This is a genomic window from Geodermatophilus amargosae (assembly GCF_041028265.1).
Lineage (GTDB): Bacteria > Actinomycetota > Actinomycetes > Mycobacteriales > Geodermatophilaceae > Geodermatophilus > Geodermatophilus amargosae_A.
The window spans coordinates 114,411-226,472 of the sequence record NZ_JABGCW010000004.1 but is presented as its reverse complement, the minus strand read 5'-3'; the positions used below and the strand labels follow the sequence as shown (position 1 = coordinate 226,472).

Here is a 112,062-nt window from a genome sequence, read left to right as displayed (position 1 = left end):
CGTCCAGCAGCGCATCGGCGGAGGGCTCGAACTCGTAGGACGTCGGGACGCTGCTCTGCCCGCCGGCGCCGGTCTCCCGGTCCTCGCGCTCGTAGTCGAACTCCTCGACCTCCTCGACCTCCAGCGGAGCCATCCGCTTGGCGACGGGGATCTGCGCGAGCAGGGAGCGGAACTCGGTGTAGACGATGTGCAGTTCGTCCACGCCCAGGACCCGGTCGGCGCCCGGCTCGGGGTCGACGTCGTCGACCCCGGCGGTGAAGGCGTCGATGAGGGCCCGGCCGACCTCCTGCGCGTCGGCGTACCCCGGCTGCTCGGAGAACCCCGTGAAGGTCGCCTCCATCGAACGGTCGCGGAAGGAGTAGTAGGTCTCCCCCTTGCGTCCGACGACGTAGAGCACCGGCTCCTTGCCCTCCTGCCGGAGCAGGCTGAGCAACTCCTCGGTGCGCCGGAGCACGTTGACGTTGTAGGAGCCGGCGAACCCCCGGTCGGAGGTGACGACGAGCACGGCGGCCCGCCGGGCCTCCGGCCGCTCGGCGAGCAGCGGGTGGTCCAGCGACGCCGACGACGCGAGCGCGGACAGCACGCGGGTGATCTCCCGGGCGTAGGGCTTGGACGCCTCCACCCGGGCCTGGGCGCGCACGATGCGGGCGCCGGCGATCAGCTCCTGGGCCGAGAAGATCTTCTTCGTCGACTGGGTGGAGCGGATGCGGCGCCGCAGCGCGCGGAGGGATCCGGCCACGATCAGCCCTTCTTGACCTGGACGCGCTCCTGGCCACGCTCGGACGCGTCCATGGCCTCGGCCTCGGGCTCGTCGAGCAGCGAGCTGCCGTCCGTCGTCGTGAACTGGCGGTAGTAGCCCTCGACGGCGCGCTCGAGGCTGCTGACCGCGTCGTTCCCGAGCGCCCGCGACGTGCGGATCTCGTCGTAGATCCCGGGCTCGGCCCGGGCGATGTGGTCGAGGAACTCCGACTCGAAGCGCCGCACGTCGCCGACCGGGACGCGGTCGAGCTTGCCGGTGGTGCCCAGCCACAGCGAGACGACCTCCCGCTCGACCGGGTAGGGCTGGTACTGCCCCTGCTTGAGCAGCTCCACGAGGCGCTGACCGCGGTCGAGGGTGGCCCGGCTGGAGGCGTCGAGGTCCGACGAGAAGGAGGCGAAGGCCTCGAGCTCGCGGTACTGCGCCAGGTCCAGCCGCAGGCGGCCGGCCACCGACTTCATCGCCTTGATCTGCGCCGAGCCGCCCACGCGGGACACCGAGATGCCGACGTTGATGGCGGGGCGGACCCCGGAGTTGAACAGACCGGTCTCGAGGAAGATCTGCCCGTCGGTGATCGAGATGACGTTGGTCGGGATGTAGGCCGACACGTCGTTGCCCTTGGTCTCGATGAGCGGGAGACCCGTCATCGAGCCGGCGCCCAGGTCGTCGGAGAGCTTGGCGCAGCGCTCCAGCAGCCGGGAGTGGAGGTAGAACACGTCGCCGGGGTAGGCCTCGCGGCCCGGCGGGCGACGCAGCAGCAGCGAGACGGCGCGGTAGGCCTCGGCCTGCTTGGACAGGTCGTCGAACACGATCAGGACGTGCTTGCCCTCGTACATCCAGTGCTGGCCGATGGCCGAGCCGGTGTAGGGCGCGATGTACTTGAAGCCGGCCGACTCCGACGCCGGGGCGGCGACGATCGTCGTGTACGCCATCGCACCGGCCTCCTCGAGGGAGGAGCGGATCGCCGCGATCGTCGAGCCCTTCTGGCCGACGGCGACGTAGATGCAGCGCACCTGCTGGGCCGGGTCACCGGTCTCCCAGGCCTGCTTCTGGTTGATGATCGTGTCGGTGACGATCGCCGTCTTGCCGGTCTGCCGGTCGCCGATGACCAGCTGACGCTGGCCGCGGCCGATCGGGGTCATGGCGTCGATGGCCTTGATGCCGGTCTGCAGCGGCTCGTGCACCGACTGCCGCTGCACCACGGTGGGCGCCTGCAGCTCGAGGGCACGACGGCCGGTGGTGGCGATCTCGCCGCCCCCGTCGATCGGGTTGCCCAGCGGGTCGACGACGCGGCCGAGGTAGCCGTCACCGACCGGCACCGACAGGACCTCGCCGGTGCGGCGGACCTGCTGGCCCTCCTCGATGCCGGCGAAGTCGCCGAGGATGACGACACCGACCTCGCGGACGTCGAGGTTCAGCGCCAGGCCGCGGACGCCGCTCTCGAACTCGAGCAGCTCGTTGGTCATGACCGAGGGCAGGCCCTCGACCCGGGCGATGCCGTCGCCGGCCTCGGTGACCGTCCCGACCTCTTCCCGGGAGACGTCCGGGGAGTAGTCGGTGACGTAGTTCTGGATGGCACTGCGGATCTCGTCTGCGGAGATGGTCAGCTCGGCCATGGCGCGCGTCCTCTTCCCTGCGGGGTCGTGAGTCTGTGGTTCGGGGGTGGTCGCGTCAGCCGGCGAGCCGGCGGCCCGCGACCTCGAGCCGGTTGGCGATGCTGCCGTCGATGACCTCGTCGCCGACGCGCACGACCAGGCCGCCGAGGACCTCGGGGTCGACGGTCACCTGCAGACCGATCGTGCGCCCGTAGATCCGGCCGAGCACGTCGCGCAGCCGCTGCTCCTGCGCCGCGGTCAGCGCCACCGCCGTCGTCACGTGGGCGACCGACCGGCCACGCCGGGCGGAGGCCGCCTCGGACAGGCGCTCGACGCGGACCTCCGCGTTGCCCACGTGCCGGGCGGTCAGCGTGTTCCGCACCAGCTGCTCGGTGACGGGGCTGACCCGGCCGGACAGCAGCCGGTCCAGCAGCGCGGCCCGGCCCTCGGCCGGGGCCGCGTCGTCGGAGAGGATGCGGGACAGCTGCGGGTCGCCGCCGACGATCCGGCCGAACCGGAACAGCTCGTCCTCGACGCCCTCGAGCTCGCCCCGGGCCTCCGCCGCGTCCAGCGCGGTGTCCGTGGCGAGCGTCTCGACCGCCTCGACCAGGTCGAGCGGCCGCGACCAGCGCTGCCGGGCGACGGTCTCGACCAGGTCGACGGCGGCGGCCGAGACGCGGCTGTCGAAGATCCGGTGCGCGAGGCCGGCCCGGTCGGCCGGCTTGCCCGCCGGGTCCGACAGCGCCCGGCGCAGCGAGACGTGCCCGTCGAGCAGTCGCGCGACGGCGAACAGCTCGTCGGCCAGCGCCATCAGCCCCGGACCCGCGGCACCGCTGGTGGTCTCCGCCAGGCGCTCGCGACTGGCGATGAGCGCCGCCCGGCTGGAGGCGTCCATCAGCGGTCGCCGCCGGGGACGAACACCGTGCTGCCGGTGCGGCCGTCGGACGCGCCGCCCCCGGACATGCCGTCGAGGTCGTCGAGGAACCGGTCGACGGTGCCGCGACGGCGGGACTCGTCCTCCAGGGACTCCCCCACCACGCGGCCGGCGAGGTCGACGGCGAGGGCGCCGATCTGACCGCGCAGCTCGTTGATGACCGACTGCCGGTTGGCGGCCAGCTGCTCCTCGCCGCGGGCGACGATGCGCGCCGACTCCTCCTGCGCCTGGGTCCGCAGCTCCTCCAGGATCTGCTGGCCCTCCGCGCGGGCCTGGTCCCGGATCTGCGCGGCCTCGGTGCGGGCCTCGGCCAGCTGGGCGCGGTACTGCTCCAGCGCGGCCTTGGCCTCGGCCTGCATGGCCTCCGCCCGCTCGATCCCGCCCTCGATGGCCTCGCGCCGAGCCCGGAAGACCTGCTCGAAGCGCGGCGCGATGAACTTGAAGAAGACGAACATCACGGCTGCGAAGGCGATCAGGCCGATGATGATCTCGCCGAGCGGCGGCAGGAGCGGGTTGGCGCTCTCCGCAGCGAGGATGCTCATGCTCTCAGTGTCCCTGTCTCAGTCGGTGACCCGCGTCCGGAGACCTGGTCAGATGCCGAAGACGAAGGGGACGACGAAGCCGATCAGCGCGAGCGCCTCGGAGAGGGCGAACCCGAGGAAGGCGTAGGTGCGGGTCAGGCCGGCCGACTCCGGCTGGCGGGCGGTGGCCTGGATGTAGGCCGCCCACACGATGCCGACGCCGATGCCCGGGCCGATCGCGGCCAGGCCGTAGCCCACCGAGCCGATGCTGCCGGTGAGCTCAGCGAGAAGATCCATTTCGGGTGTTCCTCCTGTGTCGTCGCCCGGTGTCCGCCGGGCGGCTTGCGGGGGTCGTGCGGGTGGTGCGGTCTGGTGTGCGGTCAGGCCGTCAGTGCTCGGCCTCGATGGAGCCGTTGAGGTAGGTCCCCATCAGCACGGTGAAGACGTAGGCCTGCAGGAAGATGACCAGCAGCTCGAAGAAGGTCATCAGGATCGCCATCAGCGCCGAGACGGGGCCGAAGATGATCGAGAAGTTGTCACGGCTGAAGAGGTAGACCGCGCCGAGGGAGAACACCACCAGCAGCATGTGGCCGGCGAACATGTTCGCGAAGAGTCGGACGGCGAGGGTGAACGGCCGGACGATGAAGTTCTGCAGGATCTCGATCGGCGTGACCAGGATGTACATCGGCTTGGGCACGCCGGGCAGGAACAGGATGTCCTTGAAGTAGCGGCCGGCGCCCTGCTCGCGGATGCCGATGTAGATGTAGAGCACCCAGCAGATGCCGGCGAGCACCAGCGGGAACGCGAACTTCGACATCGGGGAGATCTGCGCCAGCGGCAGGATCGACATGAAGTTGTTCGCGAGGATGAAGAAGAACAGCGACGCCAGGAACGGCGCGAACGGGATGCCCCGGGGACCGACGACGTCGCGGGCGATGCCGTCGCGGACCAGCGAGTAGCCGCTCTCGCCGACGAACTGCAGCTTGCCCGGCACGATCTGGGGCCTGCGCACCGTCATGACCATGAACACGAGCATCGCGAGCGTGGCGAACCACAGGCCCAGCGTGATGCGGGTGATGGCGAAGTCGACGCCCAGTAGGGAGAACTCGGCGATCGGCTCCGGGTAGAACTCGCTGAGGCCGGGGGCCTGGAAGCCGTCTCCGGCAGCACCGCCCTCGGCGGCGAGCACGTCCACGAGCGCGAGGGCGCTGGAGGTCACCGTTGTCCCTTCTGCGTCCTGGGCCGGCTCCGTCGTCCGCCCGGGGTCCTGCCGTTGTCCGATGCCCCCGGTGACGGGGGCAGGCCGCCGTACCGGGCGACGACCAGGTAGATGGCCACCGAGATGCCGAGGAGGATCCCGACCGGCACGAACACCCGCGTGTCCCACCACCGGTCGAGCAACCAGCCGGCTCCGCCCCACACGGCCATCCCGGAGATCATCGTGCCGATGACCGCGTAACCGGTCTCGGCACCACTGCCCTGAGAAGCTGCCCGCGCAGGTCGGGACCGGGGCTCCCCACGGATGGGGTCGTCCTCGGTCATCGCCGGGACACTATCAGCCGCGTGTCGCGGGCCCGCCCGGTGCCGGGGGGACGGTCGCCTGACCGGGTGGCGGGGGCGGGGTCACGTAGTAGAGCGGCCGGGTCCACACCCACCGCAACTGGACGCCGCTCCACAGGAGCGCGCCGACGACCACCGACCAGGCCATCGTCAGCCGGTCGAGCCAGCCGTCCTCGGGCAGGGCGTTCAGGATGCCGAACAGCACGATCGCCTTGACGAAGAAGGCGCCCAGCGCCGCCGGCAGGGTGAAGGTGTCGTTGATCCGCCCGGCCCACGCCACGGCGACGCCGGAGACCACGAAGAACGCCGTCACCACGAGGGCACCGACCAGGACGCCCGCGGCGTCGGCCCAGCCGGCCACGAAGCCAGCGACGAGCGCGGCGACGACGGCCACCGCGCCGGTGACCAGCGCGCCGACCCTCAGGAACGACAGGTCCCACGGGACCTGCGTCGGGCGGGGCGCGCTCACCGCATCCCCCTGCCGGCACCGGCGGCCCGCGGGGCGGCCGGCCCGGCCGCGGGCGCGGACGGCGGCGACGGCTGGGGCGGCGACACCGGCGCGCCGGCGGACGCCCGCCGTGCGGTCGTGCGGCCGCCGGTCCGGTGGGCCCGGGCGGTCGGGTGGGCGGCGCGGCTGCGCCGGCGCTGGGCGGCGATCTCGGCCGCACGGGCCTCGCGGGCGGCACGGCGGGCGTGCGGGCCCAGGACGACGACGACACCCACGACGAGCAGCACCCCGATCACGACGAGCAGCTCGACCGTCCCGCCGGTGACCGAGAGGGCCACCGCGCCGAAGGACAGGAGAGCCGCCCAGAAGTACATGGTCAGCACCGCCCGGCGGTGGGAGTGACCGATGGTCAGCAGCCGGTGGTGCAGGTGCATCTTGTCCGGTGAGAACGGCGACTGGCCGCGCCGGGTCCGGCGGACGACGGCCAGGAGCAGGTCGACGAACGGGATGAAGAGCACCGCGACCGGCACCAGCAGCGGCAGGGCCAGCGGCAGCAGGCTGGCGGCGGAGTCGAAGGACTGCGCGTCGACCCTCCCGGTGGCGCTCACCGCGGCGGCCGACAGCATCAGGCCGACCAGCATCGACCCGGAGTCGCCCATGAAGATCCGCGCCGGGCTGAAGTTGTGCGGCAGGAAGCCCAGGCAGGCCCCGGCGAGCACCGCCGTCAGCAGGGCCGGGGCGCTGGCCACCTCGTCGTAGCCGACGCTGCTGAGGTTGTAGCTGTAGGCGAAGAAGGCCAGCGCGGCGATGGCCGAGACGCCCGCGGCCAGGCCGTCGAGGCCGTCGATGAAGTTCAGCGCGTTGACCGTCATGACGGTCAGCAGGATGGTCAGCGGCACGCCGACGTCCGGGCCGAAGGAGATGGTCCCGATGTCGGCGAACGGCAGGAACAGGAACGCCAGCTGGACGCCGAGCAGCACCATGACGCCGGCCGCGGCGATCTGCCCGGTGAGCTTGGTGAGCGCGTCGAGGCCGAACTTGTCGTCGAGGACGCCCAGCAGGCAGATGAGGCCGCCGGCGACGAGCACCGCGGCGGTCTGCGAGTCGTCGAAGGTGCGCTGCAGCGCCGGCAGGCGGGTGGCCACCATCACCGCCGCCGCCACGCCGAGGTACATCGCCACTCCCCCGCCGCGCGGGGTGGGGATGACGTGCACGTCGCGCTCCCGCGGCGCGGCCATCATGCGCATCCGCACCGCCGCGATCCGCACCACCGGGGTGGCCAGGAAGGTCACCAGGCCCGCGGTGAGCAGGACGACGGCGTACTCGCGCACGGCTCAGCTCCTGCGCGGACCGCGCGGGGTCCCGGCCGGGCGCGCGGCGGGCGTGCTCATCGCGGTGCTCCCGGTGGCGAGACGACAGGGCGGACGGGGCTGGCGGTACCCCCCACGGTATCCCGCGGTCCCCGGGCGCAGCGGGACCCGAGCGGTCCCCACCCCAGGTACCGGGGGCGGGGAGGTCGGGTCCCCGCTCAGTCCGTGGTCTCGGGGACGACCTCGCGCAGCCGCTCGACGGGGACGGCGCCGACGCGCAGCACCCGCGGCACCGGCCCGGTGCAGTCGACGATCGTGCTGGGGACCGAGCCGGCCCGCGGGCCACCGTCGAGGACGACCGCCGCGTGCTCGCCGAGCTGCGCCGCCGCCTCCTCCGCGCTGGTGGCGGCGGGCCGGCCCGAGCGGTTGGCGCTGGAGACGGCCAGCGGCCCGGTGCGGCGCAGCAGGGCGCGGGCGACGTCGTCGTCGGGCAGCCGGACGGCGACGGTCCCCTCGGCGTCCCCGAGGTCCCAGGCCAGCGAGGGCGCGTGCTCGATGACGAGGGTGAGGCCGCCGGGCCAGAACGCCTCGGCCAGCCGCTGCGCCACCCGCGGCACGCTCATCGTCAGCCCGGCCAGCGTCGAGGCCTCTCCGACCAGCACGGGCACCGGCATCGCGCGGCCGCGGTTCTTCGCCGCCAGCAGCCCGGCGACCGCCGTGGGAGAGAAGGCGTCGGCGGCCACGCCGTACACGGTGTCGGTGGGGACGAGCACCAGCTCGCCGCGGGCGATCGCGGCGGCGGCGGCGTCGAGACCCGCCGTGCGCTGCTCGGGGTCGGTGCAGTCGTAGAGGTCGGCCACGGCCGGTCAGTCTCGCGCGGTCCGGCGGGCGGTCGTGAAGCGGGGGCGGCCGGCGAGGTCGGGGTGGTCGGCGACGTCGGTGAACTCGCCCGTGCCGCGTACCAGCGCGGGCAGCGCGCTCCCCTGCTGGTCGGCGTGCTCGATGCCGAGCGCGCCGCCGGGGCGCAGCAGCCGCGCCGCCGTCCTCAGCAGGCCCCGGACGACGTCGAGGCCGTCGGGGCCGCCCCACAGCGCGAGCGGCGGGTCGTGGTCGGCCACCTCCCGCGGCACCCGGGCGCCGTCGGGGACGTAGGGCGGGTTGGAGACGACGAGGTCGACGGCGCCGTCGAGGTCGCGCAGCAGCGCGGGGTCGGTCATGTCCCCGGACAGCACCGTCACCGGGCGGTCGCCGGCGGCCGCGCGGAGGTCGGCGTTGTGCCGCGTCCACTCGGCCGCCTGCGGGTCGCGCTCGACGGCGGTGACCCGCGCGCCGGGGTGCTCGTGCGCCAGCGACAGCGCGATCGCCCCCGACCCCGCGCCCAGGTCGACGACGACCGGCTCGTCGGCGCCGGCCAGCTGCGCCAGCGCCCACTCGACGAGCTGCTCGGTCTCCGGCCGGGGCACGAACACGCCGGGGCCGACGGCGAGCTCGAGGTGGCGGAACGGTGCCCGGCCGGTGAGGTGCTGCAGCGGCACCCGCCCGGCGCGCTGGTCGAGCAGCGCGGTGAAGCGGTCGGCGGCCGCGTCGTCGACGTCGTCGCGGGTCAGCAGGGCCGCCCGAGGGACGCCGAGGGCGTGGGCGAGCAGCAGCTCGGCGTCGACGCGGGGCGACTCGACGCCGGCCCCGGCCAGCCGGCGGGCCGCGTCGGCCAGCAGCGTGCGGGTGTTCAGGAGCCGGCCGCCAGCAGCTCGGTGGTGTGCGCGCGGGTGAGGGCGTCGATGACCGGGTCGAGCTCGCCGTCGAGGACCTGGTCGAGGTTGTGCGCCTTGAAGCCGACCCGGTGGTCGGAGATCCGGCTCTCCGGGTAGTTGTAGGTGCGCACCCGCTCGCTGCGGTCGACGGTGCGGACCTGGCTGCGCCGCTGGTCGCTGGCGGTGGCCTCGGCCTCCTCGCGGGCGGCGGCCAGCAGCCGGGAGCGCAGCACCCGCAACGCCGACTCACGGTTCTGCAGCTGGCTCTTCTCGTTCTGCGAGCTGACCACGATGCCGCTGGGCAGGTGGGTGATCCGGACGGCGGAGTCGGTGGTGTTCACGCTCTGCCCGCCGGGGCCGCTGGAGCGGAAGACGTCGATGCGCAGGTCGTTCGGGTCGACGGTGACGTCGACGTCCTCGGCCTCGGGCAGCACCAGGACCCCGACGGCGGAGGTGTGGATGCGGCCCTGCGACTCGGTGACCGGCACCCGCTGCACGCGGTGGACGCCGCCCTCGAACTTCAGCCGCGACCAGATGCCCTCGTCGGTGCGCGACTTCACCGCGATCGCGACGTCCTTGTAGCCGCCGAGCTCCGCGGGGACGGCGTCGAGCACCTCGGTGGCCCAGCCGCGGCGCTCGGCGTAGCGCAGGTACATGCGCAGCAGGTCGCCGGCGAACAGCGCCGACTCCGCGCCGCCCTCCCCCGCCTTGATCTCGAGGATGACGTCCTTGTCGTCGTCGGGGTCCTTGGGCAGCAGCTGCTCGCGCAGCCGGTCGCTGAGCTCGTCGATGCGCACCTCCAGCCCGCGGGCCTCCTCGGCGAAGGACGCGTCCTCGGCGGCGAGCTCGCGGGCGGCCGCCAGGTCGTCGCGGGCGGCGTCGAGGGCGCGCGCGGTCTCGACCACCGGGGCGAGCTGCGCGTAGCGGCGTCCCAGCCGGCGGGCGCGGGCGGTGTCGGTGTGCACCGCGGGGTCGGCCAGCTCCGTCTCGAGCGCGGCGTGCTCCTCGAGCAACCCGTGCAGCCGGTCGGGTGCGGCGTCGGTGGGGCTGCTCATCGCGGGACCTCTCGGCAGGAGCGGCAGAAATGGCCATCTCTGCCGGGGACGGGGGCGGACACGACGACGGCGCCCGTCCCACGCGAGGTGGGACGGGCGCCGTCGGGGGTGCTACTTGCCGGCGGTGGCGCCGCGCTTGCCGAACCGCTTCTCGAAGCGGGCCACGCGGCCACCGGTGTCGAGGATGCGCTGCTTGCCGGTGTAGAAGGGGTGGCAGGCCGAGCAGGTCTCGACGGTGAGCGTGCCGCTGGGCGAGGTGCTGCGGGTGGTGAAGGTGTTGCCACAGCCACAGGTGACCGTGGTGGTGTGGTACTCGGGGTGGATACCGGGCTTCATGATGCGGGGCCTCTTCCGGGGACGTCTCGGTGCTGTCTGGCTGAACGCCGGCGGCCGGCCGGTCATTCCGGCCGCCAGCGCGGGGCTCGGCCGACCACTATCCCTGATGGCCGGGCCCCGCTGTGCGGCGGTGCGCCTAGTCCCGCTCGGGACCGAGCGTCGTCTTCTGGATCTGCATGAGGAACTCGATGTTGTTGCGCGTCTTGCGCAGCTTGTCGAGCAGCAGCTCCAGCGCCTGCTGCGGCTCGAGGGCGGAGAGCACCCGGCGCAGCTTGATGACGACGGCCAGCTCGTCGGGTGCGAGGAGGATCTCCTCCTTGCGGGTGCCCGACGCGTTGACGTCGACGGCCGGGAAGACCCGCTTGTCCGCCAGCCGGCGGTCGAGCTTGATCTCCGCGTTACCCGTGCCCTTGAACTCCTCGAAGATGACCGTGTCCATCGTCGAGCCGGTCTCGACCAGCGCCGAGGCCAGGATGGTCAGCGAGCCGCCGTTCTCGATGTTGCGGGCGGCGCCGAGGAAGCGCTTGGGCGGGTAGAGCGCCGTGGAGTCGACACCGCCGGAGAGGATGCGCCCGCTGGCCGGGGCGGCCAGGTTGTAGGCGCGGCCCAGGCGGGTGATCGAGTCCAGCAGGACGACGACGTCGTGGCCCATCTCGACCAGGCGCTTGGCGCGCTCGATCGACAGCTCCGCGACCGTGGTGTGGTCCGACGGCGGCCGGTCGAAGGTCGAGGCGATGACCTCGCCCTTCACCGAACGCTGCATGTCGGTGACCTCCTCGGGCCGCTCGTCGACGAGGACGACCATGAGGTGGCACTCGGGGTTGTTCGTGGTGATCGCGTTGGCGATCGCCTGCAGCACCATCGTCTTGCCGGCCTTGGGCGGCGAGACGATGAGGGCGCGCTGCCCCTTGCCGATCGGCATGACCAGGTCGATGACCCGGGTGGTCAGCTGCTGCGGGTCGGTCTCCAGCCGCAGGCGCTCCTGCGGGTAGAGCGGCGTCAGCTTGGTGAACTCGGGCCGGTTGCGCGCCTGTTCGGGGTCCAGGCCGTTGACCGAGTCGAGCCGGACGAGGGCGTTGTACTTGTCCTTGCGCTCACCCTCGCGCGGCTGGCGGACCGCGCCGGTGATGGCGTCACCGCGGCGTAGACCGTGCCGGCGCACCTGCGACAGCGAGACGTAGACGTCGTTGGGGCCGGTCAGGTAGCCCGAGGTCCGGACGAACGCGTAGTTGTCCAGGACGTCGAGGATGCCGGCGACCGGCAGCAGGACGTCGTCCTCGCCGACCGTCGGCTCGGTCGGCTGGTCGAAGCGCTCGCGCCCGTTGCGGCGGTTGCGGTCGCGGTACCGGCGCCCGCGGCGGCCACGGCCGCCCTCGAAGTCGTCGTCGTCCTCGTCACTGCGGGGGTCGGTGCGAGGGTCGGTGCGGCTGTCGGGACGCGTGTCGGTCCGCTCGTTGCGGTCGGGCCGGTCGCTGCGGTCGGGCCGGTCGCTGCGGTCGGGCCGGTCGCTGCGGTCAGGACGGGCAGCGCGCTCGGCGCGGTTGCCGTCGCGCTGCCCGCGCTCGCCGTCGCGAGGAGTGCGCTCCGCGCGCTCGCCGTCGCGGGGGGCGCGCTCGCCGCCGTCGCGGGGGGCCCGCTCGGTGCGCTCGGCGCCGTCGCGGCCCTCCCGGTTGCGGCTGCGGTCCCGGTTGCGGGTCGGGCGCTCGCCCTCGGCACGGTCACCGTCGGTGTGGTCGCCGTCGGTGCGGTCACCCTCGGTCCGCTCCGCGGGCGGGGCGGACGGTGCCGCGTCGGCGGCGGGCGCCTCGGCGGCAGGCGGGGCCTGGACGGCGGGCGCCCGGACGGCGGGCGCCTCGGCGGTGGGCGCCTCGGCGGTCCCCGCGTCGGACGGTGCGCCGGCGGGACGGCTGGCCGCGCGGCGGCGGCGCGGGGCGCCCTCGGTCGCGGCCTTCACCTCGGTGGGGGCCTCGACTGCGGTGTCGGGAGCGGTGTCGGGGGTGGCGGTCAGCGGACCGCCGTTGGCGCCGCCGCTGACGGGGGCCTCGAGGGGCGCGGCCGTCGCGGCGACACCGCGCGCCTCGGGGGCGGCGGGAGCCTCGGCGGCGGCGGGGCCCTCGGCGGCAGCGGGGCCCTCGGCGGCTGCGGGAGCCGCGTCGGCCGGGCCGCCGGGCGCCGGGACGCCGTTGCCCGAGGCGCCGCCGCCGACCTGGCGGGCGGAGATGGCGGCGACGAGGTCGCCCTTGCGCATGCGGCCGGTGCCGGGGATGCCCAGCTCGGCCGCCAGCCGCTGCAGCTCGGGGAGCAGCATGCCGGCCAGCCCGCTGCCACGGCGACGGGACCGGCCCGCGGTGCCGGTGGCGGCAGGTGCCTCGCCCGCAGCACCCTCGGGGGCGCCGGTGGTGGCGAGGTCGGTGGTTTCGCTCACGTACAGGTCCTTCCCTGCGGTGGCCTGCGCCTACCAGCGCAGGAGGTGACCCGTCGACCCCGTCCGACGGTTTCGGGACAGGGGGGAGCGACGGATCGAGTGGGTGCGGAGCGGGATCTGCGTCGACAGAGAGGTCGTCTGCACGCTCCGCGCGAGGCTCGCCCGAGGGGCGGCTACGTCCGAAGACTAGACTCGCCACTCAGCCGGGACAACACCGCTGACCAGCGGAGTGTTCCTCGTTACGAAGACGATACCCCAGGCGCCACGCGGGTCACGCGGGCGCCGCCGGAGTCCACCTCCAGGGGGTACACGCGCCACCCCTCCGGGGTGACGTCCGTCACCTCGCGCACCCGCACGGCCGCCGCCGGGTCGCCGGGGACGTCGTCGGGATGCCGCCGGGTGAGCACCAGGACGCTGGGCCCGGCGCCGGACACCACCGCGGCGTGGCCCGCGGCGCGCAGCCGGTCGACCAGCGCGATCGTCGCCGGCATGGCCTCGGCGCGCTGGCGCTGGTGCAGCCGGTCCTCGGTGGCCTCGAGCAGCTGGGACGGCTCGGCGACGAGGGCGTGCACGAGCAGCGCCGCGCGGGCGGCGTTGAAGGCGGCGTCGGCGTGCGGCACCGCGTCGGGCAGCAGCGTGCGCGCCAGGTGGGTCGACAGCGTGGCCTCCGGGACGAGCAGCACCGGCAGCACCTCGTCGCTGACCGGCAGCCGGTCGGCCCGGGCACCCCCTGGCGTCGTCCACGACAGCGTCGCGCCGCCCAGGAGGCAGGCGGCCACGTTGTCGGGGTGGCCCTCGATCTCGCTGACCAACCGCAGGACGGCGTCGCCGTCGACGGCCTCGACGCCGGGGCACAGGGCCCAGGCGCCCACGACCCCGGCGACGACGGCGGCGGCCGACGAGCCCATCCCCCGCCCCTGCGGGATGGCGTTCACGGCGCGCACGCACAGGCCCGGCGGGGTCCAGCCGAGCTGCTCGCAGGCGGCGCGGAAGGCCCGCACCACCAGGTGCGACTCGTCGGTGGGCAACTCCGCCGCCCCGACGCCGGACACCTCGACGGTGAGCCCGCCGTCGCGGACGGCGAACTCGACGACGTCGTGCAGCGTCAGCGCGAGGCCGGCGCAGTCGAAGGCGGGGCCGAGGTTGGCGCTGGTGGCGGGCACGCGGACCCGCACCGCGGACTCCGCCACTCAGAGACCCAGCTGCGCGGCGGCCGCGGCGGCGTCGACCGGGATCGTCACCGGCGCGGGCGCACCGGAGATGGCCCAGTCGGGGTCCTTGAGCCCGTTGCCGGTGACGGTGCACACCACGCGCTGCCCGGGCTCGAGCTCGCCGGCCGCGGCCACCTTGAGCAGCCCGGCGACCGACGCGGCCGACGCCGGCTCGACGAACACGGCCTCGGTGCGGGCGAGCAGCCGGTAGGCGGCGAGGATCTCCCGGTCGGTGACGGCGTCGATGCGGCCGCCGGAGTCGTCGCGGGCGGTCAGCGCCTTGGTCCACGACGCGGGGTTGCCGATGCGGATGGCGGTGGCGATGGTGCTCGGCTGCTCGACGACCTTGCCGGTGACGATCGGCGCGGCACCGGCGGCCTGGAAGCCCCACATGCGCGGCCGCCGGGTGGCCGGGCCGTCGTCGGAGTACTCGCGGTAACCCTGCCAGTAGGCGGTGATGTTGCCGGCGTTCCCGACCGGCAGGCAGTGCACGTCGGGGGCGTCGCCGAGGACGTCGACGATCTCGAACGAGGCGGTCTTCTGCCCCTCGATGCGGTACTGGTTCACGCTGTTGACCAGGCTGACCGGGTAGTCGATGGACAGCTTGCTGGCCAGGGCGAGGCAGTCGTCGAAGTTGCCCTCGACCTGCAGCAGCTTGGCGCCGTGCACCAGCGCCTGGGCCAGCTTGCCGAGCGCGATCTTGCCCGTGGGCACGAGGACGGCGCAGACGATCCCGGCGCGCGCGGCGTAGGCGGCGGCGCTGGCGCTGGTGTTGCCGGTGGAGGCGCAGATGACCGCCCGCGCACCCTCCTCGACGGCCTTGGTGATGGCCATCGTCATGCCGCGGTCCTTGAACGACCCGGTCGGGTTGGCGCCCTCGACCTTGAGGAACACCTCGCAGCCGGTCCGCCGCGACAGCTCGACGGCGGGCACCAGCGGGGTGGCGCCCTCGTGCAGGGTGACCACCGGCGTCGACGCGGTGACCGGCAGGCGGGACCGGTAGGCCTCGATCAGCCCCGGCCAGGACGGCGAGACGGCACCGCGCAGCGTTCCGGTCATGACAGACCCTCCACCCTCAGCACGCTCGTGACCCCGCGGACGGCGGGCAGTTCCCGCAGCGCGGCGATCGTCGACGACAGCGCGGCGTCCGGGGCGCTGTGCGTGACGATGACCAGCGTGGCGGCGTCGCCGTGCCCGTCCTGGCGGACGGTGGCGATGCTCACCCCGTGCTCGGCGAAGGCGGTGGCCACCGTGGCGAGCACGCCGGGGACGTCGGCCACGTCGAGGCTGACGTGGTACCGCGTCGGCGTCTCGGCGATGGGCCGGGTGGGCAGGTCGGCGTAGGCGGTGGGCCCGGCGCCCGCGGCACCGGCCACGCGGTTGCGCGCGACGGCGACGAGGTCGCCGAGGACGGCGCTGGCGGTGGGCTCCCCACCGGCCCCCTGGCCGTAGAACATGAGCTGCCCGGCGGCCTCGGCCTCGACGAAGACGGCGTTGAACGCCCCGCCGACCGCGGCCAGCGGGTGCGACGTCGGGATCATCGCCGGGTGCACGCGGACGGCGACGGTGTCGCCGTCCTCCCCCGCCACCCGCTCGCAGATGGCCAGCAGCTTGACCGTGCAGCCGATCTCCGCGGCGCGGGCGACGTCGGTGGCGCTGACCGCGGAGATCCCCTCGCGGTGCACGTCGGCGGCGGTGACCGCGGAGTGGAAGGACAGCGAGGCGAGGATCGCGGCCTTCGCGGCGGCGTCGAACCCGTCGACGTCGGCGGTCGGGTCGGCCTCGGCGTAGCCGAGCTCGGTGGCCTCGGCCAGCGCCTCGCTGAACCCCGCACCGGTCTCGGCCATGCGGGACAGGATGTAGTTGGTGGTGCCGTTGACGATGCCGACCACGCGGCGGATCTGGTCGCCGGCCAGCGACTCGCGCAGCGGGCGCAGCAGCGGGATCGCCCCGGCCACCGACGCCTCGTAGTACAGGTCGACGCCGGCCTTGGCGGCCGCGGCGTGCAGCGCGACGCCGTCCTCGGCCAGCAGTGCCTTGTTGGCGCTGACCACCGACTTCCCGGCCTCGACGGCGGCCAGGATCAGCGAGCGGGCCGGCTCGATCCCGCCGATCACCTCCACGACGAGGTCGACGTCGTCGCGGGCGACCAGGCCCAGCGCGTCGGTGGTGAGCAGGTCCGCGGGGACCTCCGGGTGCCGGTCGGGCCGGCGGACGGCCACGCCGGCGACCTGCACCGGGCGGCCGATGCGGGCGGCGAGGTCGCCGGCCTGCTCGTCGAGCAACCGGAGCACGGCGCCGCCGACGGTGCCGCAGCCGAGCAGCGCGACCTTGAGGGGCTTCATGAGCGGGCTCCCACCGGGTGCTCGGGTGCCGGCTGGTCGATCGCCGGGGAGGGCGCGGGACGCCCCGCGAGGACGGCGTCGAGGGCGAACACGTCCGAGAGTGTCTGACGCCGCACGATCTCGGTGGCGGCGCCGTCCCGCACGGCGACCACCGGCGGCTTGAGCAGGTAGTTGTAGTTGCTGGCCATCGACCAGCAGTAGGCGCCGGTGGCGGCGACGGCGAGCAGGTCGCCGGGTTGCACGTCCGAGGGCAGCCACAGGTCGCGGACCAGCACGTCGCCGCTCTCGCAGTGCTTGCCGACGACGCGGCACAGCGCCGGCGGGGCGTCGGAGGTGCGGTTGGCCAGCACGCAGGTGTAGTCGGCGTCGTAGAGGGCGGTGCGGATGTTGTCGCTCATCCCGCCGTCGACGGAGACGTAGTTGCGCACCTGCGGCGCCCCCTGCCCGCCGCTGCCCAGCCGGACCGGCTTGATCGTGCCGATCTCGTAGAGGGTGACCGTGCCGGGCCCGGCGATCGCGCGGCCGGGCTCGACGGCCAGCCGCGGCACCGGCAGGTCCAGCGCGGCGCACTCCATGGCGACGACGGTGCGCAACCGCCGGGCGACGTCGTCGGGTGTCACCGGGTCGTCGTCGGGGAGGTAGGCGATGCCGAAGCCGCCGCCGAGGTTGAGCTCCTCGAGCACCTCGCCGGTGGCCTGGTGCACCTGGCCGAGCAGGCCGACCACCCGGTGCGCGGCGGCCTCGAACCCGGCGGTGTCGAAGATCTGCGAGCCGATGTGGCTGTGCAGCCCGGCCAGGTGCAGCGACGGCTCCCGGATCACCCGCACGGCGGCGGTCAGCGCGTCGCCGGTGGCCAGTGAGAAGCCGAACTTCTGGTCCTCGTGCGCGGTGGCGATGAACTCGTGGGTGTGCGCCTCGATGCCGACGGTGGTGCGGATCAGCACCGGCACCGGGCCGCCCCCGGCCGCCATCCGCGCCAGCGCCATCGGGACCAGCCGGTCGATCTCGTCGAAGGAGTCCACGACGACGTGCCCGATGCCGGCGTCGACGGCCAGCTGCAGCTCCACCAGCGACTTGTTGTTGCCGTGCAGCGCGATCCGCTCGGCGGGGAACCCGGCGGCCAGCGCGACGGCGAGCTCGTTGCCGCTGCAGGCGTCGAGGTGCAGGCCGTCGTCGGCGATCCAGCGGGCCACCTGGCCGCAGAGGAAGGCCTTGGAGGCGTAGTGGACGTCGGCGCCGGAGAAGGCGGTGGCGAAGTCGGCCGCGCGGCCGCGGAAGTCGTCCTCGTCGAGGACGAACAGCGGGGTGCCGTGCACGCGGGCCAGCTCGGTGACCGGCTTGCCGCCCAGGTGCAGCTCGCCGTCGACCCGGCGGGCCGAGCGCGGCCAGACCTGCGCGTCGAGGGCGCCGAGGTCGGCCGGCGGCATGCCCGCCGACGGCGGCGGGGCGAACGCGCCGTGCAGCGGCCCCGCCGGGTGCGCCCTCACATCCGCTCCGGCGCGGAGACACCGAGCACGCCCAGGCCGTTGCGCAGCACCACCGCGGTGGCCGCGCACAGCCACAGCCGCGCGCTGGTCAGCGGGGTCGCCTCCTCGTCGCCGCGGGGCAGCACCCGGCAGGCGTCGTAGAAGCGGTGGTAGGTGCCGGCCAGCTCCTCGAGGTACCGGGCCACCCGGTGCGGCGCGCGCAGCTCGGCGGCCGAGGTGACCACCCGCGGGAACTCGCCGATCGCCCGGAGCAGGTCGTTCTCCCGCTCGTGGGTGAGCAGCCCGGCGTCGACGTCCCCGGGCTCGCCCAGGGCGATGCCGAGGTCGGCGGCGTTGCGCAGCACCGAGGAGATCCGGGCGTGCGCGTACTGGACGTAGAAGACCGGGTTGTCGTTGGTGCGCCGGCTCCACAGGTCGGCGTCGATGTCGATCGTCTGGTCGACCGAGGCGCGGGCCAGCGCGTAGCGGGCGGCGTCGGTGCCGACGGCGTCGACGAGGTCGGTGAGCAGCACGAAGTCACCCCTGCGCTTGCTCATCCGGACCGGCTCGCCGTCGCGCACCAGGTTGACCAGCTGGCCGATGAGGATCTCGAGGTGCGTGCCGGGGTCGTCGCCCGCGGCGGCCACCAGCGCCTTGTACCGGCCGACGTAGCCGGAGTGGTCGGCACCGAGCATGATCACGACCCGGTCGAAGCCGCGGGCCCGCTTGTCGAGGTAGTAGGCGCAGTCGGCGGCGAAGTACGTCGGCTCGCCGTCGGCCTTGACCAGCACGCGGTCCTTGTCGTCGCCGAAGTCCGTCGTCCGCAGCCAGACCGCGCCGTCGGCCTCGAAGACGTGCCCCTGCCCGCGCAGCGTGGCCACCGCCTTCTCCAGCGCGCCGGACTCGTGCAGCGTCCGCTCGGAGAAGAAGGTGTCGAAGCGGACGCCGAAGCCCTCGAGGGTGGACCGGATGTCGGCCACCATCGCGGCCACGCCGCGGTCGGCGAAGCCCGCCACCTGCTCGTCCTCGGGCCGCTCCAGGAGCGCCGGCTCCTGGGCGACGACGTGGGCGGCCACCTCGCCGACGTAGTCGCCCTGGTAGCCGTCGGCGGGCACCGGCCGGCCCAGCGCGACGGCCTGCAGGCTGCGGGCGAACCGCTCGATCTGCGCGCCGGCGTCGTTGACGTAGTACTCGCGGCTGACCTCGGCGCCACTGGACTCCAGCAGCCGGGCCAGCGCGTCGCCGACGGCGGCCCACCGGGTGGAGCCGAGGGTGACCGGGCCGGTGGGGTTGGCCGAGACGAACTCGAGGTTGAGCCGCTGCCCGGCCAGGGTGTCGGTACGGCCGTAGCCCTCGCCGGCGGTGACGGCCCGGACGGCGATCTGCCCGAGCGCCCCCTGCGCGAGGGTCACGTTGAGGAAGCCGGGACCGGCGACGTCGACCCGCGCGACCCCCGGCTGCGCGCGCACCTCCTCGGCCAGCAGGTCGGCGACCGCGCGCGGCGGCATGCCGGCCGGCTTGGCCAGGCGCAGCGCGACGTTGGTGGCGTAGTCGCCGTGCTCGGGGTTCTTCGGACGCTCGACGAGGACGTCGTCGGGGACGGCGACGGCGAGCGTGCCGCGCTCGACGACCGCCGCGACCGCGGTCCGGACGAGGTCGCGCAACTGCTCGGGTGTCACCGCGTGATCGTACGCAGCGGGCGCGACCCGGTTCCCCGCCGTCCCCGCTTGCCGGGGTCCGCACGGGGAGGCGACCTAGACTCGCGTGCGAGGGCGGGCGAGACCTGCCGCGCCGGCGCGCACCCATGCTGCGCCACGACCGGCGGACACACCACTCGACGAGCACTGAGGAGAGCACGTGGCCAAGGACCGCAAGCCCGATGCCGGCCGCGCCGGGGGCGGGTCGAGCCGGTCCGGTTCCGGCGCACGTCCGGTGTCGACGACCAAGGGGGCGGCGAGGGGGTCGTCGTCGAGCCGGGGCCCGGCGGCGCGCAACGGCGGACGCGGCCGCACCCGCCCGCCGACGCAGGTGGTCACCCAGTCGCGGCCGTGGGGGCTGATCGCCGCCGCCGTCGCCGTCGTGCTGTTCGCCGCCGCGGCCATCACCTACGCCGTCGTGCAGGTGCGGGCGTCCGACGCCGCGAGGGTCGACGCCCTCGACGAGATCTCGGGCATCCAGAGCTTCGACTACGCCGCCGGGCAGGAGCACGTGGCCACCCCGGTCGAGTACGACCAGTCGCCGCCGGTCGGCGGGCCGCACGACGGCGAGTGGGCCGACTGCACCGGCACCGTCTACGAGGGCGACATCCGGCACGAGAACGCCGTCCACTCGATGGAGCACGGCGCCGTGTGGATCACCTACGACCCCGACCGGGTCTCGGGCGACGACGTCGGGACGCTGGCCGCGCTGGTCGACGGCGTCTCCGGCCGGCTGCTCTCCCCCTACGCCGGCCTGGACTCCGCGGTCAGCCTGCAGTCCTGGAACCACCAGCTGAAGGTGGACTCGGTCGACGACCCGCGGATCGAGCAGTTCGCCGACTTCCTGACCTTCAACGGCGAGGTCGAGGGCCACTACCCCGAGATCGGTGCCAGCTGCGAGAACCCGACCTTCGTGGCCGACCCGCTGCTCGTCGGTGACGGCAGCCGCGGTGCCGACGCCACCACCACCGACGCCCCGACCACGCCGACGATGGGCGCCGACGGTTCCGCCGAGACCCCCACGGAGTGAGCCCGCGATGACCGTCACCGTCGTCGGCCCGGAACTGCAGGCCCCGGCGCCGGCCCCTCGCGGGCGCGGCCTGCGCGCTGCGCTGCTCGCCGTCATCGCCGTCGCGCTCGTGGTGCTCGGCGGCGCGCTGGCGGTGGGGCTGGGCATCGGGCGGGAGGCGACACCGGCGGCCGACTCGGTCGACGCCGGCTTCTCCCGCGACATGGCGCTGCACCACCGGCAGGGCGTGGAGATGGCGAACCTGGCGCTCGAGCGGAGCACCGACCCGGAGATCCGGCAGCTGGCCTTCGACATCTCCAGCACGCAGACCAACCAGGCCGGGCAGATGGAGGGCTGGCTGGCGCTGTGGGGCTTGCCCCGCTCCGGCGGGGACCACATGGCCTGGATGGGCGGGGAGCACGGCGGGCACGGCACGTCCTCGACGTCCGACGACACGGCCGGCGCGCTGATGCCGGGCATGGCCACCGAGACCGAGCTCGCCGGCCTGAGGTCCCTGACGGGGACGGCGTTCGACGTCGAGTTCCTGCGGCTGATGATCCGCCACCACCAGGGCGGCCTGGAGATGGCGCAGTACCAGGCCGACCACGGCACGCAATCGGCGGTGCGGACGCTGGCCACCTCGATCGCCGAGACCCAGACCGCCGAGGTGTCGACGATGGTCGGCATGCTCACGGCGCGGGGCGGGACGCCGCTGCCGGCTCCCTGATCCGGGCCGACCCGCCCGCCGGGGCTCCCGGGGAGGACTGGTAACTTCTCCCCTGCCCCGAGCCCCCGTAGCTCAGGGGATAGAGCACCGCCCTCCGGAGGCGGGTGCGCAGGTTCGAATCCTGCCGGGGGCACGTCCAGCTGGTGAGAACGGCCCGGACGGTCCTCCGTCCGGGCCGTCTCCGTGTTCGGTCCGCAGGAGGTCCGCACGGAAGGTGACGGTCACACGGGGCGACGCGTCGTGTCTCTTCCCGAGAGGTGCGGCCGTGACTCAGTTGCCTCAGGTGGGGCAGGAGAAGCCGCCCAGGACCCGTGGAGCGTCACCGGAGCCTCATCCCCTGGCTGAGCGCAGGCCGCGGACCCCGCTCGCCACCTGTCGCATGCCGGCCGGGAACCTGGGTCGAGCCCCAGGTCACCGGCAGACGACGAGTGGCTCGAGCGCCCGACGGCTCACGTGTCGACCACGTTCAGGGTGAGCGTCCCGGTGTCGTCTCCGAACTCGACGAGCAGGCCGTCACCTCGTGCAGTCCGGTAGGCGCCCGATCCTCCGGTGACGGCGAACACCTTCTCCGGTGGCGGCGCGTTCAAGAACGCGAAGGTGATGCTGTCCTGGTCACCCAACGTGACGATCCCGGTGCAGTTGGCGCGGGGGGTCGCGTCGATGACGACGCAGGTCCCGGCCATGCCACCGACCCGCTCGCCGGCCTGGAGGAGGACGTCGTCGAAGACGATCACGTCCGCGGCCGAGAGGCCCGGCTCCCCGAGGTCGACGAGGGTGAACGGGCTGAACTCGACGTCGAACCGCAGGGTGTTCTCGTGGCCGTGAGCCGCACCGGGATCGTCGGCGCCGGCGCTGGCCACGGCCCCCGGGAGGAGGAGTGCCGAGGCGGCCACCACGGTCCCGACTGCCACGACGCGTCGCGTGCGTTGCATGTTGTCCTCCTCGCCAGGGGCTCTCTGTCGCCTCAGCCGCAGGGCTTGCACGGACAGGGGAGGCTCCTCGGGACGTCGGCGCGGAGTCAACGACCGCAGCGCTCACCCTCGCGGACACAGCGCGCCGGTGACGGCTCGCACCTGCCCGCCGCCGCCGGAGGATCGGCTCGAGGCAGCGCGGCACCCCGGATGGGTCAGCCGAACCCGAGGACGGTTCCGTTCGAGCACCGCCCAGCCCGCGGATCCTCTGAGCAGGTCGCTCCGGGACACCCGGCTCAGGAGCAGCACTGTCGGGCAATGCACGGTGGACGGCTCGGCCGCTCAGGGCCACGACCTTCGTCCAGGCTCGGGCCGGCCCACCTGCAACGGCATCGTCGCGCCCGTACTCGTGACCTCGCCCGGGGTGACCTGCGAGGCGCCCAGCTGTCCGACTGGCCGCTCTCCTCGGCCACCCTCCCCGCAGCGGACGACTCCCGGTCCGGCGTCGGACCGGGCCACCTCGCCGGTCGCCAACGCTGATCGCCCCAGCCGAGTGGGCTCCGCCGGCCGCGGCGCCGTCATCGGAGGCGGCGCCTCCGTTCCTCCTGGGAGGAGCCGGGAGCCCCTAGGTTCGGCCGGGTGACTCCGCAGTTGTTCGCCTACCTCAGCTACCGCGACGCCCCGGCCGCACTCGACTGGCTGGCCGCGATCGGCTTCTCGGAGGTGCGGCGCCAGCAGGGGCAGGACGGGCAGGTGACGCACGCCGAGGTCCGCTGGGGGGACGTCGCGCTGCAGGTGAGCAGTGACGACGCCGACTACCAGGTGCCGCCGCTCGTCGGGCGGTCCACGGGACGCGGGCTCTACCTGCGCGTCGAGGACGTCGACGGGGTGTTCGACCGGGCCGTCGCCGCCGGCGCCCGGCCGGTGATCCCGCCGGGGAACACTCCCTTCCACACCCGGCGGGCCCGGGTCCTGGACCCCGGCGGTCAGGAGTGGAGCTTCGGGACCTACGAGCCCGGCGTCTCCTGGTAGGCGGCGGAGGAGCCGGGCTCGACCGCTGCGCGGGAGGTCACCGCTGACCACCGCTGCCGTCACCGCCGCCGTCCGGCTCCTGCCGGTGCCGGATCGGCCGAACGGCGCCCACTCGACCGAGCTCGCACCCTCCAAGCCGACCTGCCACACACACAGGCGGTCGGAACGGCCCGGACGGCCCTCCGTCCGGGGCGTTCCGCTGTCCGGATCGATCGTGCGCCCCCGTGACCCAGCGCCCGTCTATTGATGTTCGATAGATGTGCACCGATACTCGGTGCATGTCACCTGCCGTGCGGTCCGCCGCCGCCGTCGTCGCGCTCCTCGTCGTGGTCGCCCTCGGGGTCGCCGGCGTCGTGCTGGGAGAGGCCGACGACTCACCCGGCCTGCAGGGCCTGGGGGTCCTGCTGGTGATCGGTGCGGTCGTCGTCGGCGTGCGGGCCGCCCGCCGCGCCGGTAGCGGTGCAGCGGCCGCCGGCCGGGATCAGCGGAGCCGGTAGGAGCGGTACCCCCCGGAGGAGTGCACGTGCGGCGCGAGTCCGGGCTGTGCCCCGTCGCCCGCCGCGACGACGTCCTCGGCGCCCACGCCGAGCAGGGTGCGGGTCACCTGCTGGGTGCTGTCGAGCAGGTCGTCGAGGGCGCGGTCGAGGTGCGCGCCGGTGACCGCGACGACCGGGTCCTGCTCGTGCAGCGACTCGAGCACCGCGCGGCGCAGCAGCTCCTTGAGGAACGACGCCGTCACGCCGTCGGTGCCCTCGACGGCCCGCGTCACGTCGTCGTCGGTCAGCCGCAGGGGCACGTCCCGCCCGTAGAGCCGCAGCAGCTCCCGGCGGGCGGCGGCGTCGGGCAGGTCGACCTCCACGGCGACGTCGATGCGGCCCGGCCGCGCGGCCAGCGCCGGCTCGAGCAGGTCGGCGCGGTTGGTGGTGAGGACGAACAGCAGGTCGGCGTCCGGTGCCGCGCCGTCCATGGCGTCGAGCAGGTCGAACAGCACCGGGCTGCCACCGGGGCCGAAGGAGCGGTCGGCGGCCACGAGGTCGACGTCCTCGAGCACCACCACGGCCGGCTGCAGGTCGCGGGCGAGGTCGGCGACCGAGCCGACCAGGCCCAGCGAGCGGCCGGTGAGCAGCAGGCGGGAGTAGCCGTCCATGCGGCCCAGCAGGTAGCGGACGGTGTGCGTCTTGCCGGTGCCCGGCGGGCCGTAGAGCAGCAGCCCGCGCTTGAGGTGCTGCCCGGCGGCGCGCAGGCCGGCGCGGTGCTCGGCCACCCCGAGGGCGTGCCGCTCGACGCGGTCGAGCACGACGGGCGGCAGCACGACGTCGTCGCGCGCGAGGTCCGGCGGGTCGAGGAAGGCCAGCGCGACGCCGCCCATCGGTGTCGGGGTGACCTCGACGAGCCGGCCGCGGTAGACGTTGAGCTCCCGCCGCAGCCGGTCGAGCTCGGTCAGGACGGCCTGCGCCCGGTGCACCGGCAGCCCGGCCACCTCGAGACCGAGGGTCTCCCGGTGCTCCCCCGGCCCCTGCACCAGGACCACGTAGCGGCCGTCGTCGTCGGTGACCAGCAGCAGCGCCAGCCGCAGGCAGGCCAGCGTCGACCCCGGGCCGTTGGGCAGGTCGGCCACCGCGGGGGCGCCCAGCCGCACCGGGGGCAGCGCCTCGCCGGTCATCAGCTGCTGCAGGTCGATGCCGCCGTAGTGCGGCGGGAGGGCGACGCCGCGGACCTCCACGGTGCGTCCCGGCGCGGCACTCCAGGCGTCCAGCGCCGTCTGCAGGTTGACGTGCTCGAAGGGCGGCAGCTCCCGGGCCACCACCGACTGCTCGAGGCCCGCGGGGCCGAGCGCCTCCTGCACCAGCGCGACGACGTCGTCGCGCGCCCCCTGACCCGGCACGTGCAGCCAGTCGAGCAGAGCCCGCAGCCCCGCCGCGAACTCCCGGCTCTCGGCCCCCGACGCCCCTGAGGCACCCGACGACTCCACCGCGATCCCCCGCTCCCCGCCCGCCCGTGGCGGCGGAGCCTAGCGGCACCGGCCGCACCGGGAGGGACACCGTGCTGCCGGCCGCCTCCGGGGCCCGCGGAGCACCGAACTAGCGTGCGCGGCATGGAGACCACCGGGGTGCAGACCACCCGCGTCGGGGAGATCGAGCTGGCCTACGAGACGTTCGGCTCGGCGGAGGACACGCCGCTGCTGCTCGTCATGGGCCTGGCCACGCAGATGGTCGGCTGGCCCGACGAGTTCTGCCGCATGCTGGCCGACCGCGGCCACTTCGTCGTCCGGTTCGACAACCGCGACATCGGACTGTCCACCCACCTGCACGACGCCGGTGCGCCGGACGTGCTCGCCGTGATGGGCGGCGACCACTCGCGGGTCGCCTACCGCCTGGCCGACATGGCCGACGACACCGCCGGCCTGCTCGACGCCCTGGGCCTGGAGAGCGCCCACGTGGTCGGCGCCTCGATGGGCGGCATGATCGCCCAGGCGCTGGCCATCCGGTACCCGGAGAAGGTGCGCAGCCTGACCTCGATCATGTCGACGACGGGCGACCCCGCGGTCGGGTCGCCGGCCGAGGCCGCGTTGGGCGTCCTGCTCGCCCCGCCGGCCACCGACCGGGACAGCGCCCTGCAGCGCGCCGTCGACACCTACCGGGTCATCGGCTCCCCCGGCTTCGAGTTCGACGAGGCCGGCCTGCGCGAGCGGGCCGGGCTGTCCTTCGACCGCGCCCACGACCCCGCCGGCGTGGCCCGCCAGCTGGCCGCGATCCTCGCCAGCCCCGACCGGACCGCCGACCTCGCGCGGGTCGGCGTCCCGACGCTGGTGATCCACGGCGAGCAGGACGCGCTGGTCAACGTCTCGGGCGGCCGCGCCACCGCGGCGGCGATCCCCGGCGCCGAGCTGCTCGTCGTCGACGGGATGGGCCACGACCTGCCCCGCGCGGTGTGGCCGCAGCTGGTCGAGCGGATCACCGCGCTCGTCGGCCGGGTCGAGCGGGCCTGAGCAGGACCCGGGGCCCCGCGCGCGGGGCCCCGGGACGCCTCAGCTGGTGAGCATGCCGCCCTCGACCGGGATCGTGGTCCCGGTGACGTAGCCGCCGGCGTCGCTGACCAGGAAGACCAGCGCCGCGGCCAGCTCCTCGGGGTCCCCGGCCCGCCCGACGAGCACCCGGCTCATCTGCTGGTCGAGGTAGCCCTCGGGGTACTGGTCGGTCATCTCCGAGGCGAAGAACCCCGGCGCCAGGGCGTTGACCCGGATGCCCTTGCGACCGGTCCACTGCTGGGCGAGGTCGCGGGTCAGCCCGATCAGGCCGGCCTTGCTCGCCGCGTAGGCGGCCTGCGGCAGCCCGGCGGTGGTCAGCCCCAGGACGCTGGAGATGTTCACGATCGAGCTGCCCGGCTTCATCACCCGCCCGCAGGCCTGCGCCATCCAGTAGCAGCCGTTGAGGTTGACGTCGATGACCGCCCGGAACTCCTCGGGCTTCTCGCGCGTGGCCGGGGCCGCGGTGCCGATGCCGGCGTTGTTGACCAGGACGTCGACCCGGCCGAACTCGGCCATGGCGGCGTCGACCAGCGCCTGGCAGTCCTCGACCTTCGCGACGTCGGTGCGCACCGTGATCGCGCGCCGCCCGGCGGCCTCGACGGCCTCCTTCGTGGCGGCCATCCGGTCCTCGCGCCGCGCGCCCAGCGCCACGTCGGCACCGGCCTCGGCCAGCGCCCGGGCGAACACCACGCCCAGTCCCGAGGACGCACCCGTCACGACGGCCACCTTCCCGTCGAGCCGGAACATGTCCAGGATCGTCCTGTCCGCCACCGTGGTCTCCTCTCACGTGCCCGAACCGTCACCCGGACCGTATCCGCGCTGTGCGGTAGATCACCGGGCGGGCGGGTAGGGGACCCCGGCGGACAGCCGGTCCGACACGGAGGAGGTACGTCGATGGCGGCGCAGACACCACCGGGCACGCCCCTGTGGCGGCAGGCGTTCGACGCCGCCGAGAAGCGGGTCACCCCCCACGCCGAGAGCCTGGTGCGCACGCCGTACTTCGCCACCGGCGTCGGGCTCCTGCGGCGTGCGCAGAACGTCGCCAAGGACACCGCCCGCGGCGTGTCCGCGCGCGCCTGGCACCTGGTCAACCTGCCCGCGGGCACCGACCTCGCCCGGCTGCGTGCCCAGGTCGGCGCGCTGGACCGCGAGGTCCGGCGGCTGACCGTCCAACTCGAGACCGAACGCCGCCGTCCCCCCACGGCGGACGCCACCACGGAGGAGACCGATGCCGACGGTGCCCAGCCCGCAAGCGGTCCTCGACCGCGTCCGGCGCGACGTGGAGCGCAACGCCCTCCGCGCTCGTAACGGGATCAAGCTCGTCGCCGGCGTCGACCGGCCCGGCGTCGGGCTCACCCCCAAGGACGTCGTCTGGGAGCGCGGCCGCACGCAGCTGTGGCACTACCGCAGCGACAAGGTGAAGTACTCACCGCCGCTGCTCATCGTGTTCAGCCTGATCAGCCGCAGCTACATCCTCGACCTGACGCCGGGCAACAGCTTCATCGAGCAGCTGCTCGACGCGGGCTTCGACGTCTACATGGTCGACTGGGGCGAGCCCGACGAGCGCGACGCCGAGAACCGGCTCGAGGACTACGTCGACGACTACATCCCGGCGGCGATCGACCGGGTGCGGGAGATCTCCGGTGCCGACGAGGTCAACCTCTTCGGCTACTGCTTCGGCGGCGACCTGTCGCTGCTGTACGCCGCGCACCACCCCGACGCGCCCGTCCGCAGCCTCAGCGTGCTGGCCACCCCGGTCGACTTCACGAAGATGGGGCCGATGTCCGACATCTTCCGCAGCGGCGGGATGGAGGTCGACGACGTCATCGACGAGAACGGCAACGTGCCCCCGCGCGTGGTCGTCCAGGGCTTCCGCACACTCACGCCCACCGCCGAGGTCACCCGCTACGTGACGCTGTGGGAGCGGCTCTGGAACGACGAGTACGTGTCGGCCTACTCGGCGATGACCGGCTGGTCCGACGACCACATCCCGTTCGCCGGCGCCGCCGCACGCGAGACGGTGCAGATGCTGGTGCGGGACAACGGGATGGTCACCGACCGGCTGACCGTGGGCGGGGACCGGGTGCACCTGTCCGACATCCGGCTGCCGTTCCTCACGGTGCGGGCCGACCGCGACCACATCGTGCCGCCCGACGCGACCGCGCCGCTGATCGACCTGGTCGGCTCGGAGGACAAGCACGAGCTGCGGCTCGCGGCCGGTCACATGGGCCTCGTGGTCGGCAAGACGGCGGCCAAGACGACCGTGCCGGAGATCATCGGGTTCCTGCGCAAGCGCAGCGACGAGAGCGCGCCCGGCCCCGCCGCCGGGCAGGAGGAGGAGTGACCGTGGACGTCGTCGAGCTCGGGACGGCGCACAGCGACGCGCTGGTGCGCTTCTTCCAGGGCCTGCCCGAGGGGGACCTGACCTTCATCGAGGAGCAGGTCACCGATCCCGACGTCGTCCGCTCCTGGGCCACCGGCTCGGGCGGGGCGAAGCGCTGGGTCGCCCTCGACGGCGAGGAGGTCGCCGGCTACGTGGCGGTGCGGCGGCTGACCGGCTGGTCGGCGCACGTCGGCGAGGTGCGCCTGGTCGTCTCCCCCACCCGGCGCGGCACGGGCCTGGGCCGGCAGCTGGCCCGCCACGCGCTGGTGGCGGCGGTCGGCGACGGGCTGGCGAAGCTGGTCGTGGAGGTCGTCGCCGAGCAGGGCGCGGCCCTGGCGCTGTTCACCGACCTCGGCTTCACCGGGGAGGCGCTGCTGCGCGACCAGGTCCGCGACCGGGAGGGGAACCTGCGCGACCTCATGGTGCTGGCCCACCACGTCGACGACACCTGGGCCGGCATGGCCACCGTCGGCCTGTCGGACGCCCTCGGCGAGGACGTCTAGCCGGGCGTCTCCGTCACGCGGCCCCCGTCGACGGCGATCCGCCGCGTGGTGGCGACCGCCTCGAGCATCCGGCGGTCGTGGGTGACCAGCAGCAGCGTGCCCGGGTAGGCGGCCAGCGCCGACTCCAGCTGCTCGATGGCCGGCAGGTCGAGGTGGTTGGTCGGCTCGTCGAGCACCAGCACGTTCACCCCGCGCGCCTGCAGCAGCGCCAGGGCCGCGCGGGTGCGCTCCCCCGGCGACAGCGTGGCCGCGGACCGCACCACGTGCTCGGCGGTCAGCCCGAACTTGGCCAGCAGGGTGCGCACCTCGGCGGTGGGCCGGTCGGGCACCTCCGCGCCGAAGGCGTCGATCAGCTGCCGGTCGCCGGTGAACAGCCCGCGGGCCTGGTCGACCTCGCCCAGCCGGACCGACGGGCCGAGCGAGGCGGCCCCGGCGTCCAGCGGCACGCGGCCGAGCAGTGCGCCGAGCAGCGTCGTCTTGCCCGAGCCGTTCGGCCCGGTGATGGCCAGCCGGTCGCCCCAGTCGACCTGCAGGCTCACCGGCCCGAGGGTGAAGTCCCCGCGGCGGACGACGGCGTCGCGCAGCGTGGCGACGACGGCCCCGGCGCGCGGCGCGGCGGCGATGGTCATCCGCAGCTCCCACTCCTTGCGGGGCTCCTCGACCACCTCCAGCCGCTCGATGCGCCGCTCGGTCTGCTTGGCCTTGGCGCCCTGCTTCTCCGCCGTCGACCGGTTGTGCGCCTTGATGTGCTTGTCGGGGTCCTTCTGCTTCTTCACCGCGTCGCGCACGCCCTTGGCCAGCCAGTTGCGCTGCATCCGCGCGCGGGCCTCCAGCTCGGCCTTCGTCTCCGCGAACTCCTCGTACTCCTCGCGCGCGTGCCGGCGGGCCACCTCGCGCTCGGTCAGGTAGGCCTCGTAGCCGCCGTCGACGACGCGGACCAGCTGCTGGGCCAGGTCGAGCTCGACGACGCGGGTGACCGTGCGGGCCAGGAACTCGCGGTCGTGGCTGACCACGACGATGCCGCTGCGGGTGCCGGCGACGAAGGCCTCCAGCTGCTCCAGGCCGGTCAGGTCGAGGTCGTTGGTGGGCTCGTCGAGGAGCAGCACGTCGTAGCGGGACAGCAGCAGCGCGGCCAGCCCCACGCGCGCGGCCTGCCCACCGGACAGCGCGGGCATCGCCGCGTCCGGCGCGACCCCGGGGGCGACCTCGGCGAGCACCAGCTCGAGCCGTTCGTCGAGGTCGGCGCCGCCGAGGGACAGCCAGCGCTCCAGCGCCTCGGCGTAGGTGTCGTCGGCGCCGGGACGGCCCTCGGTGAGGTCGGCGGTGGCGGCGTCGAGGGCGGCCTGGGCGGCGGTCACGCCGGTGCGGCGGGCCAGCGCGGCGGCCACGGTCTCGCCCGCGCGCCGCTCGAGCTCCTGCGGCAGGGAGCCGATGGTCGCCGTCGGCGGACTGAGGACGATCGAGCCGGAGCCCACCGGCAGCTCGCCGGCCAGCGTGCGCAGCAGGGTGGACTTGCCGGCCCCGTTGACGCCGACCAGGCCGACGACGTCACCGGGCGCGACGACCAGGTCGAGGCCGGAGAAGAGGACGCGGGCACCGTGGCCGGCGGCCAGGCCGCGCGCGACGAGGGTGGCGCTCATGGAGGTGCTCCCGGGGGGACGGAACGGTCACGGTCGACGTCGTCTCCGGCTCACAGCACGGGACGACGGTAGCGCGCGCACCGGTCAGCCGTCGCGCGACATCTCGTCCTCGGGCTCGTCGTCCTCGGCGGCGAGGACCTCGTCGGCCATCTGGTCGAGCATCCCCTCGAGCGCGAGGTCCTCGTCGTCCCCGGGCCGCCGGCGCACCAGCCAGGGCTGCAGGTGGTCGTAGCCGCGCACCGACACGCGCCGCAGGGGCCGCACGCGGTACCCCGGCACGCCGCGCAGCCGCCGGGCCAGCTCGCGGTCGACCAGCACCGTCCCGGCGTGCGCGACCGACGTCAGCCGGCTGGCCAGGTTGACCACCGGTGAGTAGACGTCGCCGAGCCGGGTGAGCACCGTGCCGTAGGCGGCGCCCACCCGCAGCGGCGGCCGGTCGGCGGCGGCCCAGGCCTCCGACAGGGTCAGCCCGATCTCGACCGCGTCGACGGCCGCGGCCGCGGTGTAGAGGACGCCGTCGCCGACGGTCTTGACCACCCGGCCGTGCGAGCGGGCGATGACCTCGCTCGCGGTCGCCTCGAAGGCCTCGACCATCGCGCCGAGCTCGCGGCCGCCCATGCCCCGTGACCGGGTGGTGTAGCCGACCAGGTCGGCGAAGCCGACGGCGAGCTCGCGGCGGTCCCCGGGCTCCCCGGACGAGGTGAGCCGGTCGATGTTGGCCGTGAGGTGCCGGCGCCACACGTAGTCCTGCGTGCGCGCCAGCAGCGGCACCAGGACCTCGGCCGCGGCGACCGGGTCGACGGCGTCGGGGCCGTGCTCGCGGGCCTGCCGGAGGAGGCCCTCGGCCAGCAGGTCGGTCTGCCAGTCGGCCAGCCGCGACAGCGCCTGACCGGTCACCCGGGCGATCGAGGCCTCGGTGTCGGGGTCGACGAAGCCGGAGTCGATCAGCGCCGAGAGGGTCGCCAGCGCCCCGACGTCGGCCAGGGTGAAGGCGCGGTCGTCGTCGGCGACGTCGGGGAAGCCCAGCGCGCGCCACAGCCGCTGGGTGCGCTCGGGCGGCATGCCGGCCGCGGCGGCCACCTCCAGCCGGGTCAGCCGGCGCGGCCCGCCGAGCAGCAGCCGCTCCAGCGCCTCGCGCACGGCGGAGCGGTCGGCGTCTCCCGGCTGGGGTCCGGCGGGGTCCACGACGGGTCCCGGGTCAGCCCGTCGCGGGGACGACGGGCACGGCGCACCCCGAGCGGCGCGGACCGGCGCCGGCCGCCCGGTCGACCGCCCGCGGGGAGGACTCCGGGCCGCCGGCCGCGGCCACCACCGTCCGACAGTCGCTCACGGCGCGCACTGTAGTGATCGGGCCGGGCACCCGTGCCGCCGGTCACGCCCCGGCCTCGCCGGGAGGAGGCCGGGGAAACGGCAGGTGGACGGCGCGTTGCCGGCCCCGGACGGGGCGGCGCGCCGCAGGCCGGACCCTCGGCACTGCGGGCCGCGTACGCCAGGATGACGGCTGCACGGGGGGACCGACGGCGAGGAGGAGCGATGACCAGCGCGACTGCCGGGCGCACGGAGCCCGTGCGGGTCGAGGTGTCCGGTCTGAGCAAGACGTTCGGGACCGTGCGGGCGGTGTCCGACCTCGGTTTCACCGTGGAACCCGGTTCGGTGACCGGCTTCCTCGGGCCGAACGGCGCGGGCAAGACGACGACCCTGCGGATGGTGCTCGGCCTCATCTCCCCCGATGCCGGCAGCGCGACCTTCGACGGCGTCCCGTACGCGGCCCTGCGCGAGCCGGTGCGCACCGTCGGCGCCGTCCTCGAGACCGCCTTCCACCCGGCCCGCTCCGGCCGCGACCACCTGCGCGTGTACTGCCGCGCCGCGGGCCTGCCGGTCACCCGCGCCGACGAGGTGCTCGACCAGGTGGGGCTCACCGGCGCCGGGAAGCGCCGGGCCGGCGGCTACTCCCTCGGGATGCGGCAGCGGCTGGCACTGGCCACCGCGCTGCTGGGCGACCCGCCGGTGCTGGTCCTCGACGAGCCGGCCAACGGCCTGGACCCCGAGGGCATCCTCTGGCTGCGCGGCTTCCTGCGGCACCTGGCCCACGACGAGGGCCGCACCGTCCTGGTCTCCAGCCACCTGCTGTCGGAGGTCGAGCAGACCGCCGACCGCGTCGTGATCGTCGGCGCCGGCCGGCTCGTGCGGCAGGGCTCGATCGCCGAGCTGCGCGAGGGCGCCTCCGGCGGCAGCGTGCTCGCCCGCAGCCCCGAGGCCGACCGGCTGGCCGCCGTGCTCACCGACGCGGGCATCTCCGCCGCCCGCGGCGACGACGGCCTGGTCACCTCCACCGACACGACGCCGGCCGACGTCGGCGCCCGCGCCTTCGCCGCCGGGATCGAGCTGCACGAGCTGCGGGCCGAGGCCACCGGCCTCGAGGACCTCTACTTCCGGCTCACCGCCGGCCAGGAGCAGTTCGCGGCGGGCACGACCGCGCCGGGCGCGACCGCCGCGACGCCCGAGGGGGCACTGCGATGACCGCACTCGTCCGCGCCGAGTGGACCAAGCTGTTCACCACCCGCGTGTGGATCGGCCTGCTGCTGGGCGCCTGCCTGATGGCCGGTGGCTTCGCCGCCCTGTTCACCGGCCTGGCCGGCGTCGAGCAGAACGGCCAGCCGGGGCTGCCGGCGGTGGGCACGCCGCAGTACGAGGAGGTCGTCTTCTCCGTCGCGGCCAACGCCAGCGTGCTGTTCCTCATCCTCGGCATCATCGGGATGACCCAGGAGTACCGGCACCGGACCGCCACGCCGACGTTCCTCACCACGCCGCGCCGCGGCCGCGTGGTCACCGGGAAGCTGCTCGCCTACGCCGCCGCCGCGGTGCCGTTCGCGCTGCTCGTGCTCGCGGTGACGGTCGTCGTGGTCCTGGTCTACGCGGGGGCCCGGGGAGGGGCGCCGTCGCTGGACGCCGACAACCTGCAGACGCTGGCCGCGGCCGGACTGGTGCTCGTCGTCTTCGCCGTCATCGGCGTGGGCATCGGCGCGCTGCTGCGCAACCAGGTCGGCGCGATCGTCGGCGCGCTGGTCTACCTCTACGTGGCCGAACCGATCATCTCCTCGATCGGCGCGATCCAGGGTGCCTACAAGTGGCTGCCCGGAGGCGCGGTGCAGGCCATCACCTCCGACTTCCAGGCGCCGGACCTCCTCGAGCCCTGGCAGGGCGCTCTGCTGCTGCTCGGTTACGGTCTGCTGGCGGCGCTGCTCGGCACCTTCCTCGCCGTCCGCCGCGACGTCGGCTGAGCCCCTGCCGGCACGCCTGCACGACTCCCCCCGCACCCAGGAGGGCCCCTGCATGACCATGCCGACGACACCCGCGACGCTCCCCCCGACGACGCGCATGACCGTCCCGCGGCTCGCCCGGCTCGTGACCGACGCCGACACCGACGCCGTGCGGGCCGCCGTCGCCGGCGCCCCCCGGCTGCTGGCCGGCACGGTGGAGCGCGCCGGGGACGACGGGTGGACGCCGCTGCACCTCGCCGTCGCGCAGGGCCGCGAGGACGTCGTCCGCGTGCTCGTGGACGCCGGCGCGGACCTGGGCGCGCGCACCGGGTCGGGCCGGACGCCGCTGCACGTGGCCGTGGAGCACGCACCGCACCTCGTCGGCGTGCTCACCGGCCTGGGCGCCGCGGTCGACGCGCCGGCCGCCGCCCATCTCGACGACGCCGACCGGCTGGCCGCCGAACTCGACGGCGGCGCACCGCTGCGCGACCCCGCCCACGGCTGGGACCTGCTCACCGTCGCCGCGGCCGGCGGCGCCGCCGGCACCGTGCGCCTGCTGCTCGACCGCGGCGCCGATCCGGACGGCGGCGCGCTGGCCGCCGCGGCCGGGGCCTGCCGGCCGGACCTGGTGCGCGTGCTGCTCGGCGCCGGTGCCACCGTCGGGCGCCGCGACCCCGACACCGGCCGCACACCGCTGCACGAGGCCGTCGCAGCCGGTCCGGGCGGCGACGCGCCCGAGGTCGTGCGGCTCCTGCTCGCCGCCGGCGCCGACGTGGACGCCACCACCAGCGACGGCGCGAGCGCCCTGGACATCGGCCGGGTCGCCGCGGCCCGACACCGGCGCGACGCAGGTCAGGCCGGCACCCGGGACGCGCTCGTCGACCTGCTCGTGGCCGCCGGCGCCACCGACTGACCGGCCGGCCGGGACCACGGAGGGCCTGCTCCGCGCGGGTCCGGGGAACCGGACGGGCGTAGACTCCGACCCCGGTCCAGCGACGTCCACCGACGACGAAGAAGGCACTCGCCCCGTGTCACGCGACAACTCATCCCGGCCGTCCACCACCTCGTCCTCCTCCGCGGTGGCGGGCTTCGGCACCAACGAGTGGCTGGTCGAGGAGATGTACCAGCAGTACCTCGCCGATCCGTCCAGCGTGGACCAGGCCTGGCACGAGTTCTTCGCCGACTACCGGCCGGGCAGCCCGGTCGCCGCCAGCGACGACCGCGACGAGGCCCCCGCCCCTGCCCCGGCGTCCAACGGCGGCCCCGCCGGCGGCCCGTCCGACGGTGCGGCCCCGAAGCCGGCGCCGGCCCCGGTGGCCGCCGCGACCTCCCCCGAGCGCCCGGCCGTCGCCGACGCCGAGGGGTCGGCCACCCGGCCCAGCAGCCCCGCCGTCGCCCCCGGCACCCCGGAGCCCACGCCGCGCTCGACCCGTGTGCCCGAGCGCACCGACGCCACCGTCGTCGACCGGGCGGCCGACCGCGCCGACCAGAAGACGGCGGCCGCGCCCGCACCGAAGCCGGCCTCCCCGACGCCGGCCGCGGCCTCCTCCGACGGGCCGAAGCGGACGCCGCTGCGTGGTGCCGCCGCCAGCGTCGTGAAGAACATGAACGCCTCGCTCACCGTCCCGACGGCGACGAGCGTGCGCGCGGTGCCGGCCAAGCTGCTGGCCGACAACCGGATCGTCCTGAACAACCACCTGAAGCGCTCGCGCGGCGGCAAGGTCTCGTTCACGCACCTGATCGGCTACGCGCTGGTCCGGGCGCTCGACGACTTCCCGAACATGAACGCCGCGTTCGCCGAGGTCGACGGCAAGCCGACCCTCGTACAGCCCGAGCACGTCAACTTCGGCCTGGCCATCGACCTGCCCAAGTCCGACGGCTCCCGCTCGCTCGTCGTCGCCTCGATCAAGGGCGCCGAGCAGATGGACTTCGCCCAGTTCTGGGGCGCCTACGAGGACGTCATCCGCCGCGCCCGCGCCGGTAAGCTGACCCTCGAGGACTTCGCCGGCACCACGATCAGCCTGACCAACCCCGGCACGATCGGCACCGTCCACTCGGTGCCGCGGCTGACCGCCGGCCAGGGCGCGATCATCGGCGTCGGCGCCATGGAGTACCCCGCCGAGTTCCAGGGGATGAGCCCCGAGGCGCTGACCGAGCTCGGCATCTCGAAGATCATCACGCTGACCTCGACCTACGACCACCGGATCATCCAGGGCGCCGAGTCCGGCGACTTCCTGCGCCGGCTGCACGCGCTGCTGCTCGGCGAGGACGGCTTCTACGACGAGGTCTTCCGGTCGCTGCGCTGCCCCTACGAGCCGGTGCGCTGGATGCCCGACGTCCGGGTCAGCCGCGAGGGGGAGATCGACAAGGAAGCCCGGGTCATCGAGGTCATCGAGTCCTACCGGCGCAACGGCCACCTGCTGGCCGACACCGACCCGCTCGAGTTCAAGGTCCGCAGCCACCCCGACCTGGACATCCTCCAGCACGGGCTCACGCTGTGGGACCTCGACCGCACCTTCCCCGTCGGCGGCTTCGCCGGCGAGAAGGTCATGGCCCTGCGCGACATCCTCGGCGTGCTGCGCAACTCCTACTGCCGCACCGTCGGCGTGGAGTACATGCACATCACCGACCCGGAGGAGCGCGAGTGGCTCCAGTCGCGGGTCGAGGTCAAGGCCGAGCAGCCCGACCGGGAGAAGCAGAAGCACATCCTGGGCCGGCTCAACGCCGCCGAGGCGTTCGAGACCTTCCTGCAGACCAAGTACGTCGGCCAGAAGCGGTTCAGCCTCGAGGGCGGTGAGTCGCTGATCCCGGTCCTGGACGAGGTGCTCATCGCCGGCACCGACCACGGCCTCGACGAGGTCGCGATCGGCATGCCGCACCGCGGCCGGCTCAACGTGCTGGCCAACGTGCTCGGCAAGAGCTACGCCAAGATCTTCGGCGAGTTCGAGGGCAACATCGACCCCGGCACCGTCCAGGGCTCAGGCGACGTCAAGTACCACCTCGGCGCCGAGGGGACCTTCGAGAACCCGTTCCGCCCGGGCGCGCGGATCGACGTCTCGCTGGCCAGCAACCCCTCGCACCTGGAGACGGTCAACCCCGTCCTCGAGGGCGTCGTCCGCGCCAAGCAGGACATGATCGACAAGGGCGAGCAGGGCTTCACCGTCCTGCCGGTCCTGCTGCACGGTGACGCGGCGTTCGCCGGCCAGGGCGTCGTCCAGGAGACGCTGAACCTCTCCCAGCTGCGTGGCTACCGCACCGGCGGCACCGTGCACGTCGTCGTCAACAACCAGGTCGGCTTCACCACCAGCCCGGCGTCGTCCCGGTCGAGCCTCTACTCGACCGACGTCGCGCGGATGGTCAACGCACCGGTCTTCCACGTCAACGGCGACGACCCCGAGGCGTGCGTGCGGGTGGCCCGCCTGGCCGTGGAGTACCGGCAGGCGTTCAAGAAGGACGTCGTCATCGACCTGGTCTGCTACCGCCGCCGCGGGCACAACGAGGGCGACGACCCGTCGATGACCCAGCCGCTCATGTACGAGATCATCGACCGCAAGCGCTCGGTGCGGAAGCTCTACACCGAGGCGCTGGTCGGCCGCGGCGACATCACGCTGCAGGAGGCCGAGGAGGCCCTCAAGGACTACCGCGGGCAGCTCGAGCGGGCCTTCGCCGAGACGCACGACGTCACCGAGACCCCGAAGCCGCAGCCGGCCATGGACCAGCCGGCGCAGCAGGCGACCGTCGCCACCGCCGTCTCGGCCGAGGTGATGAAGGCGATCGGCGACGCGCACGTCTCGCTGCCGGAGGACTTCACCGCGCACCCGAAGCTCAAGCGGATGCTCGAGCGGCGCGCGGCGATGGTCAGCGAGGGCGGCATCGACTGGTCGATGGGCGAACTGCTGGCCTTCGGGTCGCTGCTCATGCAGGGCGTCCCCGTGCGACTGGCCGGCCAGGACTCCCGGCGCGGCACGTTCGTGCAGCGGCACGCGGTCCTCATCGACCGGGAGACCGCCGCCGAGTACACGCCGCTGGCCCACCTGTCCGGGGACCAGGCGAAGTTCTTCGTCTACGACTCGCTGCTCAGCGAGTACGCCGCGCTCGGCTTCGAGTACGGCTACTCGGTGGCCGACCCCAAGGCGCTGGTCCTCTGGGAGGCCCAGTTCGGCGACTTCGTCAACGGCGCGCAGATGCTCATCGACGAGTTCATCTCCTCCGGCGAGGCCAAGTGGGGCCAGCGCTCGGGCGTGGTGCTGCTCCTGCCGCACGGCCTCGAGGGCCAGGGCCCGGACCACTCCAGCGGCCGCATCGAGCGGTTCCTGCAGCTGTCGGCGGAGAACAACATCACCGTCGCCAACTGCTCGACGCCGGGGAACTACTTCCACCTGCTGCGCCGGCAGGCGCTCTCCGACGTGCACCGGCCGCTGGTCGTGTTCACGCCGAAGTCGCTCCTGCGGGCCAAGGCCGCGGTGAGCCCGGTCGCGGACTTCACCGACGAGGGGTTCCGTCCGGTGCTCGCCGACCCGGGCGTGGGCGGCGAGCCGCTCGACGACGCCGCGGTGCGCCGGGTCCTGCTGTGCAGCGGCAAGGTCTCCTACGACCTGCTCGCCCAGCGGGAGAGCGAGGGCCGCGCCGACACCGCCGTCCTGCGGGTCGAGCAGCTCTACCCGCTGCCGACCGAGCAGCTGCGCACGGCCCTCGACCGCTACCCCCACGCGAAGGACCTCGTCTGGGTGCAGGAGGAGCCGGCCAACATGGGCGCCTGGCAGTTCATGGCCTGCAACCTGCCCGAGCACCTCGACGGCCGGACGCTGCGGCGGGTCAGCCGGAAGGCCTCGGCCAGCCCGGCGGTCGGCTCGGCCAAGGTGCACGAGGTCGAGCAGAAGGAGCTCGTCGCCCAGGCCTTCGCCGACTGAACACGGCCGTGTACTTCACCGATCGCGGTCTGGAGGAGCTGGCCGACCGGCGGGGCGGGGAGCAGGTCACCCTCGCGTGGCTGGCCGACCAGCTGCAGGCCTTCGTCGACCAGCACCCCGACTTCGAGGTGCCGATCGAACGGCTGGCCACCTGGCTGGCGCGCGGCGGCACCGACGACGTCGACGACGAGGACTGACACCGAGGAGCGAGGCCGCCGGCCGACCCGCGTCCGGAGCGCCTCCCCCGCTCCCGGCGCGGGGGGCGGGACGCTGCGGACGTGCTCGGTCACTCGCACGCCCTCTCCGGTCTCGCGGCAGGCGCGGCGACCCTGCCCTGGGCGCCCGTCGAGGGCACCGTCGCCCAGGTCGCGTGGGTCGCCGCCGTCGGCGGGTTCGCCATGCTGCCCGACCTCGACCACAGCGGCTCCACGGTCTCGGACATGTGGGGGCCGGTGACCGACGTGCCCTCCGGGGCGATCGGCCGGATCGCCGGCGGGCACCGCTGGGGCACCCACGACGCGGTCCTCGCACCGCTGGCCTTCGGGGCGCTGGCCCTCGCCGCGGCCGACCTGTTCTGGTCCAGTCTCGTGGTGATGGCCCTGGGGATCGGGCTGGCGCTGCGGGCGCTGCACTTCGTCATCCCCGGCCGCGCGGAGAACACCGTCGTCGGCAACCTGCTGCTCTCCTTCGGCGGGGCGTGGCTGCTGCTCGACCACTCCCCGCAGCCGACGTGGCTGCCCTTCGCGGTCGGGCTCGGCGTCCTCACGCACGTCGCCGGCGACCTGATCACCAAGCAGGGCGTGCCGGTGCCGGTGCTGTGGCTGGCCCGGCGCAAGCGGATCGCCCTCACGCCGATGCGCACCGGCACCACGCTGGAGAAGGCGGTGCTCGCGCCGCTGTTCCTCGGCGTCGCGGTCTGGTTCGTCTACGCCAACACCGGCGCCCGCCAGGCGCTGGACCCCTACCTGCAGGGCCTGCTCAGCCTCGGATAGGGCCCGGCGGCGCTAGCGTGCGCGGACGATGACCGAGGTCCGCTCCGCGCCCCGCTGGTGGCTGCCGATGCTGCGCGCCGTCCCGCGCGTGGTGGCCGCCGCGCTGTGGACCGCCGTGGACAGCGCGCGGCCCCCGTGGCGGCCGCGGCGGCGGCTCTGGGACCGGGCGCTGCTCGCCGTCGCGCTGTTCTACGGCGTGGTCGTCGTGGGCACCGCGTCGGGGACCGCCGCGTCGGTGCGGTTGACCAGCGGGCTCTACCTGCTCTGCGCCGCCCCCGTGGCCGCCGGGCTGGTGCTCGCCGTCCGCCGTCCGCTGGACGGGTGGCGGCTGTCCCTGCTGGGTCTCGTCCTGACCGGCTACGTGCTCGTTCCTCCCCCCGCACCGGCGCCCGTGCTGGAGGGCTGGCAGTGGCTGCTCTGGTGCCCGGTCCTGCTGGCCGCGGCGTGGGCCTCGCCCCGCCGGGTCGCCGTCGGCGTGGCGGTGGTGTCGCTGGCGCTCCTGGTCGTGCTCGGCACGACCACTCCGTCGCCGGTGGACCTGCGGTACTCCCTGCCGATCTCCGTCATCGGCGTCCTGGCGCCGCTGGTGGTCGGCGGCAGCCTCGGCGCCCGGTGGGACGCCCGCCGCGCGCTGGAGGCCGAGCAGGCCCGGACGGCGGAGGCGCAGGCCGCCCGCGGTGCGCTGGCCGAGCGGGCGCGGATCGCCCGCGAGATGCACGACGTCGTCGCCCACCACCTGTCGCTGATCGCCGTCCGCTGCGAGACCGCGCCCTACCGGCTCGCGCCCCTCGACGAGCGGGCGGGCGCCGAGCTCGCCGAGGTGGCCGGCACCGCGCGCTCGGCGCTCACCGAGCTGCAGCGGCTGCTCGGCGTCCTGCGCGCGGAGGACCAGTCCGCGGAGCGCGCTCCGCAGCCGGGGACGGCCGACCTGGCCGAGCTGTTCGCCGGCGTCCGGGCGGCGGGGACCGACCTGCAGGTCTCGGTCGAGGACGTCGACCTGCCCGACACCCTCGGCCTGACCGTGTACCGGATCGTCCAGCAGGCGGTGTCCAACGCCGCGCAGCACGCCCCCGGGGCGCCGGTGCGGGTGACGGTGGGCCGCGCGGACGGCGTCCTGCGGGTGGAGGTCGTCAACGGCCCGGGCCGCGCGCCGGGCACCCCGGGGGCCGGGACCGGGCTGGCCGGGATGCGCGAGCGGGCCGAGCTGCACGGCGGCCGGCTGACCGCCGGCCCGACCCCCGGGGCCGGGTACCGGGTGCTCGCCGAGCTGCCGCTGGCGCCGGTGGCGCCGTGATCCGGGTCGTGCTGGTCGACGACCAGGAGATGGTCCGGGAGGGCTTCGCCGCGCTGCTCGGCGCCCAGCCCGACATCGAGGTGGTCGGCGCGGCCGGCGACGGCGCGGCCGCGCTGCGCACCCACGCCGAGCTGGTCGCGACCGGCCGCGCTCCCGACGTCGTCCTCATGGACGTCCGGATGCCGGTGCTCGACGGGCTGGAGGCCACGCGGACCCTGCTGGCCGGCGAGGGTCCGCACCCGCGGGTGCTCGTGCTGACCACCTTCGACCTCGACGACTACGTCTACGACGCGCTGCGCGCCGGGGCGAGCGGCTTCCTGCTCAAGCACGCGCCGGCCGCGGAGCTGCTGCACGCGGTCCGGGTGGTCGCCGCGGGCGACGCGCTGCTCGCCCCCGCCGTCACCCGCCGGCTGATCGCCGACTTCGTCGCCGCCCGCCCCGCGCCCCCGGCCCCGACCCGGCCGCAGGTGCTCGCGGCGCTCACCGAGCGGGAGGCCGAGGTGCTCGGGCTGGTGGCGCGCGGGCTGTCGAACACCGAGATCGCCGCACACCTGGTGCTCGCCGAGCAGACGGTGAAGACGCACGTGAGCCGCGTCCTCACCAAGCTGGGGCTGCGCGACCGGGCGCAGGCTGTGGTACTGGCGTACGAGACGGGACTGGTCGCACCGGGCTCCTGAGTACCCCGGTAGCACCCGCAGGACGGCTCCCCGGGTTGACGATCCGGCGGGCCGACCTGCCTAGCGTCGGGCAGCGTGAGAAACCGCTGGGGAGCCTCGTTCCTGCTGGTCAGCGCCCTGTGGGCGGCGTCGGCGCAGCCGTCGGAGGCGGCCGTGCCCGGACCCGTGCGGCTGGACGCGGCCTGTGCCGCGGACCTGGCCGCGCGGCTCGGCGACGGCGCGGTGCTCGGCTGCGACCCGGCCGGCCGCGGCCTGGCCGTCGTCGTCCTCGGCGACCTCGCGACCGCCGCGCACGTGGCCGTCCTGGTGCCCGGCTCCGACGTCGACCTGGCCCGGCTGCACGACCCGGAGCACCCGCAGCGGCGGCCGTTCGGCTGGGCGCAGGCGCTGGCCGGCGCCGGCGGTGCCGACCTCGCCGTCGTCGTCTGGGTCGGGTACGTGACGCCGGACGGGCTGGGGGTCGACGCCGCGAGCGGGCGGCTGGCCCGCGCCGGGGCGGCCGCGCTGGTCCGCTTCGTGGACGACCTGCGCACCGGCGCGCACGTCACGGTGGTGGGGCACAGCTACGGCGCGGTGGTGACCGCGCTGGCCGCGCGGGACCTGGCCGCCGACGACCTCGTCCTGCTGGCCGGCCCCGGCGCGCGGGCCGGGTCCGCCGGCGAGCTCGGCGGCGGTGCCCGGGTGTGGGCCGGGACCGCCGAGGACGACTGGATCCGCCGGGTGCCGGACGTGCGCGTCGGCGACCTCGGGCACGGCGCCGACCCGGCCGGTCCGGACTTCGGCGCGCGGTCCGTCCCGGTCGACGGCGTCGTAGGGCACGACGGCTACCTCGCGCCCGGCACCGCGTCGCTCGAGGCCGTGGCCGCCGTCGCCACCGGCCGTGCCGGGGAGGTCGCGGCGTGACCCGGGACCGCGGCGTCGACGCGCTGCGCGGCCTGGCGCTGGCCGGCGTCGTCGCCGGGCACTGGCTGGTCACCGCGCCGGGGGCGCCCGGGGCCGTGGACGGACGGGTGGCCACGGGCAGCCCGTTGCGGGAGCTGCCCGCCCTCGCCCCGGTGAGCTGGCTGCTGCAGACGCTGGCGGTGTTCTTCCTCGTGGCCGGCTGGGCCGCCGCCCGCGGCACCGGCGGGCCCCCGTGGACGGCGTGGTCGCGGCGCCTCGCGGTGCCGGTCGGCGCTCTCCTCGCCGGGGTCGCGGCGCTGGCGACCGCGCTGGCCGTGACGGGGGCGCCGCAGGGCGTCGTCCGCACGGTCGTGGTCCTGTCGCTGCGGCCGCTGTGGTTCCTCGGCGTGTACCTGGTGCTCTCGCTGGCCACGCCGCTGCTCGTGCGGCTCGACGCCCGCCTCGGCCCGGCCGCCGCGGCGGTCCCGCTCGGGCTCGCGCTGGCCGGTCCGCTGCTCCCGGCGGGCACCGCGGCGACCGTCGGGACGACGCTGGCCGCCTGGTGGGTGCCGTGGCAGCTCGGCGTCGCGACGGCCCGCCGGCCGCTGGACCGCGGGACGTGCGTCGCCCTGCTCGCGGGCGGGACGGCGGCGGTGCTGCTGCTGGTCGAGGTCGCCGGGCTGCCCGCGACCGCCGTCGGGGTGCCGGGCGCCGCGGCGTCCAACCTCGACCCGCCCTCGGCCGCGACGCTGGCCCTCGGCCTGGCGCAGGCCGGCGCGGCGGGGCTGCTGCTGCCGCGGCTGCGCCGGGCGACGGGACCGCTGCCGGGCGCCGCGGTGCGGCTGGGCCGGTCGGCCCTCCCGGTGTTCCTGCTGCACCAGCCGCTGTTCGTGCTGCTGTGGCTGGGCACCCTGCCGCTCGGGCCGCTGCCCGGCCTGCACGACGCCCCCGACGGCGCCGGCTGGCTGCTGGCGCGGGCCGGCTGGGCCGCCGTCCTCGCGCTGGTGCTGAGCCGGGTGCTCCGGCCGGCTCCCTCGCGGCGGCGTCGGCTCGGGGCGTGACGGCGGACGTCAGGCGGTGCGCGCCACCGTGGACGCCGGGTCATCGTGGACGCGGGTCATCGTGGACGCGTAGCCGCCGCCCGGCCACTGCCACGCGCCGTCGTTGACCGTGTCGTCGGCACTGAAGCGCCCCTCGAAGCGGGCCGGGGAGTCGGGGTCGCCGAACCAGATGGTGAGCAGGTCGCCCTCGATCCGGTAGGTGTACTCGAGGTGCTCCCCGCCGGCGCCGAAGAAGTGGGAGCGCAGCGCGCCGGCGTCGGCGTCCCAGCCGACGTACTCCACCCCGCGCGTGGGCTCGTCGGTGCCGCGGAGGTCGACGGTCTGGACGAGCCAGTTCCCGCCGTCCATCCACGCGTAGCGGACCTCGCCGGTCAGGCCGTCGGGGTTGGAGACGGTCCAGGTGCCCACGAGGCGGTCGAGGCTGCGCAGCGCCGCCACACGGGCGTCGGGAGTCGTGCCGTCGGTGGTCGTGCCGTCGGTGCTCATGGTGTCCTCCAGCGCGGACAGGGGCCGGGCGCCGTCGCGGGGCCGTGCCAGTGAGACGGACCGGCGCGCGCCGCCTCATCGGTGGACACCCGGGGCCGTCCGGGGCCGTCCCGCGCCGGCGGCGGTTACGGTCCCCCGCTGTGACCGCCGTCGCGCCCCGCGTCGGCCGGGGCACCCACCTCGGCTACGCCGCCGGCTCGATCGGGACGGCGGCCTTCGGGACCGTGCCCGGCCTGCTGCTGCTGTACTACCTGACCGACGTCCTGGGGATCGCCGCCGGACTCGCCGGGCTGGTGGTCTTCGCGCCCAAGGCCTGGGACGTGCTGCTCAACCCCTGGATCGGCAGCCGCTCGGACCGCACCACCGGCCGCTGGGGACCGCGCCGGCCCTGGATGCTCGCCGGCGGGCTGGCGCTGCCGCCGCTGTTCGTCCTCGTCTTCGCCGGCCCCGGTGCGCCGCCCGCCCTGGCCGCGACGTGGGTGGCGGTCGCCTTCCTTCTCGCCGCGACCGCCTACGGCTGCTTCCAGGTGCCCTACGTCGCCCAGCCGGCCGAGATCACCGACGACCCCGGCGAGCGGGCGACGCTCATGTCGTGGCGGGTGGCCGCGCTGGCGCTGGGCATCCTGCTCGCCGGCGCGGGCGCCCCCGCGGTGGTCGACGCGTTCGGCGGCGGGCGCGGCGGGCATCTGGCGATGGCGGTGTTCGTGGCGCTGCTGCTCGCCGGCGGGATGCTCGGCGCGGTCGCCGGCACCCGCAACGCCCCCACTCTCACCCGCGTGACCAGCGAGGGCCGGCTCGGCGCCACGCTGGCGCTCACCTGGCGGTCCCGGCCGTTCCGCGTGCTGCTCACCGGCTTCGTCGTCCAGGCGCTCGGGATCGGCGTGATGCTGGCCGGCGTCCCGTACTACTCCGAGCAGGTGCTCGGCGACCCCGCGGCCGGCTCGCTGCTGTTCGCCGCGCTGGTCGGCCCGGCGATCCTGGTCATGCCGCTGTGGCTGCGGGTGAGCCGGCGGCTCGGCAAGCGCACCGGCCTGCTGGCCTCCTCGGCGCTGTTCACCGCGGGCGCGGCGGCGCTGGTGGTCGGCGACGCCGGCGGCACCGGCCTCGCCGTGGCGCTGGTCGTGCTGGTGGGCGTGGGCTACGCCGGCATGCAGATGTTCCCGCTGGCGATGCTGCCCGACGTCGTCGCCGCCGACGAGGCCGCGTCCGGGCAGCGCCGGGCCGGGGTCTTCACCGGCGTCTGGACGGCGGCCGAGACGCTCGGTCTCGCCGTCGGCCCGGGCCTGCTCGGCCTGCTGCTCGGCGCGGCCGGCTACGTGTCCTCCAGCGGGGGCGACGCCGTCCAGTCCGGCGGCGCGGTGCTCGCCGTGCGGCTGGGCTTCTCGGTCGTCCCCGCCCTGTTCGTGCTCGCCAGCCTGCCGGTGCTGGCCCGCTACCGGCTCGATCCCGTCCCCGCCCCGACCCAGGAGGTCCCCGCGTGACGCCGCAGGAGGTGCTGGCCGAGCTCACCGCGCTGCAGGCCGGCGACGTGCCCACCCACGGGGGCTCGACGATGGCCTACGTCTACGACTCGGGCCGGGTCGGCGTCGACTCCCTGGCCGCCGCCGCGCAGGCCGCCTTCCAGTGGACGAACGCGCTGGACCCCACCGCCTTCCCCAGCGTCGCCCGCATCGAGGACGACCTGGTGGGCGCCGCGGCCGACCTGCTCGGCGGTGGCCCGGCCACGGTCGGGACGGTCACCAGCGGCGGCACCGAGAGCTGCCTGCTGGCGGTGCTGGCCGCCCGCGAGCGGTGGCGCGCACGTGGCGGCACCGGGCGGCCGCGGCTGCTGCTGCCGGTCACCGCGCACGCGGCGTTCCGCAAGGCGGCCCACCTGTTCGACCTCGAGGTCGCCGACGTCGCCGTCGACCCGGTCACCTGCCGGGCGCTGCCCGCGGAGGTGGCCGGGGCGCTGGACGGCTCGGTGGCGCTGGTCGTGGTCAGCGCGCCGTCGTACCCGCACGGCGTGCTCGACCCGGTCGGCGAGGTGGCCGCGCTCGCCGCCGCCGCGGGCGTCCCCTGCCACGTCGACGCGTGCATCGGCGGCTGGGTGCTGCCCTTCCTCGACGACGTCCCGGAGCCCTTCGACCTGTCGGTGCCCGGCGTGACCTCGCTGTCGGTGGACCTGCACAAGTACGGCTACGCACCCAAGGGCGTCTCCGTGCTGCTCACCGCCGAGCCCGAGCTGCGGCAGGGGCACTGGTTCAGCACCGCGGGCTGGCCGGGCTACCCGGTGGTCAACCCGACGCTGGCCGGGACCCGGCCGGCCGGGCCGATGGCCGCGGCCTGGGCGGTGCACCGGTGGCTGGGCCGCGACGGCTACGCGGAGCTCGCGCGGGCCACGCGGGCGGCCACGGTCGCGCTGGCCGAGGGGGCGGCGGCGATCCCCGGACTGCGGGTCGTCGGCACGCCGGTGGCCACGCTGGTCGCGCTCGCGCAGGACGGCCCGGACGGCGTCGACGTGCTCAACCTCGCCGACGAGGCCACCGCGCGCGGCTGGCTGCTGCAGCCCCAGCCGCCGTTCGCCCAGCCCGGCGGCGCGGACCTGCCGGCCACGCTGCACCTCACCGTCACCGGCGCGACGGCCGGCCGGGTCGACGCGCTGCTCGCCGACCTCGCCGACGCCGCCCGTGCCGCCGCGGCGCTGCCCCCGCCGGTGGCCGACCCCGACCTGGTCGCGGCGGCCGCCACGATCGACCCGGGCACGCTGACCGTGGCCGAGGTCGACGCGCTGCTGGAGGTGGCCGGCGTCGGCGGCGGGCGGCTGCCCGAGCGGATGGCGCCGGTGCACGCCCTGGTGGCCGCGCTCCCCCGCCCGGTCGCGGAGCGGCTGCTGGCCGGCGTCCTCGACCTGGTCTACCGGCCGCGGCGGGAGGCGGCCGCTACCTCGTGACGGACTCGTCGCGGGCGCAGGCGGCCACGGCCTCGGCGACCGCCGTGGCCACCCGCCGGTCCAGCGGGCTCGGCACGACGTGGCCGGGCGCGAGGTCCGCGCCGACGGCGCCGGCGACGGCCTCGGCCGCGGCCAGCTTCATCCGCTCGGTGATCGCCGTGGCGCCGGCGTCGATGGCGCCGCGGAAGACACCGGGGAAGGCCAGCACGTTGTTGATCTGGTTGGGCAGGTCGCTGCGCCCGGTGGCCACCACCGCGGCGTACCGCGCCGCCATCTCCGGGTCCACCTCGGGCGTGGGGTTGGCCAGCGAGAACACGATGCAGCCCGGCGCCATCGAGGCGACCGCCGACTCGGGCACCGAGCCGCCGGACAGCCCCAGGTAGACGTCGGCGCCCTCCAGCGCGCCGGTCATCGTGCCCGCGTAGCCCGACCGGTTGGTGTGCTCGGCGACCCACCGCTTCACCGGGTTCAGGTCCTCGCGGCCCGGGTGCAGCACCCCGCGGGAGTCGGCGACGGAGATGTCGCCCACGCCCGCCCCCAGCAGGATCTTCGTGCACGCGATGCCGGCCGCCCCGGCCCCGGCCACGACGACCCGCAGCTCGCCCAGCGTGCGCCCGGTCACCCGCGCGGCGTTGCGCAGCGCGGCGAGGACGACGATCGCCGTCCCGTGCTGGTCGTCGTGCATGACCGGGATGTCGAGGCGCGCCCGCAGCCGCTCCTCGATCTCGAAGCAGCGGGGCGCGCTGATGTCCTCGAGGTTGATCCCGCCGAAGGACGGCGCGATCGCGACGACGGTCTCGACGATCGCGTCGACGTCGGTGGTCGACAGCACGATCGGCACCGACGACAGCCCGGCGAACTCGCTGAACAGGCAGGCCTTGCCCTCCATCACCGGCAGCGCCGCGGCCGGGCCGATGTCGCCCAGCCCGAGGACGGCGGTGCCGTCGGAGACGACCGCCACCACGCGCGGGGCCCAGGTGAAGCGCCGGGCCAGCGCCGGCTCCGCGGCGATGGCGCTGGAGACCCGCGCGACGCCCGGCGTGTAGGTCAGCGCCAGGTCCTCGCGGGTCTCGATGGGGCGGGTCGGACGCACCGCGAGCTTGCCGCCCTCGTGCACGGCGAACGCCGCGTCCTCCGTGAACCGATCGGCCCCGTCCCCGACGGAGCCCGTCCCTGCGCCCATGGACCCAGCAGGGTAGTGCTCCGGCCCCGGTCGCCGTCCGCCCGACCCCGGGCCGCGGGGCCTCGCTACCGTGCCGCCGTGGAGATCCGCGAGCTCGCCGTCCCGGACGGCTACGTCCTCGACCTGGTGCCGCACGGCGACGACCGGGGCCGCTTCACCGAGTGGTACCGCGCCGACGTGCTCGCCGGGGCCACCGGGTGGCGGCTGCCGCTGGCCCAGGCCAACCACAGCGTCTCGGCGCGCGGCGTCCTGCGCGGCGTGCACTTCGCGCTGGTGCCGCCGGGGCAGGCGAAGTACGTCTACTGCCCGGCCGGGCGGGTGCTCGACGTCGTCGTCGACGTCCGGGTCGGCTCCCCCACCTTCGGCGTCTCCGAGGCCGTCCTGCTCGACTCCGCGCAGCCGCGCGCGGTCTTCCTCGCCGAGGGGCTCGGTCACGCCTTCCTCGCGCTCGAGGACGGCTCGTCGGTCACCTACCTGGTGTCCTCGGGCTACTCCCCCGGCCGGGAGTTCGGCGTCTCGCCGCTGGACCCCGAGCTCGACCTGCCCTGGCCCGCCGACGTCGAGGTGCGGCTGTCGGACAAGGACCGGGCCGCGCCCACGCTGGCGCAGGCCCGCGAGCAGGGGATCCTGCCGACGATGGAGCAGTGCACCGCCCGCTACGCGGAGCTGCGCGGCCGGGCCTGATCGCCCGGAGGCGGCGCCAGCCGGCCGGGACGGGGCCGCAGCCGGCCCACCACCCGGCCCACCGCGACCGCCGGCCCGTAGGCCCGGCTGTCGTCGGTGACCAGCGGGTTGTCCCCGCGGACGTCGACGGCGCCGCCGCCGAGCAGCCGGTGCACGCGCTTGACCACCAGCAGGTCGGGGCGGGCCGGGAACCGGGCCAGGACGACGTCGCCCACGCGGGCGCGGCCCGGTGACAGCCGGCGCACCAGCAGCCGGTCGCCGTGGCGCACGGTCGGCGTCATGGACGGGCCGGTGACCCGCGCGAGGACCCACCCGGCCGGCAGCGGCGGGACCGGGCGCTCGCCGGTGTGGGGGGTGATCACCGCGAGTAGGGTCCCAGACGACCAGATCCCCGCGACATCCGGAGGTAGGGACATGCCGTTCAGCCGCGTGTTCACCGCCGTGGAGGCCACCGCGCACTGCGACCTCCCGTGCGGCGTGTACGACCCGGCCCAGGCCCGCATCGAGGCGGAGTCCGTCAAGGCCATCCAGGAGAAGTACCAGGGCAGCGACGACGAGGTCTTCAAGCAGCGCTGCGTGCTGATCAAGGAGCAGCGCTCCGACCTGGTCAAGCACCACCTGTGGGTGCTGTGGACCGACTACTTCAAGCCCCCGCACTTCGAGAAGTACCCGCAGCTGCACGAACTGTTCAACAAGGCCACCAAGCAGGCCGGGGCGGCCGGTGGCAAGGGCAGCATGGACCCCGCCGAGGGCCAGAAGCTGCTCGACCACATCGCCGAGATCGACCGGATCTTCTGGGAGACCAAGGCCGCCGCGTAACCGGCGTCCGCACGACACCGACGGCCGGTGGGCACCTCGCCCACCGGCCGTCGCCGTCCCCGCGGTCAGCCTCCCGACACCCCGACCCGAGGAGACCCCATGGCCGTCCGGCTCGACCCCTACCTGCACTTCTCCGGCGACGCGCGCGAGGCGACGGGGTCCTACCGCTGGGTCCTCGGCGGGCACCTGGCGGTCATGACCCTCGGCGACGCCGGCGGCCCGGACAGGGTCTCGCCGTCGCTGTCCGGCGGCGACCAGCAGACGCTGGCCCGCTGGTTCGAGGCGCTGGCCGCCGACGGCGGGACGGTCGACGTCCCGTTCGGCAGGCAGGTGTGGGGCGACGTCTTCGGACAGGTGACCGACCGCTTCGGCATCCGCTGGCTGGTCGACGCAGCGACGCCGGCCGTGTAGGCGGCCCGCCGGGACGGCGACCCGCCGGGACGCCTCCGGCGGGTGGGCCGGGGCGCCCGGGCGGCCCCGGTACCGTCGGGCCTCGATGCGCATCGACCGGGCCGGGTGGCCCTTCATCACCGGATCCCTCGCGCCGGCCGCCCTGCTGGCGGCGGCCGGCGCCGGCACCGGACGCCGCTGGGCACGGGTCGCCGCGTGGCCGTTCCTCGCCCTGTCGGCCTACATGGTGCTGTTCTTCCGCGATCCCGAGCGCGCCTGCGACCGCGTCGAGCCGCCGGCCGACGTCGTCCTCTCCCCCGCCGACGGCATGGTGATGGTCGCCGGGGAGCCGCAGGAGGGCGTGGCCCCGGAACCCGCGCCCCAGGGTGGCTGGCAGCAGGTCAGCGTCTTCCTGTCCGTGGTCGACGTGCACGTCAACCGCTCCCCCTACCGCGGCGAGGTCGTGGAGAGCTCCTACCGCCCGGGCAGCTTCCTCGCCGCCTACCGCGCGGAGTCGGCGCACCGCAACGAGCGCAGCGAGCTGTGGCTGCGCGAGGGGGACCGCACCGTCGTCTTCCGCCAGCTGGTCGGCGTACTGGCCCGCCGGATCGTCACGCGCACCGGCGTCGGCCGGCGGCTGGCCACCGGTGAGCGCTTCGGCCTGATGAAGTTCGGCTCGCGGATGGACGTCTTCCTGCCGGCCGAGTGCACGCTGACGGTGCGGAAGGGGCAGCGGGTGCGCGGCGGGGAGACCGTCATCGCCCGCTGGCCCGCCGCGGGCTGAGAGGCCCCGGTGCCCAGTTCGGCCTCGGGTGAGGGACGGCCGGCCCCGACGCGGCGCACGGCCACGGTGGAGTTCGTCCGCGGGTCGGTGCGCGGCAGCCGCCGTCGCGCGCTGGCGACCCTGCCCAGCCTCTTCACGTTGGGCAACATGCTGTGCGGCTTCGCCGCCATCCTGGTGTCCATCCGCGGGCAGTACACGCTGGCCGCGGTGCTCATCGGCCTGTCGGTGCTCTTCGACATCACCGACGGGGCGGTCGCCCGGCTGGTCGGCGCGGTGAGCTCCTTCGGCCTGCAGTTCGACTCGCTGGCCGACCTGGTCTCCTTCGGCCTGGCCCCGGCCCTGCTGGCGTTCACGCTGTTCTCCGAGGGCCGCGACGAGTGGGACCCGGTGGGCTGGGTGGTCTGCTTCCTGTGGGTGGCCTGCGCCGCCATCCGGCTCGCCCGCTTCAACACCACCATCGACCCGACGGCGGACAAGCGGTACTTCACGGGCATGCCGAGCCCCGGTGCGGCCGGCGTCGTGCTGGCCTCGGTGTTCGCCTTCGGCGAGCAGATGCAGGGCCGCGACCGGCTGTGGGTGCTGCTCATCGTCGCCGTGCCGGCGCTGCTGATGGTCAGCACCGTCCGGTTCCGGTCGTTCCGCTCCCTGGTCAGCCCGAAGAGCGGCCGCCCCTACGGCCTGGTCCTGGCCGCGCTGGCGCTCGTGGCCGGCTTCGCGACCGTGCCGGTGGTCACCGGCTGCGTCCTGGCCTACGGCTACCTCCTGGCGCCGGTGCTCAACCCGGTGCTCTCGCCTCTCGGCCGCTTCGTGCCGGCCCGCGTCCGCGAGGTCCTGACGTGACCGTGCGCCCCATCCGTCCCGACGACGTCCCGGCCGTGGTCGGCCTGGTCCGCGAGCTCGCCGAGTACGAGCGGGCCGCGCACGAGGTGCGGCTGACCGGGGAGCAGCTGTCGGCCGCCCTGTTCGGCGACTCCCCCGCGCTGTTCGGCCACGTGGCCCTCGCCCCGGACGGCGCCGTCGTCGGCACGGCGCTGTGGTTCCTCACCTTCTCCACCTGGCGCGGCACGCACGGCATCCACCTCGAGGACCTCGTCGTCCGGCCGCAGCACCGCGGCAACGGTCTGGGCCGGGAGCTGCTGCGCACGCTGGCCGCCACCTGCGTCGAGCGCGGCTACCACCGGCTGGAGTGGTCGGTGCTCGACTGGAACGAGCCCTCGATCGCCTTCTACCGGGCCGCCGGCGCCGTCCCGATGGACGGGTGGACGGTGTTCCGTCTCACCGACGACGCGCTGACCGGCTTCGCGGCCGACCGCCGCGGTACGGCAGGCTGACGCCCGTGACCACCGAGCGCGGCCGGCCCGAGTGCTGGCTGACCGACATGGACGGCGTCCTCGTGCACGAGGGACAGGCCCTGCCGGGGGCCGCGGACTTCCTCGCCCGCCTGGTCGAGGCAGGACGGCGCTTCCTCGTCCTCACCAACAACTCGATCTTCACGCCGCGCGACCTCGCCGCCCGGCTGTCGCGCTCGGGGCTGCACGTGCCCGAGGAGTCGATCTGGACCTCCGCGCTGGCGACGGCGGACTTCCTCGCCACCCAGCTCCCCGGCGGCTCGGCCTACGTCATCGGCGAGGCCGGCCTGACCACCGCGCTCCACGAGGCCGGCTACACCCTCACCGACACCGACCCCGACTACGTCGTCCTCGGGGAGACCCGCACCTACTCGTTCGAGGCGATCACCCGGGCGATCCGGCTGATCGGCAACGGGGCGCGGTTCATCGCCACCAACCCCGACGTCACCGGGCCCTCCCCGGAGGGCCCGCTGCCGGCGACCGGATCGGTGGCCGCGGCGATCACCGCCGCCACCGGCGCCAAGCCCTACTTCGTGGGCAAGCCCAACCCGATGATGTTCCGCAGCGCCATGAACCGCATCGAGGCGCACTCGGAGACCACGGTGATGATCGGCGACCGCATGGACACCGACGTCGTCGCCGGCATCGAGGCGGGCCTCGAGACGATCCTCGTGCTCACCGGCTCGACCACCGCAGCCGACGTCGCACGGTTCCCGTTCCGGCCCAGCCGGGTGCTCGCCTCGATCGCCGACGTCGTCGAGCTGGTCTAACGCTCGGAGAAGGCCAGCCGCGCCTCGGGCGTGGCCAGCAGGTACAGCTCGGCGACCGCCAGGACGATGAGCGGGATGCCCAGCAGCGGCTGGCCGCCGGGGAAGGCGGTGCTGTAGCCGAACAGGCCCAGCAGGATCTGCAGGACGACGACCGGTCCGCGCGCCCAAGCCGACACCCGCCGCAGGCCGACGGCCGCCGCGGCCAGGACGGCGCCGAAGATCCCGACGTAGACCACCTCGGCCAGCGCGCGGCCCACGCTGTCGGGGTCGCTGGTGAGGGTCAGCCACAGGATCACCAGGGCGGTACCGATCAGCAGCGCCGCCTCGACGGCGGCCACCAGCGCCGCCCGGACGACCGCGGGCGGCGCGTCGGGCCGCAGGGGCCGGGGCGGGCGGGCGGAGGGCTGCGCGGCGCCGCCGAGGAGCCGCTCGGCCCGGCTGGGGCGGAGGGTCCCGTCCTCGTCCGTCACAGCAGCGAGGCTACGCGTCAGCGGCCACGCCGGACCCCGTCCGGGCCGGTCAGGAGCCCCCCGGCTGGATAGCCTGACGGCATGCGTGCGCTGGTGGTGGCCAACCCCGCGGCGACGACGACCACCGGCCGCGTCCGCGACGTGCTGGTCGGCGCCCTGGCCAGCGAGCTGAAGGTCGACCTCGCCGACACCACGCACCGCGGCCACGCGCGCGAGCTGGGCCGGCAGGCCCTGGCCGACGGGTTCGACGTGGTCGTCGCGCTCGGTGGCGACGGCACGGTCAACGAGGTCGTCAACGGCCTGCTGACCGACGGCCCCGGCGCGCACGTGCCCACGCTGGCCGTCGTCCCGGGTGGCTCCACCAACGTCTTCTCGCGGGCGCTGGGCCGCTCGCGCGACCCCGTCGAGGCCACCGGCGAGATCCTCGACTCGCTGCGCTCGGACCGCACGCGCCGGGTCTCGCTCGGCGTCGCCAGCGCCACCGGCACCAGCACCGCGCCGCTGCGTGCGGCGGACCCGGGGACGGCGGCCGCCGTCGCCGAGGCCGACGCCGCGGCCGACGACGGGTGGACCGACCCGCGCTGGTTCGTCTTCGCCGCGGGCCTGGGCTTCGACGCCGACGTCATCTCCCGGGTCGAGGCGCAGCGGGCACGCGGCCGCCGCTCGACCGGCGCGCTCTACGTCCGGGAGGCGACGCGGGCGTTCGTGCTCGGCCGCGAGCGCCGGCGCCCGGCGATGACGCTGTCGGTCCCCGACTCCGACGACCTCGACGGGCTGTTCCTCTGCCTGGTCTCCAACGTCAGCCCGTGGACCTACCTGGGCACCCGGCCGGTCAACCCCAGCCCCGAGGCCACCTTCGACGCCGGCCTCGACGTCTTCGCCCTGGGCCGGATGGGCGTGCTGCGGATGCTGCACCACACCCGGCAGGTGCTGGCCCGCCGTCCCGACGCCCGCGGCCGGGGCGTGCACCGCCTCCACGACCTGGCCGGTCTGGAGCTCCGGGCGTCGCGCCCGCAGGGCTGGCAGCTCGACGGCGACCACCTGGGGACGGCGACGGGACTGCGCGTACGGTCGGTCCCCGAGGCGCTCCGCGTCGTCTCCTGAGCCGCTGCTCCGGGCACGTCCGGAGGGCCGTGTCAAGGACCACCGTGTTGCCGAGTGGCGGGCCTAGCACGGCCGTGGTGAGCTTGCTCACGCGGGGTCGACCCAGGGCCTCCGCGCGCTTGACACGCAGTCCTCAGGTGAAAACATCGCGAGAGGAACGCAACCTGCCGGTAACAAGGCGGCAGGCGGTCGCTGGAACGAGGCGCTGGGGAACCGGTGTCGCGCCCGCGCAAGCGGCCCGATGTCAGCGATTTTCCCAAGCAATGTAGTCGACACCGAGGAGTGCACCGACATGGACTGGCGCCACCGCGCGCTCTGCCGGGACGAGGACCCTGAGCTGTTCTTCCCCATCGGGACGACCGGCCCGGCCACGGTACAGATCGAGCAGGCCAAGGCGGTCTGCCGCCGCTGCTCGGTCGTCGAGTCCTGTCTGGACTGGGCCTTGCGCTCCGGCCAGGACTCCGGCGTCTGGGGCGGGCTCTCCGAGGACGAGCGGCGCGCCCTCAAGCGCCGCCAGTCCCGCACCCGCGTCCGCGCCTGACGGACCGTCCGCCGGCACCCGGCGGCAGAGCAACGAGCGTGAGGCCGGTCCCCCGAGCGGGGACCGGCCTCACGCTCTTCCACCGTCGTCCTCCCGGACGACACCGCGGCCACGTGCCGTCCCCCAGCGGCGCCGAGCCCACCCGGCCACTCCTCGCGGGAGCCTCCGGCCCCCACTCGTCCCGGCCACCGCCTACCGGCGGGGTCTGGCGGCGCCGGGGATGTCGAGGACGACCTCCGTACCGGGACGCCCCGGTCCCGGCGGGTCCTCCGGCGTCCGCATGAGCAGCGAACCGCCCAGCTCGCTGGTCACCAGCGTCCGCACGATCTGCAGGCCCAGGCCGTCGCTGAGCGCGGGGTCGAAGCCGTCGGGCAGCCCCTGGCCGTCGTCGCGGACGCGCACCACCAGGTCGTCGCCGTCCCGCTCGGCCACCAGCTCGATCGACCCCGGCTGACCGTCGGCCGGGAACGCGTGCTCGGCGGCGTTGTGCAGCAGCTCGGTGACCGCCAGGACCAGCGGCGTGGCCGTGGCCGCCGGCAGCTCGCCGAACCCGCCGACCCTCCGGGTCCGCGCCGCCGGGCCGATCGAGGTGAGGTCGCCCAGCATCGGCAGCACCTGGTCGAGCACGTCGTCGACGTCGACGACGTCCTCCCGGCTGCCGGCGAGCGTCTCGTGGACGACGGCGATCGAGGCGACCCGCCGCACCGACTCCTCCAGCGCCGCGCGCGCGGCCGGCTCAGTCATCCGCCGGGCCTGCAACCGCAGCAGCGCGGCGACGGTCTGCAGGTTGTTCTTCACGCGGTGGTGGATCTCGCGGATGGTCGCGTCCTTGGTGAGCAGCGCCCGGTCGCGGCTCCGGACGTCGGTGACGTCGCGGACCAGCACCAGCGCGCCCTCCTCCGCACCGGGCGCCTGCAGCGGCAGCGCGCGCACCAGCAGCGTCGCCGACGGCGCCTCGACGTCCATCGGGTCGGGGAACCGCCCGGCCACCGCCGCGGCGATGCCGGCGGCCACCGCCTCCCCCGCCACCCCGTCGACCGCGGCGCCGCGCGTGACCCGGGCTAGGTCGGCCCCGACGAGGTCGCCGTCGACGCCCAGTCGCCGGTAGGCCGACAGGGCGTTGGGGCTGGCGTAGACGGCGCGGCCGGCGGCGTCCAGGCGCACCAGCCCGTCGCCCACCCGGGGGCTCATCTCGGCGTCGAGCAGCTTCTCCGGCGGGAAGGTGCCGGCCGAGACCATGAGACAGAGGTCCGCGGCGATGTCGAGGTAGGTCAGCTCCAGCGTCGACGGCGACCGGGTCACCGCCAGGTTGGTGTCCTTGGCCAGCACGGCGACGACGACGCCGTCGTGCCGGACCGGGATGATCTCGCGCCGCCGCGGGTTGGCGCCCGACCAGTCCGGCTCGCCCTCGGTCACCGGCCGGCCCTCGCGGTGCGCCTGGCGGAACGGGTCGGCGTTCGGGCCGTCGGCTTCGCTGCCGACCAGGTCCTCGGGCTGGCTGGTCGGCGCGGTGAGCGGGCGCACCTGCGCGACGCACCACCACGCGCCGGTGCGCAGCGGCACCCACAGGGTCAGGTCGGCGAACGCCAGGTCGGCCAGCAGCTGCCAGTCGGCCACCAGCCGGCGGGCGTGGTCGACCTGGGAGGGGGCGGTCGCCGCACCGCGGTGCAGGCGCTCGGAGAGGGTGCTCATCGCCCCCGAGCGTATGGCCGGCGCCGACCTAGGCTGGTCCCCCGTGGCCGCACCGTCCCCCGCTCCCCTGCCCGTGACCGTCGACGACGCCGTCCCCGGCGACTTCCCGGCCGTCGCGGACCTCACCGTCGGCGTGTACCGCGACGAGGAGCTGGCCTCCGACGCCTACCTGCCGCAGCTGGCCGACGTCGAGGGCCGGGCGGGCCGCTCGCAGCTGATCGTGGCCCGGCAGTGCGGCCGGGTGGTGGGCGCCGTGGCGCTGGTGCTCGACGGCGACTTCGGTGAGATCACCGAGTCCGCGGACGAGGCCGCGTTCCGGATGCTCGTCGTCGACCCGGCGGTACGCGGGCTCGGCGTCGGGGAGCTGCTGGTGACCGAGTGCCTGGACCGCGCCCGCGTCGCCGGCAAGCGCCGGATGGTGCTCTCCACCGACCCGGTCATGACCGCCGCGCACCGGCTGTACGGCCGGCTCGGCTTCACCCGGCTGCCCGAGCGCGACTGGGCCCCGCGGCCCGGCATCGACCTGCTCGTCTACGCCCTGGACCTCTGACCTCGGCCGCTCCCGGACCGCGACGGACGGGAGCGCGCCGGAGCGGCCGGCTCCGATCCCGGTACCGCGACGCCCGCGGCGGCCGCGAGGGTGTCCATCTCGTCGAGGATGTCGGCGAGCAGCACGTCGACGTCGGGCAGCAGCTCGGCGCACGACACCAGGCCCCAGTCCAGGCGGTCGAGGTAGCTCTGCACCGTGATGTTGAGGCCCTGCCCCTCCACGATCGTCGAGACCGGGAAGTAGTGCTCGAGCCGCGCGCCCGCGGCGTAGAGCGGCGCGCGCGGGCCGGGCACGTTGGAGATGACGAGGTTGCCCGGCGACAGCCGGGAGCCCAGCCGCAGGCGGGCGCTCAGCCGCATCGCCCGCGCGAAGACCGCCGGCGGCGGGAACTCGGCGAAGTCGGTGAGCCGGTCGGCGGGCAGCGCTGAGAACAGCTCCTTGCTGCTGGCCATCGACTCGTGCACGCGCCGCAGCCGCCGGACGGGGTCGGGCTCGTCCGTGGGGAGGACGGCCGAGAGCATCGACACCCGGTTGGTCCAGCGCTCGGTCTCCTCGCCGGTCCGCACCGAGACGGGGACGAGCGCCACGAGCGGGTCCGAAGGCAGCGCGCCACGGCGGTCCAGGAAGGTGCGCAGGCCACCGGCGCACGCGGCCATGACGACGTCGTTGACGGTGACGCCGAGGGCCGCCTTCACCTGCTTGACCACGTCGAGCGACGTCGACCGGATGGCCAGCTTCCGGTGCGGCGTGATCGGACCGTTGAACGGCGTCCGCGGCGGCCGGACGCTGGGCATCGCGGGCGGCTGGTCGGGCTCCTCGGGCCGTTGCCGGCCGAGGTTGAGCACGGTCCCGAGCGGCCCGCGCAGGCTCCGGCGGACGTCGTTCGCGGCCCGGACGAGCACGGGGTTGCGGGTGGCGCGGCCGACCTCGCGGGCCGACCAGGCGGCGAGCAGCAGCCCGCGCGCGGGCTTGCGGGCGAGACCGAGCGCGCCGCGGGCCAGCATCTCCAGGTCGCCGGGCGGCCGTTCGGGCGTCCACGTGTCGGTCTCGCGCGACTCGGGAGCCCCCTCGGGACGGTCGTCGAGCATCAGCGTCATGAGCTCGACGCCGGAGGCCCCGTCGATCGTGGCGTGGTGGACGATCGTCAGGACGGCGAAGCGGCGGTCGGCCAGGCCCTCGATGACGTAGGAGAGCCACAGCGGCTTGCGGCGGTCCAGCGGCCGGGAGACCAGCCGCCCGGCCAGCGCCGCGAGCTGGTCGTCGGTGCCGGGCGGCGGGACGGCCGTGTGGCGGACGTGGAAGTCCAGGTCGAAGGCGGGGTCGGCGATCCAGTACGGGTGGTCGAGGCCCAGGGGGACCTCGGCCAGGCGGCGGCGCAGCGGCTCGAGCAGGTGCAGCCGCCGCTGCAGCTGCCCCTTCCAGGCGTCGTAGGGCCGGTAGTCGGGCGAGTCGGGTCGGGTGTAGATCGACAGGCTCGAGACGTGGCCGAACTGCGCGGAGGTCTCCAGGTGCAGGAACGTCGCGTCCAGTCCTGACAGCTGCTTCATCGCCCTGCCTCCCTGCGCCGGCCCCGGGGTCGCCGCGTACCACCGGGGTGTGGAGCAGTGTGTCAGGGGTCACACTGCTCCGCAGTGCCCGGTGACCCGTCCTCCTCGGCGGGTACGACCCCGGCCCGGTCGACGAACGGAGACGAGGACATGGCCAGCACGGCGTCGCCCCACCGGGCACGGGACGAGGAGGACCCGCCGTGGATCGGCGCGTCCCCGGTGGCCGCGGTGCTGGCCGCGCAGCGGCCGTGGCGCGAGGCGGCCGCCCTGTTCCGCTCCCCGGTGTGGCGCGGGACGGGGGTGCCGGACGGCGGCGGCCTGCCGGTCCTGCTGGTGCCCGGGTTCCTCGCCGGGGACCCGTCGCTGGCGGTGCTGGAGCGCTGGCTGCGCGCCCGGGGCTACCGGACCTGCACGTCGCGGATCCGCGTCAACGTCGACTGCACCCGCAAGGCCGTCGAGCGGCTGGAGCGCCGCCTCGTCGAGTTCACCGACCGGGCGGGAAGGCCCGCGGCCATCGTCGGCCAGAGCCGCGGCGGGATGTTCGCCAAGCTCGTCGCCATGCGCCGGCCGGACCGCGTCGGCGGGATCGTCACGCTGGGCAGTCCGAACGTCGACCACATGGCCATCAACCCGTTCGTCGCCGCGCAGGTGCGGCTCGTCGCCGCGCTGGGGAGTGCGGGGGTGCCCGGCCTGTTCCTCGACGACTGCCTGCAGGGAGGCTGCGCCGCGGAACTCGCCACCGAGCTGGACCGGCCGTTCCCCGCCCGCGTCCCGTACGTCTCGGTCCACTCGCGCAGCGACTGGGTGGTCGACTGGCGGGCCTGCCTGGACCCCGACGCCGACAACGTGGAGATCGACTCCAGCCACGTGGGCATGAGCCTCCACCCGGAGGTCTACCGGCTGCTCGGCGAGCGGCTGCCCGCCCTGGCGGGGGCCCGCTGACGCTCGGGGGCCCGCGGGGTCTCAGGCGTCGGCGACGGTGGCGATGAGGTCGCCCTCCTGCAGCACCTCGCCCTCGACGACGTGCAGCTCCTGCACGACGCCGGCGCGCTCGGTGAGGACGGGGATCTCCATCTTCATCGACTCGAGGATCACCAGGGTGTCCCCGGCGGTGACCTCGCTGCCCGGGGCGACCAGCACCTTCCAGACGCTGGAGACCATCTCGGCGTGGATCTCCTCGACCGCCACGCGGCACCTCCTCGCTGGAGCCCCCATCCAAGCACGCGGCGCGATCGCCGGGCCGGGAGCTAGCTGCCCGGCGCCGGATCCCCCTCGGCCAGCTGCTGCAGGACCGCGCACACCTCGTCGCCGTCGTGCGGGACGCCGGTCCCGGGGAGCCCGGAGAGGGCCGCGGCGGCTGCCCGGGCCGCGGTGGCCGTGTCTGCCGCGCCGGCGCTGACGGTGGCCAGCAGGGCGTCGTACCAGCCGTCGAGCCGGTCGCCGGGGTCGTACCCGCTGACCGCGACGACGTCGGTCTGCCCGGTGGCGCCGCGCAGCAGACCCGCCGACGGCAGCGCCCCGGTCACCCGGCCGGCCCGGCCGGGAGGGAGCGTCGCGCGCAGCTGCACGGCGACGGCGGCTCGCGGCGGGTGCTCGTCGACGCCGCGCCGGCGCGGAGCCCGCCGGCCGGCCGCCGCGGCCAGCGCGAGGTCCACGGCGTCGACCCGGTGGGCCCGCTCGAGCACCGCCATGTCGAGGGAGAACCCGGCTGCGACCTCCCCCAGCTCGCCGTCCTCCGAGATGCCGACGGTGACCAGCCCGCGCCAGCCGACCTCGGCCAGCCGCTTGGCGCCGGGCGGCACGTCGCCGACGGGATCGGGCGTCCAGGACACCCGGGCGATGCCGGCCGCCCGGTCGCGGGCGACCGTCGTCGGGAACCGCAGGCCGTCCTCGGTGACGACGGCGAGCAGGCCGTGCTCGCTGGCCGGCTCCACGCCGTCGCCGCCGAGCCGCTCGAGCACCTCGGCCGGGGGGCCGATCCAGGTCAGCCCCGCGGCGGCGACCTCACCGGCGAGCGCGGCGTTGCCGGCCAGCGCGGGCGGCACGGGCAGGACGGCGCGGGCCCCGCTGCGGCGGGCGGCCTCCACGATCCGGTCGACGGCGAGGTAGGACTCGGTGGCCGGTGCCGGCCCGAGCAGCACGGCGTCGTCGGCCAGCCGCACGTGCCGCGCCGAGCGCTCGGCCTCGGAGTAGACGGCCACCGACTTCACGTCCAGCCGGGAGCAGGCCGCGATCACCGCGCACGCCGCGGGCCCCCGCCCCGCCACGAGCACGCTCTCGATCCCGTGCTGGGCCACGCTCGCCGGCCTCCCGTCGCGTGCCGGACCCCGCGGGCCCGGTCTCCCCTGCATGGTGCCCCCCCGGACCGGCACCCACGCCACCGGCCGGGGAGCGACCACCCCGCTGTGGGACCCTGGAGGGGACCTCGAGCACTCCGGACCCGACGACGAGAGGAGGGCAGCGATGTCCAAGCGTGGACGCAAGCGGCGCTCCCGCAAGGGGAGCAAGGCCAACCACGGCAAGCGCCCCAACGCCTGAACCACACGGCGCCTGGACCACACGGCGCCTGGACCACACGGCGCCTGAACGACACGACGCCCCGCCCCGGAGACCGGAGCGGGGCGCCGTCGTCTGTGCGGGAGGTCAGGCTTGGTCGGACCGGTCGGTGGTGACCTGCTCGACGCTGACCTGCTCGACGCTGACGTGGGTGCCGTCCTCGTCGAAGGAGACCGTGGTGAGCTGCAGCTTGATCCGGTCGCGCAGGCCCGTCGGCGCCGGGTCACCGCCGCAGCGGCGGCGGACCAGTGCCTTGAACTCCTGCTCGATGCCGAACTGGCGCAGGCACGGCGAGCAGTCCTCGAGGTGCTCGGCGATGACCGCGCGGCGGTCGTCGCCGGTCTCGTGGTCGAGGAACTCGAAGACGTGCGACAGGACGTCGTCGCACGAGGCCGGGTGTTCGTGCTCGGCGCTCACGACCGCCCCTCCTCACCGGCTCCGGCGCGGACGAAGCCGCGCTCGCGGGCGTAGTCGGCCAGCAGCTTCTGCAGGCCCCGCCGGCCGCGGTGCAGCCGGGACATCACCGTGCCGATCGGCGTGCCCATGATCTCGGCGATCTCCTTGTAGGCGAAGCCCTCGACGTCGGCGAGGTACACCGCCAGGCGGAAGTCCTCGGGCAGCTGCTGGAGGGCTTCCTTGATGTCGGAGTCCGGCAGGTGGTCCAGCGCCTCGATCTCGGCCGAGCGCAGGCCGCTGGAGCTGTGCTCCTCGGCGGCGTAGAGCTGCCAGTCCTGCACCTGGTCGGTGGGGTACTGCTGCGGCTGACGCTGCTTCTTGCGGTAGCTGTTGATGTAGGTGTTCGTCAGGATCCGGTACAGCCAGGCCTTGAGGTTGGTGCCCTCGGCGAACTGGTGGAACGCGGAGTAGGCCTTGACGAAGGTCTCCTGGACCAGGTCCTCGGCGTCGGCGGGGTTGCGGGTCATGCGCAGCGCGGCCGGGTAGAGCTGGTCGAGGTAGGGCAGCGCGTCCCGCTCGAAGCGGGCGTCGCGCTCGGCGCGGGTCTCGGCCACCTCGGTGCGGCTGCCGCCCTCGCGGGCCTCGGGCACCTCCACCGGGGCACCGACGACCGGCTCGACGGCGGGGTTCCCGCCTGCGGACTCCTCAGGCACCAGCCGTCCTCTCTGCGGCGCCCGGGAGCGGGCGACCACCTCGGACGATCCTAGTCGCGCGGCGTCCGGCCGGCCCGGGGGCCGCCGGCGCGGAGCCCGCGTGCGGGCGCTGGAGACGGTGCTGCTCACGGTCCCTGCAACGGGAGCCCCCCGCGCGGTCATTCCCGCCGGCCGAACTCGGCGGCGCCCGCCCGGTCGGGCTGGCTACGCTGCCCGGCCGTGGCGGCGACCCCCGCGGTGCGGGCCCTCGAGAAGGCGCGGGTGGCGCACACCCTGCACCCCTACGACCCCGAGCACCCGGGCGACCAGGGGCACGGCGAGGCGGCGGTGGCCGCGCTCGGCGCCGATCCGCGCCAGGTGTTCAAGACGCTGGTGACCCGCGTCGACGGCGCGCTGACCGTCGCCGTCGTCCCGGTCAGCGGCACCCTCGACCTCAAGGCCCTGGCCGCGGCGGCCGGTGGGCGCCGGGCGGCGATGGCCGACCCCGCCGACGCCGAGCGCACGACCGGCTACGTCGTCGGGGGGATCAGCCCGCTGGGCCAGCGCAAGGCGCTGCCGACGGTGGTCGACGAGTCGGCGCTGGGGTTCCCGACGGTGATGGTCAGCGCCGGCCGACGCGGGTTGCAGGTGGAGCTGCCGCCGGCCGACCTGGTGCGCCTGACCCGCGCCCGCACCGCCCCGATCGGGCGGTGAGGTCCGCGCGCCTCACTCGGGGGCGCCGTAGGGCGTGAGCAGCTGGTCGACCGGCGCGGCGTCGTCGGTGAGGACCTGCGCGTCCCCGGCGAAGGCGGCGACCTCCGCGGTGGAGGCGACCTGCCAGGCGGAGTCCTGCGCGAGCAGCGCGTCGGCGAGGCGCGCCTCGTCCAGCGGCCGTGACGACGCGACGGCGACCAGGTTGCCGCCGTCCTCCCCCGCCAGCACCGGGGCACGCGCCAGCAGCAGCACGTGCGGCCAGACCTCGCCCATCGTGGCCAGCTCCGCGCGGACGAAGGCCAGCGGCGGGTGGTCGATCAGGTTGGCGACGTAGACGCCGCCGTCGGTGAGCGCGCGGTCGACCAGCCGCAGCGCCTCCACGGTGGCCAGTTGCCAGGGCACCGACAGGCCGCCGAAGGCGTCGCCGACGACGAGGTCGCGGGCGCCGGGCGGCTCGGCGGCGAGGCCCACGCGCGCGTCACCGACCCGCACCTGCAGGTCCTCCGACGTCTCCAGGCCCAGCTGCTCGCGGTCGATGGCGACCACGCCGGGGTCGACCTCCAGCACCAGGCTCTCCGTTCCGGGGCGCACCTCCGCGAGGTAGCGCGGGACGGTCGCGCCGCCGCCGCCGAGGTGCAGCGCCGACAACGGCTGCCCCGGCGGCGCGAGGACGTCGGTGACCGCGGCGATCGCCCGGACGTACTCGAACTCCAGGTACGTGGGGTCGGCGAGGTCCACGTAGCTGTGCCGCAGGGTGTCGAGCACCAACACCCGGCCGGTGTCCCGCTCGGGGTCGGCCACCACACGGGCGCAGTGGTAGGCCGTCTCCTCCTCGCACGGCGTCGGCGCGACGGCGGCCAGCAGCGAGCCGGCGACGGCGAGCAGCAGCAGCGCGGCGGGGAGCCGGCCGGCACCGCCCGGCGACCGGCGGCGCAGCAGTCCCCACACCGCCGCCCCGGCGAGGGCGGTGACCAGCCCCGTGCCGACGAGGATGCCGCTGCTCGGGAAGATCGAGATGAGCAGGAACCCGGTGACGAAGGTGGCCGCGATGCCGCCCAGCGTGCCGATGCCCGAGAGCCGGCCGACCACCGAGCCGGTGTCGGCCAGGCTGGCCAGCTGCAGCTTGACCACCATCGGCGGCACGGCCGACAGCAGCGTCGCCGGCACCACGATCGCGACGGCGGCCAGCAGGAGGACGGCTCCGGCGTCGGGGCCGGTGAGGAACGAGCCGGCGAAGCGCACCAGCGGCAGGACGGCGACGACCAGCGCGCCGCCGGCGACCAGCAGCGGCGCGATCAGCGCGCTCGGGTCGCGGCGGTCGGCCGCCGCACCCCCGGACCACGCCCCGATCGCGATCGCAGCGAGGGCGAACCCGATGACGGCGGTGTTGGTCTGCAGCGTGACGCCGACGTAGGGGGCGATGAGCCGCAGCCCGACGATCTCCAGCACCAGCACGGCGCCGGAGGCCAGGAAGGTGACACCGGCGGCCACCCACCCGGGCAGCGCGGCACCGCGGGGCGGGCCTGCGGGCGGGACGGTCGGCTCGACGGCGTGGGCACGCTCGCTCAGGGGACGGCTCCTCAGAAGAGCGCGGGCTGGTCGGCCGGGGCGCTGGTGCCCTCGACGCGGGCCACCAGCTCGGCGCCGTTGTTGCGGACGCTGTTGACCGTGGGAGCGACCGGGCGCAGCTCCAGGCCCTCGACCAGCGACGGCGGCGTGGGCTCGGTCAGCGCCTCGACGTCGTCGCGGGCCGGGTCGAGCCAGTCGGCCCAGCGCTCGCGCGGCAGGACCAGCGGCATGCGGTCGTGGATCTCGGTGAGGGCCCCGACGGCGGGCGCGGTGACCACGGTGCAGGTGTAGAGCCGGTCCTCGCCCTTGCCCCACACCTCGTAGAGGCCGGCCATGGCCAGCACCGACCCGTCGGCCGGCGTGATGAAGAACGGCTGCTTGCCCGGGGAGTCGAGCTTCTTCTGCCACTCGTACCAGCCGTCGGCCGGCACCAGGCAGCGGCGGGAGCGCGCAGCCGACCGGAACGCCGGCTTCTCGGTCAGCGACTCGACCCGGGCGTTGAGCAGCCGGTTGCCCACCGACACGTCCTTGGCCCAGGAGGGCACCAGCCCCCAGCGGACGGACCGCAGCTCGCGGTGCCCCGCGCCGGTGGGGCGGCCCTCGGGGTCGCGCTCCCGCTTGGTGCGGACCACGTAGACGTCCTTGGTCGGCGCGACGTTGTAGTCGGCCCGCAACGGCTGCTGCCCGTCGGCGGGGACCGCCTCGAACTCGACGACGAGGTCCTCGGGACGGCGGCTGGCGGCGTAGCGACCGCACATGGCTGGTCCTCCCGGCTGCTGTCGGGCCGGCCCCGGACGGGCCCGCGGGACCGACTCTAGGCGGGACCGGGGACAGCGCGACTGTGCTGCGGGGCGCCGGGTACGCCCGGGGTGGAGACCACGACGAGCAGAGACGAGGATCACTCTCGTGACCGCGACCCAGAACCCCCCGCACGAGCAGCCGAAGACCGCGAGCGAGTCCGCCGAGCGGCGCTACGCGACGGTCAACCCCTTCACCGGCCAGGTCGAGAAGGAGTACGACTTCACGCCGACCGAGGCCATCGACGGGATCGTCGAGCGCGCCCACGCCACCTACCAGGAGTGGCGTGAGCGTCCGGTCGAGGACCGCGCCGGCGTCGTCCGGCGGGCCGCCGAGCTCATGGACGAGCGCCGGGACGACCTCGCTGCCCTCATCACCACGGAGATGGGCAAGCGGAAGGAGGAGGCCACGGGCGAGCTCTACCTGTGCTCGATGATCCTCAAGTACTACGCCGACAACGGCCCCGGCTTCCTCGAGCCCACGCAGATCACGCCGCTGATGGGCAAGGGCGAGGCGGTCATCGAGACCAAGCCCGTCGGGGTGCTGCTGGCCATCGAGCCGTGGAACTACCCCTTCTACCAGGTGGTCCGCGTGGCCGGCCCGAACCTGGTGCTCGGCAACACCGTCATCCTCAAGCACGCCGAGATCACCCCGCAGTGCGCCGAGGCGATCGAGCAGCTGTTCACCGATGCCGGTGCTCCCGAGGGTGTCCTCACCAACACCTTCCTGCGCATCGACGACGTCGAGCAGGTCATCGCCGACCCCCGCATCCAGGGCGTGACGCTGACCGGCAGCGAGCGGGCCGGCAGCGCCGTCGGCGCCCTGGCCGGCAAGTACCTCAAGAAGTCGGTGCTCGAGCTCGGCGGCAGCGACCCGTTCATCGTGCTCGACGCCGAGGACCTCGGCGCCACGGTCAAGGCCGCCACCATGGGCCGGATGCAGAACACCGGCCAGGCGTGCACCGCCTCCAAGCGGCTGATCGTCACCGAGGAGCTCTACGAGCCCTTCGTCGAGGGCCTCAAGCAGGCGTTCAGCACCTTCGCCCCCGGCGACCCGTCCGACCCGTCGACGTCGCTGGCCCCGCTGTCGAGCGAGCGGGCGGCCAAGGACCTGCACGCGCAGATCCAGGACGCGATCGACAAGGGCGCCACCGTCGTCACCGGCGGCGGGCGTCCCGACCAGCCGGGCGCCTTCGTCGAGGCCACCATCCTCACCGACGTCACCCCGGAGATGCGGGCCTTCCGCGAGGAGCTGTTCGGCCCCGCGGCCGTCGTCTACAAGGTGAAGGACGCCGACGAGGCGGTCGCGCTGGCCAACGACAGCGACTTCGGCCTCGGCGCCACCGTCATGAGCAGCGACCTCGACCGCGCGCGGTCGGTGGCCGACCGGCTCGAGGCCGGCATGGTCTGGATCAACCAGCCCACCGGCTCCTCCCCCGAGCTGCCCTTCGGCGGCGTGAAGCGCTCCGGCTACGGCCGCGAGCTCTCCGAGCTGGCCATGTTCGAGTTCGCCAACCGGCGGCTGGTCCGCACGGTGCCGGTGAAGCAGGCCGACCGGCCGGTCGGCGGCTGAGCGTGCGGGCGGTGCGGCTGTCCTCCCGGCAGTGCGCCACGGGCAGGATGGACCCGTGAGCCAGGTCTGGACGACGCCGCACCGCCCGACGCCCGTCGCCGCGCTCGTCCCGCTGCCCGGCTCCAAGTCGATCACCGCGCGGGCCCTGGTCCTCGCGGCACTGGCCGACGGGCCGAGCCGGGTCGTGCGGCCGCTGCGCGCCCGCGACACCGACCTGATGGCCGCAGGCCTGCGCGCGCTGGGTGTCGGCATCGCCGACGACGGCGCCGACTGGCTGGTCACGCCCGGACGGCTGCGCGGGCCCGCCGAGGTCGACGCCGGGCTCGCGGGGACCGTGCTGCGCTTCCTCCCGCCGGTGGCCGCGCTGGCCGACGGCCCGGTCCGCCTCGACGGCGACCCGCGGCTGCGCGAACGGCCCAACGCCGGGCTCATCGCGGCCCTGCGCGACCTCGGCGTGCCGGTCGACGACGACGGCCGCGGCCGGGCGCCGTTCACCGTGCACGGCACCGGCGCGGTGCGCGGCGGAGCGGTGACGGTCGACGCGAGCGGGTCCTCGCAGATCGTCTCCGGCCTCCTGCTGGCCGCCGCCCGGTTCACCGACGGCGTCGACCTGGCGCTGACCGGCGGGGTGCCGTCGATGCCGCACGTCGAGATGACCGTCGTCGCGCTGCGCGAACACGGCGTGCAGGTGGCCGCCACCGACCGCGGGTGGCGGGTCTCCCCCGGGCCGGTCGCCGCGCTGGACCGCGTGATCGAGCCCGACCTGTCCAACGCCGCCCCGTTCCTCGCCGCGGCGCTGGTCACCGGCGGCCGGGTCACCGTGCCCGACTGGCCCGCCGTCACCACCCAGCCCGGCGCGCAGCTCGACCGCCTGCTGGCCGCCATGGGCGCCGAGGTCGAGCGCACGCCCGACGGGCTGCAGGTCACCGGCACCGGCCGCATCGCGCCGCTGGTCGCCGACCTCGGCGACGTCGGGGAGCTGACGCCGGTGCTCGCCGCGCTGTGCGCGCTGGCCGACGGTCCCTCGCGGCTGACCGGGATCGGGCACCTGCGCGGCCACGAGACCGACCGGCTGCAGGCCCTCGACGAGGTGCTCACCGCGGTCGGCGCCCGGGTGCGGCAGCTGCCCGACGGGCTGGAGGTCGAGCCGGGCCCGCTGCGGCCGGCCCTGCTGGACTCCTACGCCGACCACCGGATGGTCATGGCCGCCGCCGTCCTCGGCCTGGCCGTCGACGGCGTCCGGGTGGCCGGGCCCGGGGCGGTCACCAAGACGCTGCCGGACTTCCGCGAGCGCTGGGCCGGGATGCTCCGGGCGGGCATCGCCGATCGCGGCGTGGAGGTGGGTCCCTGAGCCCGCGGCGGCTGGACAGCCGCTCCGACGAGGACGACGTCCGGACCCGGCCGGGCCGGCACGGTTCCCGCCCGCGCACCCGCACCCGGCCGGCGCACGGCGACGCCGTCCCGGGGCTGGTGGTCGCGGTCGACCGCGGCCGGATGACGGTGCGGGTCGAGGGTCCCGACGGCGCCCCCGTCGAGGTGACCGCGATGCGCGCCCGCGAACTCGGGCGGCACGGCGTCGTCGTCGGGGACCGGGTGCGGCTGGTCGGTGACACCACCGGCCGCCCGGACACGCTGGCCCGGATCGTGGTCATCGAGGAGCGGACGACGTCGCTGCGGCGCACCGCCGACGACACCGACCCGACCGAGCGGGTGGTCGTCGCCAACGCCGAGCAGCTCGTGGTCGTCACCTCGGTGACCGATCCCGAGCCGGCGCTGGGGTTCCTCGACCGCTGTCTGGTGGCCGCCTACGCCGGCGGGCTGGAGCCGCTGTTCTGCCTGACCAAGACCGACCTCGCCAGCCCCCAGCCCCTCCTGGACCGCTATGCCGGGCTGGACGTCGGCGCGGTGCCGGTGTCCCGCGAGACGCCGCTGGACCTGCTGCTCGAGCGCCTGACCGACCGCACCAGCGTGTTCGTCGGCCAGTCCGGCGTGGGCAAGTCGACGCTGGTCAACCGGCTGGTGCCCGACGCCGACCGGGCCATCGGCGACGTGAGCAAGATCGGCAAGGGGCGGCACACGTCGTCGTCGGCGGTGCTGTTCGACCTGCCCGGCGGCGGGACGATCGTCGACACCCCCGGCATCCGCTCGCTGGGGCTGGCGCACGTCACCGTCGACGACGTCGTCGGGGCGTTCGAGGACCTCGCCGAGGCCGCCGCCGGCTGCCCGCCCGGGTGCGGGCACTCCGCCGAGGACCCCGACTGCGCGCTGGACGCCTGGGCCGCCGGCGGGCCGCCCGGCCGCACCGAGCGGCTGGCCAGCGTGCGGCGGCTGCTCGACGCCGTGGGCCAGGTCGGCCCCGGCTATTGACGGAGGCGCCCATGGAGCAGCAGGTCCACTTCCTGACCCTGGCCACCGCCGACCTCGACGCCGCGAGGCGGTACTACGTCGACGGTCTCGGCTGGACGCCGCTGCTGGACGCGCCCGGCGAGATCGTCTTCTTCCAGGTCGCACCGGGGACGGTGCTGGCCTTCTTCGAGGCGGCGCAGTTCGCGCAGGACCTCGGCACCGGCCCGGCGCGGCCGGCCGTGTCGGGCCTGACGCTGGCGCACAACGTCGCGGACCGCGACGCCGTCGCCGCGCTCACCGACCGCATGGCGGCCGCCGGCGGCACGGTGCTGACCGCGCCGGAGGAGGGCGCCTTCGGCGGCGTCTTCCACGCGCTGGTGCGCGATCCGAACGGCGTCGTCTGGGAGATCGGGCACAACCCCGGCTGGTCGGTCGACGCCGACGGGACCGTCCGGCTGTCCTAGCCGACGGCGCCCTGGTGGCGCGGCCGGGGGAACAGGTCGTCGGGCATCGGCTCGTCGACCGCCTCGATGCGCACGTCGTGGGTGTCCCCGGCGGAGGTGCCGTCGAGCGCCTCGGCCCACACGCACACCCCGGTCTGCACGTCGAGCCGCACCAGGTGGACGGTCGGGTACACGACGGCTCCGTCGACTCTCCCCCACTCCAGCTCATCGACCCGGCGGTCGCGCAGCAGCGGGCAGCAGGAGCAGCGCGGCTCGTAGCGGTCGGTCGGCACGACGAGTGCCTCCCAGGCCGCCCGGCCGGCGTGCTCCACCTCCCGCACGCCCTCGACGACGAGCGGCGCACCGGGACCGTCGTCGAGACCGTCGGCCAGCTCGGCGGGGTCGAGCTCGGCGACCCAGCGATGGTCCTGCCACATCGGGTCGTGGTCCGCGCCGACCTCACGGATGACCTCGAGCAGCCGTCCCCCGGCGTCCTCCACGCGGAGCAGGTCGGGCCGGCGCAGCCACGCGCGGAGCGGCTCCCCCTGGTCCACCTGCTACGCCGGCGCTCGGTGAACCGCAGCGTCGTCCACCGGTCCGGGGAGGACCGGGCGAGCGCGCGGAGGTCGTCGGCGCCGGGCACGGGCGCAGTGTCGCGCTGGAGGCCGGGACCTGTCGCGCGAGTACCCGTGCTGTGGTCCGCATCGGGGGCAGTGCACGAGCGCCGGCCAAGGGCCGACCTGCAGGTTCCCCTCATGGGCCTGCGAGCCGCGGGAGGCGAGCGGTCCCTCAGCGGTCGACGTCGACCCAGCCGCCGGAGCGCCAGTACAGCCCGGCCTCGCGGGAGAGCAGCCCCTCGTCGACCAGGTGGCGGCGCAACGCCGCGGTGTCGGGGTGCCAGACGGCGAGCAGGGCGTTGACCTCGCGCTCGGGATAGCGCACCCCGACCTCGAACACCCGCACCACGTGCTCGAGCACCACCCGCCGCTTGGTCTGCTGCGCCGGCACGGTCGTCAGCCGGCCGTCGCGGATGAACGCGGCGAGGACCGCGGACTCGGCCGGGTCGTCCGACAGCGGCTCCGGCGGCGGCACGGAGGCGGCCGCGGCGCGGGCGGCCGCACCGAACCGGTCGGTCAGCAGCTCGAGGACGTGCCCGTCCCGGCGCACCAGCCCGGCGCGGCCGAGGCGGCGGGCGGCCAGGGCCACGTCCTTGAGCGCCAGCCCCGAGGCGCCGGCGACCTCCTCGATCGTCCCCGCGCCCAGGGCCAGGGCCGCCACCACCTTCAGCCGGGTGGGATCGGCCAGCAACCCCACGATCGTCGCCGCCTCCACGGGAGCGACGGTATCCGCGCATCGGAGCACGTGGGCGGGGGTAGCGGGACCTCATGGTGAGCCCCATCGACATCCAGAAGGCCCTCAAGGGCATCGACTACCCGGCGACCAAGGAACAGATCCTCGAGCACGCCAAGGGCAGCGACAAGGAGGTCACCGACGCCCTGCAGAAGATCGACGACCGGGAGTACGAGGGCCCCAGCGGCGTGAGTGCCGCGGTCTTCGACTGACGCCCGGCTAGGTTCGGTGCCCATGACACCGGGCCGGGACTTCACGGGGGACATGCACCTCGCGCACGTGCTCGCCGACCAGGCGGACTCGATCAGCATGGAGCGCTTCCGGGCCCTCGACCTCGAGGTCGAGACCAAGCCCGACCTCACGCCGGTGACCGACGCCGACCGCGCGGTCGAGGAGCAGCTGCGGATCACCCTCTCCCGGGCCCGCACCCGCGACGCCGTGCTCGGGGAGGAGTTCGGCGTGACCGGGCACGGGCCGCGCCGCTGGGTGCTCGACCCCATCGACGGGACGAAGAACTTCGTCCGCGGCGTGCCGGTGTGGGCGACCCTCATCGCGCTGTTCGACGGCGACGAGGCGGTCGTCGGCCTGGTCTCCGCGCCGGCGCTGAACCGGCGCTGGTGGGCGGCCAAGGACGTCGGCGCCTGGACCGGCCGGCGGCTGGAGTCGGCCACCCGCTGCCGCGTCTCCGGGGTCACCGACCTCGGCGACGCGAGCCTGTCCTACTCCAGCCTGTCGGGCTGGGAGGAGCGCGGCCTGCTCGACGGCTTCCTGGACCTGACCCGGTCGGTGTGGCGCACCCGCGCCTACGGCGACTTCTGGAGCTACGTGCTGCTCGCCGAGGGGGCGGTCGACGTCGCCTGCGAGCCCGAGGTGTCGCTGTGGGACCTCGCCGCGCTCGACGTCATCGTCCGCGAGGCCGGCGGGCGCTTCACCGACCTGAGCGGCGCCGGCGGCCCGGCCGGCGGGAGCGCGCTGGCCACCAACGGCGCGCTGCACGACGCGGCGCTGGAGCACCTCCGGCTCCCCGACCCCGCCGCATAGAGCACGGACGGCGGCGGTCCCTCCCCGCTCGGGGAGGGACCGCCGCCGTCGTCGTACGGGGATCAGACCGCCGGCGGCGTCGTCCCGCCCGTGCCCGTGCCGCGTCCACCGGAGAACCGGCGGCGCGCGTCGTCGATCCGCGCGCGCGTCTTCGGGTCCTTCGCCAGCTGCTGCGCCTTGGCGGACACCTGCCGCAGGGCCTGCTGGCCCTTGGGGCTGCGGGCGAACTGGGCCACCTTGTCGAACACCGACGCCATCTCGGATGCCTCCTCTCGCCGGGACCCGGACGGGTCCTCACTCCGTGTCAACGGTGCCCGGACCGGGGCCGTTCCATGCCGCCGGGCCGGTCAGCTCCCCGGTCCCACCGGCGGCCCGGGCGCCCGCCGCGGCTCCGCGGGCAGGCCGACGCCGCGCCCGGCCAGCACCGCCGCGCCGACGGCCGACGCGCTGCGCAGCGGCAGGTACGCGACCGGCCGGTCCAGCAGGTCGGCGAGCACCTGCCGCACCAGCGGTGAGCGTCCGCCGCCCCCGGTCAGGACGACCGGCCCGCCGGGCAGGTCCCCGAGCAGTCCGGCCGCGGCGGCCACCGCCGACAGCACGCCCTCGACGGCGGCACGGGCGAGGTCGGCGCGGGTGGTGCCGGCGCCCAGGCCGCTCCACCCGGCGCGGTCACCGGGCCCGGCCACCCCGCCGCGCTCGCCGGTGAGGAACGGCCGGAACACCGCTCCCCCGGCCCCGGCCGGCGACGTCGCGGCGAGCTCGAGCAGCTCGCCGGACCCGACGCCGAGCACCCCGGCGACCCAGGTCCAGGCCGAGCCGCCGTTCTGCAGCGCGGCCATCGCGTACCAGCCGCGCTCGGTGTCGGCGTAGCCGTGCACCGGCGGGTCGTCGGCGGGCGCGGGCACCCACCCGGGGCGCAGCACCTGCGCCCCGGTGCCGAGGTTGACCTGCAGCCCGCCGGACGTCCCGGCCGCGAGCAGCGCCAGGGGCGTGTCCCCGCCGCCGACGACGACCGGCACCTCCGCGCCGCCGAGCACCGCCGTCCCGGCCACCTCCGCCGAGGGCCGGACCGCGGGCAGCAGCTCGGCCGGCACCCCGGCCGCGGCCCGCGCGGCACCCGACCAGCCGTCGGCGACGACGTCCCAGAGCAGGGTGGCCGAGGCGTCGCTGCGGTCGGTGACCCGCGGGTCGGCGCCGGGCAGCAGCATGGCGCGGAACGCGTCCTTGGGGAGCAGCACCGTGGCGGCGCGGTCGACGAGGTCGGGGCGGTGGGTGGCCAGCCAGGCCAGCACCGGCCCGGTCATCCCCGGCACCAGCGGGTTGGCCAGCGCGGCGCGGTCGCCGGCCGGCAGCGCCCGCCACCGGGCGACCTCCGCGACGGCACGGCGGTCGGGCCACAGCACCGCGGGCGCCAGGGCGGTACCGCCGTCGTCGACGAGCACCGTGCCGTGCATCTGGCCCGACAGCCCCAGCCCGGCCACCGGTCGCCCGCCCAGCGCGGGCAGCAGCCGGGCCAGCGCGTCGTCGAACGCCGCGCGCCAGGTGCCGACCGCGCACTCGGCCCGACCCTCCTGCGGGCTGTCCACCGCGTAGCCGGCCTCGCTCTCGGCGACCGTGGCGCCGTCCTCCCCCAGCGCCACGAGCTTGAGCCCGCTGGTGCCCAGGTCCGCGCCGAGCAGGACGCCGGACACCGTCAGCGGCCGTGCGGGGCGCCGGACCGGCCGTTGCGGTCGGCGAGCAGCCCGGCGAGCGTGCTCAGTGCGATCTCGGCCGGGGTGCGCGAGCCGATGTCCAGCCCGATCGGCCGGTGCACCCGGGCCACCTCCCCGGGCGGCACGCCGAGCGCGGCCAACGCCGCCACGTGCGGGCCCTCGTGCCGCGGGTTGCCCATGACGCCGACCCAGCGCACCGGCCGGGCCAGCGCGTCGCGCAGCACCTCGCCGAGCTCGGGACGGTGGTGGTCGGTGACCACGACGTCGGCGTCGGACAGGTCCTCACCCAGGTCGGCGAACCCGAGGACCCCGGCCCCGCGCGCGGGGTCGGGGTCGAGCAGCACGGTGCGGAAGCCGAGCTCGGGTGCCCACCGGAGCAGCACCCCGGCGACCGGGGAGTCGAACACCGCCACCAGCACGCGGCCGGCCGGCGCCTCCCCGTTCACGGCTCCCCCAGGAAGCCGGCGAGCGCCGCGGCGAACGCCGGCGCCCGGAGCGCGGTCGTGTGGTCGCCGGGGACGACGGCCACCCGGGCACCCGGGATCGCCGCGGCGAGCGTCTCGGGGCGGGCCGCGAGCGGATCGGCGTCGCCGGCGAGGACCAGGGTGGGCGCGGTGACGGCGGCCAGGTCGGCACTGCGCGTGTGCACCGCCCGGGCGTGTGCGGCGAGGGCACGCCGGTCGGCGCCGAGCGCGTCGGCGGTCCGGCGGAAGGCGAGGGCGGTGGGATGGCGCACGTCGGCGACGTCGGCCGCCTCCAGCCCGGCGGCCAGCTCGCCCATCAGGACGGCGTGGTGCCGGGCACCGGCGGGCTCCACGAAAGCGGCACCGGCACCGCCGACCACCAGCCGGCGCACTCTCCGGTCGGCGACGGCGACCAGCATCGCGACCGTCGCACCCATCGAGTACCCGGCCAGGTCGAAGGAGTCGTGGCCCAGCGCGTCGGCCACCCGCCGCAGGTCGTCGGCCATCCGCTGCTCGCCGTAGGCGGCCGGGTCGTGCGGCTTGTCCGACCTGCCGTGCCCGCGGGCGTCGACGCCGACGACCTCCCGCCCGGCCGACAGCAGGACCGCGACCGTCCCGGTGCCGACCCAGTTGAGCCGGGTGTCCGCGACGAAGCCGTGCTGCAGGTAGACCGGGGGGAGCCCGCCGGGGTCCCCCCACCGGTGGACCGCGACCTCGACGCCGTCGGCGCCGGGCACCCGCAGGGCCGCCAGCAGCGCGGTCACGAGGAGCGCTCGGGACTGTCGCCGTAGGTGTAGCCGGCGTCGGCGTACCGGCCACCGACGGCGACCCCGGGCGGGGCGATCTCGCCGAGCCGGGTGAGGTCCTCGGCGGAGAGCTCCACGGCGAGCGCGCCGGCGTTCTCCTCCAGGTAGGACCGCCGCTTGGTGCCGGGGATCGGGACGACGTCGTCGCCCTGCGCGAGCACCCAGGCCAGCGCGAGCTGCCCGGGCGTGCACCCCTTCCCGGTCGCCAGGTCCCGGACGGCCTCGACCAGGCGCAGGTTCGCCGCGAACGCCTCGCCGGTGAAGCGCGGGTGGGTGCGCCGCCAGTCGTCCTCGGCGAAGTCGTCGGGGCCGGTGATGGCGCCGGTGAGGAACCCGCGGCCGAGCGGGCTGAACGGCACGATCCCGATCCCGGCCTCGCGCGCGGCGCCCAGGACCCCGTCTCCGCCCGCCCCACCACCCCTGCTGCCCTCCAGGTCCCGCGTCCACAGCGACCACTCGCTCTGCAGCGCCGCGATCGGGTGCACGCTCACCGCCCGGCGGACGGAGGCGGCCGAGGCCTCCGACAGCCCGAGGTGCCGGACCTTGCCCTGCTGCACGAGCTCGGCCATCGCGCCGACGGTGTCCTCGATCGGCACCCGCGGGTCCACCCGGTGCTGGTAGTAGAGGTCGATGACGTCGACCCCGAGCCGGCGCAGGCTGGCCTCGGCGCACGCCCGCACGTTCTCGGGCCGACCGTCGATGTCCATGCCCCCGCGGTCGTTGCTGCGCAGGGAGAACTTGGTCGCGAGCTGCACCTCGTCGCGCCGGCCGCGGATCGCCTCGCCGACCAGTTCCTCGTTGTGGCCGGCGCCGTAGACGTCGGAGGTGTCGAGGAAGGTCACGCCGAGGTCGAGCGCCCGGTGGACGGTGGCGATCGACTCGTCGCGGTCGGCGGCACCGTACATCTGGCTCATGCCCATGCAGCCCAGGCCGAGCGCGGAGACGGTCAGGCCGTCCCGGCCGAGCGTGCGGGTTCCGGCGGGAGAGGTCATGCCCGCATCCTCGTCCCGGCGGGAGCGGACCCGCCACCGGCCGTTTCCGGGTCGCCGGCCCGGGTAGCCGCCCGGTCAGCGACCACCCGGGAGGACCCATGAGCGCGCGCCCCGCCCGCCGCACGGCCCGACTGCTCGGCCTCACCAGCCTCGGTCTCGGGACCTCGATGCTGGTGTCCCCCACCGGCGTCGCCCGCTTCGCCGGGGTCGACGACTCCCCGGTCGCCGTGCCCGTCATCACCGCCGTCGGCGCACGGGAGCTGGCGCACGCCGCCGGCCTGCTCGCCGGCCGTCCCGGCTGGGCGTGGACCCGCGTCCTCGGTGACGCGGTCGACCTCACCGCGATGGGCGTCGCGCTGTCCAACCGCCGTGGTGCGCGCGAGCAGCAGCTGCGCAACGTCCTCGTCGGCGCCTCCGTGCTGGCCGCGCTCGACCTGCTGACCGCCCTGCGCTCCCGGCGCCGGAGGCCCCCGGTGCCGTCGAGCGACGCGCGCCCGGGCGGCACCGGCCTGGTGGCGTCGCTCGTCGACGTCCGCCCCGCACTGGCCGGCGAGCCCCGGCGGCCGGTCGTCCCGGCGGCGGAGACGCACACCTCGGACGTGACGGCGTCGGAGGCCCTGACCGCGGGCACGCCCACGCAGGCCCCCGCCGGCGCGCAGGACGGCCCCGCCGTCGGCTGACGCGGCGGGGAGCGGCGCGGCCACCGGACGTTCCGGGTGGTGGTGGGATGGGGCGGAACACGGCGCCCACCCCGGGCGCCGGCGAGGAGGTCCGCGTGCAGTACGCCGAGTCCGTCGTCGACCTGATCGGCGGCACCCCGCTGGTCCGGCTGTCGAGCGTCACCGCCGACCTCGGCCCGGACGCACCCCTGGTGCTGGCCAAGGTCGAGTACATGAACCCGGGCGGGTCGGTGAAGGACCGCATCGCCGTGCGCATGGTCGACGACGCCGAGGCCAGCGGGGCCCTGCGGCCGGGCGGCACCATCGTGGAGCCGACCAGCGGCAACACCGGCGTCGGCCTGGCGCTGGTGGCCCAGCAGCGCGGCTACGGGTGCGTCTTCGTGTGCCCCGACAAGGTCAGCCAGGACAAGGTCAACACGCTGCGGGCCTACGGCGCCGAGGTCGTGGTCTGCCCCACCGCCGTCGACCCGTCCGACCCGCGGTCCTACTACTCGGTGTCCGACCGGCTGGCCCGCGAGACGCCGGGCGGCTGGAAGCCCGACCAGTACGCCAACCCGGCCAACCCGCGCTCGCACTACGAGACCACCGGCCCGGAGATCTGGGAGCAGACCGAGGGCCGGGTGACCTGCTTCGTCACCGGCGTCGGCACCGGCGGCACGATCAGCGGCATCGGCCGCTACCTCAAGGAGGTCAGCGACGGCCGGGTGCGCGTGGTCGGCGTCGACCCCGAGGGCTCCGTCTACTCCGGCGGCACCGGCCGCCCCTACCTCGTCGAGGGCGTCGGCGAGGACTTCTGGCCCGATGCCTACGACCGCTCGGTCGCCGACGACATCGTCGCCGTCACCGACGCCGACTCCTTCCGCATGACCCGGCGGCTGGCCCGCGAGGAGGGCCTGCTGGTGGGCGGCTCCTGCGGGATGGCCGTCGTCGGCGCGCTGCGCGCGGCCGAGCGGCTCGGTCCCGACGACGTCGTGGTGGTGCTGCTGCCCGACGGCGGCCGCGGCTACCTGAACAAGATCTTCAACGACCGCTGGATGGCCGACTACGGCTTCCTCGACGTCACCACCGGCGAGACCGTCGGCGAGCTGCTGGAGGCCAAGGACGGCGCGACGCCCGTGCTCGTGCACACCCACCCCAACGAGACGGTCCGCGACGCGATCGACATCCTCCGCGAGTACGGGGTCAGCCAGATGCCCGTCGTCCGCGCCGAACCGCCGGTGACCGCCGGGGAGGTGGTCGGGTCGGTCGACGAGAAGGTGCTGCTCGACGCGCTGTTCGCCGGCCGGGCCTCGCTGTCCGACCGCGTGGAGAAGCACATGTCCGACCCCCTGCCGATCATCGGCTCCGGTGAGCCGGTGAGCGCCGCGGTGGCCGAGTTCGGCGAGGCCGACGCGCTCGTGGTGCACGTCGACGGCAAGCCCGCCGGCGTCGTCACCCGGCAGGACGTCCTCGGTCACCTCGCGGGGGTGACCCGGTGAGCGGCCCCTCCTCCGGCTTCGACACCCGGGCGATCCACGCCGGGCAGGACCCGAACCCGGCCACCGGCGACGTCGTCGTCCCGCTGCACCTGGCCACGACGTTCAAGCAGGACGGCGTCGGCGGGCTGCGCGACGGCTACGAGTACTCCCGCAGCGGCAACCCGACCCGCACCGCGCTGCAGGACCTGCTCGCCTCGCTCGAGGAGGGGGTCGCGGGCCTGGCGTTCGCCTCCGGGCTGGCCGCCGAGGACACGCTGCTGCGCACCGTCTGCGAGCCGGGCAGCCACGTCGTCCTCGGCGGGGACGCCTACGGCGGCACGTTCCGGCTCATCTCGCGGGTGGCCTCACGCTGGGGCGTCGAGCACACGCCGGCCGACCTCAACGACGCCGACGCCCTCCGCGCGGCGATCCGGCCGCAGACGCGGGTGGTCTGGTGCGAGACGCCGACCAACCCGCTGCTCAACATCGCCGACATCGCGCGCACCGCCGAGATCGCGCACGAGGCCGGCGCGCTGCTCGTCGTCGACAACACCTTCGCCTCCCCCTACCTGCAGCGGCCGCTGACCCTGGGCGCCGACGTCGTCGTGCACTCCACGACGAAGTACCTCGGCGGGCACTCCGACGTCGTCGGCGGGGCGCTCGTCGTCGGCGACGGGGACCTCGCCGAGCAGCTGGCCTACCACCAGAACGCCATGGGGGCGGTCTCCGGCCCGCTGTCGGACTGGCTGGTGGTGCGCGGCATCAAGACCCTCGGCGTGCGGATGGACCGCCACCAGGCCAACGCCGCCCGGATCGCCGACCACCTCCTCGCCTCCCCCGCGGTCTCGCGCGTCCTCTACCCCGGCCTGCCCGACCACCCCGGCCACCAGATCGCGGCGAAGCAGATGTCCGGCTTCGGCGGGATGCTGTCGTTCCGCCTGGCCGGCGGCGAGGAGGCCGCGCTGCGCGCGTGCGAGCGCTTCGAGCTGTTCACCCTGGCCGAGTCGCTCGGCGGCGTCGAGTCGCTGGTGGAGCACCCGCACCGGATGACCCACGCCAGCGCCGCGGGCTCGCCGCTGGAGGTGCCGGCCGACCTCGTCCGGCTCTCGGTGGGCATCGAGGACGCCGACGACCTGCTCGCCGACCTGGAGCAGGCCCTGGCCTGAGCCTCAGTCCTCCAGCGACAGGGCCCGGGTGGGGCACTGCTGCGCGGCCTGCCGGACGGCGTCGGTGTCGTCCGGCTCGGCCTGCAGCACCCGCACCGCGCCGTCGTCGTCGACCTCGAAGACGTCGGGGGCGAGCATCTCGCACGCGCCCGAGCCCACGCACAGCTCCCGGTCGACGGTGACGCGCATCAGCGGTCCCCGCCCAAGCGCGCGGGCAGCCGCTTCAGGCCGTTGACGAACGACGACGCCAGGCGGTGCGGCGGGCCGGTCACCTCGAGGTCGGGCAGCTGCTCGAAGATCGCGCGGAAGGTCACCTGCAGCTCGCGGCGGGCCAGGTGCGCGCCCAGGCAGAAGTGCGGGCCCTTGGAGCCGAAGCCGACGTGCGGGTTGGGGTCGCGGCCGACGTCGAAGCGCTGGGGGTCGGCGAAGACCTCGGGGTCGCGGTTGGCGGCGTTGTAGAAGAGCAGGAACTTCTCGCCCGCGGTGAAGCGGTGGCCACCGACCTCGCCGTCCTGCGTGGCGGTGCGGCGCATCCAGGTGACCGGGCTGACCCAGCGCACGACCTCCTCGACGCCGGTGCGGTCCAGGGACGGGTCGGCGGCCCACCGCGCCCGCTCCTGCGGCCACTCCGCGAGCGTCAGCAGGCCCTGGGAGATGGCGTTGCGGGTGGTCTCGTTGCCGGCCACCAGCAGCAGGATGAAGAACGACGCGATCTCCTGGTGCGAGAGCCGCTCGCCGTCGACCTCCGACCGGACCAGCGCCGTGGTCAGGTCGTCCCGCGGGTCGGCCAGCCGCTCGCCCGCCAGCCGCTCCATCAGCGCGGCCATCTCCATGCCGGCGGTGAGGAAGGCGGTGAGCGGGTCGTCGTTCTCGATGAGCTCCGGGTCACCGCCGGACAGGACGATGTTCGAGTTGGCCAGCACGCCCGGCCGGTCGGCCTCGGGGACGCCCATCATGTCGCAGATGACCCGCAGCGGGATCGGTGCGGCGATGTCGGCGACGACGTCGATCGCGCCGTCGCCCGCCTCCGCCGTGGCCCGGGCGCGCGCCAGGACGTCGTCGACGATCGTGCGCACCGAGTCCAGCGTCCGTTCGAGCATGCGCGGGGTGAACGTCTTCGAGACGATCCGGCGGATCTTGGCGTGCCGCGGGTCGTCCATGCTGATCAGCGAGCCGTAGAACTCGTGCAGCTCGGCCGGGACGTCCTGCATCGACACCGCGCCCTTGCCCGAGCAGAACACCGCCGGCTGCGAGCTGATCGCCTCGAGGTCGGCGTAGCGGGTGACCGCGTGGTAGCCGGGTCCGGCCGGGATGCCGGGGATCTCGGGCTCGGCGAAGAAGGCGAAGGGCCGCTCCGCGCGCAGCCGGTCCAGCGCCGCGTGCCGCTCGGCCGGCGGGCGCACCCACCAGTCACGGTCGGACAGGTCCACGGTCGCCAGATCGACCTCCGCCGGCGGGATCGGGGCCTCGACGCTCACGGACGACCTCCTCGTCGAACGGTCAGCAGTGACCGTCAACCTAGAGAGGCCGCCGTGTGGCGGGCAACACACCCGGGCGCGTCGTGGACGACGCCGCCGGCCGGCCGGTGCACCGTGCCCGCTCCGGCGGGTGTCCGGTCAGGCGTCGCTACGGTCGACCAGGTCGCCGTACTCGGGGTGGCGGTCGATCCAGCCCCGCACGAACGAGCACCGGGGCACCACCCGCTCACCGCGCGACCGGACGTCGTCCAGTGCGGCGCGGACGAGCGCGCCGCCCAGCCCGGAGCCCTCGGCGTCGGGATCGATCTCGGTGTGGGTGAACACCACCTGGTCGCCACGACGGGTGTAGGCGGCCAGGCCCAGGAGGCGGTCGCCGTCGCGGATCTCGTAACGCTCGGCCTCGGGGGTGTCCTGCACGGTCGGCTCCATGACGTCGGCCAACGGCGGAGGACGCCGGACTGTTCCACCGGAACGACGAGGGCCCCGGAGCGTGTGCTCCGGGGCCCTCGTGCCAGTAGCGGGGACAGGATTCGAACCTGTGACCTCTGGGTTATGAGCCCAGCGAGCTACCGAGCTGCTCCACCCCGCGTCGGTGGATCCGACTGTACACGCCCGCACCGGGGGCCGCCGCGGGGGTGGGCGGCCGGTCGTCCGGGTACGACCGGCGTGCCGGGGAGCAGCGCCCGGCGGCACCTCGGACCCGGGGAGCGACCGATGACCGCGAGCACCGACGACCGCGACGTCGTCGACGTCCTGACCACCGACCACCACGAGGTCCTCGACCTGGTGGGCCGGATACCGACCGCCGGCGCCGCCGAGCGGCGCGACATGGCCGACACCGTGATCGCCGAGCTGATGCGGCACTCCGTGGCCGAGGAGATGTACGTCTACCCGGCCATGCGCGAGCACCTGCCGGACGGCGAGGCCGCCGTCCAGGACGACCTCGAGGAGCACCAGCAGCTCGTCGAGGTGATGAAGGAGCTGGAGGGCGTCGACTCCGCCGACCCGCGCTTCCTCGAGGTCCTCGGCCGGCTCGAGGGGGTGCTGCGCCACCACGTCTCCGACGAGGAGACCGAGCAGTTCCCGCAGCTGCGGGCCCGGCTGCCGCGCGAGCAGCTGGTGGAGATCGGCCGGAAGGTGGAGACGGCGAAGAAGGCCGCCCCGACCCGCCCGCACCCGTCCGCGCCGCACAGCGCGCTGTTCCACAAGACGCTGGGCCCCGGCATCGGGATGGTCGACCGCCTGCGTGACGCGCTGACCGGCCGGTCCCGGAACACCTGAGCGCCGAACCCCTCGACCTCCGGCTCGCGGGGCCCGATGATCGCCGGCGCCGAACCGGCTCCCCGCAGCCCTGGAGGACGTCCCGTGTCCCACCCGCCCGTCCCCGCACGCACCGGCCCGGATCGCACGCCCCCGGCAGCCCGCCAGCGGGTGATCGGGATGCTCGGCGGGATGAGCTGGGAGTCCACCGCCGAGTACTACCGGCTGGCCAACGAGCTGGTCCGCGAGCGCCTCGGCGGACTGCACTCGGCGCGCCTGCTGCTCGCCTCCGTGGACTTCGCCGACATCGAGCGCCTGCAGGGCGCCGGCGAGTGGGACCGCGCCGGGCAGGTCCTGGCCGGGGAGGCGGCCCGGTTGGAGGCGGGCGGCGCCGAGCTCCTGGTGCTCTGCACCAACACGATGCACCGCGTGGCCGACCAGGTGCAGGCCGCGGTGGGCATCCCGCTCCTGCACCTGGCCGACGCGACCGCCGCCGCGGTACGCGCCGCGGGCCTGTCCACGGTCGGGCTGCTGGGCACCGCGTTCACGATGGAGCAGGCGTTCTACCGCGACCGGCTGGTCGGGCACGGCCTGCGCGTGCTGGTGCCCGACGCCGCGGACCGGGCCGAGGTCCACCGCGTGATCTACGACGAGCTGTGCCTCGGCGTCGTGCGGCCGGAGTCCCGCGAGGCGTACCGGCAGGTCATCGCGCGGCTCGTGGAGGCCGGCGCGCAGGGCGTGGTGCTCGGGTGCACCGAGATCGAGCTGCTCGTCGGCGCCGGGGACAGCCCCGTCCCGGTCTTCCCGACCACGAGGCTGCACGTCGAGGCGGCGATCACCGCCGCGCTCGACGGCGTCCCGGCCGGGTGACCCGTTCCCCGCACGGAGACGACGACGGCCCCCACAGGATCTGTGGGGGCCGTCGTCGTGTGGTAGCGGGGGCAGGATTCGAACCTGCGACCTCTGGGTTATGAGCCCAGCGAGCTACCGAGCTGCTCCACCCCGCGTCGGTAGGGCCCACTGTACACCTGCGCAGGGCCCCGCCGCCGGGGGTCCGGGGGCCCTAGACCGGCCGGCCGCGGCCCTCCCTCAGCAGCCGCACCAGCGCGTTGGTCGAGGAGTCCGAGTCGTAGTCCGGCGCGCCCTCGCTCTGCAGCTTCGGCGCCAGCTCGTTGGCCATCACCTTGCCGAGCTCCACGCCCCACTGGTCGAAGCTGTTGATGCCCCAGACGACGCCCTGGGTGAAGACGCGGTGCTCGTAGGCGGCGACTAGCTGGCCCAGCGTCGACGGCGTCAGCTGCGGGGCGACGATCGCGTTGGACGGGTGGTTGCCCGGCATGACCTTGTGCGGCACGACGTCCGGCGCCGTCCCGTCGGCGGCCACCTCCTCGGCCGTCCGCCCGAAGGCCAGCGCGCGGGGCTGGGCGAGGAAGTTCGACAGGAACAGGTCGTGCATGACGTCGAGGTCCCTGTCGTGGGCGAGGTCGTTGGGCCGGACGAAGGCGAGGAAGTCGGCCGGGACGAGCACCGTGCCCTGGTGCAGCAGCTGGTAGAAGGCGTGCTGGCCGTTGGTGCCCGGCTCACCCCACACGATCTCGCCCGTCGCGACGTCGACCGGGGACCCGTCCAGGCGCACCGACTTGCCGTTGGACTCCATGCACAGCTGCTGCAGGTAGGCCGGGAAGCGGGCCAGGTACTGCGCGTAGGGCAGCACCGCCTGGGTCCGGGTCCCGAAGAAGTCGATGTACCAGACGCTGATCAGCCCGAGCAGCGCCGGCAGGTTCTCCTCCCACGGCGCGGTCCGGAAGTGCTCGTCCACGGTGTGGAACCCGTCGAGCATCTCGCGGTAGCGCTCGGGTCCGATGGCGACCATCAGGGACAGGCCGATCGCGGCGGTGAACGAGTACCGGCCCCCGACCCAGTCCCAGAACCCGAACATGTTCTCGGTGTCGATGCCGAAGTCGGCGACCTTCTCCGCGTTCGTCGACACGGCGGCGAAGTGCCTCGCGACGGCGGCCTCGTCCCCGCCGAGCCCCGCGAGCAGCCAGCGCCGGGCCTCGCGGGCGTTGGTGAGGGTCTCCTGGGTGGTGAAGGTCTTCGACGCCACGATGAACAGCGTGCTGGCCGGGTCCAGGTCGCGGGTGGCCTCGGCCAGGTCGGTGGGGTCGATGTTGGACACGAACCGGAAGGTGATCGACCGGTCGGAGTAGTCGCGCAGGGCCTGGTAGGCCATCGCCGGGCCGAGGTCGGAGCCGCCGATGCCGATGTTGACCACCGCCCGGATCCGCTCGCCGGTGTGCCCGGTCCACTCACCGCTGCGGACCCGGTCGGCGAACGACGCCATCCGGTCGAGCACCTCGTGCACCTCGGCGTTGACGTCGTGCCCGTCGACGACGAGCCCGCTCGTCGCCGGGTCGCGCAGCGCGACGTGGAGGACGGCGCGGTCCTCCGTGGTGTTGACGTGCTCCCCGCGGAACATCGCCTCGGTGCGCTCGCGCAGCCCCGCGGCGTCGGCGAGCGCGGCCAGCAGCCGGACCGTCTCGCGGGTCAGCCGGTTCTTGGAGTAGTCGAGGCGGAGGTCGCCGGCGGTGACCACCAGGTCGGTGCCCCGCTCCGGGTCCTCCGCGAACAGGTCCCGCAGGTGGCGGTCCCCGATCTCGCCGTGGTGCTCGGTCAGGGCCTGCCACTCCGGGGTCCGGCTGATCGGCATGTCTCCTCCTGCGCGCATCCGCCCACCCTCGCGCACGGGCGGCTCCGCGGCCACGGATGGGCGGCCCCGGACGCAGCGGACCCCGGCCCTCCTCGCGGAGGACCGGGGTCCGGACTGCTCAGCCGGTGAGCTCGGCCGGTGGGCTCAGCCGGTGGGCTCGGCCGGCGCCGCGGCGCCGCCCTTGGCCGCCTCGTACGCCTCGGCGGCCCGCTGCAGGTCCTCCAGCGCCTGGCCCTGCGCGGCGAAGTCGCCGGCGCGCTGCGCGTCCTCCAGCCGCTGCAGGGCGGCGTCGAGGTCCTGGACCGCCTGGTCCAGCGCCGGGCCCGACCCGCTGCCGTCGTCGGCCGGCGGCGGGGCCGGCTCCGTGGGCGGAGCCGGCTCGGTCGGCGGCGTCGGCTCCTGGGTGTCCGGGGTGGTGCCGGCGTCGTCGGAGTCGGTGGCGGTGACTCCCGCCCCGGCACCGAAGACCTGGTCCAGCGCCTCGGACAGGGTGTCGGCGTAGCCGACCCGTCCGCCGTAGTTGACCAGCACCTTGCGCAGCAGCGGGAAGGAGTTCTCCCCCGTCCCCTGCACGTACAGCGGTTGCACGTACAGCAGGCCGTTCCCGCCGATCGGCAGGGTCAGCAGGTTCCCGAACACCGCCCGGGAGTCCCGGCTGTTGAACAGGGTCAGGTCCTGCGCGACCTCGTCGTCGGTGTTGAACGACTGCTGCACCTGCTGCGGCCCGCGGAAGGGCGTGTTCCCCGGCAGGCGGAGGACCTGGATCGCACCGTAGGTCTCCGGGTCGCTGGACGCGGAGATGAAGGCCGAGAGGTTCTGCCGCCGGAACGCGTTGAGCGCGCTGGTCAGCTGGAACGTCGCGTCCTCCTCGCCGGGTCGCGCGGCGAGGATGTAGTACGGCGGCTGCGCCTCCTCGGTCTGCGTGTCCTGCGTCGGGTCCGAGGGGACCGCCCAGCGGTCGTTCTGGCTGTAGAAGTCGCTGGGGTTGCTCACGTGGTACCGGGTGAGGATGTCGCGCTGCAGCTTGAACAGGTCCTCGGGGTAGCGCACGTGCTCGACGAGCTCCTGGCTCATCTCGTCCTTGGGCTGGACCGTCCCGGGGAACGCGGCCTGGTAGGCCTGCAGCACCGGGTCGTCCTGGTCCCACTCGTACAGGACCACCTCGCCGGTGTAGGCGTCGACGGTGGCCTTGACCGAGTTGCGGATGTAGTTGAACTGCTCGTTGGGCAGCGCCGAGGTCCCCACCCCGGTGAGCGCGTCGGCCGCGGCCTCGCCGAGCTCCATCCGCTCGCTGTAGGGATAGGCGTCCGACGTCGTGTAGCCGTCGAGGATCCAGGTGACCCGCCCGTCGATGACCGCCGGGTACGGGTCGCCGTCGACCTCGAGGAACGGCGCGGCCTTCTCCACCCGCTCGCGCGGGTCGCGGACGTAGAGCACCTTCGAGGCGTCGTTGACCGCGCCCGAGAGCAGGAAGTTGCGCTCCCGGTAGTAGATGGCGAACGTCAGCTGCCGGAAGAAGCTGCCGATCGCGACGCCGCCCTCGCCGTCGTAGGTGTTGTTCACCTCGCCGTCGGAGCCGTCCTCGGGCCGGTCGAACTCGCGCGCGTCGCCGCCCTCGGGCGCCCCGACGACGGAGTAGTTGTCGTTGCCGATCAGCTCGCCGTAGTAGATGCGGCCCTGCTCGACCTCGATGTCGCCGGTGGTGGGCAGGTCGCGGCTGGTGAAGTTCGGCTCGCCACCCTCCGCGCCGGCGACGACCTGGTTGGCCGGCGCGGCCACGAACCCGTTGCCGTGCGTGTAGACGGTGTGCCGGTTGATCCAGGTGTCCTGGTTCTCCGACAGGCTGTCGCTGTCGAGCTCGCGGACGGCGACGACGTAGTCGCGGACCTCGCCGTTGATCGTGTAGCGGTCGATGTCGAGCTTCTCGGGGAAGCCGTAGACGTTGCGGATCTGCTGGCGCGCGGTGAACGTCCCGGCCAGCACGTTGGGGTCCAGCAGCCGGGCGTTCGGGATCGTCGCGTCGTCGGCCCGCAGCTGGGCGAGCGCGGCGTCGGTGTCGACGTCGTCGCCGGTGGCCTCCTGGGCGAAGTCGTCGTACTCCACGTCGGTGAGGCCGTAGGCCTGGCGGGTCGAGGCGATGGCCCGCTCGATGTAGTCGGCCTCGCGCTCGTTGGCGCTGGGGCGGACGACGAACTGCTGCACGATCGCCGGGTAGGCGACGCCGATCACCAGGCTGGACAGCAGCAGCAGGACCAGCGCGGCGGCCGGCAGCCGGAAGTTGCGGACGACGACGTTGGCGAAGAACGCGACGGCGCAGAAGGCCGCGGCGAACACCAGGATCGTCTTGGCCGGCAGCAGCGCGTTGACGTCGGTGTAGCTCGCGCCGCTGAACAGCTCACCGCGGTCGGAGTAGACGAGCTCGTAGCGGTCGAACCAGTAGGCGAGCGCCTTGAGCGCCACGAACAGGCCGAGCAGCACCGACAGCTGCACCATGGCCGCGCCGGTGAGCTTCTGCCCCGGCGTCTGCAGCCGCAGCCCGCCGAACACGTAGTGGGTGAGCAGCGAGCCGATCAGCGACAGCAGCACGATCGCGAGGCCGAAGCTCAGCAGCAGCCGGTAGAAGGGGTACTCGAAGACGAAGAAGGACAGGTCCAGGCCGAACTGCGGATCGGTGTCCCCGAAGGGCACCGAGTTCCGGAAGGTCAGCCAGGTCTGCCAGCTGCCCTGCGCGGTGAACCCGGCGAACAGGCCGACGACGACGGCGACGGCGCTGAGCACGAGCGTGCGGCGGGGCTCCAGCGACTGCCGGTAGCGCTCCAGGTTCTGCTGTTCCAGCGACATCGGCCGGAACGCCGGCCGGAACCGGTAGGCCAGGTAGATCGCCAGGGCGGTCAGGCCGCCGGTGGCCACGCCGGCCACCGCGAACAGCAGCGCGCGCGTCTGCAGCTCGGTCCAGAACACCTCGGTGTAGCCGGTCTCGTCGAACCAGAGGTAGTCGACGTAGACGTTGGTCAGCGTCCCGATGGCCGTGAACAGCACCAGCAGCACGGCGATGGACCCGATGACCACCTTCGCGCGCCGCGACAGCGTCGGCACGGACACGGGGGGCCTCATGGCCACGAGCGGTCTCCTTCAGTTGCGGGTGCGGCGGGCACCGGGGTGCGCCGTCGCGGTGTGGCGACCGCGGGCGGTCGTACGTGTGCGGGACGGTCTGCGTGGGCACGGGAGCCGGACCGGCTCAGACCATCCGGTGTCGTCCTTGCCAACGCTCGGCACGGCACCGGGTTCCCCGGGGACCCCGTGCCGACCGACAGCCTCCCCCACGCGGCAGTGTGTCCGACCCGCACGGTCCCCGGCCGGTCAGCAGCCGTCAGGGGTGCGGCCCTCCCGGGCGTCCTCCAGCGCGGCGAGCGCGTCGTCGAGGGTGGCCACCCGGGCGAGGGTCAGCCCGGTGGCCGGGGAGCCGAGGGCGTCGGCGCAGTTGTCGGCCGGGACGAGGAAGAGCTCGGCGCCGATCTCCTGGGCGGCGACCATCTTCAGCTGGATGCCGCCGATCGGGCCCACCGTGCCCGCGGCGTCGATCGTGCCGCTGCCGGCCACCACGGCGCCCTCGGTGAGGTCGGTGTCGCCGACCAGGTCGAGGATGCCGAGCGTGAGCATGAGCCCCGCGGAGGGACCCCCGACGTCGGCCACGTCGATGTCGACGTCGAAGGGCGCCGAGGGCTGCTGGCGCACCGTGACCCCGAGCACCGAGCCCTCCCGGTCCGGGGCGTCCCCGGTGGTGACGGTGGCCGTGCCCGGCTGCCCGAGCCGGGTGTAGGCCACCTGCACGGACGAGCCGGCCGGGATGTCCGTGAGGACCGCGGCCAGCGCGGCGGAGTCCGGCGTCGGCCGGCCGTCCACGGACTCGATCGCGTCGTTCTCCTCGAGCAGCCCGTCCGAGGGCGAGTCGTCGCCGGAGATGCCGCGGACGACGACCTTCACCGGGTAGCCGAGCTGGCCGAGCGCCGCGGCCTCGGCCGACTCCTCGGAGGTGAGGAAGGCCTGCCGGTTGGCCTGCTCGATCTCCTCCGGCGTCCGGTCCGGCGGGTACACCGACTCCTCGGGCACCACGCTCACCTCGTCGTCGAACCAGCCGCGGACGGCCTCCACCAGGCTCAGCCCCGCCCGGCCGACGCCGACCGTGGTCAGGTTCAGGTTCCCGTCGACGTCGTTGCGGTCGCGGCCGCGCACGGTGATGACGGGGTCGCCGTCGATGTCGCCGAGGGTGTTGAAGGTGGGGCCGGGCACCTGGGCGACGTAGGGCACCGGCAGGGCGGCGCCGAGGATCCCGGCGACCAGCAGCAGCACCACACCGACGGCGAGGACGGCGATCCGACGGGTCACGACCGGCCACTGTAGGTGGCACCCCCGTCCGGCCCGTCCGCCGAGAGCGGACAGGACCGCCCCGGATCCGTCCGCTCCGGCGTGATCACGCGTCTACCGTGGGGGCATGAGCGACGTGCCGTTCGGCTTCGGGCCTCCCGACCGCGACCCGGAGCGCCGGGACCAGCCGGGCTCGGGTGACCCGTTCGGTTTCGGGGCGCTGTTCGGCTTCGGCGGCCCCGGCGGCCCCGGCGGCGCCGCGGGCGGCAGCCCGGAGGACCTGCTGGGCAAGATGCCGCTGTTCGCCGAGCTGCAGAAGCTCATGAACTGGTCGGGCGGACCGGTCAACTGGGACCTCGCCCGCCAGGGCGCGATCAGCTCGCTGGCCACCGGCACCCAGCCGACGTCGGAGTCCGAGCGGGCCGCCGTCGCCGAGGCGGTGCGCCTGGCCGACCTGTGGCTCGACCAGGTCACCGACCTGCCCTCGGGCGCCGACCGGCCGCTGGCCTGGTCGCGGGTCGAGTGGGTCGAGCAGACGCTGCCGGCCTGGAGCGCGCTCATCGACCCGCTGGCCGAGAAGGTCGTGGCCGCGATGACCGCCGCGCTGCCGCAGGAGGCCATGGCCATGGCCGGCCCGCTGGCCGGGATCATGGGCCAGATGGGTGGGCTGATGTTCGGCGCCCAGGTCGGCCAGGCCCTCGGCCGGCTGGCCGGTGAGGTGGTCACCGGGACCGAGGTCGGCCTGCCGCTGGCGCCGCCCGGGTCGGCGGTGCTCGTCCCGCAGAACGTCGCGAGCTTCGCCGAGGGTCTCGACCGCCCCGCCGACGAGGTCCGCCTCTTCCTCGCGCTGCGCGAGGCCGCCTCGCTGCGGCTGTTCGCGCACGTGCCGTGGCTGCGCCAGCAGCTGCACGACGCCGTCCACGCCTACGCCCGCGGCATCACCATCGACCGCGAGGCGATCGAGCGCGGCCTCACCGACGCCATGGGCTCGATGGAGGGCGGCTTCGACCCGTCCAACCCCGAGGCCATCCAGGAACTGCTCGGCAGCGGCGTGCTGGAGCCGGAGGAGACGCCCGAGCAGCAGATGGCGCTGCGCCGGCTGGAGACCCTGCTCGCCCTGGTCGAGGGCTGGGTCGACGCCGTCGTGGCCGCGGCCGCGGGTGAGCGGCTGCCCGGGCACGGGGCGCTGGCCGAGACCATGCGCCGCCGTCGCGCCTCCGGCGGGCCGGCCGAGCAGACCTTCGCCACGCTGGTGGGCCTGCAGCTGCGCCCCCGCCGGCTGCGCGACGCCGCCACCGTCTGGGGTGCGATGGCGCAGCGGTACGGCACGGCCGAGCGCGACCGCCTGTGGTCGCACCCGGACCTGCTGCCCACGTCCGACGACCTCGACGAGCCGATGGACTTCGTGGCCCGCCAGGGGATCGACGACGAGCTGCGGGCGCTCGCCGCCGAGGCGGAGGACGCCGGCACCGACGAGCCCACCGACGACGGCACGACCCCGCCGGACGACGGCCCCTCGCCTTCCTGAGGACGCCCCGCGAGCCGCCAGGAGTCCGAGCCGGAGGCTCCCGGCGGGACGACGACGCCTCGGCTGCTGAGGACGCCCTGCGAGGCGCCGCGAGGAGTGGGGGCCGGAGGCTCCCGCGACCGAACGGCGGGAGGGGCTCCACGCAGGTCGGGGACGGCACCCGGCCGCGGTGTCGGCCGGTAGGCCGACGATGTGGCCGCGGTGTCGGCCGGTAGGCCGACGACGAACTCAGTCCAGGAGGTCGCCGTCGTCCCCGCCGGTGCCCTCGGCGCGGACGGACTCCACGCCCTCGAGGAAGCCGCGGGCCCGCTCGGCGCGCGGGTAGCGGGCGACCAGCGACCAGAAGCGCGCGTCGTGGCCGGGCTCGATCAGGTGCGCCAGCTCGTGGACGAGCACGTAGTCGACGACGTACTCCGGCATCGACCGCAGGCGGCTCGACAGCCGGATGCTGCCGTCGGCCGGGGTGCACGAGCCCCAGCGGCGCTGCTGGTTGTCCACCCACCGCACGCTGGCCGGCTGGGGGACGCCGTCGAGGTGGGCGGCCGACAGTGCCCGCGCCCGGCCCATGAGCTCCTCGTCGCCCCCGAGCGACCGGCGGCGGCGCTCCTCGCGGGTCTGCAGCTTGGCCACCATCTGGGCCACCCAGCGCCGCTCCTCGGCGGGGGTGAACGCTGCCGGGATCAGCACGACCGTCCGCCCGGACTCCTGGTAGGCGGTCACCGTCCGACGGCGGCGCGCACTGCGGCGCACCTCGACCGGCCCGCCCGTCGAGAGGGGGCTGCGCGAGGGGTCGGAGGTCGTACCGGGCACGGGAGGACCGTAGTCACCGCGGGTCGCCGACGCGCCCGGGGGCACCACCCGCTCGGGTACGAGTCGCACGGACGGTGGACAGCCGGCGTGCGCCCCGCGGCGTGGTCCGTCCACAACCGTCCCGACGGCATCACCGCAGGTGACGGCCCTGCGACGCGAACGTGACGGGCGGGTGGCCTCCGGCCCCTCCCCCGGCTGCACACAGGGACACGCCGACGGGTCCCCACCGTCTCCACAGCTCTGTCCACAGGCTGTGGGCAGCACGCCCCTCGGAGTCCCCCGGCCGCCCCGGACGGGCGGCGCCGTCCGGGTAGCGTTCCGCGAGGACGGCGCCCGGACGGGCGCCGGGAAGCCGAGGGAGGGGGCACCGTGGCGGAGAGCTACAACGGCTACTGCGTGAAGTGCAAGGAGAAGCGGGACTTCGACGGCGAGGTCAAGGTCAGCGAGTCCGGCCGCCGGATGGCGCAGGGCACCTGCCCGGTCTGCGGCACCAAGATGAACCGGATCCTCGGCAAGGCCTGACGCCTCCCGGCTCCGGGACGGCGGCGTCCCGCACGGCGGGCGCCGTCGTCGTCTCCGGGGCCACCTGTGGACGACGGCAGCGGAGCCGGCCGCGCTGCTGCCACCCTGCCCGGGTGTCCGACACCGCCCACCCCCTCCTGCCCCCGGGCACGCCGCTGTTGCGCCGCGCCGCCGACGCCGACGCCGTCCAGGTCGGCGGGGTCGACGGCGGGGACGGTGTCCTGGTGGGCCCGGCCGCGGCCGCGGTGACCGATCTGCTGCGCGGCCTCGACGGCCGGCGCACCCAGGGAGCCGTCCTCGACGACGCCGCCGGTGCCGGGCTGGAGCCCCGCTCGGTCGCCGCCCTGCTCGACCACCTGCGGGTCACCGGGGCGCTGGTGGACCTCGACGCCGCCGACCTGCTCGCCTCCGACGCCGGACCGGCCGCCGCGGCCCGCACCGCCGCCGAGGTGCCCGCCGCCCGCGATCCCGACGGCGCGGTGCGCTGGCACGCCCGGCGCCGTGCGTCCGTGGTGGTCGAGGGTGCGACCCGGGTCGGCGTCCCCCTGGCCACCTTGCTCGCCGCCAGCGGCGTGGGCCGGGTCAGCGTCCGCGACGAGGGCGTGGCCACCGCGGGTGACGCCGTCGCCGGAGGGCTGACCGCGGCCGACGAGGGCCGTCCCCGGACGCTCGCCGCCGCCGACGCCGTCCGCCGCGCGAGCCCGCTCACCGACCTGCGCCCGCTGCCGCCGGGCACCACTCCCGACCTCGTCGTCCTGGCCCGCCCGTGGGGGGCCTCCGACCCGCTGCTCGCCGGGCTGCACGACGCGGGCGTCGCACACCTGGTGGTCGCCGTCCGCGGGGACACCGGCGTCGTCGGGCCACTGGTGGTGCCCGGCGTGACCAGCTGCCTGCGCTGCGCCGACCTGCGCCGCCGCGACGCCGACCCGCACTGGCCGGTGCTCGCCGCGCAGCTCACCGCGGCCGACGCACCGGGCGGGGCCACCCTCACCTGCTGGGCGACGGCGCTGGTCGCGGCCCAGCAGGCCCTCGCCTACCTCGACGGCAGCGGCAGCCCGGCGGCGCTCTCGGCGTCGGTGGAGCTGGGCCCGCCCGGGTTCGTGCCGCGGCTGCGCCGCTGGCCGCCGCACCCGTCCTGCGGGTGCGCGGGCCCCACCCGCCCCTCCGGGTGACGGCGGACACGCCTGCATCAGCGGTCCGGGCTCCGTGTCGGGGACAATGGGACCGTGACCGACGACGCACGGGGGATCCCCAGGGGCTCGATCTCGCGCACGGCGCGGCTGGCCTCGCTGCCCCTGGGCGCGGCGGGCCGCGCCACGCTGGGCATCGGCAAGCGGCTGTCGGGCCAGTCGCCCGACGCCGTCACCGCCGAACTGCAGCAGCGCACCGCCGAGCAGCTGTTCGCCGTCCTCGGCCAGCTCAAGGGCGGCGCGATGAAGCTCGGTCAGACGCTGTCGGTGTTCGAGGCCGCGGTGCCCGACGAGGTGGCGGCGCCCTACCGGCAGGCGCTGGTCAAGCTCCAGGAGGAGGCGCCGCCGATGCCGGTGCGCACCGTCCACGCGGTGCTCGCCCAGCAGCTCGGCGGGACGTGGCGCACGCGGTTCCGCGAGTTCGACGACCAGCCGGCCGCGGCGGCGAGCATCGGCCAGGTGCACCGCGCCACCTGGCGCGACGGCCGCGACGTCGCCGTCAAGATCCAGTACCCGGGTGCGGCGACCGCGCTGATGGCCGACCTCAACCAGCTCTCCCGCTTCGCGCGGCTGTTCGCCGCGGTGTTCCCCGGCATGGACGTCAAGCCGCTGATCGCCGAACTGCGCGCCCGGGTGGTCGAGGAGCTCGACTACGGCCTGGAGGCCGACGCGCAGCGGCAGTTCTCCGCCGCGTACGCGGGCGACCCGGAGATCGTCGTCCCCCGCGTGGTGGCCAGCGCGCCGAAGGTGATCGTCTCCGAGTGGCTCGAGGGGCTGCCGCTGTCCCGGGTCATCACCGACGGCACCCGCGAGCAGCGCGACCGCGCCGGCCACCTGATGGCCCAGCTGCACTTCTCCGCGCCGCACCGGGCCGGGTTGTTGCACGCCGATCCGCACCCGGGCAACTTCCGGCTCGTCGAGGGCGACCGGCTAGGCGTCATCGACTTCGGCGCCACCGCGCGCCTCCCCGACGGGCTGCCCGAGCCGATCGGCCGCCTGGTGCGCTGGGCGCTGGAGGGCCGCGCCGAGGAGGTGTTGACCGACCTGCGCGCCGAGGGGTTCGTCCGGCCGGGGATCCAGGTCGACGCCCAGGCCGTGCTGGACTACCTGCGGCCGATGCTCGAGCCGATCGAGAGCGCCAGTTTCCGCTTCACCCGCGCCTGGATGCAGGAGCAGGCCGCCCGCCTCGCCGACCCCCGCAGCGAGGCCAACAAGCTGGGCCGCCAGCTCAACCTGCCCCCGGCCTACCTGCTCATCCACCGGGTGACGGTCGGCTCGATCGGCGTCCTCTGCCAGCTCGACGCCGCCGCCGGCTACCGCGGCGTCCTCGAGGAGTGGCTGCCCGGCTTCAAGGCCTGACCCGACCGGCGCCCGACCGACGGGCGCCTGACCGGACGACAGGAGGCCGGGCCCCCGACGCACCGGGAGCGTCGGGTGCCCGGCCTCGACCGGGAGGGGCCCGGCGCGCGGCCGGGCCCCCGGAGGGTTGCCGTTCCTAGCGGACGGCGGCGCTGGCCCGCGCGGCTCGCCGCGTGGCGTACTCCGCGCGACGGGCCCACCGGCGGGCTGCCCGCAGCCGGCGCACGCGGCCGGCGGTGTCGGCCTCGGCGCGCAGCTCGCGCAGCCGCGCGGTGGCCAGGTCGTACTCGTGGGTGTTCATGGCTGGTCCTCGGTGCTCGCCGGGCATCGGTGCCCGATCGGATGGGATCGGTGGTGGACGTCGGTGGTCCGGGTCGTCGCCGTCGCGGTCACGCCGCGACGACCTTGCGGGGACGGCCCCGCGGGCGCTTGCGCGGGATGACCGCACCCCGCTCGAAGATCTCGCCGCCCCACACGCCCCACGGCTCGCCGCGGTCCAGGGCACCCGTCAGGCAGGCGTCGCGGACCGGGCACTCCCCGCACAGGACCTTGGCCTGCTCGAGCAGCGCGGGGCTCTCGGCGAACCACAGGTCCGGGTCGTCGGTCCCGCGGCACGGCAGGGGACGCCGCACCGGCGTCGGGGCCAGGGGGGTGTGCGGTGCCCTCGGGGTGGCGCCGCCGGTCCGGGGGAGCCCGGGTCGGCGGTGGGACGTCGGGCGGTCGATCGTCTGCTGCACTGCCGCTCCTCCTCGTACTCGTCGTCTGCGCGGCCGGCGGGGGCCCGCCGACCGGGTGGTCGGGGCCGGGTGCCGCGGAGGAAGACGAAGGCCGCGGATCCCGGGGTTCGGGTTCCGCGGCCTCGAGGAGGACCGGTCGAGCGTCTAGCTCTGCGGTCTCCCCGGGGAGTGGATCCCGAGGGTGTGCTGCGCGATGGAGATGTCGGTGGTGGGCGCATCGGTGCCGCCGACGCCGGTGCCGAACTGGCCGGCGGTGGGCAGAGCGGTGCCGGAGGACGGAGCGGCGGGCGCAGCGACGGCCGTGCCGGTCAGGTCGAACGGCGTCAGCGTCCGCACGACGCCGTGGCGCGGGCGGGCCACCAGGGCGGCGTCACCGGCAGCCGGACGCACGACGAGGGCGCCCCAGGCGGGGACCCCGGCGGGGGCGAGGGCGCAACGCAGATCGATCATCGTTACCCCTCCTCCCGGGGTCGGAGTCCGGCTGTCGGGCCGGGCTCGGTCTGGCGCGCCCGCGGGTGTCCGTCGGGCGCGATCAGGACAGTAGGGAAGGTCACCGGAACGGCGCAACGCAATTAACCGGCGCGTTCCCCCGTGACGGGGAACACGCCGGAGGGACCGTGCGGTCCGTACGGGCGGTGACCGGTCAGCCGCCGACGGTGGCGAGGACGTCCTCGGCGTACATCTCGAGCTTGCGGGCGCCGACCCCCGGCAGGCCGGACAGCTCGCGGACGCTGGTCGGCTTCGCCTCGGCGATGGCCTGCAGGGTGGCATCGCTGAACACGACGTAGGCGGGCACCGAGGCGGCCTGCGCCGTGCTGCTGCGCCACGCGCGCAGCCGCTCGAAGATCTCGCCGGCCTCGCCCTCGAGGACGACCTTGGCCTTCTTCGCCTTGCGCTGCGGAGGCGGTGCCGTGGGTGTGGAGCCCGGCACCAGGCCGTCGAGGAACCGGCTGCGCGGGCGGGCCCGCTTGGCGCCGGGGTTGCGCACCAGCGACCACGAGAGCGTGAGCTGCTCGCGGGCCCGGGTCACCGCGACGTAGAGCAGCCGCCGCTCCTCCTCCACCGCCTCGGGGCGCGACAGCGACTGGGCGATGGGCAGCACGCCGTCGACGAGGCCGACGACGAAGACGGCGTCCCACTCCAGGCCCTTGGCCGCGTGCATCGACGCCAGCGTGACGCCCTGGACGGTCGGCGCGTGCTGGGCGTCGGCCCGCCCGGCGAGGTGGGCGACGAAGCGCGGCAGGTCGGTGGTCGGGTCCTCGGCCACCAGGTCGACGGCGAGGTCGACCAGCGCGGCCAGCGACTGCCAGCGGTCCCGCGCCGCTCCCCCGGCCGGCGGGCGGTGCTCGACCCACCCGGTCGAGGCCAGCACGTCGCGGACCGTGGGCACCAGCGCGCCGGGGTCGCTGCCGCCGGCGGCCGCGCCGCGCAGCAGGACGACGGCCTCGCGGACCTCGGGCCGCTCGAAGAACCGCTCGCCGCCCTTGAGGACGTAGGGCACGCCGGCGTCGGCCAGCGCCGACTCGTACACCTGCGACTGGGCGTTGATGCGGAACAGCACGGCGATCTCCGAGGCCGGCGTCCCCGCCTCGACGAGCGCCCGGCAGGCCTGGGCGACGGCGGCGGCCTCGGTCGGCTCGTCGGGGTGCTCGAAGAACCGCGGTGCCGGGCCCTCCGGGCGCTGGCCGAGCAGCCGCAGGCCGGGCAGCCCCCGGCGCGGTGGCGCCTGGCCGATCAGCTTGTTGGCCAGCGCGACGACCTGCGGCGTGGAGCGGTAGTCCCGCTCCAGCTTGACCACCGCGGCGTCGGGATAGCGGTCGGCGAAGCCCAGCAGGTGGTCGGGGTCGGCGCCGGTGAAGGAGTAGATCGTCTGGTTGGGGTCGCCGACGACGCACACGTCGGCCCGGCCGCCGAGCCAGGCGTCGAGCAGGCGCTGCTGCAGCGGGTTGACGTCCTGGTACTCGTCGACGACGAAGTGGCGGTACTGCGCGCGCACCTGCCGGGCGACGTCGGGGTGCTCCTCCAGCGCGAACGCGGTGACCAGCAGCAGGTCCTCGAAGTCGAGCGCGCCGTCGCGCTGCTTGGCCGTCTCGTAGGAGGCGTACACCCGCGCGACGGTCTCGGCGTCGAAGGGCGGCTCGCGACCGGCGGCGGCAGCGCGGGCCGGGTAGTCCTCGGGCGTGGCCAGCGTGGTCTTGGCCCACTCGATCTCGCTGGCGAGGTCACGGAGGCTGGTGCGGTCGGTGGTCAGCCGGTTGCGCGTGGCGGCGGAGGCGACGACGCGCAGCTTGTTCTCCACCAGGGGCGGCAGCGGGCCGCCGAGCACCCGGGGGGCGAAGTAGCGCAACTGACGCATCGCCGCGGCGTGGAAGGTGCGCGCCTGCACCCCTCCGACGCCGAGGCCGGCCAAGCGGGTGCGCAGCTCCCCCGCCGCGCGGGCGGTGAAGGTCACCGCGAGCACCTGCTCCGGGACGAAGGCACCGGTGTGCACCCCGTAGGCGATCCGGTGGGTGATGGTGCGGGTCTTTCCCGTGCCGGCGCCGGCGAGGATGCACACCGGGCCGGTGACCTCCGACGCGGCGGTGCGCTGCTCCTCGTCCAGGCCGGCCAGCACCGCCTCAGCGCCGCTGGGGTTCCCCGGGGACCCGGGGACCACGAGGGGCGCGTCGGCTGTCCGGGGCATGCGGTGCTTCCTCCAACGGAACGGATCTCGGAGCGGGCGTCCGGCGGCCGGCGGACCGCACCTGCGAGTGTCCCAGCCGGGACCGACGGACGGCGGGGACACCCCGCACCGGTGGACGGCGGGGGCACCTGGGGAAGAGGGGACGCCGGCGGGGTGTTGCCACCCCGGTGGGACGTCGCCCGTCCCGCACCGACCGACCCGTCCCTGGGAGGACCCGAGTGACTGCCGCACCCGCCACCGTGACCATGTACACCACCACCTGGTGCGGGTACTGCGTGCGGCTCAAGAAGCTGATGCAGGTGGAGGGCATCGACTACGCCGAGGTCGACATCGAGCGCGACGCGGGCGCGGCCGACGTCGTCATGCAGGCCAACGGCGGCAACCGGACCGTCCCCACCCTGGTCTTCGCCGACGGCAGCGCGCTGACCAACCCGAGCATCGACCAGGTCAAGGCCCGGCTCGCCCGACAGCAGGGAGCCTGACCGGCGGGTGCTGCACGGGACGCGATCCCCGGCGGTGCATCATCGACCCCCGGCGGGTCGCGACCGTGACGCGCCGACCGTCCCCCGGCCACCGGCCGGAGCACCCGCGGGAGCCGCTGTCGTGACCTCGGACGCCGTGCACCTCTCCGCGCCCGGACCGGCCGCGGAGGAGGTCCCCGCCGATCGTCCCTGCGTCGTGCTCGCGCGCACCGGCCGCGGGTGGAGCGTGCTCTCCCCCGGGCGTGCCGACGACGTCGGCGACCTCATGGAGGGCCTCTCGCTGGCCGACCTCGTCATCGAGGAGCTCGACGGCCCCGCCGATCCCGACCGCGCCACCCGCCGGGCCGTGCGCGGGAGCGCCGACGACGAGGCCGCGGGCGACCCGCGGGACGCCCGGATCGCCGCCCTCGAGCGGACCGTCGCCCAGCTCGAGCACGCGCTCGCCGCCCGGGTCGCCACCGAGCGGGCGATCGGCGTGCTCGCCGAGCGCGATGCCACGTCGCCGCGGGCGGCGTTCGAGATCCTGCGCGGGCAGGCCCGGTCGCTGGGACGGCCGGTGCACGAGCTGGCCCGCGAGGTGCTCACGGCCCTCGAGCGGGCCGCGGGAGCACCGGCCGAGCCGGCTCCAGGCCTGCCGCTGGCCCCCCGCCGCCCGCCCGGTCGGCGGGTCGAGCGAGGCGCCGCCCGGCACGCCTCGGTCCCGGCGGACGGCCGCCGCTGAGCGGTCCGGAGCCGCTGACCCCGGGCGCGCTGGCCGACCGGCTGGCCGCCCTCCTCGCCGACGTCGAGCCGCTGCCCGGAGCGGCGGCGGTGCGGGTCGCCGTGGACGGGCCCGACGTCGCCGCGCCCGCCGACCTCGCCGCCGCGGTCGCCGAGCGGCTGCCCGCGCGGGGTCGGCCGGCCGTCGTCGTGCCGGCCGACGGGTTCCTCCGACCGGCGTCGGTGCGGCTCGAGCACGGCCGCACCGATCCCGACGCCCGCTACACCGACTGGCTCGACACGGGCGCGCTGGCCCGCGAGGTGCTCGACCGGGTGGGGCCCGGCGGGCCGGCGGAGTACCTGCCGGTCCTGTGGGACGTCGGCCGCGACCGGGCCGCCCGGGCCGCCTACCGCCCGATGCCGCCGCGAGGGGTGCTGCTGGTCCCCGGCCCGCTCCTGCAGGGCGTCGGGCTGGCCTTCGACGTCGTCGTGCACCTGCGGGTGGCGCCGGCCGCCCGGCGCCGGCGGTTCCCCGCCGAGCAGGCGTGGGAGCTGCCCGTCTTCGACCGCTACGACGGCGAGGTGGACCCCGTCCTCCTCGCCGACGCCGTCGTGCTGGCCGACCGCCCCGAGCACCCGGCGCTGGTGCTGCAGAACCGCTGGTCGTAGTCCGCCGGCGTGCCTAGTCGAGCTCGCCGGCCACCCAGCGGTCGATGATGTGCCGGGCGATCGACACCGGCGGCGGCAGCGCCTCGGGGCCGCGGCCCGAGCGGAGCTCGTCGCGGGTCCACCAGCGGGCCTCCTCGATCTCGGTCGGGTCCAGCCGCAGGGTGTCGTCGCCGTCGAGGCGGGCGGTGAAGCCGAGCATCAGAGACTGCGGGAACGGCCAGGGCTGGCTGCTCACGTAGCGGACGTCGGTGACCTGCAGCCCGACCTCCTCGGCGACCTCGCGGGCCACCGCGCCCTCGGCGGACTCCCCCGGCTCGACGAACCCGGCGAGGATCGAGAAGCGCCCCGGCGGCCACACCGCCTGCCGGCCCAGCACGCAGCGGTCGCCGCCGTCGTGGACCAGCATGATCACCGCGGGGTCGGTGCGGGGGAACAGCTCCGCGCCGGTGACCGGGTCACGCTGCACCCACCCGGCCCGCTCGATCGTCGTCGCGGCGCCGGACAACGGGCTGAACCGGGCCCGCTCGTGCCACTCGAGGATGCCGACGGCCTGGGCCAGCAGGCCGGCGTCGAGGTCGCCGAGGTCGCTGCCGACCTCGCGCAGCCCGGTCCACAGGTCCACCGGCCGGCCGTTCACCGTCAGCGCGCGCTCCCCGCGGACCGCGGCGTAGGGCACGCCGTCGGCCTCGCCCAGGTACACCGCACCGAGCGGCAGGGTCGGCTGCTCGTCCCAGACCAGCGTGGGACCGGCCTCGCCCTCGTGCACGGGGACGGCGCGGCGCTCGTCGACGGTGAGCACCCGCACCGGGCGACCGCGGGTCGGGTCCTCGAGCGAGCGGCCGAGGTGGTCGCGGTCGTGCGCCGAGCGGGACAGCACCGGGACCGTGCCGGTGGTGTCCGGCGTGCCGGCCGGCCAGGACCCGCGCACGGCCTCCGGCGGGTTGTCGGCCGCGGTGCTGCCGCCCGGCGGGACGCTCACGCGGGGTCCGGTGCGGCGGCGCTGGCGGTGACGTCGACCGGGCCGAGGGCCCGCAGCGCGTCGGTCACCCGCTCGGCGTCACCGACGACGACGGCGGTCAGCGCGGCCGGCGCCAGGTAGCGGCGGGAGGCCTCCTGCACCTGCTCGACGGTGACCTCGGCCAGGGCCCGCTGGTGGTCGGCGAGCCACTCCACCGACAGCCCGGACCCGGCCAGCGCCGAGAGCGTGCTGGCCAGCCCCGCGTGGGTGGACGTCGACAGCGCCATGCTGCCCAGCACGTAGCGGCGGGCCGCGTCGAGCTCGGCCTCGGTGACCGGCGCCAGCGCCATCCGGCCGAGTTCGGCCCACGTCTCCAGGAAGGCCGCGCCGGTCACCTCGGTGGCGACGTCGGCCTCGACGAGGAACGACGAGGCCGCGGCCAGGTGGTCGACGGCGCTGCGCGGACTGTAGGAGTAGCCGCGCCGCTCGCGGATGTTCTCGACCAGCCGCGAGGAGAAGTAGCCGCCGAACACCATGCTGGCCAGCCGGACGGCGGGCAGGTCGGGGTCGGTGCGGCCCGGCGCCGGGCCGCCGAGGCGGATGTTGGACTGCACCGCACCCGGCCGGTCGACGACCTCCAGGTGTCCCGGCGCCAGCGTGGGCGCGGGCGGGGCCCCGGCAGCGGTGCCCTCCCCCGTCCAGTCGCCGAGGGCGGCAGCGACGGCGTCGGTGGCCGCGGCGGGGTCGAGGTCGCCGACGAGGACCAGCGTGCTGCCGGCGGGCAGCAGCCGCTCGCGGTGCAGCTTGCGCACCGCGGCGGCGCTGACCTTGCCGACCAGGTCCGGGGCCGGGAGCTGCGCGGCGTAGGGGTGGGTGCCGTAGCGGCGGGCGGCCAGCGCGCTGCGGGCGATGACGCCGGGCTGCGAGCGGGCGATCGCGATCCGCTCGGCCACCCGGTCGCGCTCGGCCTCGACCTGGTCGCCGGGATAGGCGGCCTGGGTGAGCACCTCGGCGAGCACGTCGAGCACCGGTGCGAGCCCCTCGGCGAGCAGCGTGGTCGAGAGCAGCAGCCGGTCGGGGTCGGCGGCCACCGACAGCTCCGCGCCGTGGCCCTGCAGCGCCTCGGCGATGCCCATGGCGTCACGCTGCGCGGTGCCGAGCAGCACCGCGCCGGAGAGCACCGAGGCCCGGGCGACGTGCTGCAGGGCACCGCGCGGGGAGGTCGCGGCGAACGGGACGCGCAGCCGCAGCTCCACCAGCGGCACGCCGGGCCGCGGGACGACGACGACGGCCAGCCCGCTCGGCAGCGTCGTCGTGGCGACCTCCGGGACCGGGTGCGGCCGCGGCTCGCCCAGCGGCGGGACGAGGTCGAGGTCGAGCACGGGGGCGCTCACTTGACTCCTCCGGTGGCCCGCAGCTCCAGCACGGCGGCGGTGCCGGGATCGAGTCCCTTGGCGGCGGCCTGCACCGCGTCGGGTGTCACTGCGGCCAGCCGGGCGGCCATCTCACCGGCCAGCTCGGCGCGGCCGTGGACCAGCTCCGCACCGGCGAAGGCGAGCGTGCGGCCCAGCACCGAGTCGGCCTGGCGCAGCAGCTGGGCACTGGTGCGCGCCTGCACGCGGGCCAGTTCCTCGGCGCTCACGCCCTCGGTGACCACCCGGGCGATCTCGTCGTGGACGGCGGCCAGCACGTCGTCGACACCGACGGCGGCCGGGTGGTGCACCTGGGTGGTGAGCAGCGTGGCGTCGCGGACGTCGAACGGGTCGCCGAAGAGCCCGACGTAGCTGCTCTGCGCCACGGCCAGGCGGTCGTCGTGCACCAGCCGGCGCTCGAGCCGGGAGGCGTCGCCCTCGCTGAGCAGCTCGGCCAGCAGCACGGTGCCGAGGTAGGTGTCGAGGTCGGCGACCGGGTCGGGCACCCGCCAGCCGACGGCGACGGCGGGCGCGGGGGCCAGCCGGTCCTCGACGACGTCGCGCCGCACGGTCGTGGGCGAGGGTTCGCCGGTGTGCGGCGTGGGCGGCACCTCGCGGGCCTCCACCTGGCCGAACCAGCGGCGGACCAGCCGCTCGGTCTCGCCGACGTCGAGGTCCCCGCCGATGCACAGCACGGCGTTGCCCGGCGCGTAGTAGCGGGAGAAGAAGTCCGTGGCGTCGGCGACCGTGGAGCTCTCCAGGTCGACGAAGGAGCCGTAGCCGTCGTGGGTGTTGGCGAAGCTCTCGAACGCGATCTGCGGCAGCTGCAGCCAGGGGAAGGCGCCGTAGGGCCGGTTGAGCACGTTGACCCGGATCTCCTCCTTCACCACGTCGATCTGGTTGCGGAGGTTCTCCTCGGTGATGGCCGGGGCGGCCATCCGGTCGGCCTCGAGGAAGATCGCGCGCTCCAGCGCCTCGGCCGGCAGTGCCTCGTAGTAGTTCGTGTAGTCCTGGTGGGTGGAGCCGTTGAACGTGCCGCCGGCGGCCTGCACCAGACGGGCGTGCTCCATCTTCGGCACGTGCGCCGAGCCCTGGAACATCACGTGCTCGAAGAGGTGGGCGAACCCGGTGCGGCCCTCCGGCTCGTTGCGCATGCCCACGTCGTAGAAGACGGTCACGGCGACGACCGGCACGCTGCGGTCGGGCGCGAGGACGACCCGCAGCCCGTTGTCCAGCGAGAAGCGCTCCACCGGGTGCCGCAGAGTCAGGTCGGCCCCAGTCGCTGCTGTCACGGACCGACCCTAACCACGCGGGACGACGCCCCGCCGGGCGGTCGGGGACGGCGTCGGGTCGCCTGGGACGTACGCCGCCCTGCGGGGGCCGTGCCCGGTGACGGGCCCGGAGGGTCCTCGCCGGGTGCGGCGGAGCGGCTCGGCGTGGGTCGGGACGGCACGTGGCCGCGGTGCGGTCCGGAGGACCGCGATGTCAGAGCACGTCGATGTCGGCGATCACGCGGTCGATCGTCCCGTACAGCTCCGCGTGCGTGTTCGGGATGGAGACGTAGAGCAGCGCGGGGTCGGGCCGGCCGACGTCCACGACCAGCAGCGCCGCGCGCTCACCGGTCGAGTCGTAGCCCTCGACGTCCCAGGTCAGCTGGAACTCGACGAGGTGCGCGGCGCGCCCGTCCACCGTCAGGGCCTCGTCGCGGAGCACCTCCCGCTCGTTGGGGTACGGGTAGTAGGCCGCGCGCACGCTGTCGGCCAGGGCGGTCACCGTGGCCTGCTCGCTGCCCGGGCCGGTCCAGCCGTAGCCGTCGGCGACCGGCCCCGAGGTGCACTGCGCGATGAAGTTGCCGCCGTCGGGCGTCTGCTCCTGGGTGATGAAGTACTGCCCGGCGATGGTGCGGGTCTCGGGCATCAGGCCGAGGTCGTACTCGTACCAGCCGTTGCCGAGGAACGGGTAGGAGATGCCCGCCTCCTCGTCGATGATCCGGACGGTGCCCGGCGGGAAGGTGCTGCCGGCCGGCGGCGGGCTCGCCACGGGCGGGTCGGTGACGGCGCCGGGGCCGGTGGGACTGCCGCCGGACAGTCCGACCACCAGCGCCAGGACGACGACGGCCACCACGGCCAGCACCGAGCCGCCGATCCACCAGGCCGTGCGGGAGCTCCGCCGGGGCTCCGACGCCGGACCGGGCTGCCAGGCGTCGCTCCCCCACGTCGAGGGCACCGGCGGGCGGGGCGGGGCGATCACGGGGGGCGCCTGGACGGCGACACCCGGGCCGGCCGGCGTCGTGACGTCCGACCAGGTCTCCCCGTCCCACCAGCGCACCATCCCGGCGGCACCGTCGGGGTCGGGGTACCAGCCCGCGGGCGCGGTCGTCAGCCCAGGTCCGCTCACGGGGGTCAGGGTAGGACGGGCAGCACGCCGATCCGGGTTCCCGCGGCGCGGACGGTCAGCTGTAGCCGCGGTCGGCGTTGCTGTCCCACCAGCTGCGCAGGTCCGCCAGCGCCGACTCGCCGCCGCCGCGCACCTCCGCCACCCCGTACGTGCCGAGGTCGTCCCAGGCCCAGGCGAACACCGCGTCGCCGTCGCCGTCGACCCAGCAGGCGGCGCGGCCCAGCTCGGTGCCACCGTCGTCGAGGTCACCGTCCCCGATCGGGAACCAGCCGGCGGGGCCGGCGCTGCTCGACCCGCAGCCGAAGCGGTCCTCGAGCGGCCGCAGCTCCTGCCGCTCGATGTCGGCGGCCAGCGCCTGCGCGGCGCCGTCGTCGTCCAGAGCGCTGTAGGTGCTGCTGGTGGGCGGGGTCTCGGGGTCGGCCGGGCAGGTCACCTCCCGCAGCACGCCGTCGGCGGACTCCTGCTCGGTGCAGTCGCCGAACTCCACACCGGCGGGCAGGGTCGCGGCCACGAGCCGCTGCCCCGCTCCGGCAGCGGCGTCGCCGGCGTCGTCCGACCGGACGGCGGCCAGCACCAGGGCGACGGCGAGGCCGAGGGACAGGACCGCGCCGAGCGCCGCCAGCACCCACGGCAGGCGGGCGGTGCCCGGCGCACCGGCTGCGGCCGGCGGGCGCGGCCCGACGGTGGTGGGCGGCGCGGGCGGTCGCGGCGCGGCCTGCTGCCGCCGCGTGACCGCCCGGCCGTTCCCGTCGGCGGTCGCCGGGCCCACGGTCGTGCCGGCGTCGCCGCTGGGCACCGGCACACCGCTCTCGGTGAGTGCGGCGCGCGCGGCCGCGGCCATGGCCCCGGCCGTCGCCCAGCGCTGCTCGCGGTCCTTGGCCAGCCCGCGCAGCACCACGGCGTCGAGCGCCGGCGGGATGCCGGGCGCCAGCGACGACGGCGGGGGCGGCGGCTGGTGCATGTGCGCGGCCATGAGGGCGACCGGGTCGGCGCCCGGGAACAGCCGCCGGCCGGTGAGCGCCTCGAACAGCACGCAGGCGAGGGAGTAGACGTCGGCGCGGGCGTCGAGCGGCGCCGAGCTGAAGCGCTCGGGTGCCATGTACTCGGTGCTGCCCACGGCCATGCCGGTGCCGGTCAGCGCCGGGCCGGGAGCGTCCTCGGAGGTGCGGGCGATGCCGAAGTCGGCGAGGTAGCAGAAGTCCTCGCCGGGCGCCGAGCCGGCGAGGTCGCCGCCGTCGGAGCGGGCGACGAGCAGCACGTTGGAGGGCTTGACGTCGCGGTGCACCAGGCCGCCGGCGTGCGCCGCGTCGAGCGCGCGGGCCACCTGCCCGACGACGTCGACGGCGCGTGCCGGGGCCAGCCGCCCCGCGCGGCGCAGCAGCGAGGCGAGGTCCTCGCCCTCGACCAGCCGCATGTCGAGGAACAGCTGCCCGTCGATCTCGCCGAAGCGGTGGATCGGGACGACGTGCGGCTCGTTGAGGCGGGCGGCGATGCGGGCCTCGCGGCGGAAGCGCTCGCGGTAGCCCTCGTCGGCGGCCCACTGCTGGTGCAGGACCTTGAGCGCCACGTCGCGCTCGTGCTCGTCGTCGTGCGCGCGCAGCACCGACCCCATGCCGCCGCTGCCGAGCAGGCCGAGGACGCGGTAGGGACCGAAGCGCCCGCCGGGCTCGGGAACGGTCACCGGGCCGCCAGCTCCCGCCACAGGTGGGCCGCCGCCTCGGCGCCGCGGTACAGCATCGGCAGCAGGACGCGCTCGTTCGGCGAGTGGATGCGGTCGGTGGGCAGCCCCGCGCCGAGGAACACCAGCGGGGCGCCGAGCACCTCGACCAGGTCGGCCTCGGGGCCGCTGCCGCCCTCGCGGGTGAACAGGACGTCGTCGGGCGCGGCGTCGAAGGCCTGCCCGATGGCCCGCAGCAGCGCCCCCATGTGTGGGGAGTCGAGGTCGCTGGCGCACGGGGAGACTCCGCCGGGCGGGGTGTGCACCTCGGCCACGATGCCCTCCGGCACGTGCTCGTCGACCCACCGGCGCAGCAGCGGGCCGACGTCCTCGGGGCGTTGGTCGGCCACCAGGCGGAAGGTGAGCTTGGCGTGCGCCTCGGCCGGGACGATCGTCTTGTGGCCCGGGCCGGTGTAGCCGCCCCACATGCCGTTGACCTCGGCGGTCGGCCGCGCGCCGATGCGCTCCAGCGTGCTGTAGCCCGCCTCCCCGGCGGCGGCGCGGGAGGCGGCCGGGCCGGCCAACCAGGCGGCCTCGTCGAAGGGCACGCGGGCCATGAGCTCGCGCTCGCGGTCGGTCAGGGGCCGCACCTTCTCGTAGAAGCCGGGCAGCGTGACCCGGCCCTGGTCGTCGTGCAGGGCGGCGAGCAGCTCCGCCATCGCGTGCAGCGGGTTGGGCACGCCTCCGCCGAAGGAGCCCGAGTGCAGGTCGACGGCCGGGCCGCGCAGGGTGATCTCGGCGTCGGCCAGGCCGCGCATCGCGACGACGGCGCTGGGCACGTCGGGTGCGGCCATGCCGGTGTCGCTGACGACGACGACGTCACAGGCCAGCCGGTCGGCGCGCTCGCGCAGCAGGTCGGCGAAGTGCGGCGAGCCGGACTCCTCCTCGCCCTCGACCAGCAGCTTCACCGTGACGGCGGGGGTGTCGCGGCCGGTGGCGGCCAGGTGCGCGCGGATCCCGAGCAGGTGGAAGGCGACGTTGCCCTTGTCGTCGATGGCGCCGCGGGCGTGCAGCTCCGGGCCGTCCGGCGTCTCCACGCGGGTCGGCTCGAACGGCGGGTGCTCCCACAGCTCCAGCGGGTCGACCGGCTGCACGTCGTGGTGGCCGTAGACCAGCGCGACCGGCGCACCGTCGTCGGCGCTGGGCCACTCGGCGTAGACGGCCGGCGCGCCCGGGGTCGGCCAGATCTCGACGACGGGGAAGCCGGTGCGCCGCAGCGCGTCGGCCAGCCACTCGGCGCTCGCGGCGACGTCGCCGGCGTGCGCGGGGTCGGCCGAGATCGACGGGATGCGCAGCCAGGCGCCGAGGTCGGCGTGGAGGTCGTCGAGGTGGGCCTGCACGAAGGCGCGTTCCGGGCTGGTCACGAGCGCCGACGGTAGTGGCGCGCAGGTGGCGCGTCCGCCCCGGCCACTAGGTTCGGCGACATGACCGGACAGCTGCTGCGGGTCGACGTCGGTGACCTGACCTTCGACGTGCGGGCCGACGGGCCCGAGGACGGGCGGCCGGTGGTGCTGCTGCACGGCTTCCCGGAGACCTCCGCGTCGTGGGCGGCGGTGACGCCCCGGCTGACCGAGGCGGGGCTGCGCACCTACGCCGTCGACCAGCTCGGCTACTCCCCCGGCGCCCGGCCGCAGGAGGTGGAGGCCTACGCGCTGACCAACCTCGCGCAGGTCACCGCCGACCTCGTGACGGCGATGGACGTGCCGGTCGCCGACGTCGTCGGGCACGACTGGGGCGCCAACGTCGCGTGGGCGCTGGCCGCCTGGCACCCCGACCGGGTGCGCTCGCTGACCGCCGTCTCGGTGCCGCACCCGTCGGCGTTCACCGCCGCCTTCCGCAGCGACCCCGAGCAGAAGGAGCGCTCCGCCTACATCCGGCTGTTCTGGCAGGCGGGCAAGGCCGAGGAGGTGCTGCTCGCCGACGACGCCCGCCGGCTGCGCCGCATGTACGGCGAGGCCGTCGACCCGGAGGCGATCGACGAGTACGTGGCCGTGCTCTCGGCGCCGGGCGCGCTGACCGCCGCGCTGAACTGGTACCGGGCGATGAGCTCGGCGACGCCGGTGGACGACGTCGCGGTGCCCACCACGTACGTGTGGAGCGACGCCGACATGGCCATCGGCCGGGTCGCCGCCGAGGGCTGCGCCGCGCACGTGACCGGCGACTACCGCTTCGTGGAGCTGGCCGGCATCAGCCACTGGATCCCCGAGCAGGCACCCGACCAGCTCGCCTCCGCGATCCTCGACCGGGTCGCCTCCAGCTGAGCGCTCGACCGCCGCGGTGGGGCCGCCGGCCTCCCCGTGTGGTGCCCGACCCCGCGCTGCGGGGTGAGGTCGGGCACCACGGGGCGAGGCCCGTGCCGCGCCGGCGTCAGAGCATCCGGTAGCAGCGGACCAGCGGCAGCGGCGTGGAGCCGGCCGCCTCGTGGGTCCGCCGGGCCGGGGCGTGGCCGGGGTCGCCGCCGGTGGCGACGACGGCCACGAAGGCCACCGGCCGGCGGTCCTCGTCGGCGACGAGCACGCGCATGGCCGGGTCGCGGCAGACCCCCTCGACCGCCGCGGCCTGCGACCGCTCCCGGTCCGGGTGGAGGTGCCGGTAGACGGCGGGGCCCAGGACGGCTCCGAACGAGGCGGACACCGGCGCCCACGCTCCCAGCGACAGCGCCACGACCGCGTCGACGTCGGCGTCCTCGAGGTCCCGGATCACGACGGTCACCCGGTCAGGGTCGCGGCCCCGTCACACGGGTCCGGGGTCGTCCTCGGGCGGCGGGAGCGGCTCGTCGTCGGGCTCGGGCGGCAGGTCGTCGAGCGCCAGGTCGTCGAGCGCCAGGTCGTCGAGCGCCAGGTCGTCGAGCGGCAGGTCGTCACCGGCGGTCTCGCCGGTCACCAGGGCCAGCAGGCCGGCCTCGTCGAGCAGGTCGACCGGGCGCACGGTGACGCCCGCGGCGACGTGGTGGAAGCCCGCGCTGACCCGCTCGACCGGGACGCCGGCCAGCCGCGACCAGCCGAGCCGGTAGGCGGCCAGCTGCACCGCGGCCGCGGCGAGCTCCCCGCCCGAGGGCGGCGGGCCGGTCTTCCAGTCGACCACCTCGAACCCGCCGGCGTCGTCGGCGAAGACGGCGTCGATCCGGCCGCGCAGCGTGAGCGGGCCCAGCGGCGTCTCGAACGGCACCTCGACCTCGACCGGCTGGCGGTCGGCCCACGGGCCCGCGAGGAACGCCTCCTGCAGGGCCGACAGTGCGCCGTCGGGGGGCGCGGACTCGTCGCCGGAACCGGGCAGCTCGTCGAGGTCGAGCAGCCGGGAGGCGCCGAAGCGCTCCTCCAGCCAGGCGTGGAACGCGGTGCCCCGGCGGGCCAGCGGCGCGGGCGCGGACGGCATCGGGCGGCGCAGCCGGCGGGCCAGCTCGGCCGGGTCGCGGCGCAGGGCCACCAGCTCCGACACCGACAGGTGGCTCGGCAGCGGCACCTCGACGGTCGGGCGGGCGGTGCGCCGGCGCTCGCGCAGCAGCAGGTCGGCGTCGCGGACCCAGTCCTCGACCACCGGGTCACCGGCACCGAGCACGGTCGCGGCGTCGAGGGGGTGCGGAGCGGAGTTGGTGACCAGCTCCGCGGCGGCGGTGAGCGCCCGGCGGCGCGGCGCGGACAGCGGGTCGGCCGGCCACACCCCGACCGGCCACTCCTCCAGCGCGGGGTTGGGAGCGCCCTCCTCGGGCCGCTCGGCCCACGCCACGACGACGCCGGCCCCGGCGGTGCACGCCCGGCGGACGGTGTCGAGCAGCACCGAGGGGCCGTTGGGCTTCACCCCCTCGCGCCACCAGCTGCCCGAGCACAGCAGCAGGGACCGGGCGCGGGTGACCGCGACGTAGCCGAGCCGGATCTCCTCGGCCTCGCCGAAGTCCTTCCACTCCTGCACGTAGTCCTCGAGCGCGGCGCGCACCACGGCCTGGTCGCCGGAGCCGGGCACCGGCAGCCGCAGCCGCGGGAGGTCCTCGCGGTCGGTGAGGCGCAGGTCGACCGGGACCGCGCCGGGGTCCTTGACCCAGGAGTCGCTGGTGTCGGTGCGCGAGGGGAACTGGTCGGCGGTCATGCCGGGGACGGCGACGACGTCCCACTCCAGGCCCTTGGCCGAGTGCACGGTGAGCAGCTGCACCGACTCCGGGTCGACCGCCACCTCGCCGGGATCGAGGCCCCGCTCGCGCTCCTCGGCGTCGCGCAGGTAGCCGAGGAAGGCCGGCAGCGAGGGCAACTCGGCCAGCTCGGTGAACTCCGCGGCGACGGCGTACAGGGCGTCGAGGTGGGCCCGCGCCGCACCCGGGGTGATCCCGGGCGCGCTGGCCAGCTCGGTCTCCAGGCCCAGGGTGCGCGCGACCTCGTCGACCAGGTCGGGCAGGGACTCCCCCAGCCGCGCGCGCAGGTGCGACAGCTCGGCGCCGAGGCGCCGCAGCCGCCGGTGCGCCACCGCCGAGTAGGCGCCGGGGTCGCCGAGGTCGTCGAGGGCCTCGACGATGCTGCCGCGCTCGGAGGGGCGGGTCGCCTCGTCGCCGTCGTCGCGGGCCGGCCTGCGGGAGTGCACCAGCGCGCGGGCGCGGGCCTCCAGCGCGGCGAGGTCGCGCGGGCCGATCCGCCACCGCGCGCCGGTGAGCAGCCGGCCCAGCGCGTCGCCGGCGGTGGGGTCGACCAGCACGGTGAGGGTGGCGACGACGTCGGAGACCTCGGGCACCTCGAGCAGCCCGCCGAGCCCGACGACGGTGACCGGCAGCCCGCGGGCGCGCAGCGCGGCGGCGATGCCGGGGAGCTGCTTGCGCGTGCGGACGAGCACCGCCGTCGTCGGGGGGCGGCCGTCGGGCCGGGCGGGCAGCAGCGGGTCCTCGCCACGCCAGCAGGCGGCCAGCCGGTCGGCGAGCGCCTCGGTCTCCTCGGCGACCGTGGAGTACAGGCCGGCGAGGACGGTGCCCTGGCCGGCGCCCGGGCGGGCGGTGAGGTCGGGCAGCCTCACGACCGGCGCGGGCAGCATCCCCGCGACGGCGTTGGCGACGTCGAGCACCGCGGCGTCGTTGCGCCAGCTCGTGGCCAGAGTCAGCCGCTGCGCCTCCTTGCCGCGCACGCCGGGGAAGGTGCGGTCGAAGCGCTCGATCGTGCCGGACGACGCGCCGCGCCAGCCGTAGATGGACTGGCGGGGATCGCCGACGGCGAGCACCGGGTGACCGCCGGAGCGGCCGAAGAGCGCCTCGAGCATCCGCAGCTGGCCGACGCTGGTGTCCTGGTACTCGTCGAGCAGCACGATCCGCCAGCGGGTGCGCTCGCGGCGGCCCACC

115 protein-coding genes and 3 tRNA genes (2 of these 118 running past the window's edge) are annotated in these 112,062 nt (G+C 75.4%); 53 read left to right on the top strand and 65 right to left on the bottom strand.

Annotated features, from left to right (window positions below):
* The 19 genes from HLV61_RS06670 to argS all read right to left on the bottom strand — a co-directional run.
* Positions 1-739 carry the 5' portion of a F0F1 ATP synthase subunit gamma gene (locus HLV61_RS06670; RefSeq protein ID WP_369253605.1) on the bottom strand. The gene continues 233 nt to the left of window position 1, outside the view, so 739 of the gene's 972 nt are visible here — the first part of the coding sequence; it begins with the start codon at positions 737-739; its stop codon lies beyond the left edge, outside the window.
* A 2-nt stretch (positions 740-741) separates the two neighbouring features.
* Positions 742-2,373 carry a F0F1 ATP synthase subunit alpha gene (gene atpA / locus HLV61_RS06665; RefSeq protein WP_369253604.1) on the bottom strand — a complete coding sequence of 544 codons (1,632 nt, stop codon included), beginning with the start codon at positions 2,371-2,373 and terminating at the stop codon, positions 742-744.
* Positions 2,374-2,428: 55 nt separating this feature from the next.
* Complete coding sequence (locus tag HLV61_RS06660) at positions 2,429-3,247, bottom strand: F0F1 ATP synthase subunit delta (RefSeq protein WP_369253603.1); 819 nt, start codon at positions 3,245-3,247, stop codon at positions 2,429-2,431.
* Positions 3,247-3,828 (bottom strand): F0F1 ATP synthase subunit B, encoded by a 582-nt coding sequence (locus HLV61_RS06655; protein ID WP_369253602.1) that lies wholly within the window; start codon positions 3,826-3,828, stop codon positions 3,247-3,249. The genes HLV61_RS06660 and HLV61_RS06655 overlap by 1 nt, the downstream gene beginning before the upstream one ends.
* Before the next feature lie 48 nt (positions 3,829-3,876).
* Positions 3,877-4,104, bottom strand: coding sequence for an ATP synthase F0 subunit C (gene atpE / locus HLV61_RS06650; protein ID WP_089402402.1), 228 nt, complete (start codon positions 4,102-4,104; stop codon positions 3,877-3,879).
* A 91-nt stretch (positions 4,105-4,195) separates the two neighbouring features.
* Positions 4,196-5,026: a F0F1 ATP synthase subunit A gene (atpB, locus tag HLV61_RS06645; RefSeq protein ID WP_369253601.1), complete on the bottom strand. Its 831-nt coding sequence runs from the start codon at positions 5,024-5,026 to the stop codon at positions 4,196-4,198.
* Complete coding sequence (locus HLV61_RS06640) at positions 5,023-5,349, bottom strand: AtpZ/AtpI family protein (RefSeq protein ID WP_369253600.1); 327 nt, start codon at positions 5,347-5,349, stop codon at positions 5,023-5,025. The genes atpB and HLV61_RS06640 overlap by 4 nt, the downstream gene beginning before the upstream one ends.
* Positions 5,350-5,362: 13 nt before the next feature.
* A complete protein-coding gene (locus HLV61_RS06635) occupies positions 5,363-5,836 on the bottom strand; it encodes a hypothetical protein (RefSeq protein ID WP_369253599.1) in 474 nt (157 codons plus the stop codon).
* Complete coding sequence (locus HLV61_RS06630) at positions 5,833-7,146, bottom strand: glycosyltransferase family 4 protein (protein WP_369253598.1); 1,314 nt, start codon at positions 7,144-7,146, stop codon at positions 5,833-5,835. Before HLV61_RS06630 ends, HLV61_RS06635 begins: the two co-directional genes overlap by 4 nt.
* Before the next feature lie 197 nt (positions 7,147-7,343).
* Entirely contained in the window at positions 7,344-7,985 is a 642-nt protein-coding gene (locus HLV61_RS06625) for an L-threonylcarbamoyladenylate synthase (RefSeq protein ID WP_369253597.1), read from the bottom strand.
* A gap of 6 nt (positions 7,986-7,991) precedes the next feature.
* Positions 7,992-8,837, bottom strand: a complete 846-nt coding sequence (gene prmC, locus HLV61_RS06620) for a peptide chain release factor N(5)-glutamine methyltransferase (protein WP_369253926.1) — start codon at positions 8,835-8,837, stop codon at positions 7,992-7,994.
* 14 nt (positions 8,838-8,851) lie between these two features.
* On the bottom strand, positions 8,852-9,931 hold the full coding sequence (gene prfA, locus HLV61_RS06615; protein WP_369253596.1) for a peptide chain release factor 1: 1,080 nt from the start codon (positions 9,929-9,931) through the stop codon (positions 8,852-8,854).
* A 111-nt stretch (positions 9,932-10,042) separates the two neighbouring features.
* Positions 10,043-10,267: a 50S ribosomal protein L31 gene (gene rpmE / locus HLV61_RS06610; RefSeq protein WP_369253595.1), complete on the bottom strand. Its 225-nt coding sequence runs from the start codon at positions 10,265-10,267 to the stop codon at positions 10,043-10,045.
* A 136-nt stretch (positions 10,268-10,403) separates the two neighbouring features.
* The gene (gene rho / locus HLV61_RS06605; RefSeq protein ID WP_440284473.1) at positions 10,404-12,692 is read right to left on the bottom strand and encodes a transcription termination factor Rho; all 2,289 of its coding nucleotides are present in this window, start codon (positions 12,690-12,692) and stop codon (positions 10,404-10,406) included.
* Positions 12,693-12,931: 239 nt separating this feature from the next.
* Positions 12,932-13,855, bottom strand: coding sequence for a homoserine kinase (thrB, locus tag HLV61_RS06600; protein ID WP_369253594.1), 924 nt, complete (start codon positions 13,853-13,855; stop codon positions 12,932-12,934).
* Positions 13,856-13,882: 27 nt separating this feature from the next.
* The gene (thrC, locus tag HLV61_RS06595; protein ID WP_369253593.1) at positions 13,883-14,962 is read right to left on the bottom strand and encodes a threonine synthase; all 1,080 of its coding nucleotides are present in this window, start codon (positions 14,960-14,962) and stop codon (positions 13,883-13,885) included.
* Positions 14,959-16,248, bottom strand: a complete 1,290-nt coding sequence (locus HLV61_RS06590; protein WP_369253592.1) for a homoserine dehydrogenase — start codon at positions 16,246-16,248, stop codon at positions 14,959-14,961. The genes thrC and HLV61_RS06590 overlap by 4 nt, the downstream gene beginning before the upstream one ends.
* Complete coding sequence (gene lysA / locus HLV61_RS06585) at positions 16,245-17,735, bottom strand: diaminopimelate decarboxylase (protein ID WP_369253591.1); 1,491 nt, start codon at positions 17,733-17,735, stop codon at positions 16,245-16,247. Before lysA ends, HLV61_RS06590 begins: the two co-directional genes overlap by 4 nt.
* Positions 17,732-19,393: an arginine--tRNA ligase gene (gene argS, locus HLV61_RS06580; protein ID WP_369253590.1), complete on the bottom strand. Its 1,662-nt coding sequence runs from the start codon at positions 19,391-19,393 to the stop codon at positions 17,732-17,734. The genes lysA and argS overlap by 4 nt, the downstream gene beginning before the upstream one ends.
* A 178-nt stretch (positions 19,394-19,571) precedes the next feature.
* Between argS and HLV61_RS06575 the strand changes: the two genes are divergently transcribed.
* The 3 genes from HLV61_RS06575 to HLV61_RS06565 all read left to right on the top strand — a co-directional run bounded on the left by HLV61_RS06575 (position 19,572) and on the right by HLV61_RS06565 (position 21,280).
* A complete protein-coding gene (locus HLV61_RS06575) occupies positions 19,572-20,441 on the top strand; it encodes a DUF3105 domain-containing protein (RefSeq protein ID WP_369253589.1) in 870 nt (289 codons plus the stop codon).
* A 7-nt stretch (positions 20,442-20,448) separates the two neighbouring features.
* The gene (locus tag HLV61_RS06570) at positions 20,449-21,147 is read left to right on the top strand and encodes a DUF305 domain-containing protein (protein ID WP_369253588.1); all 699 of its coding nucleotides are present in this window, start codon (positions 20,449-20,451) and stop codon (positions 21,145-21,147) included.
* Positions 21,148-21,208: 61 nt separating this feature from the next.
* A tRNA-Arg gene (locus HLV61_RS06565) sits at positions 21,209-21,280 on the top strand.
* A 316-nt stretch (positions 21,281-21,596) separates the two neighbouring features.
* On the opposite strand, the gene HLV61_RS06560 is transcribed toward HLV61_RS06565, so the two are convergent.
* Entirely contained in the window at positions 21,597-22,079 is a 483-nt protein-coding gene (locus HLV61_RS06560; RefSeq protein WP_369253587.1) for a hypothetical protein, read from the bottom strand.
* Positions 22,080-22,697: 618 nt separating this feature from the next.
* On the opposite strand from HLV61_RS06560, the gene HLV61_RS06555 reads away from it, so the two are divergent.
* A complete protein-coding gene (locus HLV61_RS06555; RefSeq protein ID WP_369253586.1) occupies positions 22,698-23,090 on the top strand; it encodes a VOC family protein in 393 nt (130 codons plus the stop codon).
* 278 nt (positions 23,091-23,368) lie between these two features.
* Positions 23,369-23,587 carry a hypothetical protein gene (locus HLV61_RS06550; RefSeq protein ID WP_369253585.1) on the top strand — a complete coding sequence of 73 codons (219 nt, stop codon included), beginning with the start codon at positions 23,369-23,371 and terminating at the stop codon, positions 23,585-23,587.
* Here HLV61_RS06550 and HLV61_RS06545 read toward each other — a convergent pair.
* Complete coding sequence (locus HLV61_RS06545; protein ID WP_369253584.1) at positions 23,572-25,062, bottom strand: AAA family ATPase; 1,491 nt, start codon at positions 25,060-25,062, stop codon at positions 23,572-23,574. The two genes, HLV61_RS06550 and HLV61_RS06545, sit on opposite strands and share 16 nt — an antisense overlap.
* A gap of 123 nt (positions 25,063-25,185) precedes the next feature.
* Here HLV61_RS06545 and HLV61_RS06540 point away from each other — a divergent pair, with 123 nt between their 5' ends.
* On the top strand, positions 25,186-26,079 hold the full coding sequence (locus HLV61_RS06540) for an alpha/beta fold hydrolase (protein ID WP_369253583.1): 894 nt from the start codon (positions 25,186-25,188) through the stop codon (positions 26,077-26,079).
* Between the two features lie 39 nt (positions 26,080-26,118).
* Here the strand turns inward: HLV61_RS06540 and HLV61_RS06535 are convergent, their stop codons facing one another.
* Positions 26,119-26,889 (bottom strand): SDR family NAD(P)-dependent oxidoreductase, encoded by a 771-nt coding sequence (locus tag HLV61_RS06535; protein ID WP_369253582.1) that lies wholly within the window; start codon positions 26,887-26,889, stop codon positions 26,119-26,121.
* A gap of 123 nt (positions 26,890-27,012) precedes the next feature.
* Here HLV61_RS06535 and HLV61_RS06530 point away from each other — a divergent pair, with 123 nt between their 5' ends.
* The 3 genes from HLV61_RS06530 to HLV61_RS06520 are packed head-to-tail and all read left to right on the top strand — an operon-like array spanning position 27,013 to position 29,004.
* The gene (locus HLV61_RS06530) at positions 27,013-27,426 is read left to right on the top strand and encodes a hypothetical protein (protein ID WP_369253581.1); all 414 of its coding nucleotides are present in this window, start codon (positions 27,013-27,015) and stop codon (positions 27,424-27,426) included.
* On the top strand, positions 27,347-28,462 hold the full coding sequence (locus HLV61_RS06525; protein ID WP_369253580.1) for a PHA/PHB synthase family protein: 1,116 nt from the start codon (positions 27,347-27,349) through the stop codon (positions 28,460-28,462). Before HLV61_RS06530 ends, HLV61_RS06525 begins: the two co-directional genes overlap by 80 nt.
* A 2-nt stretch (positions 28,463-28,464) precedes the next feature.
* Positions 28,465-29,004 (top strand): GNAT family N-acetyltransferase, encoded by a 540-nt coding sequence (locus HLV61_RS06520; protein ID WP_369253579.1) that lies wholly within the window; start codon positions 28,465-28,467, stop codon positions 29,002-29,004.
* Here HLV61_RS06520 and HLV61_RS06515 read toward each other — a convergent pair.
* The 3 genes from HLV61_RS06515 to HLV61_RS06505 all read right to left on the bottom strand — a co-directional run bounded on the left by HLV61_RS06515 (position 29,001) and on the right by HLV61_RS06505 (position 31,974).
* A complete protein-coding gene (locus HLV61_RS06515) occupies positions 29,001-30,644 on the bottom strand; it encodes an ABC-F family ATP-binding cassette domain-containing protein (RefSeq protein WP_369253578.1) in 1,644 nt (547 codons plus the stop codon). The genes HLV61_RS06520 and HLV61_RS06515 overlap by 4 nt on opposite strands.
* Positions 30,645-30,728: 84 nt before the next feature.
* Entirely contained in the window at positions 30,729-31,829 is a 1,101-nt protein-coding gene (locus tag HLV61_RS06510) for an adenylate/guanylate cyclase domain-containing protein (RefSeq protein WP_369253577.1), read from the bottom strand.
* 13 nt (positions 31,830-31,842) lie between these two features.
* On the bottom strand, positions 31,843-31,974 hold the full coding sequence (locus HLV61_RS06505; protein WP_369253576.1) for a hypothetical protein: 132 nt from the start codon (positions 31,972-31,974) through the stop codon (positions 31,843-31,845).
* Between the two features lie 203 nt (positions 31,975-32,177).
* On the opposite strand from HLV61_RS06505, the gene HLV61_RS06500 reads away from it, so the two are divergent.
* The 10 genes from HLV61_RS06500 (at position 32,178) to HLV61_RS06455 (ending at position 43,720) form a co-directional block, all read left to right on the top strand.
* Entirely contained in the window at positions 32,178-33,164 is a 987-nt protein-coding gene (locus HLV61_RS06500) for an ABC transporter ATP-binding protein (protein ID WP_369253575.1), read from the top strand.
* Complete coding sequence (locus HLV61_RS06495; RefSeq protein ID WP_369253574.1) at positions 33,161-33,925, top strand: ABC transporter permease; 765 nt, start codon at positions 33,161-33,163, stop codon at positions 33,923-33,925. Before HLV61_RS06500 ends, HLV61_RS06495 begins: the two co-directional genes overlap by 4 nt.
* A gap of 52 nt (positions 33,926-33,977) precedes the next feature.
* On the top strand, positions 33,978-34,817 hold the full coding sequence (locus tag HLV61_RS06490) for an ankyrin repeat domain-containing protein (protein WP_369253573.1): 840 nt from the start codon (positions 33,978-33,980) through the stop codon (positions 34,815-34,817).
* Positions 34,818-34,932: 115 nt separating this feature from the next.
* The gene (locus HLV61_RS06485) at positions 34,933-38,814 is read left to right on the top strand and encodes a multifunctional oxoglutarate decarboxylase/oxoglutarate dehydrogenase thiamine pyrophosphate-binding subunit/dihydrolipoyllysine-residue succinyltransferase subunit (protein ID WP_369253572.1); all 3,882 of its coding nucleotides are present in this window, start codon (positions 34,933-34,935) and stop codon (positions 38,812-38,814) included.
* A gap of 8 nt (positions 38,815-38,822) precedes the next feature.
* Positions 38,823-39,011, top strand: coding sequence for a DUF6104 family protein (locus tag HLV61_RS06480; protein WP_163475359.1), 189 nt, complete (start codon positions 38,823-38,825; stop codon positions 39,009-39,011).
* An 81-nt stretch (positions 39,012-39,092) separates the two neighbouring features.
* Entirely contained in the window at positions 39,093-39,806 is a 714-nt protein-coding gene (locus tag HLV61_RS06475; RefSeq protein WP_369253571.1) for a metal-dependent hydrolase, read from the top strand.
* Positions 39,807-39,834: 28 nt separating this feature from the next.
* A complete protein-coding gene (locus HLV61_RS06470) occupies positions 39,835-41,100 on the top strand; it encodes a sensor histidine kinase (protein ID WP_369253570.1) in 1,266 nt (421 codons plus the stop codon).
* On the top strand, positions 41,097-41,777 hold the full coding sequence (locus HLV61_RS06465) for a response regulator (protein ID WP_369253569.1): 681 nt from the start codon (positions 41,097-41,099) through the stop codon (positions 41,775-41,777). The genes HLV61_RS06470 and HLV61_RS06465 overlap by 4 nt, the downstream gene beginning before the upstream one ends.
* Before the next feature lie 75 nt (positions 41,778-41,852).
* On the top strand, positions 41,853-42,680 hold the full coding sequence (locus tag HLV61_RS06460; protein ID WP_369253568.1) for an alpha/beta hydrolase: 828 nt from the start codon (positions 41,853-41,855) through the stop codon (positions 42,678-42,680).
* On the top strand, positions 42,677-43,720 hold the full coding sequence (locus HLV61_RS06455) for an acyltransferase family protein (RefSeq protein ID WP_369253567.1): 1,044 nt from the start codon (positions 42,677-42,679) through the stop codon (positions 43,718-43,720). Before HLV61_RS06460 ends, HLV61_RS06455 begins: the two co-directional genes overlap by 4 nt.
* A gap of 9 nt (positions 43,721-43,729) precedes the next feature.
* Here HLV61_RS06455 and HLV61_RS06450 read toward each other — a convergent pair whose 3' ends face one another.
* Positions 43,730-44,206 (bottom strand): hypothetical protein, encoded by a 477-nt coding sequence (locus HLV61_RS06450; protein WP_369253566.1) that lies wholly within the window; start codon positions 44,204-44,206, stop codon positions 43,730-43,732.
* A gap of 140 nt (positions 44,207-44,346) precedes the next feature.
* Between HLV61_RS06450 and HLV61_RS06445 the strand changes: the two genes are divergently transcribed.
* Together HLV61_RS06445 and HLV61_RS06440 are read left to right on the top strand one after the other, a co-directional pair.
* Positions 44,347-45,687 carry an MFS transporter gene (locus tag HLV61_RS06445; RefSeq protein WP_369253565.1) on the top strand — a complete coding sequence of 447 codons (1,341 nt, stop codon included), beginning with the start codon at positions 44,347-44,349 and terminating at the stop codon, positions 45,685-45,687.
* Complete coding sequence (locus tag HLV61_RS06440) at positions 45,684-47,138, top strand: pyridoxal phosphate-dependent decarboxylase family protein (protein WP_369253564.1); 1,455 nt, start codon at positions 45,684-45,686, stop codon at positions 47,136-47,138. Before HLV61_RS06445 ends, HLV61_RS06440 begins: the two co-directional genes overlap by 4 nt.
* Here the strand turns inward: HLV61_RS06440 and HLV61_RS06435 are convergent.
* Positions 47,128-48,321: an NAD(P)-dependent malic enzyme gene (locus HLV61_RS06435; RefSeq protein WP_369253563.1), complete on the bottom strand. Its 1,194-nt coding sequence runs from the start codon at positions 48,319-48,321 to the stop codon at positions 47,128-47,130. The two genes, HLV61_RS06440 and HLV61_RS06435, sit on opposite strands and share 11 nt — an antisense overlap.
* Before the next feature lie 78 nt (positions 48,322-48,399).
* Here HLV61_RS06435 and HLV61_RS06430 point away from each other — a divergent pair, with 78 nt between their 5' ends.
* Positions 48,400-49,005, top strand: coding sequence for a dTDP-4-dehydrorhamnose 3,5-epimerase family protein (locus tag HLV61_RS06430; RefSeq protein WP_369253562.1), 606 nt, complete (start codon positions 48,400-48,402; stop codon positions 49,003-49,005).
* On the opposite strand, the gene HLV61_RS06425 is transcribed toward HLV61_RS06430, so the two are convergent.
* The gene (locus HLV61_RS06425; protein ID WP_369253561.1) at positions 48,978-49,367 is read right to left on the bottom strand and encodes a S26 family signal peptidase; all 390 of its coding nucleotides are present in this window, start codon (positions 49,365-49,367) and stop codon (positions 48,978-48,980) included. The two genes, HLV61_RS06430 and HLV61_RS06425, sit on opposite strands and share 28 nt — an antisense overlap.
* Positions 49,368-49,419: 52 nt before the next feature.
* On the opposite strand from HLV61_RS06425, the gene sodN reads away from it, so the two are divergent.
* From sodN to HLV61_RS06395, 6 genes are all read left to right on the top strand, one after another.
* Entirely contained in the window at positions 49,420-49,824 is a 405-nt protein-coding gene (sodN, locus tag HLV61_RS06420; RefSeq protein WP_369253560.1) for a superoxide dismutase, Ni, read from the top strand.
* 99 nt (positions 49,825-49,923) lie between these two features.
* Positions 49,924-50,235 carry a VOC family protein gene (locus HLV61_RS06415; RefSeq protein WP_369253559.1) on the top strand — a complete coding sequence of 104 codons (312 nt, stop codon included), beginning with the start codon at positions 49,924-49,926 and terminating at the stop codon, positions 50,233-50,235.
* An 85-nt stretch (positions 50,236-50,320) separates the two neighbouring features.
* Positions 50,321-50,998 (top strand): phosphatidylserine decarboxylase, encoded by a 678-nt coding sequence (locus tag HLV61_RS06410; protein WP_369253558.1) that lies wholly within the window; start codon positions 50,321-50,323, stop codon positions 50,996-50,998.
* Between the two features lie 66 nt (positions 50,999-51,064).
* Entirely contained in the window at positions 51,065-51,838 is a 774-nt protein-coding gene (gene pssA, locus HLV61_RS06405) for a CDP-diacylglycerol--serine O-phosphatidyltransferase (protein WP_369253557.1), read from the top strand.
* Complete coding sequence (locus HLV61_RS06400) at positions 51,835-52,329, top strand: GNAT family N-acetyltransferase (RefSeq protein ID WP_369253556.1); 495 nt, start codon at positions 51,835-51,837, stop codon at positions 52,327-52,329. The genes pssA and HLV61_RS06400 overlap by 4 nt, the downstream gene beginning before the upstream one ends.
* Positions 52,330-52,334: 5 nt before the next feature.
* Entirely contained in the window at positions 52,335-53,117 is a 783-nt protein-coding gene (locus HLV61_RS06395; RefSeq protein ID WP_369253555.1) for an HAD-IIA family hydrolase, read from the top strand.
* Here HLV61_RS06395 and HLV61_RS06390 read toward each other — a convergent pair.
* Positions 53,114-53,587, bottom strand: a complete 474-nt coding sequence (locus HLV61_RS06390) for a hypothetical protein (RefSeq protein WP_369253554.1) — start codon at positions 53,585-53,587, stop codon at positions 53,114-53,116. The two genes, HLV61_RS06395 and HLV61_RS06390, sit on opposite strands and share 4 nt — an antisense overlap.
* Positions 53,588-53,668: 81 nt before the next feature.
* On the opposite strand from HLV61_RS06390, the gene HLV61_RS06385 reads away from it, so the two are divergent.
* Positions 53,669-54,691 (top strand): diacylglycerol/lipid kinase family protein, encoded by a 1,023-nt coding sequence (locus HLV61_RS06385; RefSeq protein WP_369253553.1) that lies wholly within the window; start codon positions 53,669-53,671, stop codon positions 54,689-54,691.
* A 292-nt stretch (positions 54,692-54,983) separates the two neighbouring features.
* Entirely contained in the window at positions 54,984-55,232 is a 249-nt protein-coding gene (locus HLV61_RS06380; RefSeq protein ID WP_093577948.1) for a WhiB family transcriptional regulator, read from the top strand.
* A 192-nt stretch (positions 55,233-55,424) separates the two neighbouring features.
* On the opposite strand, the gene HLV61_RS06375 is transcribed toward HLV61_RS06380, so the two are convergent.
* Entirely contained in the window at positions 55,425-56,924 is a 1,500-nt protein-coding gene (locus HLV61_RS06375) for a sensor histidine kinase (RefSeq protein WP_369253552.1), read from the bottom strand.
* A gap of 43 nt (positions 56,925-56,967) precedes the next feature.
* Here HLV61_RS06375 and HLV61_RS06370 point away from each other — a divergent pair, with 43 nt between their 5' ends.
* A complete protein-coding gene (locus HLV61_RS06370; protein ID WP_369253551.1) occupies positions 56,968-57,474 on the top strand; it encodes a GNAT family N-acetyltransferase in 507 nt (168 codons plus the stop codon).
* Here the strand turns inward: HLV61_RS06370 and HLV61_RS06365 are convergent.
* Positions 57,456-59,021, bottom strand: a complete 1,566-nt coding sequence (locus tag HLV61_RS06365; RefSeq protein ID WP_369253550.1) for a WS/DGAT/MGAT family O-acyltransferase — start codon at positions 59,019-59,021, stop codon at positions 57,456-57,458. The genes HLV61_RS06370 and HLV61_RS06365 overlap by 19 nt on opposite strands.
* Before the next feature lie 150 nt (positions 59,022-59,171).
* Between HLV61_RS06365 and HLV61_RS06360 the strand changes: the two genes are divergently transcribed.
* Positions 59,172-59,963, top strand: a complete 792-nt coding sequence (locus tag HLV61_RS06360) for a lipase family alpha/beta hydrolase (protein WP_369253549.1) — start codon at positions 59,172-59,174, stop codon at positions 59,961-59,963.
* Positions 59,964-59,984: 21 nt separating this feature from the next.
* On the opposite strand, the gene HLV61_RS06355 is transcribed toward HLV61_RS06360, so the two are convergent.
* Both HLV61_RS06355 and HLV61_RS06350 read right to left on the bottom strand, forming a co-directional pair.
* The gene (locus HLV61_RS06355) at positions 59,985-60,209 is read right to left on the bottom strand and encodes a biotin/lipoyl-binding carrier protein (RefSeq protein WP_369253548.1); all 225 of its coding nucleotides are present in this window, start codon (positions 60,207-60,209) and stop codon (positions 59,985-59,987) included.
* A 59-nt stretch (positions 60,210-60,268) separates the two neighbouring features.
* A complete protein-coding gene (locus tag HLV61_RS06350; protein ID WP_369253547.1) occupies positions 60,269-61,318 on the bottom strand; it encodes a biotin carboxylase N-terminal domain-containing protein in 1,050 nt (349 codons plus the stop codon).
* Positions 61,319-61,484: 166 nt separating this feature from the next.
* Between HLV61_RS06350 and HLV61_RS23200 the strand changes: the two genes are divergently transcribed.
* Complete coding sequence (locus tag HLV61_RS23200) at positions 61,485-61,559, top strand: 50S ribosomal protein bL37 (protein WP_099459150.1); 75 nt, start codon at positions 61,485-61,487, stop codon at positions 61,557-61,559.
* Between the two features lie 105 nt (positions 61,560-61,664).
* On the opposite strand, the gene rsrA is transcribed toward HLV61_RS23200, so the two are convergent.
* Together rsrA and HLV61_RS06335 are read right to left on the bottom strand one after the other, a co-directional pair.
* Positions 61,665-61,994 carry a mycothiol system anti-sigma-R factor gene (gene rsrA, locus HLV61_RS06340; RefSeq protein ID WP_369253545.1) on the bottom strand — a complete coding sequence of 110 codons (330 nt, stop codon included), beginning with the start codon at positions 61,992-61,994 and terminating at the stop codon, positions 61,665-61,667.
* Complete coding sequence (locus HLV61_RS06335; protein ID WP_110905497.1) at positions 61,991-62,686, bottom strand: sigma-70 family RNA polymerase sigma factor; 696 nt, start codon at positions 62,684-62,686, stop codon at positions 61,991-61,993. Before HLV61_RS06335 ends, rsrA begins: the two co-directional genes overlap by 4 nt.
* Before the next feature lie 219 nt (positions 62,687-62,905).
* On the opposite strand from HLV61_RS06335, the gene ybaK reads away from it, so the two are divergent.
* The gene (ybaK, locus tag HLV61_RS06330) at positions 62,906-63,379 is read left to right on the top strand and encodes a Cys-tRNA(Pro) deacylase (protein ID WP_369253544.1); all 474 of its coding nucleotides are present in this window, start codon (positions 62,906-62,908) and stop codon (positions 63,377-63,379) included.
* Positions 63,380-63,391: 12 nt separating this feature from the next.
* On the opposite strand, the gene HLV61_RS06325 is transcribed toward ybaK, so the two are convergent.
* Together HLV61_RS06325 and HLV61_RS06320 are read right to left on the bottom strand one after the other, a co-directional pair.
* Positions 63,392-64,870 (bottom strand): fused MFS/spermidine synthase, encoded by a 1,479-nt coding sequence (locus tag HLV61_RS06325; RefSeq protein WP_369253543.1) that lies wholly within the window; start codon positions 64,868-64,870, stop codon positions 63,392-63,394.
* Between the two features lie 89 nt (positions 64,871-64,959).
* Entirely contained in the window at positions 64,960-65,706 is a 747-nt protein-coding gene (locus tag HLV61_RS06320) for an SOS response-associated peptidase (RefSeq protein WP_369253542.1), read from the bottom strand.
* Between the two features lie 148 nt (positions 65,707-65,854).
* Between HLV61_RS06320 and HLV61_RS06315 the strand changes: the two genes are divergently transcribed.
* The 4 genes from HLV61_RS06315 to HLV61_RS06300 all read left to right on the top strand — a co-directional run bounded on the left by HLV61_RS06315 (position 65,855) and on the right by HLV61_RS06300 (position 70,128).
* A complete protein-coding gene (locus HLV61_RS06315; RefSeq protein WP_369253541.1) occupies positions 65,855-67,318 on the top strand; it encodes an NAD-dependent succinate-semialdehyde dehydrogenase in 1,464 nt (487 codons plus the stop codon).
* Between the two features lie 55 nt (positions 67,319-67,373).
* Positions 67,374-68,669, top strand: a complete 1,296-nt coding sequence (gene aroA / locus HLV61_RS06310) for a 3-phosphoshikimate 1-carboxyvinyltransferase (RefSeq protein WP_369253540.1) — start codon at positions 67,374-67,376, stop codon at positions 68,667-68,669.
* A 143-nt stretch (positions 68,670-68,812) separates the two neighbouring features.
* On the top strand, positions 68,813-69,685 hold the full coding sequence (gene rsgA / locus HLV61_RS06305) for a ribosome small subunit-dependent GTPase A (protein ID WP_369253539.1): 873 nt from the start codon (positions 68,813-68,815) through the stop codon (positions 69,683-69,685).
* Between the two features lie 11 nt (positions 69,686-69,696).
* Entirely contained in the window at positions 69,697-70,128 is a 432-nt protein-coding gene (locus tag HLV61_RS06300) for a VOC family protein (RefSeq protein ID WP_369253538.1), read from the top strand.
* Here HLV61_RS06300 and HLV61_RS06295 read toward each other — a convergent pair.
* A complete protein-coding gene (locus HLV61_RS06295; RefSeq protein WP_369253537.1) occupies positions 70,125-70,661 on the bottom strand; it encodes a hypothetical protein in 537 nt (178 codons plus the stop codon). The genes HLV61_RS06300 and HLV61_RS06295 overlap by 4 nt on opposite strands.
* 235 nt (positions 70,662-70,896) lie before the next feature.
* Positions 70,897-71,439, bottom strand: coding sequence for a DUF2087 domain-containing protein (locus tag HLV61_RS06290; RefSeq protein WP_369253536.1), 543 nt, complete (start codon positions 71,437-71,439; stop codon positions 70,897-70,899).
* Positions 71,440-71,492: 53 nt separating this feature from the next.
* Here HLV61_RS06290 and HLV61_RS06285 point away from each other — a divergent pair, with 53 nt between their 5' ends.
* Positions 71,493-71,669, top strand: coding sequence for a DUF2795 domain-containing protein (locus HLV61_RS06285; RefSeq protein ID WP_369253535.1), 177 nt, complete (start codon positions 71,493-71,495; stop codon positions 71,667-71,669).
* Between the two features lie 22 nt (positions 71,670-71,691).
* Positions 71,692-72,498, top strand: coding sequence for an inositol monophosphatase family protein (locus HLV61_RS06280; RefSeq protein ID WP_369253534.1), 807 nt, complete (start codon positions 71,692-71,694; stop codon positions 72,496-72,498).
* 62 nt (positions 72,499-72,560) lie between these two features.
* On the opposite strand, the gene HLV61_RS06275 is transcribed toward HLV61_RS06280, so the two are convergent.
* The 5 genes from HLV61_RS06275 to HLV61_RS06255 all read right to left on the bottom strand — a co-directional run bounded on the left by HLV61_RS06275 (position 72,561) and on the right by HLV61_RS06255 (position 76,472).
* Positions 72,561-72,755: a hypothetical protein gene (locus HLV61_RS06275; RefSeq protein ID WP_369253533.1), complete on the bottom strand. Its 195-nt coding sequence runs from the start codon at positions 72,753-72,755 to the stop codon at positions 72,561-72,563.
* Between the two features lie 90 nt (positions 72,756-72,845).
* Positions 72,846-74,189, bottom strand: a complete 1,344-nt coding sequence (locus tag HLV61_RS06270; RefSeq protein WP_369253532.1) for an FGGY family carbohydrate kinase — start codon at positions 74,187-74,189, stop codon at positions 72,846-72,848.
* A 2-nt stretch (positions 74,190-74,191) separates the two neighbouring features.
* Positions 74,192-74,656, bottom strand: coding sequence for an XdhC family protein (locus HLV61_RS06265; protein WP_369253531.1), 465 nt, complete (start codon positions 74,654-74,656; stop codon positions 74,192-74,194).
* Positions 74,653-75,438, bottom strand: coding sequence for an alpha/beta fold hydrolase (locus HLV61_RS06260; RefSeq protein ID WP_369253530.1), 786 nt, complete (start codon positions 75,436-75,438; stop codon positions 74,653-74,655). The genes HLV61_RS06265 and HLV61_RS06260 overlap by 4 nt, the downstream gene beginning before the upstream one ends.
* Entirely contained in the window at positions 75,435-76,472 is a 1,038-nt protein-coding gene (locus tag HLV61_RS06255) for an aldo/keto reductase (protein ID WP_369253529.1), read from the bottom strand. The genes HLV61_RS06260 and HLV61_RS06255 overlap by 4 nt, the downstream gene beginning before the upstream one ends.
* Before the next feature lie 98 nt (positions 76,473-76,570).
* Here HLV61_RS06255 and HLV61_RS06250 point away from each other — a divergent pair, with 98 nt between their 5' ends.
* Genes HLV61_RS06250 through HLV61_RS06240 form a run of 3 tightly spaced genes read left to right on the top strand, consistent with a single transcriptional unit; the run spans position 76,571 to position 79,775 of the window.
* Positions 76,571-77,152 (top strand): hypothetical protein, encoded by a 582-nt coding sequence (locus HLV61_RS06250; RefSeq protein WP_369253528.1) that lies wholly within the window; start codon positions 76,571-76,573, stop codon positions 77,150-77,152.
* A 47-nt stretch (positions 77,153-77,199) separates the two neighbouring features.
* The gene (locus tag HLV61_RS06245; protein WP_440284472.1) at positions 77,200-78,630 is read left to right on the top strand and encodes a cystathionine beta-synthase; all 1,431 of its coding nucleotides are present in this window, start codon (positions 77,200-77,202) and stop codon (positions 78,628-78,630) included.
* The gene (locus HLV61_RS06240; RefSeq protein ID WP_369253527.1) at positions 78,627-79,775 is read left to right on the top strand and encodes a cystathionine gamma-synthase; all 1,149 of its coding nucleotides are present in this window, start codon (positions 78,627-78,629) and stop codon (positions 79,773-79,775) included. Before HLV61_RS06245 ends, HLV61_RS06240 begins: the two co-directional genes overlap by 4 nt.
* Positions 79,776-79,778: 3 nt before the next feature.
* Here the strand turns inward: HLV61_RS06240 and HLV61_RS06235 are convergent, their stop codons facing one another.
* The 4 genes from HLV61_RS06235 to HLV61_RS06220 form a co-directional block, all read right to left on the bottom strand.
* Positions 79,779-79,964, bottom strand: coding sequence for a ferredoxin (locus HLV61_RS06235; protein ID WP_369253526.1), 186 nt, complete (start codon positions 79,962-79,964; stop codon positions 79,779-79,781).
* Positions 79,964-81,253 carry a cytochrome P450 gene (locus HLV61_RS06230; RefSeq protein WP_369253525.1) on the bottom strand — a complete coding sequence of 430 codons (1,290 nt, stop codon included), beginning with the start codon at positions 81,251-81,253 and terminating at the stop codon, positions 79,964-79,966. The genes HLV61_RS06235 and HLV61_RS06230 overlap by 1 nt, the downstream gene beginning before the upstream one ends.
* 138 nt (positions 81,254-81,391) lie before the next feature.
* Positions 81,392-81,670 (bottom strand): GNAT family N-acetyltransferase, encoded by a 279-nt coding sequence (locus HLV61_RS06225; protein ID WP_369253524.1) that lies wholly within the window; start codon positions 81,668-81,670, stop codon positions 81,392-81,394.
* A 98-nt stretch (positions 81,671-81,768) separates the two neighbouring features.
* A tRNA-Met gene (locus HLV61_RS06220) sits at positions 81,769-81,842 on the bottom strand.
* Between the two features lie 125 nt (positions 81,843-81,967).
* Here HLV61_RS06220 and HLV61_RS06215 point away from each other — a divergent pair.
* Both HLV61_RS06215 and HLV61_RS06210 read left to right on the top strand, forming a co-directional pair.
* Positions 81,968-82,534: a hemerythrin domain-containing protein gene (locus HLV61_RS06215; protein WP_369253523.1), complete on the top strand. Its 567-nt coding sequence runs from the start codon at positions 81,968-81,970 to the stop codon at positions 82,532-82,534.
* Between the two features lie 84 nt (positions 82,535-82,618).
* Positions 82,619-83,383 (top strand): aspartate/glutamate racemase family protein, encoded by a 765-nt coding sequence (locus tag HLV61_RS06210; RefSeq protein ID WP_369253522.1) that lies wholly within the window; start codon positions 82,619-82,621, stop codon positions 83,381-83,383.
* Positions 83,384-83,443: 60 nt separating this feature from the next.
* Here HLV61_RS06210 and HLV61_RS06205 read toward each other — a convergent pair.
* The 4 genes from HLV61_RS06205 to HLV61_RS06190 form a co-directional block, all read right to left on the bottom strand.
* Positions 83,444-83,520, bottom strand: a tRNA-Met gene (locus HLV61_RS06205).
* Positions 83,521-83,576: 56 nt separating this feature from the next.
* Entirely contained in the window at positions 83,577-85,223 is a 1,647-nt protein-coding gene (gene pgi / locus HLV61_RS06200) for a glucose-6-phosphate isomerase (RefSeq protein ID WP_369253521.1), read from the bottom strand.
* Between the two features lie 144 nt (positions 85,224-85,367).
* On the bottom strand, positions 85,368-88,337 hold the full coding sequence (locus HLV61_RS06195; protein WP_369253520.1) for a UPF0182 family membrane protein: 2,970 nt from the start codon (positions 88,335-88,337) through the stop codon (positions 85,368-85,370).
* 246 nt (positions 88,338-88,583) lie between these two features.
* On the bottom strand, positions 88,584-89,609 hold the full coding sequence (locus HLV61_RS06190; protein ID WP_369253519.1) for a YlbL family protein: 1,026 nt from the start codon (positions 89,607-89,609) through the stop codon (positions 88,584-88,586).
* 106 nt (positions 89,610-89,715) lie between these two features.
* On the opposite strand from HLV61_RS06190, the gene HLV61_RS06185 reads away from it, so the two are divergent.
* A complete protein-coding gene (locus tag HLV61_RS06185; protein ID WP_369253518.1) occupies positions 89,716-91,116 on the top strand; it encodes a zinc-dependent metalloprotease in 1,401 nt (466 codons plus the stop codon).
* A gap of 228 nt (positions 91,117-91,344) precedes the next feature.
* Here the strand turns inward: HLV61_RS06185 and HLV61_RS06180 are convergent, their stop codons facing one another.
* A complete protein-coding gene (locus HLV61_RS06180) occupies positions 91,345-91,926 on the bottom strand; it encodes a M48 metallopeptidase family protein (RefSeq protein ID WP_369253517.1) in 582 nt (193 codons plus the stop codon).
* Positions 91,927-92,295: 369 nt separating this feature from the next.
* Here HLV61_RS06180 and HLV61_RS06175 point away from each other — a divergent pair, with 369 nt between their 5' ends.
* The 3 genes from HLV61_RS06175 to HLV61_RS06165 all read left to right on the top strand — a co-directional run bounded on the left by HLV61_RS06175 (position 92,296) and on the right by HLV61_RS06165 (position 94,997).
* Positions 92,296-92,448, top strand: coding sequence for a DUF5679 domain-containing protein (locus HLV61_RS06175; RefSeq protein WP_012950213.1), 153 nt, complete (start codon positions 92,296-92,298; stop codon positions 92,446-92,448).
* Between the two features lie 113 nt (positions 92,449-92,561).
* Positions 92,562-93,620, top strand: a complete 1,059-nt coding sequence (locus HLV61_RS06170) for a ThiF family adenylyltransferase (RefSeq protein WP_369253516.1) — start codon at positions 92,562-92,564, stop codon at positions 93,618-93,620.
* Positions 93,621-93,674: 54 nt separating this feature from the next.
* Entirely contained in the window at positions 93,675-94,997 is a 1,323-nt protein-coding gene (locus HLV61_RS06165; protein WP_369253515.1) for an ABC1 kinase family protein, read from the top strand.
* A 136-nt stretch (positions 94,998-95,133) separates the two neighbouring features.
* Here HLV61_RS06165 and HLV61_RS06160 read toward each other — a convergent pair whose 3' ends face one another.
* The 4 genes from HLV61_RS06160 to HLV61_RS06145 all read right to left on the bottom strand — a co-directional run bounded on the left by HLV61_RS06160 (position 95,134) and on the right by HLV61_RS06145 (position 98,417).
* The gene (locus HLV61_RS06160; protein WP_369253514.1) at positions 95,134-95,298 is read right to left on the bottom strand and encodes a hypothetical protein; all 165 of its coding nucleotides are present in this window, start codon (positions 95,296-95,298) and stop codon (positions 95,134-95,136) included.
* An 88-nt stretch (positions 95,299-95,386) separates the two neighbouring features.
* Positions 95,387-95,734, bottom strand: a complete 348-nt coding sequence (locus HLV61_RS06155) for a WhiB family transcriptional regulator (RefSeq protein WP_369253513.1) — start codon at positions 95,732-95,734, stop codon at positions 95,387-95,389.
* 144 nt (positions 95,735-95,878) lie between these two features.
* The gene (locus HLV61_RS06150) at positions 95,879-96,184 is read right to left on the bottom strand and encodes a hypothetical protein (protein ID WP_369253512.1); all 306 of its coding nucleotides are present in this window, start codon (positions 96,182-96,184) and stop codon (positions 95,879-95,881) included.
* 193 nt (positions 96,185-96,377) lie between these two features.
* A complete protein-coding gene (locus HLV61_RS06145; RefSeq protein ID WP_369253511.1) occupies positions 96,378-98,417 on the bottom strand; it encodes an ATP-dependent helicase in 2,040 nt (679 codons plus the stop codon).
* A 218-nt stretch (positions 98,418-98,635) separates the two neighbouring features.
* Between HLV61_RS06145 and HLV61_RS06140 the strand changes: the two genes are divergently transcribed.
* The 3 genes from HLV61_RS06140 (at position 98,636) to HLV61_RS06130 (ending at position 100,267) form a co-directional block, all read left to right on the top strand.
* The gene (locus HLV61_RS06140; protein WP_369253510.1) at positions 98,636-98,899 is read left to right on the top strand and encodes a mycoredoxin; all 264 of its coding nucleotides are present in this window, start codon (positions 98,636-98,638) and stop codon (positions 98,897-98,899) included.
* Positions 98,900-99,020: 121 nt separating this feature from the next.
* Entirely contained in the window at positions 99,021-99,620 is a 600-nt protein-coding gene (locus HLV61_RS06135; protein ID WP_369253509.1) for an ANTAR domain-containing protein, read from the top strand.
* Between the two features lie 89 nt (positions 99,621-99,709).
* Positions 99,710-100,267 (top strand): uridine kinase, encoded by a 558-nt coding sequence (locus HLV61_RS06130; protein ID WP_369253508.1) that lies wholly within the window; start codon positions 99,710-99,712, stop codon positions 100,265-100,267.
* 13 nt (positions 100,268-100,280) lie between these two features.
* Here HLV61_RS06130 and nudC read toward each other — a convergent pair whose 3' ends face one another.
* The 6 genes from nudC to HLV61_RS06100 all read right to left on the bottom strand — a co-directional run bounded on the left by nudC (position 100,281) and on the right by HLV61_RS06100 (position 108,115).
* Positions 100,281-101,246 carry an NAD(+) diphosphatase gene (gene nudC / locus HLV61_RS06125; RefSeq protein WP_369253507.1) on the bottom strand — a complete coding sequence of 322 codons (966 nt, stop codon included), beginning with the start codon at positions 101,244-101,246 and terminating at the stop codon, positions 100,281-100,283.
* Complete coding sequence (locus tag HLV61_RS06120; RefSeq protein ID WP_369253506.1) at positions 101,243-102,619, bottom strand: M16 family metallopeptidase; 1,377 nt, start codon at positions 102,617-102,619, stop codon at positions 101,243-101,245. The genes nudC and HLV61_RS06120 overlap by 4 nt, the downstream gene beginning before the upstream one ends.
* Entirely contained in the window at positions 102,616-103,929 is a 1,314-nt protein-coding gene (locus tag HLV61_RS06115) for a M16 family metallopeptidase (RefSeq protein ID WP_369253505.1), read from the bottom strand. Before HLV61_RS06115 ends, HLV61_RS06120 begins: the two co-directional genes overlap by 4 nt.
* A 193-nt stretch (positions 103,930-104,122) precedes the next feature.
* Complete coding sequence (locus tag HLV61_RS06110; protein ID WP_369253504.1) at positions 104,123-105,034, bottom strand: DUF2510 domain-containing protein; 912 nt, start codon at positions 105,032-105,034, stop codon at positions 104,123-104,125.
* Between the two features lie 55 nt (positions 105,035-105,089).
* Positions 105,090-106,715 carry a serine/threonine-protein kinase gene (locus tag HLV61_RS06105; RefSeq protein ID WP_369253503.1) on the bottom strand — a complete coding sequence of 542 codons (1,626 nt, stop codon included), beginning with the start codon at positions 106,713-106,715 and terminating at the stop codon, positions 105,090-105,092.
* Complete coding sequence (locus HLV61_RS06100; RefSeq protein ID WP_369253502.1) at positions 106,712-108,115, bottom strand: M20/M25/M40 family metallo-hydrolase; 1,404 nt, start codon at positions 108,113-108,115, stop codon at positions 106,712-106,714. Before HLV61_RS06100 ends, HLV61_RS06105 begins: the two co-directional genes overlap by 4 nt.
* A 60-nt stretch (positions 108,116-108,175) precedes the next feature.
* On the opposite strand from HLV61_RS06100, the gene HLV61_RS06095 reads away from it, so the two are divergent.
* Positions 108,176-109,012 (top strand): alpha/beta fold hydrolase, encoded by an 837-nt coding sequence (locus tag HLV61_RS06095; RefSeq protein WP_369253501.1) that lies wholly within the window; start codon positions 108,176-108,178, stop codon positions 109,010-109,012.
* A gap of 106 nt (positions 109,013-109,118) precedes the next feature.
* On the opposite strand, the gene HLV61_RS06090 is transcribed toward HLV61_RS06095, so the two are convergent.
* The gene (locus HLV61_RS06090; protein WP_369253500.1) at positions 109,119-109,463 is read right to left on the bottom strand and encodes a hypothetical protein; all 345 of its coding nucleotides are present in this window, start codon (positions 109,461-109,463) and stop codon (positions 109,119-109,121) included.
* Between the two features lie 21 nt (positions 109,464-109,484).
* Positions 109,485-112,062, bottom strand: partial view of an ATP-dependent helicase gene (locus HLV61_RS06085; RefSeq protein WP_369253499.1) — the 3' portion only. Its footprint extends 881 nt past the window's final position; the window shows 2,578 of its 3,459 coding nt (coding positions 882-3,459); the start codon falls outside the window, past its right edge — the gene reads right to left on this strand; the stop codon is at positions 109,485-109,487.

Bases quoted from the DNA above. Each gene is read 5' to 3' on its own strand.
- atpA (WP_369253604.1), bottom strand. From the start codon at position 2,373: ATGGCCGAGCTGACCATCTCCGCAGACGAGATCCGCAGTGCCATCCAG.
- HLV61_RS06660 (WP_369253603.1), bottom strand. From the start codon at position 3,247: ATGGACGCCTCCAGCCGGGCGGCGCTCATCGCCAGTCGCGAGCGCCTG.
- HLV61_RS06655 (WP_369253602.1), bottom strand. From the start codon at position 3,828: ATGAGCATCCTCGCTGCGGAGAGCGCCAACCCGCTCCTGCCGCCGCTC.
- atpE (WP_089402402.1), bottom strand. From the start codon at position 4,104: ATGGATCTTCTCGCTGAGCTCACCGGCAGCATCGGCTCGGTGGGCTAC.
- HLV61_RS06640 (WP_369253600.1), bottom strand. From the start codon at position 5,349: ATGACCGAGGACGACCCCATCCGTGGGGAGCCCCGGTCCCGACCTGCG.
- prfA (WP_369253596.1), bottom strand. From the start codon at position 9,931: ATGAGCAGCCCCACCGACGCCGCACCCGACCGGCTGCACGGGTTGCTC.
- rpmE (WP_369253595.1), bottom strand. From the start codon at position 10,267: ATGAAGCCCGGTATCCACCCCGAGTACCACACCACCACGGTCACCTGT.
- thrC (WP_369253593.1), bottom strand. From the start codon at position 14,962: ATGACCGGAACGCTGCGCGGTGCCGTCTCGCCGTCCTGGCCGGGGCTG.
- HLV61_RS06590 (WP_369253592.1), bottom strand. From the start codon at position 16,248: ATGAAGCCCCTCAAGGTCGCGCTGCTCGGCTGCGGCACCGTCGGCGGC.
- HLV61_RS06570 (WP_369253588.1), top strand. From the start codon at position 20,449: ATGACCGTCACCGTCGTCGGCCCGGAACTGCAGGCCCCGGCGCCGGCC.
- HLV61_RS06560 (WP_369253587.1), bottom strand. From the start codon at position 22,079: ATGCAACGCACGCGACGCGTCGTGGCAGTCGGGACCGTGGTGGCCGCC.
- HLV61_RS06550 (WP_369253585.1), top strand. From the start codon at position 23,369: ATGTCACCTGCCGTGCGGTCCGCCGCCGCCGTCGTCGCGCTCCTCGTC.
- HLV61_RS06540 (WP_369253583.1), top strand. From the start codon at position 25,186: ATGGAGACCACCGGGGTGCAGACCACCCGCGTCGGGGAGATCGAGCTG.
- HLV61_RS06530 (WP_369253581.1), top strand. From the start codon at position 27,013: ATGGCGGCGCAGACACCACCGGGCACGCCCCTGTGGCGGCAGGCGTTC.
- HLV61_RS06525 (WP_369253580.1), top strand. From the start codon at position 27,347: ATGCCGACGGTGCCCAGCCCGCAAGCGGTCCTCGACCGCGTCCGGCGC.
- HLV61_RS06515 (WP_369253578.1), bottom strand. From the start codon at position 30,644: ATGAGCGCCACCCTCGTCGCGCGCGGCCTGGCCGCCGGCCACGGTGCC.
- HLV61_RS06500 (WP_369253575.1), top strand. From the start codon at position 32,178: ATGACCAGCGCGACTGCCGGGCGCACGGAGCCCGTGCGGGTCGAGGTG.
- HLV61_RS06495 (WP_369253574.1), top strand. From the start codon at position 33,161: ATGACCGCACTCGTCCGCGCCGAGTGGACCAAGCTGTTCACCACCCGC.
- HLV61_RS06490 (WP_369253573.1), top strand. From the start codon at position 33,978: ATGACCATGCCGACGACACCCGCGACGCTCCCCCCGACGACGCGCATG.
- HLV61_RS06470 (WP_369253570.1), top strand. From the start codon at position 39,835: ATGACCGAGGTCCGCTCCGCGCCCCGCTGGTGGCTGCCGATGCTGCGC.
- HLV61_RS06450 (WP_369253566.1), bottom strand. From the start codon at position 44,206: ATGAGCACCGACGGCACGACCACCGACGGCACGACTCCCGACGCCCGT.
- HLV61_RS06435 (WP_369253563.1), bottom strand. From the start codon at position 48,321: ATGGGCGCAGGGACGGGCTCCGTCGGGGACGGGGCCGATCGGTTCACG.
- sodN (WP_369253560.1), top strand. From the start codon at position 49,420: ATGCCGTTCAGCCGCGTGTTCACCGCCGTGGAGGCCACCGCGCACTGC.
- HLV61_RS06415 (WP_369253559.1), top strand. From the start codon at position 49,924: ATGGCCGTCCGGCTCGACCCCTACCTGCACTTCTCCGGCGACGCGCGC.
- HLV61_RS06410 (WP_369253558.1), top strand. From the start codon at position 50,321: ATGCGCATCGACCGGGCCGGGTGGCCCTTCATCACCGGATCCCTCGCG.
- HLV61_RS06385 (WP_369253553.1), top strand. From the start codon at position 53,669: ATGCGTGCGCTGGTGGTGGCCAACCCCGCGGCGACGACGACCACCGGC.
- HLV61_RS06380 (WP_093577948.1), top strand. From the start codon at position 54,984: ATGGACTGGCGCCACCGCGCGCTCTGCCGGGACGAGGACCCTGAGCTG.
- HLV61_RS06375 (WP_369253552.1), bottom strand. From the start codon at position 56,924: ATGAGCACCCTCTCCGAGCGCCTGCACCGCGGTGCGGCGACCGCCCCC.
- HLV61_RS06365 (WP_369253550.1), bottom strand. From the start codon at position 59,021: ATGAAGCAGCTGTCAGGACTGGACGCGACGTTCCTGCACCTGGAGACC.
- HLV61_RS06360 (WP_369253549.1), top strand. From the start codon at position 59,172: ATGGCCAGCACGGCGTCGCCCCACCGGGCACGGGACGAGGAGGACCCG.
- HLV61_RS06320 (WP_369253542.1), bottom strand. From the start codon at position 65,706: ATGTGCGGTCGCTACGCCGCCAGCCGCCGTCCCGAGGACCTCGTCGTC.
- rsgA (WP_369253539.1), top strand. From the start codon at position 68,813: ATGACGGTGCGGGTCGAGGGTCCCGACGGCGCCCCCGTCGAGGTGACC.
- HLV61_RS06300 (WP_369253538.1), top strand. From the start codon at position 69,697: ATGGAGCAGCAGGTCCACTTCCTGACCCTGGCCACCGCCGACCTCGAC.
- HLV61_RS06285 (WP_369253535.1), top strand. From the start codon at position 71,493: ATGGTGAGCCCCATCGACATCCAGAAGGCCCTCAAGGGCATCGACTAC.
- HLV61_RS06280 (WP_369253534.1), top strand. From the start codon at position 71,692: ATGACACCGGGCCGGGACTTCACGGGGGACATGCACCTCGCGCACGTG.
- HLV61_RS06275 (WP_369253533.1), bottom strand. From the start codon at position 72,755: ATGGCGTCGGTGTTCGACAAGGTGGCCCAGTTCGCCCGCAGCCCCAAG.
- HLV61_RS06255 (WP_369253529.1), bottom strand. From the start codon at position 76,472: ATGACCTCTCCCGCCGGAACCCGCACGCTCGGCCGGGACGGCCTGACC.
- HLV61_RS06250 (WP_369253528.1), top strand. From the start codon at position 76,571: ATGAGCGCGCGCCCCGCCCGCCGCACGGCCCGACTGCTCGGCCTCACC.
- HLV61_RS06245 (WP_440284472.1), top strand. From the start codon at position 77,200: ATGGGGCGGAACACGGCGCCCACCCCGGGCGCCGGCGAGGAGGTCCGC.
- HLV61_RS06235 (WP_369253526.1), bottom strand. From the start codon at position 79,964: ATGCGCGTCACCGTCGACCGGGAGCTGTGCGTGGGCTCGGGCGCGTGC.
- HLV61_RS06215 (WP_369253523.1), top strand. From the start codon at position 81,968: ATGACCGCGAGCACCGACGACCGCGACGTCGTCGACGTCCTGACCACC.
- pgi (WP_369253521.1), bottom strand. From the start codon at position 85,223: ATGCCGATCAGCCGGACCCCGGAGTGGCAGGCCCTGACCGAGCACCAC.
- HLV61_RS06195 (WP_369253520.1), bottom strand. From the start codon at position 88,337: ATGAGGCCCCCCGTGTCCGTGCCGACGCTGTCGCGGCGCGCGAAGGTG.
- HLV61_RS06185 (WP_369253518.1), top strand. From the start codon at position 89,716: ATGAGCGACGTGCCGTTCGGCTTCGGGCCTCCCGACCGCGACCCGGAG.
- HLV61_RS06160 (WP_369253514.1), bottom strand. From the start codon at position 95,298: ATGAACACCCACGAGTACGACCTGGCCACCGCGCGGCTGCGCGAGCTG.
- HLV61_RS06150 (WP_369253512.1), bottom strand. From the start codon at position 96,184: ATGATCGATCTGCGTTGCGCCCTCGCCCCCGCCGGGGTCCCCGCCTGG.
- HLV61_RS06145 (WP_369253511.1), bottom strand. From the start codon at position 98,417: ATGCCCCGGACAGCCGACGCGCCCCTCGTGGTCCCCGGGTCCCCGGGG.
- HLV61_RS06095 (WP_369253501.1), top strand. From the start codon at position 108,176: ATGACCGGACAGCTGCTGCGGGTCGACGTCGGTGACCTGACCTTCGAC.